The 82,894-nt window shown below is 37.1% G+C and carries 64 protein-coding genes, 3 tRNA genes and 5 pseudogenes; 49 read left to right on the top strand and 23 right to left on the bottom strand.

What is annotated here, in order from left to right; all coding sequences use genetic code 11:
• From ACFINH_RS05890 to ACFINH_RS05830, 13 genes are all read left to right on the top strand, one after another.
• The coding region (locus ACFINH_RS05890) for an EF-Tu/IF-2/RF-3 family GTPase (RefSeq protein WP_375632379.1) at positions 1 to 510 on the top strand (510 nt) is incomplete at its 5' end.
• A gap of 47 nt (positions 511 to 557) precedes the next feature.
• A tRNA-Trp gene (locus ACFINH_RS05885) sits at positions 558 to 633 on the top strand.
• A gap of 199 nt (positions 634 to 832) precedes the next feature.
• Positions 833 to 1,045 carry a preprotein translocase subunit SecE gene (gene secE, locus ACFINH_RS05880; protein WP_273790652.1) on the top strand — a complete coding sequence of 71 codons (213 nt, stop codon included), beginning with the start codon at positions 833 to 835 and terminating at the stop codon, positions 1,043 to 1,045.
• A gap of 20 nt (positions 1,046 to 1,065) precedes the next feature.
• On the top strand, positions 1,066 to 1,596 hold the full coding sequence (nusG, locus tag ACFINH_RS05875) for a transcription termination/antitermination protein NusG (RefSeq protein WP_012755024.1): 531 nt from the start codon (positions 1,066 to 1,068) through the stop codon (positions 1,594 to 1,596).
• Between the two features lie 150 nt (positions 1,597 to 1,746).
• The gene (gene rplK / locus ACFINH_RS05870) at positions 1,747 to 2,175 is read left to right on the top strand and encodes a 50S ribosomal protein L11 (RefSeq protein ID WP_273723157.1); all 429 of its coding nucleotides are present in this window, start codon (positions 1,747 to 1,749) and stop codon (positions 2,173 to 2,175) included.
• Positions 2,176 to 2,179: 4 nt separating this feature from the next.
• Positions 2,180 to 2,884, top strand: coding sequence for a 50S ribosomal protein L1 (gene rplA / locus ACFINH_RS05865; protein WP_375613460.1), 705 nt, complete (start codon positions 2,180 to 2,182; stop codon positions 2,882 to 2,884).
• Positions 2,885 to 3,239: 355 nt separating this feature from the next.
• Positions 3,240 to 3,758, top strand: coding sequence for a 50S ribosomal protein L10 (gene rplJ, locus ACFINH_RS05860; protein ID WP_012755027.1), 519 nt, complete (start codon positions 3,240 to 3,242; stop codon positions 3,756 to 3,758).
• A 101-nt stretch (positions 3,759 to 3,859) separates the two neighbouring features.
• Complete coding sequence (gene rplL / locus ACFINH_RS05855) at positions 3,860 to 4,231, top strand: 50S ribosomal protein L7/L12 (protein ID WP_375632378.1); 372 nt, start codon at positions 3,860 to 3,862, stop codon at positions 4,229 to 4,231.
• 289 nt (positions 4,232 to 4,520) lie between these two features.
• The gene (gene rpoB, locus ACFINH_RS05850) at positions 4,521 to 8,669 is read left to right on the top strand and encodes a DNA-directed RNA polymerase subunit beta (RefSeq protein ID WP_375612113.1); all 4,149 of its coding nucleotides are present in this window, start codon (positions 4,521 to 4,523) and stop codon (positions 8,667 to 8,669) included.
• Positions 8,670 to 8,841: 172 nt separating this feature from the next.
• Entirely contained in the window at positions 8,842 to 13,053 is a 4,212-nt protein-coding gene (gene rpoC / locus ACFINH_RS05845; RefSeq protein ID WP_375612114.1) for a DNA-directed RNA polymerase subunit beta', read from the top strand.
• A gap of 714 nt (positions 13,054 to 13,767) precedes the next feature.
• A complete protein-coding gene (locus ACFINH_RS05840) occupies positions 13,768 to 13,971 on the top strand; it encodes a hypothetical protein (protein WP_375613464.1) in 204 nt (67 codons plus the stop codon).
• 205 nt (positions 13,972 to 14,176) lie between these two features.
• Positions 14,177 to 14,866 carry a nitroreductase gene (locus ACFINH_RS05835; protein WP_375632380.1) on the top strand — a complete coding sequence of 230 codons (690 nt, stop codon included), beginning with the start codon at positions 14,177 to 14,179 and terminating at the stop codon, positions 14,864 to 14,866.
• 340 nt (positions 14,867 to 15,206) lie between these two features.
• Positions 15,207 to 16,598: an L-serine ammonia-lyase gene (locus tag ACFINH_RS05830; protein WP_375620780.1), complete on the top strand. Its 1,392-nt coding sequence runs from the start codon at positions 15,207 to 15,209 to the stop codon at positions 16,596 to 16,598.
• A gap of 1,833 nt (positions 16,599 to 18,431) precedes the next feature.
• Here the strand turns inward: ACFINH_RS05830 and ACFINH_RS05825 are convergent.
• Entirely contained in the window at positions 18,432 to 18,710 is a 279-nt protein-coding gene (locus tag ACFINH_RS05825) for a hypothetical protein (protein ID WP_375612117.1), read from the bottom strand.
• Positions 18,711 to 18,742: 32 nt separating this feature from the next.
• Positions 18,743 to 20,092: a D-alanyl-D-alanine carboxypeptidase gene (locus tag ACFINH_RS05820; protein ID WP_375632377.1), complete on the bottom strand. Its 1,350-nt coding sequence runs from the start codon at positions 20,090 to 20,092 to the stop codon at positions 18,743 to 18,745.
• A gap of 234 nt (positions 20,093 to 20,326) precedes the next feature.
• On the opposite strand from ACFINH_RS05820, the gene clpS reads away from it, so the two are divergent.
• Positions 20,327 to 20,698 (top strand): ATP-dependent Clp protease adapter ClpS, encoded by a 372-nt coding sequence (gene clpS, locus ACFINH_RS05815; RefSeq protein ID WP_375612119.1) that lies wholly within the window; start codon positions 20,327 to 20,329, stop codon positions 20,696 to 20,698.
• A gap of 6 nt (positions 20,699 to 20,704) precedes the next feature.
• Positions 20,705 to 23,056, top strand: a complete 2,352-nt coding sequence (clpA, locus tag ACFINH_RS05810) for an ATP-dependent Clp protease ATP-binding subunit ClpA (protein ID WP_375632376.1) — start codon at positions 20,705 to 20,707, stop codon at positions 23,054 to 23,056.
• Positions 23,057 to 23,063: 7 nt separating this feature from the next.
• Here clpA and ACFINH_RS05805 read toward each other — a convergent pair whose 3' ends face one another.
• Both ACFINH_RS05805 and ACFINH_RS05800 read right to left on the bottom strand, forming a co-directional pair.
• The gene (locus ACFINH_RS05805; RefSeq protein ID WP_375607220.1) at positions 23,064 to 23,486 is read right to left on the bottom strand and encodes an HIT family protein; all 423 of its coding nucleotides are present in this window, start codon (positions 23,484 to 23,486) and stop codon (positions 23,064 to 23,066) included.
• 134 nt (positions 23,487 to 23,620) lie between these two features.
• On the bottom strand, positions 23,621 to 24,082 hold the full coding sequence (locus ACFINH_RS05800) for a RidA family protein (protein WP_375607219.1): 462 nt from the start codon (positions 24,080 to 24,082) through the stop codon (positions 23,621 to 23,623).
• A gap of 145 nt (positions 24,083 to 24,227) precedes the next feature.
• Between ACFINH_RS05800 and ACFINH_RS05795 the strand changes: the two genes are divergently transcribed.
• From ACFINH_RS05795 to lpxB, 13 genes are all read left to right on the top strand, one after another.
• Positions 24,228 to 25,064, top strand: a complete 837-nt coding sequence (locus ACFINH_RS05795; protein WP_375632375.1) for a cell envelope integrity EipB family protein — start codon at positions 24,228 to 24,230, stop codon at positions 25,062 to 25,064.
• Positions 25,065 to 25,231: 167 nt separating this feature from the next.
• Positions 25,232 to 26,011 (top strand): 30S ribosomal protein S2, encoded by a 780-nt coding sequence (gene rpsB, locus ACFINH_RS05790; protein ID WP_273788135.1) that lies wholly within the window; start codon positions 25,232 to 25,234, stop codon positions 26,009 to 26,011.
• A gap of 102 nt (positions 26,012 to 26,113) precedes the next feature.
• Positions 26,114 to 27,037 carry a translation elongation factor Ts gene (gene tsf, locus ACFINH_RS05785; protein ID WP_375630041.1) on the top strand — a complete coding sequence of 308 codons (924 nt, stop codon included), beginning with the start codon at positions 26,114 to 26,116 and terminating at the stop codon, positions 27,035 to 27,037.
• A gap of 157 nt (positions 27,038 to 27,194) precedes the next feature.
• A complete protein-coding gene (pyrH, locus tag ACFINH_RS05780) occupies positions 27,195 to 27,914 on the top strand; it encodes a UMP kinase (protein WP_273790666.1) in 720 nt (239 codons plus the stop codon).
• Between the two features lie 37 nt (positions 27,915 to 27,951).
• A complete protein-coding gene (gene frr / locus ACFINH_RS05775; RefSeq protein WP_273790667.1) occupies positions 27,952 to 28,512 on the top strand; it encodes a ribosome recycling factor in 561 nt (186 codons plus the stop codon).
• 732 nt (positions 28,513 to 29,244) lie between these two features.
• The gene (locus ACFINH_RS05770) at positions 29,245 to 30,060 is read left to right on the top strand and encodes a phosphatidate cytidylyltransferase (RefSeq protein WP_375613469.1); all 816 of its coding nucleotides are present in this window, start codon (positions 29,245 to 29,247) and stop codon (positions 30,058 to 30,060) included.
• A gap of 15 nt (positions 30,061 to 30,075) precedes the next feature.
• Complete coding sequence (locus ACFINH_RS05765) at positions 30,076 to 31,224, top strand: RIP metalloprotease (RefSeq protein WP_375613470.1); 1,149 nt, start codon at positions 30,076 to 30,078, stop codon at positions 31,222 to 31,224.
• A gap of 202 nt (positions 31,225 to 31,426) precedes the next feature.
• Complete coding sequence (gene bamA / locus ACFINH_RS05760) at positions 31,427 to 33,823, top strand: outer membrane protein assembly factor BamA (protein ID WP_375632374.1); 2,397 nt, start codon at positions 31,427 to 31,429, stop codon at positions 33,821 to 33,823.
• A gap of 65 nt (positions 33,824 to 33,888) precedes the next feature.
• Positions 33,889 to 34,935: a UDP-3-O-(3-hydroxymyristoyl)glucosamine N-acyltransferase gene (gene lpxD / locus ACFINH_RS05755; protein ID WP_375632373.1), complete on the top strand. Its 1,047-nt coding sequence runs from the start codon at positions 33,889 to 33,891 to the stop codon at positions 34,933 to 34,935.
• 1 nt (position 34,936) lies between these two features.
• Complete coding sequence (gene fabZ / locus ACFINH_RS05750; RefSeq protein ID WP_375632372.1) at positions 34,937 to 35,404, top strand: 3-hydroxyacyl-ACP dehydratase FabZ; 468 nt, start codon at positions 34,937 to 34,939, stop codon at positions 35,402 to 35,404.
• A 24-nt stretch (positions 35,405 to 35,428) separates the two neighbouring features.
• On the top strand, positions 35,429 to 36,253 hold the full coding sequence (gene lpxA / locus ACFINH_RS05745; RefSeq protein WP_375609506.1) for an acyl-ACP--UDP-N-acetylglucosamine O-acyltransferase: 825 nt from the start codon (positions 35,429 to 35,431) through the stop codon (positions 36,251 to 36,253).
• 2 nt (positions 36,254 to 36,255) lie between these two features.
• Entirely contained in the window at positions 36,256 to 37,128 is an 873-nt protein-coding gene (locus ACFINH_RS05740) for an LpxI family protein (protein ID WP_375632371.1), read from the top strand.
• Positions 37,121 to 38,317 (top strand): lipid-A-disaccharide synthase, encoded by a 1,197-nt coding sequence (gene lpxB, locus ACFINH_RS05735; RefSeq protein WP_375632370.1) that lies wholly within the window; start codon positions 37,121 to 37,123, stop codon positions 38,315 to 38,317. Before ACFINH_RS05740 ends, lpxB begins: the two co-directional genes overlap by 8 nt.
• A gap of 20 nt (positions 38,318 to 38,337) precedes the next feature.
• Here lpxB and ACFINH_RS05730 read toward each other — a convergent pair whose 3' ends face one another.
• The 7 genes from ACFINH_RS05730 to gltX (ACFINH_RS05700) form a co-directional block, all read right to left on the bottom strand.
• A complete protein-coding gene (locus tag ACFINH_RS05730; protein WP_375632369.1) occupies positions 38,338 to 39,111 on the bottom strand; it encodes an amino acid ABC transporter ATP-binding protein in 774 nt (257 codons plus the stop codon).
• A 79-nt stretch (positions 39,112 to 39,190) separates the two neighbouring features.
• Positions 39,191 to 39,898, bottom strand: a complete 708-nt coding sequence (locus ACFINH_RS05725) for an ABC transporter permease (protein WP_375612132.1) — start codon at positions 39,896 to 39,898, stop codon at positions 39,191 to 39,193.
• On the bottom strand, positions 39,895 to 40,617 hold the full coding sequence (locus ACFINH_RS05720; RefSeq protein ID WP_375632368.1) for an ABC transporter permease: 723 nt from the start codon (positions 40,615 to 40,617) through the stop codon (positions 39,895 to 39,897). The genes ACFINH_RS05725 and ACFINH_RS05720 overlap by 4 nt, the downstream gene beginning before the upstream one ends.
• Positions 40,618 to 40,696: 79 nt before the next feature.
• Positions 40,697 to 41,449, bottom strand: coding sequence for a transporter substrate-binding domain-containing protein (locus ACFINH_RS05715; protein ID WP_375631231.1), 753 nt, complete (start codon positions 41,447 to 41,449; stop codon positions 40,697 to 40,699).
• Positions 41,450 to 41,916: 467 nt separating this feature from the next.
• The gene (locus ACFINH_RS05710) at positions 41,917 to 42,669 is read right to left on the bottom strand and encodes a transporter substrate-binding domain-containing protein (protein ID WP_375632367.1); all 753 of its coding nucleotides are present in this window, start codon (positions 42,667 to 42,669) and stop codon (positions 41,917 to 41,919) included.
• 707 nt (positions 42,670 to 43,376) lie between these two features.
• Positions 43,377 to 44,672, bottom strand: coding sequence for a citrate synthase (gltA, locus tag ACFINH_RS05705; protein ID WP_375632366.1), 1,296 nt, complete (start codon positions 44,670 to 44,672; stop codon positions 43,377 to 43,379).
• A 261-nt stretch (positions 44,673 to 44,933) separates the two neighbouring features.
• Positions 44,934 to 46,364, bottom strand: a complete 1,431-nt coding sequence (gltX, locus tag ACFINH_RS05700; protein ID WP_375632365.1) for a glutamate--tRNA ligase — start codon at positions 46,362 to 46,364, stop codon at positions 44,934 to 44,936.
• Positions 46,365 to 46,475: 111 nt separating this feature from the next.
• On the opposite strand from gltX (ACFINH_RS05700), the gene ACFINH_RS05695 reads away from it, so the two are divergent.
• The 7 genes from ACFINH_RS05695 (at position 46,476) to gltX (ACFINH_RS05665) (ending at position 56,804) form a co-directional block, all read left to right on the top strand.
• Positions 46,476 to 48,734: a ComEC/Rec2 family competence protein gene (locus ACFINH_RS05695; RefSeq protein WP_375632364.1), complete on the top strand. Its 2,259-nt coding sequence runs from the start codon at positions 46,476 to 46,478 to the stop codon at positions 48,732 to 48,734.
• A 482-nt stretch (positions 48,735 to 49,216) separates the two neighbouring features.
• Complete coding sequence (rpiA, locus tag ACFINH_RS05690) at positions 49,217 to 49,921, top strand: ribose-5-phosphate isomerase RpiA (protein ID WP_375613478.1); 705 nt, start codon at positions 49,217 to 49,219, stop codon at positions 49,919 to 49,921.
• A gap of 106 nt (positions 49,922 to 50,027) precedes the next feature.
• Positions 50,028 to 50,597: a DUF2059 domain-containing protein gene (locus ACFINH_RS05685; protein WP_375612140.1), complete on the top strand. Its 570-nt coding sequence runs from the start codon at positions 50,028 to 50,030 to the stop codon at positions 50,595 to 50,597.
• A gap of 203 nt (positions 50,598 to 50,800) precedes the next feature.
• A complete protein-coding gene (gor, locus tag ACFINH_RS05680; protein WP_273790686.1) occupies positions 50,801 to 52,192 on the top strand; it encodes a glutathione-disulfide reductase in 1,392 nt (463 codons plus the stop codon).
• A gap of 68 nt (positions 52,193 to 52,260) precedes the next feature.
• Entirely contained in the window at positions 52,261 to 53,655 is a 1,395-nt protein-coding gene (locus tag ACFINH_RS05675) for a class II 3-deoxy-7-phosphoheptulonate synthase (RefSeq protein WP_375632363.1), read from the top strand.
• Between the two features lie 103 nt (positions 53,656 to 53,758).
• The gene (locus ACFINH_RS05670) at positions 53,759 to 55,420 is read left to right on the top strand and encodes an NAD+ synthase (protein ID WP_375613481.1); all 1,662 of its coding nucleotides are present in this window, start codon (positions 53,759 to 53,761) and stop codon (positions 55,418 to 55,420) included.
• 10 nt (positions 55,421 to 55,430) lie between these two features.
• On the top strand, positions 55,431 to 56,804 hold the full coding sequence (gene gltX, locus ACFINH_RS05665; protein ID WP_273790689.1) for a glutamate--tRNA ligase: 1,374 nt from the start codon (positions 55,431 to 55,433) through the stop codon (positions 56,802 to 56,804).
• A 59-nt stretch (positions 56,805 to 56,863) separates the two neighbouring features.
• Here the strand turns inward: gltX (ACFINH_RS05665) and ACFINH_RS05660 are convergent, their stop codons facing one another.
• Together ACFINH_RS05660 and ACFINH_RS05655 are read right to left on the bottom strand one after the other, a co-directional pair.
• Positions 56,864 to 58,267 carry a DEAD/DEAH box helicase gene (locus tag ACFINH_RS05660; RefSeq protein ID WP_375620798.1) on the bottom strand — a complete coding sequence of 468 codons (1,404 nt, stop codon included), beginning with the start codon at positions 58,265 to 58,267 and terminating at the stop codon, positions 56,864 to 56,866.
• Positions 58,268 to 58,412: 145 nt separating this feature from the next.
• A complete protein-coding gene (locus tag ACFINH_RS05655) occupies positions 58,413 to 59,186 on the bottom strand; it encodes an NAD kinase (RefSeq protein WP_375612145.1) in 774 nt (257 codons plus the stop codon).
• Between the two features lie 263 nt (positions 59,187 to 59,449).
• Here ACFINH_RS05655 and ACFINH_RS05650 point away from each other — a divergent pair.
• From ACFINH_RS05650 to ACFINH_RS05630, 5 genes are all read left to right on the top strand, one after another.
• Positions 59,450 to 59,526, top strand: a tRNA-Arg gene (locus ACFINH_RS05650).
• Positions 59,527 to 60,063: 537 nt separating this feature from the next.
• Positions 60,064 to 60,255: a YbfB/YjiJ family MFS transporter gene (locus tag ACFINH_RS05645; protein WP_375632362.1), complete on the top strand. Its 192-nt coding sequence runs from the start codon at positions 60,064 to 60,066 to the stop codon at positions 60,253 to 60,255.
• A gap of 362 nt (positions 60,256 to 60,617) precedes the next feature.
• Positions 60,618 to 60,917: a hypothetical protein gene (locus ACFINH_RS05640; protein ID WP_375629649.1), complete on the top strand. Its 300-nt coding sequence runs from the start codon at positions 60,618 to 60,620 to the stop codon at positions 60,915 to 60,917.
• 28 nt (positions 60,918 to 60,945) lie between these two features.
• Entirely contained in the window at positions 60,946 to 61,092 is a 147-nt protein-coding gene (locus tag ACFINH_RS05635) for a hypothetical protein (protein WP_375632361.1), read from the top strand.
• A gap of 2,111 nt (positions 61,093 to 63,203) precedes the next feature.
• Positions 63,204 to 63,488, top strand: coding sequence for a DUF6990 domain-containing protein (locus ACFINH_RS05630; protein ID WP_375632360.1), 285 nt, complete (start codon positions 63,204 to 63,206; stop codon positions 63,486 to 63,488).
• 529 nt (positions 63,489 to 64,017) lie between these two features.
• Here the strand turns inward: ACFINH_RS05630 and ACFINH_RS05625 are convergent.
• Entirely contained in the window at positions 64,018 to 65,586 is a 1,569-nt protein-coding gene (locus ACFINH_RS05625) for a TerC family protein (RefSeq protein WP_375612149.1), read from the bottom strand.
• Between the two features lie 436 nt (positions 65,587 to 66,022).
• On the opposite strand from ACFINH_RS05625, the gene ACFINH_RS05620 reads away from it, so the two are divergent.
• Positions 66,023 to 66,098 (top strand) — tRNA-Lys (locus ACFINH_RS05620).
• A 1,098-nt stretch (positions 66,099 to 67,196) separates the two neighbouring features.
• Here ACFINH_RS05620 and ACFINH_RS05615 read toward each other — a convergent pair.
• From ACFINH_RS05615 to ACFINH_RS05600, 4 genes are all read right to left on the bottom strand, one after another.
• Positions 67,197 to 68,150: a YbhN family protein gene (locus tag ACFINH_RS05615; protein ID WP_375613484.1), complete on the bottom strand. Its 954-nt coding sequence runs from the start codon at positions 68,148 to 68,150 to the stop codon at positions 67,197 to 67,199.
• A gap of 15 nt (positions 68,151 to 68,165) precedes the next feature.
• Positions 68,166 to 69,917, bottom strand: coding sequence for a YbaL family putative K(+) efflux transporter (gene ybaL / locus ACFINH_RS05610; protein ID WP_375613485.1), 1,752 nt, complete (start codon positions 69,915 to 69,917; stop codon positions 68,166 to 68,168).
• Positions 69,918 to 70,016: 99 nt separating this feature from the next.
• A complete protein-coding gene (secD, locus tag ACFINH_RS05605; RefSeq protein WP_375632359.1) occupies positions 70,017 to 72,530 on the bottom strand; it encodes a protein translocase subunit SecD in 2,514 nt (837 codons plus the stop codon).
• A gap of 91 nt (positions 72,531 to 72,621) precedes the next feature.
• Complete coding sequence (locus ACFINH_RS05600; protein ID WP_375613487.1) at positions 72,622 to 72,999, bottom strand: hypothetical protein; 378 nt, start codon at positions 72,997 to 72,999, stop codon at positions 72,622 to 72,624.
• A 180-nt stretch (positions 73,000 to 73,179) separates the two neighbouring features.
• Here ACFINH_RS05600 and ACFINH_RS05595 point away from each other — a divergent pair, with 180 nt between their 5' ends.
• The 4 genes and pseudogenes from ACFINH_RS05595 (at position 73,180) to ACFINH_RS05580 (ending at position 78,971) form a co-directional block, all read left to right on the top strand.
• Entirely contained in the window at positions 73,180 to 75,555 is a 2,376-nt protein-coding gene (locus ACFINH_RS05595) for a mechanosensitive ion channel domain-containing protein (protein ID WP_375632358.1), read from the top strand.
• Positions 75,549 to 75,821, top strand: coding sequence for a hypothetical protein (locus tag ACFINH_RS05590; protein WP_375632357.1), 273 nt, complete (start codon positions 75,549 to 75,551; stop codon positions 75,819 to 75,821). Before ACFINH_RS05595 ends, ACFINH_RS05590 begins: the two co-directional genes overlap by 7 nt.
• 558 nt (positions 75,822 to 76,379) lie before the next feature.
• On the top strand, positions 76,380 to 77,321 hold the full coding sequence (locus ACFINH_RS05585; protein WP_375632356.1) for an outer membrane protein: 942 nt from the start codon (positions 76,380 to 76,382) through the stop codon (positions 77,319 to 77,321).
• 541 nt (positions 77,322 to 77,862) lie between these two features.
• Positions 77,863 to 78,971 (top strand): annotated as a pseudogene (locus ACFINH_RS05580) (tyrosine-type recombinase/integrase).
• Positions 78,972 to 79,136: 165 nt separating this feature from the next.
• On the opposite strand, the pseudogene ACFINH_RS05575 reads toward ACFINH_RS05580, so the two are convergent.
• The 4 genes and pseudogenes from ACFINH_RS05575 to ACFINH_RS05560 form a co-directional block, all read right to left on the bottom strand.
• Positions 79,137 to 79,356: pseudogene (locus ACFINH_RS05575) on the bottom strand (hypothetical protein).
• Positions 79,349 to 79,555, bottom strand: a complete 207-nt coding sequence (locus tag ACFINH_RS05570; protein ID WP_375632355.1) for a hypothetical protein — start codon at positions 79,553 to 79,555, stop codon at positions 79,349 to 79,351. Before ACFINH_RS05570 ends, ACFINH_RS05575 begins: the two are co-directional and overlap by 8 nt.
• Positions 79,491 to 79,714: pseudogene (locus ACFINH_RS05565) on the bottom strand (hypothetical protein); the annotation flags it as partial. The gene ACFINH_RS05570 and the pseudogene ACFINH_RS05565, both read right to left, overlap by 65 nt.
• Positions 79,711 to 80,391 (bottom strand): annotated as a pseudogene (locus tag ACFINH_RS05560) (lysozyme). The pseudogenes ACFINH_RS05565 and ACFINH_RS05560, both read right to left, overlap by 4 nt.
• 159 nt (positions 80,392 to 80,550) lie before the next feature.
• Here ACFINH_RS05560 and ACFINH_RS05555 point away from each other — a divergent pair.
• Positions 80,551 to 80,852: pseudogene (locus ACFINH_RS05555) on the top strand (type II toxin-antitoxin system RelE/ParE family toxin).
• A complete protein-coding gene (locus ACFINH_RS05550; protein WP_317992657.1) occupies positions 80,839 to 81,159 on the top strand; it encodes an addiction module antidote protein in 321 nt (106 codons plus the stop codon). The pseudogene ACFINH_RS05555 and the gene ACFINH_RS05550 overlap by 14 nt, the downstream one beginning before the upstream one ends.
• A 46-nt stretch (positions 81,160 to 81,205) precedes the next feature.
• On the opposite strand, the gene ACFINH_RS05545 is transcribed toward ACFINH_RS05550, so the two are convergent.
• On the bottom strand, positions 81,206 to 81,484 hold the full coding sequence (locus tag ACFINH_RS05545) for a hypothetical protein (RefSeq protein WP_375613974.1): 279 nt from the start codon (positions 81,482 to 81,484) through the stop codon (positions 81,206 to 81,208).
• Between the two features lie 489 nt (positions 81,485 to 81,973).
• Here ACFINH_RS05545 and ACFINH_RS05540 point away from each other — a divergent pair, with 489 nt between their 5' ends.
• Together ACFINH_RS05540 and ACFINH_RS05535 are read left to right on the top strand one after the other, a co-directional pair.
• Entirely contained in the window at positions 81,974 to 82,435 is a 462-nt protein-coding gene (locus ACFINH_RS05540) for a hypothetical protein (protein WP_375632354.1), read from the top strand.
• A 9-nt stretch (positions 82,436 to 82,444) separates the two neighbouring features.
• Positions 82,445 to 82,774, top strand: a complete 330-nt coding sequence (locus ACFINH_RS05535) for a hypothetical protein (protein WP_375632353.1) — start codon at positions 82,445 to 82,447, stop codon at positions 82,772 to 82,774.
• Positions 82,775 to 82,894 lie beyond the last annotated feature (120 nt).

The following is an 82,894-nucleotide window of genomic DNA, read 5'->3' as shown; positions in this document are numbered from 1 at the left end:
ACCGTTGTTACGGGTCGTGTTGAGCGTGGTGTTATTAAAGTTGGAGAGGAAATCGAGATTATCGGTATTCGTCCAACGTCTAAGACGACGGTTACAGGCGTTGAAATGTTCCGCAAGCTTTTAGATCAAGGTCAAGCGGGTGATAATATAGGAGCTCTGCTACGTGGTGTTGACCGTGAAGGGATTGAGCGTGGTCAAGTATTGGCGAAGCCAGGATCCGTTACACCTCATACACGGTTTAAAGCAGAAGCTTACATTTTGACAAAAGATGAAGGTGGACGTCATACACCATTTTTCACGAATTATCGTCCTCAGTTTTACTTCCGTACGACGGATGTTACAGGTATTGTTACGCTTCCAGAAGGAACGGAAATGGTTATGCCAGGTGACAATGTTGCGATGGATATTTCGTTGATCGTTCCGATAGCGATGGAAGAGAAACTTCGTTTTGCTATTCGTGAAGGTGGTCGTACTGTTGGTGCCGGTATCGTCTCTAAGATCATTGAATAAATAATGCTTGTTAAAGGGGTGTTAAAAGTGTTTTAGTTTTGAGAGTTAGGGGTATAGCTCAGTTGGTAGAGCGGCGGTCTCCAAAACCGCAGGTCGCGGGTTCAAGTCCTGCTGCCCCTGCCAAAGAGGGATTTTACATATAAGGGAGTGGATTTTGCTGCCTTTTTCGCTTTTTTTGATATGGGGCTTGTTTTTTTGTGTGTGAAACGGTATTGAATAGAAAGTAAGGAAATTGCATAAGTCTGAAAGTTGGCTTTTGCGTTTTTTCCTGTTTATTTTGTTCTATAAAACACAATAGGACTAGAGAGAGTATAGTGTGACGATGGCATCTAAAACCAATCCGATTACCTTTTTGAAGCAGGTTTATGCAGAAACAATTAAAGTGAAATGGCCTACACGTCGTGAGACGGTTATTTCTACTATTATGGTTTTGTTGGTAACTGCATTGGCTTCAGCTTTCTTTTTTATTGTGGATCAGGTTATGCATTTTGGTGTTTGGCGGGTTATTGATCTTCTGAAATATCTTTTTAGTTGAGAATGTAAGGAAGTGTGATTGTGGCAGCTCGTTGGTATATTGTTCAGGCATATTCAAATTTTGAAAAGAAAGTAGCGGAAGCTATTGATAAGGAGGCAAAGCAAAAGGGACTTGATCATCTTTTTGAGAAGATTTTTGTTCCAACAGAGCGTGTTGTAGAGGTTCGTCGTGGACGCAAAGTTGATGCTGAGCGAAAATTTTTTCCTGGTTATGTTCTTGTTCGTGCTGAGTTAACAGATGAAGTTTATCATCTTATTAAGAATACGCCTAAAGTGACAGGTTTTTTAGGGTCGGATGCGCGTCCTGTTCCTATTTCTGATCGAGAGGTTGAACAAATTCTCAAACAAGTTCAGGAAAGGGTTGAGTCTCCAAAGTCCTCTGTATTGTTTGAGGTTGGAGAGCAAGTTCGCGTTGCTGATGGTCCTTTTGTTTCGTTTAATGGAATTGTTCAAGAGGTTGAAGAAGAGCGCTCTCGTCTTAAGGTTGAAGTGCTTATTTTTGGGCGTCCTACGCCTGTTGATTTGGAATTTGGTCAGGTTGAAAAACTCTGATTAAACTTAGAGTAGTTTTAATTACTTTAAGGAAGGAGTGGGAGGTGATTTATAGCTTTTGTCGGCTTAATGATCCGAACCACGTGACTGCAAGCGGGTAACGGGCAAGATGAATTGTCAGTATACCAGTGAAATTAAAGGCAGATTGTTATGGCAAAAAAAAGTATAGGTCAGCTTAAGTTGCAGGTTCCTGCAGGAGCTGCTACTCCATCTCCACCAATTGGTCCAGCTCTTGGGCAGCGTGGTATTAATATCATGGAATTTTGTAAGGCGTTTAATGCAGCGACACAAGAAATGGAAAAGGGGGCACCGATTCCAGTTGTTATTACGTATTACCAAGATAAGTCTTTCACCTTTTCTCTCAAGACGCCTCCTGTATCATTCTTTTTAAAGAAGGAAGCAAACCTGAAATCTGGCTCAAAAGAGCCTGGTAAAGTGTCTGTAGGAAGCATTTCTCGCGATAAAATTCGTTCGATTGCGGAATCAAAGATGAAAGATCTTAATGCGAATGACATTGAGGCAGCAATGCGTATGGTTGAAGGTTCTGCTCGCTCGATGGGCTTGGAAGTGGTGGGCTAATATTATGGCAAAAGTAGCAAAAAGAATAAAAAATATCCGAAAAGATATTGATTTTAATGAACTCTACGCTTTAAAAGATGCCGTTTCAATGGTTAAGGAGCGTGCCGTTGCTAAGTTTGATGAAACAATCGAAATTTCAATGAACTTGGGTGTTGATCCTCGTCATGCTGATCAAATGGTTCGAGGCGTTGCTCATTTGCCTAATGGAACAGGGAGAAATATTCGTGTTGCCGTTTTTGCTCGTGGGGATAAGGCTGAGGAAGCTAAGGCGGCAGGAGCTGATATTGTGGGTGCCGAAGATTTATTTGAAAGCGTTAATAGAGGGACTATAGATTTTGATCGTTGTATTGCAACGCCAGACATGATGCCTCTTGTTGGTCGTCTTGGTAAGATTCTTGGTCCACGGAGTTTGATGCCGAATCCGAAAGTTGGTACTGTAACACTTGATGTCGCCGGTGCTGTCAAAGCTTCTAAAGGTGGTGCTGTTGAGTTTCGCGTGGAAAAAGCTGGTATTGTGCATGCTGGTATTGGTAAGGCTTCTTTTGGTGTTGAAAAAATCGTAGAAAATATAAAAGCCTTTGCAAGTGCAGTTATTAAAGCCAAACCGCAAGGTGCAAAAGGTGAGTATATTAAGCGCGTTGCTGTTTCGTCGACTATGGGAATTGGTGTTAAAGTTGATCCAGCAACGGTTCGTTCAGAGCTAGTATAAGCTGATTTATAATTTTGTTTTGGGGTATGGGAATATCAAAATTGTATTTAAAATGCTGATTTTGATCAGCTCGCTATCTAAGCTTTATAGGGCTTAGGTTGTACCGGGAGAAATTCCGGAATATCCTGTCCGAGATTGTAGGTGATGCTTTTAAGTATCTTAATCAAAAAAAACCTGCATGAGACTGGGGTAAAAACTGAGAGTTAAAAGACTTAAAGGGTTTGAGCCAAGGTTGCCTTTGAACGCTGTGCGTGAAAAAGGGGACAGGATCCTCATCGGTGACATGAAGTATTTTATGTTATCAAAGGTAACCAACAGGTTTGTTTTAAGCAAATCTGTTAAATGGAGAGAGACAGTGAATAGAGCGGAAAAACGCGAATTTGTTACATGGCTTAACGAGGCTTTTCGGAAGTCTGGTTCTGTTGTTGTTGCACATTATTCCGGTCTGACAGTTTCACAGATGAATGATCTGCGTTCGAAAATGGGTGAAGCTGGCGGTGCCGTTAAGGTCGCCAAAAACCGTCTTGCTAAAATCGCTCTTCAGGGCACGGAATCTGAATCGATAGTGGGTTTGTTTACTGGACAAACACTTATTGCTTATTCAGAAGATCCAATCACAGCACCGAAAGTTGCTGTTGATTTTGCGAAAAGCAATGACAAATTTGTCATACTTGGCGGTTCAATGGGTGCAACAAGTTTAACTGTAGATGCTGTGAAGTCATTGGCTTCATTGCCTTCATTAAACGAGTTGCGTGCAAAACTTGTGGGTATGATTTCTACCCCTGCGACCCGTATTGCACAGGTTGTTAATGCCCCTGCTGGTCAGGTTGCACGTGTCATTGGAGCATATGCTCAGGAGGATAAGGCGGCTTAAGGCTGTTTGTATTCACGTTTATGGAAGAGCTTTAATGCTTTTCTGTTTTTTTGAATAAGATTTAATAATGGTTCAAATCTTTTAATTGAAGGAATTTAAAAATGGCTGATCTAGAGAAGATCGTAGAAGACCTTTCTAATCTAACCCTTTTGGAAGCCGCTGAGCTTTCTAAGTTACTTGAAGAAAAGTGGGGAGTTTCGGCTGCTGCTCCTGTAGCTGTCGCTGCTGTTGCTGGTGCTGCTGCTCCAGCTGCTGAAGAAAAAACAGAATTTGATGTTATTCTTGTTGAAGGTGGCACACAAAAAATTAATGTTATTAAGGAAGTTCGTGCTCTTACTGGACTTGGTCTTAAAGAAGCTAAAGATCTGGTTGAAGGTGCACCTAAGCCTATTAAAGAGGCTGCTTCTAAAGAAGAAGCAGAAAAAATTAAATCTCAACTTGAAGCTGCCGGTGCTAAGGTGGAACTTAAGTAAATTTAATTTTATCGGCGGGCATTTATGTTCGCCGATTTTCTTTCTCTTAATACAAAGAGGGAAAATAATGAGTAAAAAACTTTTCCCAATGGTTTCGTAACAGGAATGGGATAGGTTTGGATTACTTACCCCTTCATCATAGAGTCAAAGAGATAAATGGCTTATGTTGGTGGGGAAAGTTAATGATGCTCATTATTGAGTGTCAAGTGAACTGGTCTGCATATGCAGGTTAATGGTATAAGGCTTTCAAGGTTGGTCTACCTTGAAGAGTAAAGATCAAGGAGCGACGATGGCTCAGACTCACGCAATGATGTCTCAATTCAATGGTCGTAAGCGCGTACGGAAATTTTTTGGTAAGATTCCTGAAGTAGCAGAAATGCCGAATCTTATTGAGGTTCAAAAAGCCTCATACGATCAATTTCTCATGGTTGAGGAACCGAAAGGTGGGCGACCAGATGAAGGTTTGCAAGCTGTTTTTAAATCGGTTTTTCCTATTTCAGATTTTTCCGGTACAGCTATGCTTGAGTTTGTAGGTTATGAATTTGATTTACCAAAATTTGATGTTGAAGAGTGCCGTCAACGTGATTTAACTTATGCTGCCCCATTAAAGGTCATATTGCGTTTGATTGTTTTTGATGTTGATGAGGATACTGGCTCCAAAGATATCAAAGACATTAAAGAGCAAGGCGTTTATATGGGCGATATGCCTTTAATGACGACGAATGGTACCTTTATTGTTAATGGTACGGAGCGTGTTATTGTTTCTCAGATGCATCGTTCTCCTGGTGTCTTTTTTGACCATGATAAAGGAAAGTCCCATTCATCAGGAAAGCTTCTTTTTGCTGCTCGTGTTATTCCGTATCGTGGTTCTTGGCTTGATATTGAGTTTGATGCTAAGGACATCATTTATGCGCGTATTGATCGACGGCGCAAGATTCCTGTTACTAGTCTTTTGATGGCATTAGGTATGGATGCGTCGGATATTTTATCGACGTTTTATGATAAAGTGACTTATGAGCGTGATGGAGAAGGATGGCGAGTTCCTTATTCTGTGGATCGCTTTAAAGGAATGAAGCTCATTTCTGACCTTATAGATGCAGATAGTGGTGAAGTCGTTGCGGAGGCTGGTAAAAAATTAACAGTTCGTACTGCGAAGTCTTTGGTAGAAAAAGGACTTAAAGCGGTTAAAGTTAGTGAAGATGATTTATTAGGTTGTTATCTAGCCGAAGATATCGTCAATTACGAAACAGGTGAAATCTACCTTGAAGCTGGTGATGAAATTGACGAAAAAGTATTAAAAGTTCTGCTCGATGTTAGTGCTGATCAAGTCAATATTCTTGATATTGATCACATGAATATTGGCGCTTACATCCGCAATACTTTGAAGGTGGATAAAAATGAAAGTCGGCAGGATGCGTTATTTGATATTTACCGGGTGATGCGTCCAGGTGAACCTCCAACAATCGATACAGCAGAAGCAATGTTCCATTCATTGTTTTTTGATCCAGAGCGTTATGATCTTTCAGCTGTCGGGCGTGTTAAGATGAATTTACGTATGGATCTTGATTGTCCAGACACAGTTCGCATTTTACGCCAAGAGGATATTCTTGCTGTTGTTAAGATGTTGGTTGAATTGCGTGATGGACGTGGTGAAATTGATGATATTGATAATCTTGGCAACCGTCGCGTTCGTTCCGTCGGGGAGTTGATGGAAAATCAATATCGCATTGGTCTTCTTCGTATGGAACGTGCGATAAAAGAGCGTATGTCATCGGTTGAAATTGATACAGTTATGCCACAGGATTTGATCAATGCAAAGCCTGCGGCAGCAGCAGTCCGTGAATTTTTTGGGTCTTCACAATTGTCGCAGTTTATGGATCAAACCAATCCATTGTCAGAAATTACCCATAAGCGCCGTCTTTCTGCTCTTGGTCCAGGTGGTTTGACTCGTGAACGTGCGGGTTTTGAAGTCCGTGACGTACATCCTACGCATTATGGTCGTATTTGTCCGATTGAAACACCAGAAGGCCCCAATATTGGTCTGATTAACTCCTTAGCAACATTTGCGCGAGTTAACAAATATGGCTTTATTGAAAGCCCATATCGAAAAATTATTGATGGAAAAGTCACAAAAGAAGTTATTTATCTTTCAGCGATGGAAGAAGCAAAGCATTATGTCGCTCAGGCTAATTCTTCATTAGATAACGAAGGTCGTTTTATAGAAGAGTTTGTTGTTTGCCGTCATGCTGGTGAAGTTTTAATGGCGCCGCGTGATCATGTTGATTTGATGGATGTTTCACCAAAACAGTTGGTTTCAGTTGCAGCAGCGCTTATTCCTTTTTTGGAAAATGATGATGCGAATCGTGCGCTTATGGGATCGAACATGCAGCGTCAAGCAGTTCCTCTTGTACGCGCTGAAGCGCCATTTGTTGGGACGGGAATGGAATCTATTGTTGCGCGCGATTCAGGAGCTGCTGTGAGTGCAAAACGTAGTGGTGTTGTTGATCAAGTCGATGCTACCCGTATTGTTATCCGTGCAACAGAAGATTTAGATCCTTCAAAATCAGGCGTTGATATTTACCGCTTACAGAAATTTCAGCGTTCTAATCAGTCCACTTGTATTAATCAGCGTCCTCTTGTACATGTCGGTGATAGGGTAGAGAAAGGTGATATCATTGCAGATGGTCCATCCACGGATCTTGGTGATTTGGCTCTTGGGCGGAATGTTCTCGTAGCCTTTATGCCTTGGAATGGATACAATTATGAAGATTCTATTTTGTTATCCGAGCGCATTGTTGCTGATGATGTGTTTACTTCAATTCATATCGAGGAATTTGAAGTTGCGGCACGCGATACAAAACTTGGACCTGAGGAAATTACGCGCGACATTCCTAATGTTGCGGAAGAAGCGTTAAGAAATCTTGATGAAGCTGGCATTATTTATATTGGTGCTGAAGTTCAACCAGGTGATATTTTAGTTGGAAAGATTACCCCGAAAGGTGAAAGTCCCATGACGCCGGAAGAAAAGCTTCTGCGTGCAATTTTTGGGGAAAAGGCATCCGATGTTCGTGATACTTCTATGCGTATGCCTCCTGGGACTTTTGGTACTGTTGTTGAAGTTCGCGTTTTTAATCGCCATGGCGTGGAAAAAGATGAACGTGCGATGGCAATTGAGCGTGAAGAAATTGAGCGTTTAGCAAAAGACCGTGATGATGAACAGTCTATTCTTGATCGCAATGTTTATGCGCGCCTCACCGATATGTTGACAGGTAAAGTTGCTGTAGAAGGTCCGAAAGGCTTTTCGGGTAGTAAAAAGCTTGATAGTACAGTAATGGGGCATTATCCGCGATCCCAGTGGTGGCAATTTGCTGTTGAGGATGAAAAGCTTCAAAATGAAATTGAAGCTTTGCGCAAGCAATATGATGAATCAAAAGAAGCATTACAACGTCGCTTTATGGATAAGGTTGAAAAGGTCCAAAGAGGTGATGAAATGCCTCCTGGTGTCATGAAAATGGTGAAAGTTTTTGTGGCTGTGAAGCGCAAAATCCAACCAGGTGACAAGATGGCGGGACGTCACGGGAATAAGGGTGTTGTTTCACGTATTCTTCCCGTAGAAGATATGCCATTTCTTGAAGATGGGACCCATGCTGATATCGTCTTGAATCCGCTGGGTGTGCCTAGTCGTATGAATGTTGGACAAATTCTTGAAACGCATCTTGGTTGGGCATGTGCGGGGATGGGCAAGAAGATTGGTGCTTTGTTAGAGTTATATCAAGAGACTGGGGATATATTGCCGTTGCGTCAGCGTATTGAAAATCTTATGCCTGATGATAATCATAATGAACCAGTTCGTCAGTATGATAATGAAAGCCTTTACAAATTGGCATTGCAGATGAAGAAAGGGGTTTCAATTGCAACGCCTGTTTTTGATGGAGCACATGAGTCTGATATTAACATGATGCTGGAAGACGCAGGCTTAGATAGTTCAGGGCAGGTTACGCTTTATGATGGTCGTACTGGGGAGCCTTTTGATCGTCCAGTAACGGTGGGATATATTTACATGTTGAAATTGCATCACCTTGTTGATGATAAGATTCATGCGCGTTCTATTGGTCCCTATTCACTTGTTACGCAGCAGCCATTAGGAGGTAAGGCACAATTTGGTGGTCAGCGTTTTGGTGAAATGGAGGTATGGGCGCTTGAAGCTTATGGTGCTGCATACACTTTGCAGGAGATGCTAACAGTAAAATCAGATGATGTGGCTGGTCGAACAAAAGTCTATGAGGCAATTGTGCGTGGTGATGATACATTTGAGGCAGGTATACCCGAAAGCTTTAATGTGTTGGTAAAAGAAATGCGCTCACTTGCTCTTAATGTGGAGCTTGATGATGCGCGTGAACTTATTGCACAGCGGGCATTGTCTGATACGGCAGAATAATAATTCAAGGAGCGCACTAGAAAAAGGCTGCGCTCTTATTACTTTAAGAGGCTCAATAACCTTATTAAGGCTATACAGGTCATTTTTAAAAGTAAATGTATTTTAAAGAAGATCTGTTATAAAATAAATGAGATATTACAACAGGTTCTAAGAATCTTTGAAGGAGAACAGCATGAACCACGAGGTCATGAATCTTTTCAATCCTCAAGCGCCAGCGCAGACATTTGACTCTATTCGTATTTCTATTGCGAGTCCTGAGAAAATTTTGTCCTGGTCGTATGGTGAGATTAAGAAGCCTGAGACTATTAATTATCGGACTTTTAAACCAGAACGTGATGGTCTTTTTTGTGCACGTATATTTGGCCCTATTAAGGACTATGAATGTCTATGTGGCAAATATAAACGCATGAAGTATAAGGGCATTATTTGTGAAAAATGTGGTGTAGAGGTTACTCTTTCGCGCGTACGTCGTGAGCGTATGGGGCATATTGAACTTGCGGCACCCGTTGCGCATATATGGTTTCTTAAATCATTACCAGGCCGTATTTCTACACTTTTAGATTTAACTTTAAAAGATATTGAACGGGTTCTTTATTTTGAGAATTATATTGTAACCGAACCAGGGTTAACATCTCTTAAGCTCCATCAGCTTCTTTCTGAAGAAGAATATATGCTTGCTATTGATGAATTTGGAGAAGATCAGTTTACAGCTATGATTGGCGCTGAAGCTATTTACGAGCTTTTAGCTAGTATGGAGTTAGATAAAATCGCTAATGATTTGCGTCTTGAATTAGCTGAAACAACTTCAGAGTTAAAGCAGAAAAAATTGATTAAACGACTTAAAATCGTTGAAAATTTTCTTGAATCTGGAAATAAGCCAGAGTGGATGATTATGAAAACAATTCCGGTTATTCCACCGGACTTGCGTCCATTGGTTCCGCTTGATGGTGGGCGTTTTGCGACATCAGATCTGAATGATCTTTATCGGCGTGTTATTAATCGTAATAACCGCTTGAAACGGCTGATTGAATTGCGTGCTCCTGGAATTATCGTACGCAATGAAAAGCGTATGGTACAAGAAGCTGTTGATGCATTGTTTGATAATGGACGGCGTGGGCGTGTGATTACTGGAGCCAATAAACGTCCTCTTAAGTCTTTATCAGATATGTTGAAGGGCAAGCAAGGGCGTTTTCGTCAGAACTTACTTGGGAAGCGTGTTGATTACTCGGGGCGTTCTGTTATCGTGACGGGTCCTGAATTAAAATTGCATCAATGTGGTCTTCCCAAAAAAATGGCTCTTGAATTATTTAAGCCTTTTATTTATGCGCGGCTTGATGCAAAAGGCTATTCATCAACGGTAAAGCAGGCAAAGAAGCTTGTTGAAAAAGAACATCCAGAAGTTTGGGATATCTTGGATGAGGTTATTCGTGAACACCCTGTTTTACTCAACCGCGCGCCAACATTGCACCGTTTGGGGATTCAGGCTTTTGAACCTATCTTAATTGAGGGAAAAGCTATACAGCTACATCCATTGGTGTGTACTGCTTTTAATGCAGATTTTGATGGTGATCAGATGGCGGTTCACGTGCCGCTTTCTCTTGAAGCACAGCTTGAAGCCCGTGTTTTGATGATGTCCACCAATAATATTCTTCATCCGGCAAATGGTGCTCCCATTATTGTTCCCTCACAGGATATGGTTCTTGGTCTTTATTATCTTTCAATTGTTTCTGAAAAAGAACCAGGTGAAGGAATGGCCTTTTCTGATATAGGTGAGCTTCATTATGCCTTGGAAAATAAGGTTATAACGCTTCATACGAAGATTAAAGGCCGTGTTAAGAATATGGGGAAGGATGGAAAAGAAGTCTCTAAACTTTATGATACGACACCTGGTCGTTTGATTATCGGTGAGCTTTTGCCAAAAAGTGCGGATATCTCATTTGATATTGTCAATCAAGAGATGACGAAAAAGAACATTTCTAAAATGATTGATCATGTTTATCGGCACTGTGGACAAAAAGAGACGGTTATTTTTTGTGACCGTATTATGCAGCTTGGCTTTTCTTATGCTTGTCGTGCAGGAATTTCATTCGGTAAGGACGATATGGTTATTCCTGATAGTAAGTCGCGTTTAGTCGCAGAAACAGAAGCTTTGGCTAAGGAGTACGAACAGCAATATAATGATGGTTTGATTACACAAGGTGAAAAATACAATAAGGTTGTAGATGCTTGGGGTAAATGTACAGATCGCGTCGCAGATGAAATGATGAAACGTATTCAAGCTGTGGATTTTGATCCTAAAACAGGTCGTCAACGGCCGATGAATTCTATCTATATGATGTCGCACTCTGGTGCTCGTGGTTCTGCTAACCAGATGAGACAATTGGCCGGTATGCGTGGATTAATGGCAAAACCATCGGGTGAAATTATTGAAACACCCATTATTTCAAATTTTAAAGAAGGTCTAACTGTTAATGAATACTTCAATTCCACGCATGGTGCACGTAAAGGACTTGCTGATACTGCGTTAAAGACGGCGAACTCTGGTTATTTAACACGGCGTCTTGTTGATGTTGCACAGGATGCTATTATTTCAGCAGTTGATTGTGGTACCGCAAAAGGGCTTACCATGCAGCCGATTGTTGATGCAGGACAAATTGTTGCCTCCCTTGGGCAAAGAATTCTTGGTCGTACAGCGCTTGTTGATATTCTACATCCTGTCTCTGGAGAGGTTATCCTTGAAGGTGGAGCAATGATTGAGGAAGCTGATGTCGCGAAGATTGAAGCAGCTGGGATTCAATCTGTTCAAATTCGTTCTGCATTAACATGTGAAACACGTCTTGGTGTTTGTGCAAAATGCTATGGTCGTGATTTGGCGCGTGGAACACCTGTTAATCAGGGAGAAGCGGTTGGTGTTATTGCTGCTCAATCCATTGGTGAGCCGGGAACACAGCTTACTATGCGTACTTTTCACTTAGGAGGAACTGCGCAGGTTGTTGATTCATCGTATTTAGAGGCATCTTATGAAGGTAAGGTGGAAATTCGTAATCGTAATGTAGTTCGTAATTCTGAAGGCCATTTGGTTGTTATGGGGCGTAATATGGCTATCCTTATCAAGGATGAGTTAGGAAAAGAGCGCGTTGTACATCGTGTTAGCTATGGTGCTCATATTTTTGTTGATGATGGTGATGTGGTTAAACGTGGCCAACGTATAGCAGAATGGGATCCTTATACACGTCCAATTTTAACGGAAGTTGAAGGCTATGTGGGTTTTGAAGATATGATTGATGGTTTATCTGTCACTGAAACAGCTGATGAATCTACGGGTATTACGAAGCGTTTGGTGATTGATTGGCGCGCTAATCCACGTGGTGCGGATCTTAAACCAGCTATTATTATTCACACGGATAAAGAAGGTGAATCCATTGCTAAATTGTATAAGGGAGGTGAAGCCCGTTATATGATGTCAGTGGAAACTATTCTTTCTGTTGAGCTTGGTGCTCATGTTAAGGCTGGTGATGTTATTGCTCGTTTGCCAATGGAAAGTGCCAAGACGAAAGATATTACGGGTGGTCTTCCTCGTGTGGCTGAGCTTTTTGAAGCGCGTCGTCCAAAGGATCATGCGATTATTGCTGAAGTAAGTGGTACAATTCGATTTGGCCGTGGTTATAAGAATAAACGTCGTATCATTATTGAACCAAATGATGAAACTCTTGAGGCAGTAGAATACTTGATTCCAAAAGGTAAGTTGTTCCACTTCCAAGAAGGCGATCAAATTGAAAAGGGAGATTATATCCTTGATGGTAATCCAGCACCTCATGACATCTTGGCGATTAAGGGGGTTGAAGCTTTGGCATCTTATCTTGTTAATGAGATTCAGGAGGTTTATCGTCTGCAGGGAGTTCTTATTAATGATAAGCACATTGAAGTGATTGTTCGTCAAATGTTGCAAAAAGTTGAAATTACTGAATCTGGAGATTCTGGTTATATTCCAGGTGATAATGTTGATCGTATTGAACTTGATGAAATCAATGATAATTTGATTGCAGAAGGGAAGAAACCTGCATCTGGTAATCCCATTCTTCTTGGAATTACAAAAGCTTCTCTTCAAACACCTTCTTTCATTTCGGCGGCATCGTTTCAGGAAACAACACGTGTTCTTACTGAAGCAGCAGTTTCTGGTAAAATTGATACTTTGCAAGGACTTAAAGAGAACGTTATTGTCGGTCGTCTTATTCCAGCAGGTACGGGTGGTACAATTTCTCAAATCCGTCGTATTGCTGCAGTTCGTGATGATTTGATTGTAGATGAGCAGCGTAAGTCTAGTAATAACGAAGTGGCTAAGGCTATGTTGACAAATATGACAACCGGGGCCGTTACTGAATAATTTAAATACAACACCACATAATATAAAAACGTCTGAATAGAAAGTTCAGACGTTTTTTATTTCGAAATGCAGAAGTTGTATATTTTCTTGAAAAATATCAAAAATTATAAGGCGATAGTTATTTTAAACATCTTTAGTAGCTTATTATTTTGTAATGATGCTTATCTTTTTTGTTACTTTATTTTAAAGTTTCTTAATTTCTAAAAGCAGTATAGAATTTTTCCAAAATATGTGAAACTCAAAAATCATATTCAAGGAAAAGAGTTGATTATCTACAAATCAAATAAGATTGATTTTGAACTTTAGGAAAATTTTTGATTGATATCTTCTATAAAAATTTAAAAGGACTTATGATGAAAGATCAAGAGTCTTTTCTATAATCTAAAAAATAATTGATTCTCTACTATACAATGTTTGTGAATGTATTTTCTTCTAAATTAGAATGCAGAAAAGTAGAGATTAAGGTGCTCACTAAGTTTTATAAAAAATAGACATATTTCTTATAACAATGTGATCTATGCAGACAGAATAATAAAATGTACGAATATTATTCAATTGGAAAATTAACACGTGAGTTTTCAATAATAGCTCGAACTTTGCTATGAAGAAGAGGGACTTCTTATCCCTTTTCGGTGTGGAAGTACACGGCTTTATACATAAACGGATCGTCATAAGTTAAAACAAATCCTGTATGCTAACAGAGTAAAATTTTCGTTGTCTGAAATATCTGATATGTTGACAATGGTTGGAAAACCACCTGATGATGAGAAAAAGCTTAAGAAATTAATTGCAGGAATTCATAAAAAACGAACTGATTTAAAGCAGATGCAGCATGATGTTGATGATCTTCTACAGGATTTAGAACGAATTGAAGAGAGTTTTTTTGAGAGCTTAGCGGAGTTGGGGGGTAGTCATTGATTATAAATTTATTTTGTCTTCTTTTAGACTAATTTCTTTCTCTTAAAAGAGATAGATTATACCGTCTCTAAGGGGAATATTTACCACTGCGTGAAATGTGTAAGTCATTTAAAGAAATAGAGTGTTTGAAAAAGCTGCAAAGGTATTTTCGCAGTATATTATTCTTGATAAGAAAAAACTATTTTTCATAAAGAAAGTAAAAACAATGACAATTTCTCCTATGAGTGTTTTTCAATCTATATTGTCACGAAAGTCAATTCGCGCTTTTACTGATCAGCCAGTTAGTTTGGAAACAATCAAAGAAATCTTAAAACTTGCAGCACGTGCACCATCTGGAACAAATATTCAGCCATGGCAAGTAATTGTGCTTACAGGAAGTGTATTACAGAAAGTAGGGCAAGAGCTTTCACAACTTGTGCTTTCAGGTGTAAAAGGAGAGCGTGAATATAGTTATTATCCACGTCAGTGGCGTGAGCCCTATATTTCAAGGCGTCGAAAAGTTGGTTTGGATCTTTATCAGAGTCTTGGAATTCAAAAAGGTGATGAAGAAAAAATACTTCATCAAAAGGCGCGAAATTTTTTATTTTTTGATGCACCTGTAGGACTCTTATTTACAATGGATCACGACATGGAAATGGGGAGTTGGCTTGATTTGGGTATGTTTATGCAGACCATTATGTTAGCTGCACGTGGATTTGGATTAGATACCTGTCCTCAAGCTGCTTTTGCTGATTATCATAAACAGATTCGTACGCTTTTATCTATTCCTTCTGATCGCCATATTATCTGTGGTATGGCACTTGGTTATCGCGATATGAGTGCTCCAGAAAACAATTTTGAGACAGAACGAGAATCGTTAGAAAAATTTGTACGTTTCATTGAAACATACCCATAAAATATTTTATACAATTAAGCATATGTTTTGAAGAACTTAGTGCATTATGAAAAATATTTCCGATAAGATTTCTCATCCTTATTGAATTTTAATATTGCATATTAACACTTATTTTACTACGTTTGGAACATTGGGAGTGGTGACTCTAGGGGCATTGTCCGTTTTAAAGGTTGGCTAATGGAAAACACTATAGAAAGAAAGTGTTGGGTGGTAGCAAGACGAGCGACATTCGTGTTTATTGTTGTCATTTTTTTAGTTTATCTCGCAATTTGATTTTAAGCGGAAGAAACGTTATGAAAAAGCATATATGCTCAAGCTGTACTATAGTTTAAGGTGATACGTGTTTCTATCTGTTTTTGAACTTTTTAAAATTGGGATTGGTCCTTCTAGCTCACATACGATGGGACCAATGACTGCTGCTAATATGTTTTTGCAAAAGATAGGAGATTTTTCTCAGTCGTCTGATGTTCAAGTTTCTCGTATACGTGTTTATCTTTATGGTTCTTTAGCTTTCACGGGTATTGGTCATGCAACAGATAGAGCTATCATATTAGGACTTTTAGGAGAAAAAGCTTCTACTGTTGATCCTGATAGCATGGGGTTTTTGTTAGAAAAAGTTATACGTGAAAAAAAAGTGCAACCAGAAGGTCATCCCGCTTATCAGTTTGATGTGCAACGTGATCTTATTTTTGAACGAAAGCAAATCCTCCCTGGACATACAAATGGACTAGCCTTTGAAGGACTTGATACTGATGGGAATGTTCTGTTGCGGCAGATTTATTATTCTATCGGTGGTGGCTTTGTTGTGACTGAGGATGAATTAAGCCATATGAATGATAATATACAACCAGAAGCATTTGAGGTACCATATCCATTCGATTCTGCTTGTACAATGTTATCAATGGCAGAAAAATCAGGACTTTCAATTGCTGAAATGAAGCGCTTAAATGAAGAAACAAAGATAGAGCGTTCTTCTCTTGATGTAGGGCTTGATGAAATTTTTTCAGCGATGACAAATTGCATTGATAGAGGTCTTTCACAAGAAGGTGAGTTGCCTGGTGGATTGCGTGTTCTAAGGCGCGCTAAAAAGCTGCATGAAACGCTTTTGGAAAAACAAAAGAAAAATTACAATTATCCACTTTGGGCAAATGATTGGCTTTCGGTGTATGCTATAGCAGTCAATGAGGAAAATGCAGCAGGTGGTCGTGTTGTTACAGCACCAACAAATGGAGCAGCCGGTGTCGTCCCAGCCGTTTTGCGTTATTATCTTCAGTTTAATGATGATTCAGATCGAGAGGGAATACATAATTTTCTATTAACGGCAGCAGCTATAGGCGGTGTTATCAAACATAATGCCTCTATTTCTGGTGCAGAAGTTGGGTGTCAAGGTGAAGTTGGAACGGCATCTTCAATGGCCGCAGCAGGGTTGACCGCAGCGTTAGGTGGAACACCAGCTCAAATTGAAAATGCGGCAGAAATTGCGCTTGAACATCACTTGGGAATGACATGTGATCCTGTTGCTGGTCTTGTACAAGTGCCTTGTATTGAGCGTAATGCAATGGGAGCTGTTAAGGCGGTAACGGCTTCTTCTCTTGCATTATATGGTAATGGAGATCATTTTGTTTCTCTTGATGCTTGTATAGAAACAATGCGCCAGACTGGTCATGATATGAGTGAACGCTATAAAGAGACAAGTAAAGGTGGTCTTGCAGTCAATGCGATATCTTGTTAAGAGCTGGAACATTTTTCAATCCATAACTGGACTTTTGGGAGAGAGATCGTATTTCCTAATAAAGCTTATGTTTTTTGTTCCTTATAAATCAAAATTCCACTTTAATGCAGCAGTAGTTTGAAATAAATCTGAGGTGATTCAGTGTTTTCTTAACGAATAATAGGTGTTGCATGCAAGCTTGGAGGGGAGAGTGTTGTACATCTGTTTGATTTGTCTCTAAAGTGGGGAAAAAGTGTAATTTGGAAAAAATAAGAAAGCGTAAAGTAAAATTAGTGATCAATCTGCCATTATTTTTAGCTGGGTTTTATGGCTTTAAAAAGTTTCCATAGCCATATATCTTTTAAGTAATGGAAGATTATGCCTGAGTATCCAAGGAAAATTTGTTTTAAGTCTGAATAATTATGATGAAGAAAGTAGAGTTTTAAAGGTTTTAATTTTTTAAAAGTGAAGTTTTTTTCTACCTAGTATGGTAAAAAATGCCTTGAAAAAAAAACACTAATTTACGATAATTAAGAGATATATTGGAAATATCTTTTTTATTTATAAATTTTGTACCGACAAAAAAATTAAAATAAATAATAACGTATACATTAAGAAATATTTATAAAAATTCTCATGAGAATAGAATGCACACGATAGAACATTGTCGTGTTACGCGTTCGTGAGTTCGTTTTAAAAAAATATCTCTCAGGCCTCCCCCCAAGCTCATTTCGCGATGGCACCTGTGAATGATATAACGGTAAATCCATTGAGCTGTCTCTATCTTTATGCTTAATAAAAAGAAGTACGCTGGCATGGTTACACACTTTACCAGAGCCCCCCCTCTGTACAGGGGGACTAAAGCACTTGGCATTTGAAACGGTTCATTATAGGCATTTTTAGTCTTTTTGGGACAGTTTCACGCTACACACTAATCTCGCTCATAACATGCAAGAGACGGTTTTGATTGATTCAACATAAACAGATTTTAAATGAGAGAATCTTACGATATTCGAGATTCTCATCTAACAAACAAAATAATTAATTATCTTTATAAATCAGTATCTTGCATATGAATAATATAATGTAAGTTTTCCATGAATGGTATAAAATCTATAGAGTATTAGCATCTTTATTTATAAAGGGAGAAAACCAGCACTATCATCCTTTTTTCAACTTTCAATATTACAAAAGATCCTAGTACTTGAAATGATTCATAAGGGATACTTTGATTCCTTTTGTAAATGCTTTATATGTCAATTTTGCTCGTGATGAGCAAGCGAGCGATTTTGACTGATTCAATATAAGAAGTAAAATAAGAGTATTTTACGAAAATCTCTTGTTCAATATGCAAAAAATAAATTATAATTATAAATTAAAATCTTATGGGAATCGTTATCATAATATTTAATCTGATAATTTATTTACGTTTTTTCATCGATAGTATTTGTATTTTCCAATTTTCTGTGCCTGTTGACATAAATACAAGTAAGAGAAGTGAGATTGTTTTTTTTTACAGCGTTTATGTTGTATAGGGAGCGTTATTAAGAGGGATTTTCTTTATTGAACTTTTACAATAATCCCACCAAATGATAAGCTTTCATCTAATGAAGCTATTCATTTTTTCCAGAAAGATATCAAGGATAATTTTTTATATTAAATCCAAAAGTGGAAAAATATTGGGTATTTTTATGTCCTTAACAATGTTTTATTGAAAGCTTGGAGATATTGGATAGTTGGAAAAGCTGTCAGAAAATTCAACAATTTAAGAAAAAAGTATGTTTATCAAAAGGTTTTCTAAGGCTGTAGATAATGGTTAATAATAAAATAATTTTTTAGAGAGGGTCTGTAGAATTAAATATTTGTTGCTCCTAAACGGATTTTAATAGGCACATTACCAGTTTGGCTCGCAACGCGTAAATGAATGCGTACAGGAGGCATTATGAGACGACGGTTGCGCATTGTTTGGCAAATGAGAAGGTTAACAAGAGACTGTGTATCTAATGCAGTCGAATTATATTTTAAACCAGTAAGTTTTGCGGCAGCATCGTGAAGAGAACGCAATGAAAGGAGGGATGATTGCTTCAATAAAACTTCTTTTTTATGGAATGAAGCAAAAGCATTATCTGTCATAATACTATCCTTAACGCAGAATTCAAAAATTTTTAGTAGGCTACAGTATAGCAGTTAAAATTTGCTTTCTTTAATGTAGAGCAAGCATCAAATGCAGCTTTTTTTGATTGAAACCCTGTAAAGCGCGCTCGGTAATAACGCTGCCCATTTTTTTCAAACAGTTGCATATGTGAAGATGCGTTCTTTAAAGTAGAAAAAGCTGTATTTTTTGCTTTTAAAAGTAGAGTTTTTGCTTGTTCTTCACTAGGAAGAGAACCAATTTGGATAGCCCATCCGGCATTTTCGGACAAAGAGACTGTTACAATTTTATGAGTCTCAGCCGGTATAGTTTTTTGAGGATTCGGTATTGGTATAATTACCTTATTGACAGCCGTTATTGCGATATTGGAGTTTTTAGGTTGTTCTGCAAATGCTGTCAACATAGTCGAAATTTCATCGTCAAAATTACTTGAATCAGCTTTAATGGTCGGTATAGGAGTATTGGCCCCAGTGGGTAAGTGATAGCGTACAGAAGCTATTAAACGTTCACCACTTTTCATTTGGCTTGCTTTGGGCAAATATTGATTCAATAAGCTAGCCATATGCTCGTCACGTGCAGTAGATGATTTACCTCCCATAACAACAGCGACAATAGAGCGCCCCTCAAGACGCATCGAAGTTGCTAAATTAGAACCTGACATTTGTGTGTAGCCTGTTTTAATTCCATCGACACCTTTCATTATTTTAACAAGTTTATTGTGGCTGTTAATTTTATGTCCACGGAAATTAAAACTTTTTGTTTTGAACAATTTATATTGTTTGGGAAAATGTTTACGTAAAGCTAATGACAAAGTCGCTATATCTCGTGCTGTAGAATAATTGCGCACATCCGGAAGTCCTGAAGCATTTGCGAAATGTGTATGTTTCATGCCAAGTTTACGAGCTTTTACTGTCATCATTTGAGCGAATTTTTTTTCACTACCTCCAAGATATTCTGCAATGGCAGCAGCAACATCATTTGCGGATCTTGTAATGAGTGCTTTAGCTGCTGATTCTGCAGAAATTGTTTGTCCTGCTTTAAATCCAATTTTTGTCGGTGGACGCATTGCTGCATAATGTGAAACAGGAATTGGTGTATTTGGTGTCACACGACGCATCTGCATAGCTTCAAAGAGTAAGTACAATGTCATCATTTTTGTTAAAGAAGCAGGATAACGTTTCAGTGTTGCATTGGCTTGAAATAAAGTTTTTCCCGTAGTAGCATCTATAACAATAGCCGCATACTTATCAGGATAGGCCCCTTGAGGTGTGGCGGATGCCCAACAGTAAGAAAAAGCTAACATAACAAAAGAAATTGCTATTATTTTACAGTAGCGCATAATTTTTTGATAATTAATATACACTTGCAGTATCCTATTTCTCCATTTATCCTAAAAAACTTCTATAAAGCTTCCTTTTCTGTAATTTATTGATGCAGTTTAGACGAATGGTATTACTAATTTGTTTACAGAAGTTATTTTATGAGTGAGTGATTGAAGTCTAACCATAGAGGGAAATTTTTTTCTAATACAAACAGGTATTGCAATAGTTATGAAAGAATTTAAAATTAATAAAAATGTGCTGCATGGAAAACGATAATGGGACAGATGCTCATAATAAACTCTATAGCTCATATTATGCATAATGAAAAGGGCAAGAATTGGGATGAAGGTAGGCATGGTGCGGTTATAATGCCTAAGGCTAGAGAAAAACTCGAAAAACCTAAATTATGTCGAGTTTTTTTGCTTAATGATGATTACACACCTATGGATTTTGTTGTTTTCGTTTTGAAGAACTTTTTTAAAAAAAGTTTCGAAGAGGCAACGCGGATAATGTTAAATGTTCATCACAATGGGATAGGAGAATGTGGGACTTACACTTATGAAGTCGCTGAAATGAAAATATTACAAGTGAGGGAATGTGCGCGTCAAAATGAACATCCGTTACAATGTGTAATGGAATGGAAGTGAGGAGCTATGCCATCTTTTACACCTAGTCTTGAAGAGGTTTTGCATCGTGCATTAACAATTGCTACTCAAGCACGGCATGAATATGCAACACTAGAGCATCTTCTACTTGCGCTGTTAGATGATGCCGATGCAAATTCCGTTATTCAGGCTTGCCAAGTAGATGTGGAGGAATTGCGAGAGCGCTTAACCAATTATCTTCGCTCAGAGTTAGATGAACAGATTAGAGCTGATGAGGATACAAAGCCTACAGCTTTTTTCCAGCGTGTTATCCAACGTGCGGTGATTCATGCACAATCAGCTGGAAAAGATGAAGTATCGGGGGCAAATGTTCTTGTTGCAATTTTTTCTGAACGTGAAAGCCATGCAGCATATTTTCTTCAAGAGATGGGAATGACACGCTACGATGCTGTACGTTTTATTTCACAGGGTGTCACGCGTGATGATGGGTTATCCATGTTACTTGAAGGACTTGAAGAGCAATTAGATCAGCAGATTTCGGATAATGGTGAAAGAGGAACAAGTGCTTTAACGAATTATTGTGTTGATCTCAATTGTAAAGCACGTAATGGAAAAATTGATTTATTAATTGGCCGTGAAATAGAAATTTCACGCATGATACAGATTTTATGTCGAAGGTCAAAAAACAATCCGCTTTTGGTTGGTGATCCTGGAGTAGGGAAAACAGCTATAATTGAGGGGTTGGCAAAGCGTATTGTTGATGGGCAAGTGCCTGAAGTTTTATCAAATGCAACAATATTTTCTCTTGATATGGGGGGACTTGTTGCAGGTACACGTTATCGCGGTGATTTTGAAGAACGCTTAAAGCAAGTTATTAAAGAGTTTGAGCTGTATCCAGATGCTATTTTATTTATTGATGAAATTCATACCTTAATTGGAGCAGGAGCGACATTAGGGGGAAATATGGATGCAGCAAATCTTTTGAAACCTGTGTTATCTTCTGGAACTATGCGATGTATTGGTTCGACGACTTACAGAGAATATCGCAAATTCTTTGAACAAGATCGTGCTTTAGAGCGTCGTTTTCAGAAGATTGATATTAATGAACCTTCTGTTACAGATGCGATTAAGATTTTGCAGGGGATGAAGCCTTACTTTGAAGATTTTCATCAGATTAAATATACAGATCAGGCGATGAAGGCATCTGTAGAATTATCTTCACGTTATATAATTGACCGTAGGTTACCTGACAAAGCAATTGATATTATTGATGAAAGTGGCGCAGCGCAAAAGCTTTTGCCACAAAAACAACGCAAGAAGAGTATAGGTGTTAAAGAAATTGAAGCGACTGTTGCCACAATTGCAAGAATTCCATCAAAAACAGTTTCCCGGAATGATCAGAAGATACTGAGTAAGCTTGAAAGAGAACTCAAACATGTTGTTTATGGTCAAGATCAGGCAATTTCCGTCTTAGTTTCATCCATAAAATTGGCGCGAGCAGGTTTACGCGAACCGGATAAACCAATAGGAAGTTATTTATTTTCAGGACCAACAGGTGTAGGAAAAACTGAAGTTGCAAAACAGCTTGCATCATCTTTAGGCATTGAATTATTGCGTTTTGATATGTCAGAATATATGGAACGGCATACGGTAGCACGTTTAATCGGAGCACCTCCAGGTTATATAGGGTTTGATCAAGGAGGTCTCCTTACAGATGCCGTTGATCAGAAACCTCACGCAGTTCTATTGCTAGATGAGATTGAGAAAGCGCATCCAGAGTTATTTAATATTTTATTGCAGGTAATGGATTATGGTAGATTAACAGACCATAATGGTAAGAAAATTGATTTCCGCAATGTTATTTTGATTATGACAACCAATGCTGGTGCTTCAGATATGGCAAAATCAGCTATTGGATTTGGGAAAGTACATCGTGATAGTGAGGATATAGAAGCAATCAATCGGTTATTTACACCAGAATTTCGTAATCGGTTAGATGCAATTATTCCGTTTGCACCTTTATCTCATTTAATCATCAATCAGATAGTGCAAAAATTTATTTTTCAGCTTGAAGCACAATTAGCTGATCGGGGAATTTGTTTTGAATTAAGCCCTTCTGCAACTTTATGGCTTTCTAATAAAGGATATGATTCTCAGATGGGAGCACGCCCATTAGGGCGTGTTATACAAGAATATATTAAAAAGCCATTAGCTGATGAAATTTTATTTGGAAAATTACGCAATGGTGGTACCGTTCGCGTATTGACACAAAAATCAAATGGTAAAAAAGAAAGCTTACAGTTAGAAATTTCATCTTCCGATATATCTGTAAGTTCAAAGAAAAGTAAAATGGAAAATTTTACAAAAAAACGTGTAGGAAAAAAAAGTACAGCAACTTAAGAGTGTGTTATAAAGCTGCACGGATTTTTTTTGCATTCTCTTCAAGTATTTCTGGAGGCGTTACCATATCATTATGAGGGGTAAGCTCTATTCCCTCCATACGTGGTATAATATGAAAATGAAGGTGATAGACGGTTTGTTGACTAGCTGCTTCATTAAATTGCATGACAGTTATGCCATCTGCTTGAAAGGCTTTTTTGACAGCATTTGCAATTTTTTGAACAGCTTTAATAACAGGAAATAATGTTTCAGGATCTGCATCAAGTAAGTTTCTAGAGCCTTTTTTAGGAATGACCAGCGTATGACCTGGTGCCTGTGGCATGATATCCATAAATCCAATAACATCATCATCTTCGTAGACACGAACAGAAGGGATTTCATTGCGAATCAATTTAGCAAAAATATTGTTATTGTCATAAGCTTGTTTCATACAAATATTTCCTTTTATCGTAAGTTTAAGATTCTAATTTAAAAACGAAAAAATGCAAGGTTTATCAGAGTGTAAGACAAAGAAGTATTTTGACTTCAGTTATATTTAGGATAATGCACTGTCTTAATGAAGGTTTAGATTTCTATGATGGCTTCAACTTCTACAGGAACATCCATAGGAAGAGAGGCAACACCAATAGCAGAACGGGCGTGTTTTCCAATTTCACCAAGGATATTGACGAATAAATTAGAAGCTCCATTGGCAACAAAAGGAATATCGGTAAAATGAGAATCTACAGCCACAAAAACAGTAATTTTGACCACACGTTTTATTTTATTTAAGTCACCCAGAGTTGCCTTGAGTTGCGCGAGAATATTGAGAGCGCAAGCTTCAGATGCTTTTTGGGCTTGTTCGGTATTCACAGTTGCACCAACTTTACCGATGGCTATTGGTTTTCCATTAATAAGAGGGAGTTGTCCAGAAATAAAGAGTTGATTGCCACTTTGTGAAGTGGTGATGTAATTGGCAAGGGGGGAGATTACTTCAGGAAGAGTGATTCCGAATTTTTCTAAGTTTTTTTCAATCATATTGGTCATAATTTTAACTCCATAGCTGCTCTATAATATATTCATTGCATAATCTATTTTTTGATTTAAGAAAATGTGTGGTTAATTGAGAAATTAACCTTTTTTGCCTTATTGTATGATGTTATGCAACGGGGATAAAGTTCGGAAGTTGGGAATGATTAGATCATTATTTATAATAATTTTATATATTGTTTTTTTATGTACTGCGAGAGCTGAAGAGCCCATTTTTATTGTGCCTCATCGAGCAATTTATGATTTTCATCTCGATAGTGTTTCTCATGAAATGACAATTTCTGCGATGTCAGGACGAATGGTTTACGAGCTTACTGGTTCGGCATGCCAAGGCTATAGCACACGTTTTCGTTTCATTAGCCGTGTTCACATTGAAGATATGCCAGTACGTTTGACGGATCAACAGACGACGAGTTATGAAACAGGAGACAGCCGTACATTTCGTTTTAATATTACAGATCAAGAGGGAGAAGAGGTTGTGCATCGTGCCGAGGGGGTTGCGGAGCGTACGCAAGGTGGTATCACAGTTACCTTAAAAAAGCCAAAGGAAAAAGAGTATAAGCTTGCAATGGCTGAATTTCCAATGATGCAACTAAAAAATATTATCCGCCATGCAAAAGCAGGAGATCATTTTTACAATGTTACTGTATTTGATGGGACAAATAAAGCAGATAAAGTTATAAAAGAAAGTATCGTCATAGGGGAAAAGAAGACACTTTTATCTGATAGCGAAACGGAAAAAGTAAGAAAATTGGATGAAGAAGAATATTGGCCTGTTACAATTTCTTATTTTGATGATGGAGAAAATAAAGATGGTTTGCCGGTTTATCGTAGCAGTTTTCTCTTACATGAGAATGGTGTCATGCGTGATCTTCATATAGATTATGGAACTTTTTCAGTGCGTGCAAAATTGAACAGTCTCGAATTCTTGGAACTTGGAAAAGATCTTAATCAATGTGAAAATGCAAATATTAAATGATTAAAGAAAATAACTTGAAAAAGAATCAAATATTAGTATGTTTGCGCTATTCCACACGCGGAGTCTGGGTGTTTGCAAATGATCTGTGAGAAACTTCTAGCAAGCATCCGCCGGTAGCAGGTCTTCCTGCTTTTTCCGCGGAGGTTGAACCGGAAAGGATAAGATTTATGGCACTACCCGATTTTACTATGCACCAGCTTTTAGAAGCCGGTGTGCATTTTGGTCACCAGACTCATCGCTGGAATCCCAAAATGACTCCCTATATTTATGGTCAGCGTAATAATATCCATATTATTGATCTTGCTCAGACCGTTCCACTTTTACACCAAGCACTTAAACTTGTTTCAGATACTGTAGCGCGTGGTGGTCGTATTCTCTTTGTTGGTACGAAACGACAAGCATCTGACATTATCGCAGATGCGGCGAATCGTTCTGCCCAGTATTACGTTAATGCACGTTGGCTTGGCGGCATGCTCACAAACTGGAAAACGATTTCCAATTCGATCCATCGTTTGCGGAAGCTTGACAAAATTCTTGCTGCTGAAGCGCAAGGCTTTACTAAAAAGGAACGTTTAAATCTTGAACGTGATCGTGAAAAGCTTAATCGTGCGCTTGGTGGTATTAAAGATATGGGTTCTGTTCCAGATCTTATCTTTGTTATCGATACGAATAAAGAAAATATTGCACTCCAAGAAGCAAAGCGTTTAGGTATTCCAGTGATTGCTATTATTGATACCAATTGTGATCCCGATGACGTAACACATCCAATACCAGGTAATGACGATGCTTCACGTGCAATTTCTCTTTATTGCGATCTTTTTGCCCGTGCTGCTCTTGATGGTATTGCACGCCAGCAAGGAGCAATGGGTATCGATTTAGGAGCTCAAGTTGATGCACCTGTGGAGCCTATTTTGGAAGAAAATGCAGTTTCAGAAGTTTCTGAATAATATAAAATGCCTAATTAAGGTACTTTTATTGTCTAAAGAAGAAGTTATAGGCGTGCAGAGGGATTTTGCACGCTTTCACTGTTATAAAATAAAGAGGCAAATATGAGCATTACTGCTGCACAAGTAAAAGAACTTCGAGAACTATCTGGCGCTGGTATGATGGACTGTAAAGCCGCCCTAGCAGAGACCAATGGTGATATGGAAGCTGCTGTTGATTGGCTTCGTAAAAAAGGAATAGCTAAAGCAGATAAAAAGGCTGGTCGTACAGCAGCTGAGGGATTAATCGGAGTCGTATCAAAAGATTCACATGCAGTTTTGGTTGAGATTAATTCTGAAACAGATTTTGTTGCGCGCAATGATGGATTCCAAGACATCGTGCGTAAAGTAGCAACTGCTGCCTTAGATACGCCAGGGGATGTTGAATCTGTTTCTGTTTCTCTTTATCCAGGTTCTGAGAAGACTGTAGAGCTTACGATTAAAGATGCAATTGGTACAATTGGCGAAAATATGACATTTCGTCGTTCCGCTAAATTGTCTGTTGAGAATGGTGTTGTTGCGACTTATATACACAATAGTGTGGCTGATGGGCTTGGAAAACTTGGTGTTTTGGTTGCGATTGAAACAACAGGAAATAAGGAAGCTGCTCTTGCTTTTGGTCGGCAGGTCGCGATGCATATTGCGGCAACCAATCCATTAGCACTTACAGCACAAGATGTTGATGCTGCTGCTGTTGAGCGAGAAAAAGCAATTTTTTCAGATCAAGCGCGTCAGTCTGGAAAACCTGAAAATATCATTGAAAAAATGGTAGAAGGACGTATGCGTAAGTTTTTTGAAGAGGTTGTTTTGCTTTCTCAAGCTTTTGTTATGAATCCTGATATAACTGTTGAGGCCGCTCTAAAGGATGCTGAGAAATCAATTGGTGCTCCAGCAAAAATTACAGGCTTTATTCGTTTTGCATTAGGTGAAGGTGTGGAAAAAGAGGAGTCTGATTTTGCTGCAGAGGTTGCTGCTGCTGTAAAAGGCTAGTTATTGCAAACTCTTGATCAGAGATTTAAAGTCATATCATTGGTTGTAGAATCTCTGAGGGGAACAATGTAATTGTTGAGAGGGCGTCACGTGAAAAAAGTGGTGCCCTTCGTGATGTCAAAAGCAAAAAGTAAATGGGCTTTTGGGGAGATTATTAATGGCATTAGCACTTCCGTATAAACGTATTCTTTTAAAGGCTTCTGGTGAAGCTCTTATGGGAGGGCAGAATTTTGGCATTGATGTTTCTGTTGTAGACCGTATTGCCGCTGATATTGCAGAAGTGCGCACAATGGGGATAGAAGTTGCGGTTGTTATCGGTGGGGGAAATATTTTTCGTGGCGTTGCTGTTGCTTCGCATGGTGGGGACCGAGTGACAGGTGATCATATGGGAATGCTTGCAACTGCTATTAACTCTTTAGCATTGCGAACATCTTTGACAAAATTAGGGGTTGAAACTGTTGTACTCTCTGCGATTGCTATGCCACAAATTTGTGAAAGTTTCTCGCAACGTAAAGCAATAGCTTATATGAATCAGGGAAAAGTTGTTATTTTTGCAGGTGGTACAGGAAATCCATTTTTTACCACTGATTCTGCTGCTACTTTACGTGCAGCAGAAATTGGTGCGGATGTCCTTCTTAAAGGAACACAAGTTGATGGTATTTATTCAGCAGATCCAAAAATAGACCCTACGGCGAAGCGTTTTGACCAATTAACACATGTTGAAGTTTTGCAATGGGGATTATCTGTTATGGATTCAACGGCGGTCACTTTAGCACGTGAGAACAATGTACCGATTATTGTGTATTCCATTCATGAAAAAGGCGGTTTGGCTAAGGTCTTGAATGGAACAGGACGCTTTACAATAGTATCGGAATAAGGGTAAGCTTCAAAGGACAATTGAAGGAGACAGAAATATGAATGTTACATCAATTATGGATGATCTGAAACGTCGCATGGATGGTGCCATTACGGCTTTTAAACATGAATTAGGTGGTTTGCGGACCGGACGTGCATCGGCCAGTTTATTAGAACCGTTGACCGTTGAATCTTATGGTTCTGTTGTGCATATAAATCAGGTTGCTAATATTTCTGTTCCCGAACCTCGGATGCTTTCTGTTTCTGTATGGGATAAAACGATGGTCGGAGCTGTAGAGCGCGCTATTCGCGATTCTGGTCTTGGTTTAAATCCCATAACTGATGGTACGAATCTACGTATTCCTTTGCCTGAATTGAATGAAGAGCGCCGTAAAGAACTTGTAAAAATTGCGCATCACTATGCAGAGCAAGCGCGTGTTGCTACACGTCATGTTCGTCGGGATGGTCTGGACAATTTGAAAAAGTTAGAAAAAGATGGTGAAATTGGACAAGATGAAGCCCATAGTTTGTCTGAAAAAGTTCAAAAACTCACGGATGAAACTATTGCTGATATTGATAAAATTTTAGCCGTAAAAGAATCTGAAATTATGCACGTTTAAGACGATTTTGTCACTAGAAAAAGGATATTTACTCCCAGCCTGTAAATTGTTTCTAGGGATAATTGTAGGGAGTGGTGTGCTCTGTGGTAGCAAGGTGTGATGCAGGAAGGTGTTCTATCATTTTGATATGGGAGAGACTGATTTGAAAGGGCAGATGTTTTTATTTTTTAGTCTGCGTGATAAATCATGCCCTTTGCTGGGAGACACTATTTAACAGCATGGTGCGGGTTTTTAGTTGAGCACGTCTTTGTTAAAATGCATAATGAAAGCATTATTAGAAATTATTCAAATATTCTAAGATGAAGGTTGTGGAAAGAATATAATGCAAAAAAACAAGTCTAACCTTTCTCTTATTTCTCATTATAAAACATGTGAGTATAATTGATCAAGCAGATGTTATGTGGCGTAATTCATTTTTTAATGACGAATAGTTGATAGAAAAGTGTTTTTATACGAAACCTATATTAGTTAATTTGTATGGGGCAGAGGTAACTGCTTTTTCATTTTATATTTGAGAAAATATTAAAAAAATATTTTATAATTTTGACGGAGATTTTTGAAGCTGTTTTCATTGATTATTAGTTTCATAAGCGCTATCTTAGTAGACTGAATTATTTATGATAAATTATAAGAGAAATTATACAGGTATGAGATAAAAATACTGCGTAGGGGAATTTTTCTTGCGTTAATTTTAGAGCTTGTATTTTCTATTTTTATTGTTTGGATGTTGTTTTGTCTAATTTGGTTTATCGTATTCTGACAGCTTTTGTTTTTGGCATTATTGCGTTGTATCTAACATGGTTGGGAGGAAACTTCTTTTTTTTATTTGTATGGTGTATTGGCGGTTTTGTTCTTTATGAGTGGATGAGTATTACTAAAGAGAAATGGTGTATTTTACAAAAAATATTAGCAAGTATCTTTTATTTAATCTTTGGCTTTTTTTTAGTATTGAGTGTATCTGCTTCATTGATTTTTTGTGTTTTAATCGTTTTAGCTACAGTGTTAGCTATTATATCTATAAAAAAGAGTGGTTGGGTTTTTTGTGGTTTTTTATATGCATCTTTTCCTGTTGTTGCTTTATGCTTTCTACGGGATCATGAAATGTTGGGGTTCCAAGTTGTTATTTTCTTATTTACGATAGTGTGGGGAACAGATATTGGTGGTTATTTTATCGGACGTGCATTAGGGGGCCCTAAATTAGCACCACAATTTTCTCCTAATAAAACATGGTCAGGAGCACTTGGTGGTACATTTGTCGGAGTTTTCGGTGGTATATGGGTTGCTTTTGGATTTTTTGATATAAATTTAGCCAGTTTTTTTGTGCCACTCCTTACACTTGTTTTGTCAATTGTTTCACAATTGAGTGATTTAGGGCAATCATGGCTCAAAAGACGGTTTTCTGTTAAAGATTCTAGTTCTTTATTGCCTGGACATGGTGGTTTTATGGATCGTATAGATGGATTGGTAGGGGCAGCTTTTCTTCTTTATTTAATTGGTTCATTTATGTCTGATATGGATGCGCCTTTTAATCTTTTTAGTATGATCTAATTGGGAGAAAATAGTTTGGAACTTTTAAATCATATCGTCACTATGGGTGATTTTCTTTTAAGAAGTTTGAGTATTCTTTTCATCATTATGATTATCATTTTTGTGCACGAATTTGGGCACTATCTCATTGGTCGGTGGTGTGGTATTAAGGCGTTAATTTTTTCGCTTGGATTTGGACCAGAAATAGCGAGTTATACAGATAAGCATGGCACGAAGTGGCGTTTAGCACTTATCCCCTTAGGAGGTTATGTAAAATTTGTTGGGGATGAGGAAAAAATCGATACGGAATCATCCCAATCATCTCTGATTGTTGATGGTTCATTTGCTAGTGCGCATGCTTGGAAAAAAGCAGCAACTGTTTTTGCCGGTCCTTTCTTCAATGCCCTTTTTACTGTTGTTATTCTAACATTTTTTTTCTTTATCTATGGTCGTGTAGCCATTGAGCCCGTTGTTGGTTCTTTGGTAAAAGATAGCCCTGCTCTTCAATCCGGTTTGGAATTAGGTGATCGTTTTGTTGAAATGGATGGACGACGGGTTGAAAGCTTTGAAGATTTGATGAATTATGTAGCTTTTCACGGAAGAGAACCCATAGAGTTTAAAATAGAACGCATGGGGCGAGTCTTTACAACGATGATTACCCCGAAAGTCGTTGAGCGAGATGATGGATTTGGTAATCGAACACGAAGTGCTATGATAGGTGTAGGTGTTCCTGTTGATTTAAATAATCCTGCACGTTTAGATCCAACTTATATAAAACATATTCGCTATGGTTTTGTAACAGCTGTAAGAAAAGCGTCAGACCGTACTGTGTTTATCGCCACTCAAACCGTTCTTTTTATGAGTCGTTTAATAGGAGGCAAAGAGGATCGTTGTCGGCTAAGTGGACCTTCTAAAACCGTTAAAATTGCTTGGAAAGTGAGCGAGACAGGTTTTATCTCTTTGTTGAATTTGGCAGCTTTTCTTTCAATAAGTGTTGGGCTTATTAACCTTTTTCCGATTCTACCGCTTGACGGTGGGCATCTTTTATTGCATGTCATTGAGGTCATTACTGGGAGGAAAATATCTGCTAAAATTCAGGGAATCGTTTTTCGTTTAGGTTTTTCCATTCTTCTCCTTTTTATGATCTTTGTCTTTTTTAATGATTATTTTTGTTGGTTTAGCTAATTAAATTATGGAAAACGCTTTATAAATTAAGTAATAATAGCAAAAACAAATTGAAGGTTGTTTACCATGTCTACAAAATGTTGTGGCGTTGTACATTATAATGAGTAATTAAGGAATGAAAAGTCTCGCTGTAAAAAGGTTGTTATGGCAGTTAGCTTTTAAGGCATCATGTCCAAGGAACGAGAGTAAGGTAAAAAAGCCAATGACTACGAATTCAAAGTTTTTAAATGCAGCATCTGTATTGGTGTTAAAGATGGGGATGATTGCCCCAGCAACGGTTTTTATGTCAATTGCTGCGGTCGGAGAAATACAAGCGTCTGTAGTCCGCTCTATTGAGGTTCGTGGGAATAAGTTTGTAAGTTCTCAGGCGATTCGAGACAATATGGGGATTAAGGTTGGGCAAGGTGTTTCCAGTGGTGATGTTGATAGTGCTGTGAAGAACCTTTTCGAATTGGGTTTATTTTATGATGTTAAAATAAATCCGGTGGGTGATAAATTGGTTGTATTCGTAAAAGAATATGAGGTTGTCAATCAAATATTGTTTCAAGGAAATAAATCTTTTAAAGACCCAGATCTTAAGCGGTTTATTTCTTTAAAACCGAATGAGCCTTTTAATTCTGCTAAGCTTTCTGCTGATATAAATACAATTCGTGAGGCTTATAAAACTCTTGGTCGTAATAATATCACTGTTAACGTTCAAACGATTAACCTTGGAAAAGGGCGGGTTAATGTGGTATTTAATGTCGTTGAAGGGAAAAAAACAAAGATTGGTGATATCACTTTTAAGGGAAATAATGTCTTTGGAAGTCGCCGTTTGCGTGATGTGATTTCAACAAAAACTTCGGGAATTTTTTCGAAGTTATTGGGAGGTGATGTTTACAGTGAAGAGCGCCTCGCTGTTGATGAAGAAGCTTTACGTCGCTTTTATTATAACCGTGGTTATGCAGATTTTCGTGTAGTCTCTTCTAAAGCAATTTTTGATGCAGCAAGCAATACGTATAAAATTTCTTTCGTTCTTGATGAGGGTGCGCTCTATAAAATTAGCGATATTCAGGTTGAAAGTGATGTTGATGGAATTGACGTTCAATCTGTGAAAAGGATACTTAAAACCCAGCCAGGTAATGTTTATAGTGCAGAAGATATTGAACAGTCTGTTGCAACTATTAATAACAAAGTTGCTGATTCGGGATATGCTTTTGCTAAAGTTGAACCGCGGGGAAATCGTAATTTAGCAAATCATACAATTTCAATTTTATATAATATTGAACAGGGAACACGTGCTTATATTCAACGTATTGATATACGTGGCAATGAGAAAACGCGTGATTACGTCATTCGCCGTGAGATTGATTTAAACGAAGGAGATGCTTACAATCAAACTTTATTACAGCGGGCAAAACGTCGTCTAGAAAGTTTAGGTTTCTTCAAAGCCGTTAATATTTCAATGGTTCCTACAGATCAATCTGACCAAGTTGTTTTGGTAATAGATGTCGTTGAAGCTTCAACAGGAGATCTCTCTCTTTCTGGAGGGTATACAACAGGGGGAACAAGTCCTGGTATGTCACTTGAAGTTTCTGTTACTGAACGTAATCTTGGGGGACGTGGTCAATATGTTCGTTTAGGATTAGGTGCGGGGCAAGAAAAATCTCGTAATTATAATTTATCATTTGTTGATCCTTATTTCTTAGGGTATCGTTTATCTGCTGGTGTTGATGTTTTTCGTAGTACTTATCGTGCTGATAAAGCCTATGATGTACGGCAGACAGGTGGATCGCTGCGGTTTTCGTTACCTATTAATAATCAATTATCTGCTAATGTAGCTTATTCTTATGTGCAGGAAGAATATGATTTTGGCGGAGAGTATGATTTTGACAAAGAGAGTGACATAATAGAATTATATGGGAAATATTCTGGTGCGATTGTTCAAGCTGCAAAACACAGCCCTTGGAAACGTTCATCAATTAGTTATGGTTTCACCTATAATACGATTGATGATATGAGATCCCCCCATGATGGGTGGTACGTGCATCTGCTTCAGGAATATGCAGGGCTTGGTGGGAGTGCAAAGTTCTTGAAGACCACGGGTAAGGCGATGATGTACAAGACTCTTTCTGACCAGAAGGATATTGTTGGTTTGCTTTCCTTTGGGGGTGGTTATATCCACGGAATGGGCCGAGATGGTGTTCGTATTTTCGATATGTTTAAAGTAAATTCTGATATGATTCGAGGGTTCAAATATAATGGAATAGGTCCGCGTCAGGTTTCCAGTAAGGGTGAGGTTTATTTCTTGGGGGGAACGACATATATGAATGCGACTGCTGAAGTACAGTTCCCTATCCCTGTCGTTCCTGAAGGATTTGGGTTGCGCGGTGCTTTATTTGCAGATATTGCCACGCTTTATGGCAATAATTATAAAGCCGTTTTTAAGGGTGAACCATCTGTTACCAATACCAAAAGTGCTTGGCGTTCATCTGCAGGTGTGAGTTTGATGTGGGATTCTCCGTTTGGTCCTTTGCGTTTTGATTATGCTTGGCCAATAACGAAGCAGGAAGGTGATCGTTTGCAACAATTGAACTTTGGTATTTCTACGAAGTTCTGATTTGAGCGATTTTAAGAAGGAAAAACTTGAAGAGAATAGCTTAAGCTGGGAGAGAAAGTGTTTTGATGGCGGATACATTTTTTTTTACGCCGTCCCGACGATTGACAGTTGCAAATGCTGCTGAGTTGACGGGTGCAAAGCTTCTTAATCCAGAGTTTTCTCATAAAGTTATCAATACTCTTTCTTCACTTGAGAGTGCTGTGGAAGGTTCGCTTGTTTTTGTAGAGCATCGGAAGTTTTCTGATGCTTTACTGGACAGTTCTGCTGTTGCTGTTTTGTGTACGAATGAGATTGTTTTTAAAGTTCCCGAAACTATGGCAATTTTGGTGACATCCACACCACAGCGTGACTTTGCTCAGATTGGTCGTATTTTGTTTCCAGATTCTGTCAAGCCAATGCCTTGGTTGGGGCAGAAGGGGATTTCATCGCATGCGTATATTCATCCAACGGCTAAGTTGGCACATGATGTGTGTATTGAAGCGGGAGCTGTTATTGGTAAAAATGTTGAGATTGGTGCAGGAACTCTTATTTCATCCACAGCTGTTATCGGTGAAAATTGCCGTATTGGATGTGACTGCTATATTGCTCCTAAGGTAACAGTTCAGTGTTCTATAATAGGTGATAAGGTTCAGCTTTACCCTGGTGTTTGCATTGGGCAAGATGGTTTTGGTTATGTTGGGGGCGTTTCTGGAATCGAAAAAATTCCACAGCTTGGTCGCGTTATTATTGAGGATGGTGTAGAAGTTGGTGCGAACACGACAATTGATCGTGGAACATTTCAAGATACTGTTATTGGTGAAGGAAGCAAGATTGATAATCTTGTACAAATTGCCCACAATGTAAAAATTGGCCGCTATTGTCTTATTGCCGCTCAATGTGGCATTGCGGGAAGTACATCTATAGGGGATATGTCTCAGCTTGGCGGAAGTGTGGGAGTAGCTGATCACATCATAATAGGTAAATCTGTTCAGATTGCTGCTCGTAGTGGTGTTATGAATGACATTCCGGATGGCGAAAAATGGGGAGGTAGTCCAGCGCGACCATTTAAACAATGGTTTCGTGAAGTAGCGGCATTGCGCAGTATGGGAAAAGTTAAAAAGGAGAAACGCTGATATGATCAGCAGTGAAAAAACTAAAAACTTAGAGGCTGTCGATATTGAAAAACTATTATCAATATTACCGCACCGTTATCCATTTTTATTAATTGATCGTATCGTTGATATTGATGGTGAACAAGAAGCGATTGGTATTAAAAATATAACGATTAACGAGCCACATTTTATGGGACATTTTCCCTCAAAGCCTGTTATGCCTGGAGTTTTGATTTTAGAAGCTATGGCACAAACGGCAGGAGCAATAGCACTTTTAAATTTAGGCAATAAGCAAACAAATTTAGTTTACCTTATGACGGTTGATAATGCGAAATTTCGTAAGCCTGTTATGCCTGGTGATCAGCTCAAGATTTATGTTCAGCTTTTGAAAAAAAGATCTGGTATGAGACGTTTTTCATGTGTTGCAAAAGTAGAAGATGTCCGCGTCGCTGAAGCAGAAATTGCTGCGATGATTGTCGAAGAAGAATAAACGATATTTGATGGGAATTTAAAAATGTCCGGTACGAAAATCCATCCAACTGCTCTTGTGGAGAAGGGAGCGCAGCTTGGTGAGAATGTACGCGTTGGACCATTTTGCCATATTAGTTCAGAGGCTGTTATTGGTGATGAATGTAGTTTGACAAGTCATGTTGTAATAATGGGAAAGACAACGTTAGGAGCCAAGAGTAAAGTATTTTCTCATGCCGTTTTGGGGGCAGATCCGCAAAATAATAAACATAAAGGAGGGGCTACAACTCTTTTTATTGGTAAGAATTGTACGATTCGTGAAGGTGTAACAATGCATAGGGGTTCCGATTCGAGTGTAGGAATGACAGTTGTTGGTGATAATTGCCAATTTTTTTGTTATGCGCATATCGCTCACGATTGTTATGTAGGCAATCATGTAACATTTGCCAATAACGCAATGATTGCTGGTCATGTTACTATTGGTGATTATGTGATTATTGGTGGTGGTGCTGCTGTTCATCAATTTGTTCGTGTTGGACATCATGCATTTATCGGCGGCGTATCTGCACTGGTTGGTGATCTGATACCTTATGGAACAGCTGTTGGTGTGCAGGCAAAACTTGCTGGACTCAATATTATTGGCATGAAGCGTGCAGGACTTGAGCGTCAAGATATTCATGCACTCCGTCATGCGGTTGCTATGCTTTTTGATCATAGCAAACCATTTAAAGAGCGTGTCAGTGATGTTGCTTCTTTCTATTCTTCTTCTCAGTCTGTTTCTGAAGTTGTTAATTTTATTAAAGAAGAAGGAAAGCGTTTTTATTGCACACCAAAATTTGAAGGTGTTAGAATAAAAGAACATAAGGATTAAAAATGCCTATTTGGGGAGCCAGAAGTTTTCTTTCCGGCCGTACTGCTATTATAGCAGGAAATGGTGTTCTACCGATTACTGTTGCGCAGACTCTTGAGAAGAATGGAGAAAATCCTTTTCTTGTGCTTTTGCATGGTGAGGCAGATTCTGTTCTTTATCGCTATGAGCATTGCGAGCTATCAATTGTAGAGTTAGCACGACTCGTTAAAATTTTAAAAGAGGTTGGTGTATATAATGTTGTTTTGGCAGGTGGTGTGAAAAAGCGTCCACTTCTTAAACAATTGCGACTGGACTGGACAACATTTTTAGCTCTTCCTAAGTTAATTGGAGCTTTGAGGAGGGGAGATGATGCGTTATTAAAAGCTTTTATACGGATTATTGAAGCACACGGTTTTTGTGTTATTGGTGCTCACGAAATAGTCCCAGATCTTTTAGCTCCCATAGAATTTAATTTAACAGTACGGCGTGCTACTCCAAAAGAGAAAAAAGATATTTTTTTAGCAGCAAAAGCAGCAAAGCTTTTAGGGCAATTGGATATTGGGCAAGCCGTTGTCGTTGTCCAAGGAAGGGTGGTTGCTCTAGAGGGCGCTGAGGGAACTGATAATATGTTGTGGCGTATTTGTGAAATGCGAGAAAGAGGGCAAATTCCCCTTAAAGGTGGCATTCTTGTAAAATGCGCAAAACCACAACAGGATAATCGCGTTGATTTGCCATCAATTGGGCCCGCGACAATAATGAATATTGCAAAGAGTGGTTTATCTGGTGTTGCGGTGGAGGCAAATAGAAGTCTAATATTATCAGTGAAAACAACAATAGAAAAAGCCAACAAATATTCTCTATTTATAGAGACATTTGAAAAGTTTGGTCATGAATAATTGTTTCTTAAAGATTGCAGTGGTTTCAGGTGAAGAATCTGGTGATTTACTTGGGGCCGATTTAATTTCTTGTTTATCACAACAGATAGGATGCAATATTCATTTGATTGGTGTTGGGGGGAGGCATTTAAAGGCATTAGGTTTAAAAAGCTTTTTTGATTCCCATGATATTGCTTTAATAGGTTTAAAGGAAGTATTGAAAAAACTACCATTGTTATTGCTACATATTCGCAATTTATCCAAATTTATTGCACAAGAACAACCTGATTGTTTAATTATTATTGATAGTCCTGATTTCACGCATCGTGTTGCAAAAAAAGTACGTGCTTTAGCGCCTTCTATTCCTATCATTAAATATATTGCACCAACCGTTTGGGCATGGAGACCAGAGCGTGCAAAAGCTATGTGTGGATTTGTTGATCATATTTTAGCGGTTTTTCCTTTTGAAGAAAAGATTATGCAAGATTTGGGAGGTCCTGCCACGACCTATGTTGGACATCGTCTTTTGACATATCCTCCCCTTTTGAGCGTTCAGTCAGAAAAAAAACACCAATTAGAACAAAGAAATTTGATTGATACACAAACATTATCACCTACATTGGTTATTTTGCCAGGATCACGCAATTCAGAAATTCGTTCCTTAATGCCTATTTTTCGAGAAACAGTAGAGATTCTTGTACAACGTATTCCTCATTTACGTATTATTTTACCAACCCTACCTCATTTGGTAGATAGAATCCGGGACTTTGTGCAGGGCTGGAAAAGCAAGATAGAAATTGTAGTTGGTGAAGATGAAAAATGGCGTGCTTTTGCACAAGCAGATGTTGCTCTTGCTGCACATGGAACTGTTTCACTTGAATTAGCCTTAGCAAAAGTTCCTATGGTTCTTTGCTATAAACTTGATTTCTTTTCTAAATTATTTATTTTTCCTAAAATGATGTTATGGAGTGCTGCTCTTCCAAATATTATTGCTGATAAGCCTATTGTTTCGGAATATTTGAATGAATTAATCCGTCCTGGCATGTTAGCAAGACAGGTAGAACAACTTTTGGCTAATCCTTTATTGCGACAGGCACAACTTGATTCCTTTGAGATGGTAAAACAGAAAATGAAAACTGAAGTACCATCGGGGGTTGTTGGCGCACAAACAATTATCACTTTTTTAAAAAGCAGGAATAAAATTGTATAAATAAAGCAATATTTTAATGATTAATATTTAATTTTAGCAAGAAAATTACAAGCACGTTGGCTTTTAGGATTGGTAAAAAATTCTTCAGAAGCTGCATCTTCAACAATTTTTCCATTTTCTAGAAAGAGTATTCTTTCTGAGACTTTACGTGCGAAGCCCATTTCATGGGTAACACAAAGCATTGTGATCCCTGTATCGGCTAATCGAGCCATCACTTCCAAAACTTCTCCCACACTTTCTGGATCAAGAGCAGAGGTTGGTTCATCAAAAAGCATGACTTCAGGTTCCATACAAAGTGCACGGGCAATCGCAACACGTTGTTGTTGCCCACCAGAAAGTTGTAAAGGATATTTTTCACAGTGTTTTTCAATACCAACATGCGTTAAGTAACGAATTGCCCGTTCTTGTGCTTGTTGTTTGGAAAGCCCTTGAACGGTCATAGGTGCTAAAATACAATTTTGTATAACGCTCATGTGGGGAAATAAATTAAAGTTCTGAAAGACCATTCCTATCTTACGAAGAACATTTTTTTGCTGTTGGATAGGTGCAGTATGGATATCAACGTTATGGATACAGATTGAACCTTTTTGTGCTTGTTCTAATTGATTAATACAACGAATTAACGTTGATTTTCCTGATCCGGATGGTCCACAAATAACGATATGTTCACCAGCTTGAACATTAAAGTTGATATCATGTAGGACCTGAAAGTTTCCATACCATTTATTTAGATTTTGGATAGAGATCACAGGTTTTTTACTGGGAGAGATCGATTTATTATTTTTCAAATTCATCTTATTTTATTCTTTCATTGATGAAGAACTTGATTAATTCAACATTTTGATTTGGTACTGTTTTTTATGATCATTTTATTTACCGTAAATATCGAGTGAGGCGCTGCTCGATAAAAACAATAAAACGATGAATGAGTTCAACGATAAAGAGATAGATAAGAGCAGCCCAAACGTAAACTTGAAAATCGAAAGTCCGTGAATAAGCGAGTTTAGCAACCCCCATTAAATCATAAACAGTAATAAGTGAGGCAACAGCACTGGATTTAATCATTAAAATCAACTCATTTCCTAGGGGGCGTAATGCTACAATCATTGCTTGTGGAAGAATAACTCTAAAAAATGTGACAGAGTTGCTTAAACCTAAAGCTTTTGATGCTTCGCGTTGTCCAGTTGTTACGGATAGAAAACTTCCTTTAAAGATCTCAGATTGATAGGCAGCAGAATTGAGTGTAAAAATAAAAAGACAACAATACCACGCGTTTTGAAAAAACCACCATAGCCCCACTTGTTGCCAAAAACTGTTCATTGAACCAAGCCCATAATAAAAAAGAAAGAGTTGAGCTAATAAAGGAGAGCCACGGAAAAAATAGACATAAGCATTTGCAAAATATTGTAAAAATGTATTCTCTGATAGACGTGCAAAAGCGATAATCATACCAAGAAAAAGGCCTAGAGAACAAGAAATAGAAACAAGTTCAACAGTAACAATAAAGCCATTAATAAATTTGGGTCCATAATGACTTAAAAGATCAGGATTAAAAAGAAAATAAAGCCACTCAGGAATCATTGACTTAGCACCTTTTTATAGCCTATTTGAGTGTATGTTTCCAAATGGCGTAAGATTGCAGTAAAAACCGCTGAAAATAACAAATAGAGTAAGCATGCTACAAAATAAAATAGCATGGGTTTATTGGTGGCAGCGACAGCTAGATTCGTTTGTCGCATGAGGTCAACAAGCGCGATGGTAGAAACAAGGGATGTATCTTTCAGTAGAGTAAGCCAATTATTAGAAAGTCCTGGCAAGGCATTTCGGATGAGCTGAGGGAAGACAATACGAAAAAATGTGGTTGACCGTGAAAGTCCTAAAGCTTTAGCTGCTTCATATTGACCTTTATCAAAAATATTAAATGCTCCAAGCCAAACTTCACAAGAAAAAGCTGCAAGAACCATACTAAGGGCAAGAACACCAGCAACAAAAGCATTGATACTGAACATGATTTCAAAACTAAAATAGTCAAATAAATTTTGAATAAGGCTTTGTAATCCGTAGTAAACTAAAAACAAAGTTAAAAGCTCTGGTAGCCCACGAAATATCGTTGAAAAGAGGCGTGCCATAGCTTTGGCCATCTTAATATTGGATCGAATCATCACTGCATTGAGAAGTCCTAGAGGAAATCCTAGAAGTCCACAACATAATGCCAATGACAAAGTCATTCCTGCACTGGAAAGTATAACCACTCCCCATCCACCATTGCTAAATGATAGCAATGCTAAATTTTCAATCATTCTTGTATTCCTCATGAAAGAGTTAGATAATATTTTTTAGCAATAACCAACGGGTTTCATTAAAATATCATATTGATATTTAATAAACATCACCTGTAAAATACTTTCTCATAATTTTTTCATAAGTTCCATCCAAACGGATTTCTTTTAGCGCCTTATTGAACTTATTTTTAAGTTCATTATTATTTTGACGGACTGCAATTGCAATAGGAAATCTTGTTTCTTCTAGAGTTCCCAAGAGGAGACAACAATCTTTTCCTTCATTTTTAAGCCAATTTAATGCTTGTAATTTATCAACAATAATCACATCAAGTCGATGATTTAAAAGGTCACGATTCACTTCTATTGTGGAAGGGTAGAGTTTGATTTTCACCTCTTTAGAAGCATAATGATCTTCTGCATAGAAAGCTTGTGTTGTATTTGATTGCACACCAAGATTTTTACCTCTAAAGTCTTGTGTCGAGATTTCTTTAATTCCCGAAGCTTTGGTAACGATAACAGCCAGTGCTGTATCGTAGTAAGGATCTGTGAAGTCAATTTTTTGTAAGCGCTCTTGTGTGAGAGAGAGGGAAGCAATGATAGCATCATATTTTTTTGCAATAAGTCCAGGGATCATTCCCTCGAAGTCTTGTGTAACAATAGTACACTCAACATTCATTTTTTTACAAAGTGCATAAGATATATCAATATCAAGTCCCTGCAATTTATTATTTGAGTCAATATAACTAAAGGGAGGGTAGGTGCCTTCACTCGCAATTTTTAATGTTTTCGCATCAGCCAATTGGGTGAATAGTACGGCGCTTATTATAAGAGCTCCTGCTAATAATTTCATGATGTTCTCCTATTGGATAAGCGGGCAAATATGAAATCATTATGTTTTTATAATCTGTAAGCTTTTTTGGAGCAATTCAAAAATTTATTGATGTTTATTTTAGATCATTATGTTGGGCATTATTGATAAAAAAAGAATAAATATCTTATTGCTTGTATGATAGCTTAATTTTCACGAAATGATTGATTTGAATCATTTCATGAGTCAAAACTGAGATTTTTTTTGAAAATAAGGCTATTCAATTTGAACATAAAGAAAAAATTAGATTTTGATACGATAAAAATACAACCTTATTGTTGTCATTAGATTCTACAAAATGTTTAGATCTCAAGGAGCAATTAAAAGTTATTTTGATAAATGTAAATTTTCTTATAAAAATGCCGAATTTCCAATTATACCCGCATGTCCAATAAAAAGTTAAAGATACCCCTTAAATATACAGATTGAGTTTTAATTCATAGTGATATCTAATTGATATCGAAAGTAAAATATTTTCTCATAATTTTCTCATAGGTTCCATCGGCGCGGATTTCTTCTATTGCTTTATTAAAACTGTTTTTAAGATCATTATTATTTTGACGGAGTGCAATTGCAATAGGAAAATTTGTTTCTTCTAGAGTTCCCAAGAGGAGACAGCAGTCTTTTCCTTCATTTTCAAGCCAATTTAATGCTTTTAATTTATCAAAGATGATGATATCAAGCCGATGGCTTAAAAGATCACGATTAACTTCTGCTGCTGTAGGATAAAGTTTGATATTAACTCCTTCAGAGGCATAATGATCTTCCGCATATGCAGCTTGTGTTGTATTTGATTGTACACCAAGGTTTTTACCTCTAAAGGCTTGTGTTGAGATTTCTTTAATTTCCGAATTTTTGGTAACAATAACAGCGAGTGCTGTATTGTAGTAAGGATCTGTAAAATCAATTTTTTGTAAGCGCTCTTTTGTAGGAGAAAGGGAAGAAACAATAGCATCGTATTTTTTGACAAGAAGACCGGGAATCATCCCCTCGAAGTCTTGTGTGACAATAGTACATTCAACATTCATTTTTTTACAAAGAGCATAAGATATATCAATATCAAACCCTTGAAGTTCGTTATTTGAGTCAATATAACTAAATGGCGGATAAGAAGCATCGCTTGCAATTTTCAGCGTTTGAGAATTGGCCGATAGGGTAAATAGTGTCGCGCTTATTATAAGAGCTCCTGCTAATAATTTCATTATGTTCTCCTATTAGATAAGCTGGCAAATATGAAACCATCATGAATTTTTATAATCTGTAAGCTCTTTTGGAGCAATGTAAAAAATTTATCTATGTTCATTTTGCTATCATTATGCTGAATATCATTATCAAAAAAATAATTTCTTTTTATCAAGTATGGGAATAAAAAATACAGGAAAGAAAGTCACCTCTTATTGATTATAGGGTAATTTTTAATAATTTTATTTAAAAATCAATAATTTATCTTTAAAAGAAAAACTATCAACTTAAATACAAAGAAAATTTCAGCTTTTAACAGGACAAAATGTAAAAGTGTTTTTATTCTAATTAGAGAAGCACTTAATGTAAGCTTTTTGCAATTTTATCTGAAGAAGATAGAAAGAAAAATTCTGACATTGCTAGATTTTAATATGTAATAGGGCTTTTAAACATGGGGGAATGATAGGGAATACATTTCCATTAAAGGATAATGAGGATTATAAGGTAAACTTTTCAATTTCTTTTTGCTAAATGTTTGGCTAATTCGCAGAAAAGTACTCTCAATTTCTTTACAGAGCTAAAACTTAGAATTTTTTACTAAATTTTTATGATGATGTTATCTCTGTAGAAAGAGTTTTAAAATTACGTTTTATAAAAATTCTTAAAGGATGTTTTTTGATTACTCTCAATAAAGCTTCAGTAAACTGAAGCTTTATTGATCTCTTTTTTAATTTGCACGTTCATCTATAGGAACATAGTCACGCATAGCATAGCCTGTGTAGAGTTGTCGAGGACGACCAATTTTTTGTGCAGGGTCTTCAATCATTTCTTTCCATTGTGCCACCCACCCGACACTGCGCGCCAATGCAAAAAGGACAGTAAACATTTCAGTTGGAAAACCTAGAGCTTTTAATGTAATGCCGGAATAGAAATCAACATTGGGATAAAGCTTTTTCTCAATAAAATATTCATCACTTAAGGCAATTTTTTCAAGCTCTATTGCAATATCAAGAAGAGGGTCATCTTGAATGTTGAGTTCTTTTAAAACTTCATGACAGGTTTTTTGCATGATTTTTGCACGTGGATCATAATTTTTATAGACACGGTGCCCAAAGCCCATAAGGCGGAAAGGATCATTTTTATCTTTTGCACGTGCAATAAATTCAGGAATTCTTTTAATAGAACCTATTTCTTGTAGCATTTTTAGGCATGCTTCATTGGCACCACCATGTGCTGGTCCCCAAAGGCATGCAACACCTGCTGCAATACAGGCAAACGGATTAGCACCTGAGGATCCAGCAAGACGTACCGTAGATGTAGAAGCATTTTGTTCATGATCTGCATGAAGGATAAAGATTTGATCCATCGCCCGAGCAAGCACAGGGTTTGTTTTATATTCTTCACAAGGAACAGCAAAACACATATGGAGGAAATTTGCAGCATAACTAAGATCATTACGTGGATAAACAAATGCTTGTCCAATACTGTATTTATAGGCCATAGCAGCAAGCGTTGGAACTTTTGAGATAAGACGAACAGAAGCAATCATTCTCTGGTGAGGATCTGTAATATCAATAGAGTCGTGATAGAACGCAGACATAGCGCCAAGGCAGGCAACCATGACGGCCATAGGATGAGAATCACGACGGAAGCCATGGAAGAAGCGTGCAAATTGTTCGTGGACCATGGTATGCTGCATAATACATCGATCAAATTCATTTTTTTCTTGCTGTGTTGGGAGTTCACCATAAAGTAAAAGATAACAACTTTCGAGAAAGTCTCCTTTTTCAGCCAATTGATCAATAGGATAACCACGATAAAGCAATATGCCTTTATCACCATCGATATAAGTAATTTTTGATTCACAAGAAGCTGTTGAAGTAAAACCAGGATCATAAGTAAAAATATCGGTTTTTTTATAGAGAGAAGCAATTTCAATGACTTCAGGTCCACTCGTGCCTTTACGCAAGGGAAGCTCTACTTTTTTATCATTCACAATAATATATGCGTTATTCTCAGACATTCGGTATTCCTTTCAGATCCTTCACTTCTAAAAATTAAGACTCTGCTTCATCAGAGTGGGGGATGTATAACTGAAGCTTTTCTTACTTATTTAAGGGTAGATTGCCTCTAAAAGTGAGTACATGCAATCTAAAAATATTTCCTTATTGATCATTATTACTCAATAAGAAATGTATTTCAATGATATAACATAAAAAACTCTTTTAGGGCGCGTTGAGATATCTGTATAGATCCTTATTTGAGGAAATATACTCAGTGCACATCATGGGCATATTGTTGTGATAAGTTGGTCCTTGATGCGATGAAGGGATTCATTGCGTCCTAATAAAATAAGAATATCCAAAACACCTGGTGATGTTGCACATCCTGTAAGAGCTGCGCGAAGTGGTTGGGCGATAGATCCAAATTTGAGATTCTGTGTTTGGACAAAAGAGCGAAGTGTTTCATCTAGAGTTTTTGTATCCCAAGAGGGGCACGCTTTCAGAGCAAGATAAAGATCGTTTAAAATGGTTCGTCCATTTTTATCTAAGAGCATTTGAGCTTTTTCATCAAGTTGTAAAGGTCGTTGCGTAAAAATGAAGGAGGCATTGTCAATCAGTTCGCACAGTGTTTTTGAACGTTCTTTCAAATGCGGGATTGCTTTTAAAAATTGAACACGGCGTTTTTCATCAAGTCTTTCAATAATTTGTGCTCTCCTATCGGTTTCTGGTAGAATATTAAGAGCGGCATCAAAAAGTTCTTGATCATTACTCATACGCATATAGTGTCCGTTGATGGAATCGAGCTTTTTGAGATCAAAACGAGCAGCACCTTTGTTAATATCCTCAATATCAAACCAAGAAATCATATCTTTAAGTGACATCAGTTCGTCATCACCATGACTCCAACCTAAACGGACAAGGTAATTGCGCAAAGCAGCAGGAAGATATCCCATTGTTCGGTAGGCATCAACACCGAGCGCACCATGTCGCTTTGATAATTTTGCACCGTTTTCACCATGGATAAGAGGAATATGGGCCATAACAGGAATGTCCCATCCCATTGCTTTAAAGATAATCGTTTGTCGGGCTGCGTTGGTAAGATGATCGTCACCACGTATAATATGTGTGATGCCCATATCATGATCATCAACGACAACAGCATGCATATAGGTAGGCGAACCATCAGAACGCAAAATAATGAAGTCATCGAGATCTTTATTAGGAAAACGGACATCACCTTGAACACGATCATGTACGATCGTTTCTCCATCTTGAGGGGCTTTGATGCGAATAACAGGCTTAGCACCTTTAGGAGCTTCAGAACTATCACGGTCGCGCCAACGTCCATCATAACGTGGTGGGCGCCCTTCTGAACGGGCTTTTTCACGCATTTCAGCTAACTCCTCAGGTGAAGCATAACAATAATATGCTTTGCCATTCTTGACCAACTGTTCAGCGATTTGGCGGTGACGTTCTGCACGTTCGAATTGCGAAATAGGGGCGCCATCATAACTAAGACCCATCCAGTGCAAGCCATCTATAATAGCCTTTACAGCTGCTTCTGTTGAACGCTCTCGGTCTGTATCTTCAATTCGTAAAAGCATTTTTCCACCGGTATGTTTTGCATAAAGCCAATTAAAAAGAGCAGTACGAGCACCACCAATGTGAAGGAAGCCAGTGGGTGAAGGGGCAAAACGAGTAATAACAGACACGAATATTTTCCTTTAAACTAAGATATTACTTATGGAATTTTATAGAAAAGTCATGTTAGCATAAGTGATGGGGCGTGCAATAGCCGTATTGCGAGTTAAAGTGGGGGACTGATGTTTTATAAAAGTAAAGAGGGTTTATCCGAAAAATCTGTTACAGAAGGAAAAAAGCCATGTCAGATAGGGCAGAGTGTTTTTTCTAGATATGATGATGCAAAGAACGGTAGCTATAACCAACAAAAACTTTTTTTATTGACACTCTTAAAAGAAGTAATCATTTTTTTTCGCAAATGGTTAGAAGATTGTATTAATAAAGAAGTTTCTTTTGGTATCCTTTTTTCGCTGATTTTAGTTTTTTTTGCCCTAGGAATCATTTTCTATTTTCATTTAGAGTGGGAACCAAGTTGGGGACAATTGGGGGCGTTGGTCAGTATTTTTCTGGGAATATTCTATGTTGCACGTTTTTATCGAAAAATATGGATTCCCGTGGGGTTTCTGTTTTGTATTATATTGGGTGCTTTAGCGGCAAAAATAGAAACGTGGCGTATTGCAACACCCATGCTAAGCAGTGACATTGTCACTACATTGACGGGAAGAATTGTTTCTATTGAGTCAGGTGCCAAAGGAGGATTTCGTTTAGTTTTGGATATTTTGAATACAGAAAATCCTGTATTACGCCATAGTCTTCATCGTGTTCGTTTATCGGCAAGATATTTGCCATCTGGCTTAGCGATTGGTGATGGACTGCATGGAAAAGTTAAGATTCGTGCATTCTCTGGGCCGGTGCGTCCAGGAGGCTACGATTTTAGTTTTCATAATTATTTTAAAAGAATTGGAGCACAAGGCGTTTATTTAGGAAAACCAAGAAAAATATCCGTTTCGCAGCCTGATGGAATATTCGCTATCATTCTACAGAAAATTGAAAATTTACGCACGAAGATGACACAAAGAATCCGTATAGCCCTTGAAGGAGAAAAGGGGAGTGTTGCAGCTGCCCTCATAACAGGGCAGCGTGCTGGTATTTCAAATGAGACAAATGAAGCATTACGTACAGCTGGATTAGCTCATATTTTATCAATATCAGGTTTACATATGGCGTTGTTAAGCGGCATAGTTCTTTTGAGTATCCGTAGTTTTTTAGCATTTTTTCCAGTTTTTTCTTCCTATTATTCCAGTAAAAAATTTGCTGCTATCGTTGCTTTTATGATAACAGCTTTTTATTTGTTATTGTCGGGCTTAGCAATATCAGCGCAAAGAAGTTTTGTGATGATTGCTGTTATGTTGGTTGCTATATTGTGTAATCGCTCTGCTATAACAATGCGTAATTTTTCCATTGCAGGGTTGATAACTCTAGCGATGACACCCCATGAAATATTAGGTCCTAGCTTTCAAATGTCTTTTTCTGCGACTGCTGCTTTGATCGCTTTTTTTGATTGGTGGAGTGGAAGGTCATTTTTTCTTAAAAGAAAAACAACTCCCTCTTATGTTGGAGGAGGAGTGATAAATTTTGTTTTCTTATCGATGCTTTCAACATGTGCTTCTTCCTTTGTTGCAGGGAGTGCAAGTGGAATTTATGCTGCTTATCATTTTTCTAATATGGCATCGTTGAGCATTATCAGTAATGCTTTTGCTTTGCCTGTCATCTCAATTTTTGTCATTCCCTTTGGATTAATCGCAGTTCTTGCAATGTTAGGAGGATTCGAATGGCTTCCTCTTCAAATTATGGGTTTTGGAGTTGATCTTGTAATAAAGATTGCACATGCTATCAAGGCTATTTCTCCTGATTTGAATCCTGGTTTTATGCCGTTATCAGCGTTAGTTTTATTGAGCATAGGCTTGGTTGGACTGACTTTTTGCAAAACACCTATCCGGCTCTTTTTTAGTTTGTTTATTTTGGCAGGTATTTCTATTTGTGTATTGCATTCACCTGTACAACTGATTATAGCAGATAATATGCGCCTCGTGGGCGTTATTCATGATAAAAAATTATATATTGATCGTTACCATATTTCTAAGTTCACGACATCCATATGGAAAAAGTCATTTCGTGTGAATGAAACGATTAAACCAACAAAATATGGTCCTTCGTTACACGGACAATTTATTTGTGATTATCATGTATGTACATCTTTATTGGATAATGGATTAAAAGTGATCGTTTTACAGAGAGAAACAGATCAATGTGTAGAGGCAGATATTCTCATTCAGACATTTGTGATGCATAATCCAACTTGTTACAAGAAGGCAAAAATAGTATTTATACCTCAACAATTGTTATCACGAGGAAGCGTTATGATGACCAAAGGTGGAGATATTATTTGGTCTTCGCTAGGGTTTCATAGACCATGGAATATGCACAGACAGCATTCATAAAAACATATAATCAGTCATATTTTGCTTCACATTTGGATAATGACAAAACAAAAAATAACAGAAGACTTTTCTCATAATATTTTACGGTATTTAAATTGGTAAGTTTATCAACGTTATTGAAATGAGATAATAATCTACAGTTTTCTAGAAATAGATGATTTTTTATATCTGATCATTTTAATTTTTTCAAAAAAATTGATATGTGCATCTTTGTGCATCCTATTGATAGCACAAAATAAATCAAAAATTCTTATTGAATGAGAAAAATGCTAACAAATATTCTCAAAGAAATAAAAAAGATAATTGTTGATTATTCTATTTTATTCTTATCATATATTTCTATAACGAGTAACATCTCTTCAAGCAAGAGATGATGGTCAATTTAAATAGATTGCGTCAAGAGGTTATCTTTTATTATCATTATTATCGGTGGTAATAGGGGTGATAAATGCTGCTTATACGGATAGAAGGCAAAGTCATTCATGAATGTTCAGCAGTTAAAAAAAATGGCAGCTATTAAAGCGCTTGAGTTTGTTGAAGATGGTATGCGGCTTGGTATCGGATCTGGTTCGACAGTCAATGAATTTATTCATCTTCTAGGTGAGCGTGTTGCGGATGGTTTGCGGGTGACTGGTGTTGCTACTTCAAAATATTCTGAACAACTCTGTCATAAGTTTGGAGTGCCTGTTAGCACTTTAGAACAAATACCTGAGCTGGATCTTGATATTGACGGAGCAGATGAAATTGGTCCTGAGATGATGCTCATTAAAGGGGGAGGGGGAGCATTGTTGTATGAAAAAATTGTAGCGTCGGCATCTCGTGCAATGCTTGTCATTGCGGATGAAACAAAGGTGGTAAAAAGACTTGGTGCTTTTGCACTACCAATTGAAGTTAATCCATTTGGTATCCACACAACATGCAGAGCCATTGAAAAAGTCGCTGATGATTTAGGGCTTTCTGGAAAAATTGCATTGCGAATGAATGGAAAAAATCCTTTTGAAACAGATGGTGGCCATTTTATTCTTGATGCATTTTGGGGCTGCATTTTGCAACCAAAACCATTATCGGATGCACTTCTTGCTATTCCTGGTGTTGTTGAGCATGGCCTTTTTTTGGGGTTGGCTTCACGTGCAATTGTCGCTATGGCTGATGGTCAAATAAAAGTTTTAGAACCGTTTGATTTTTAGAAAAGGCATTTACATGATGATATGTTAGCACAGTAAAAAAGGGTCTTAAAGATTTTAGGTAGAATAACGAATTAAAATTATAATTAGCGATCGGGGTAATCATTAAATGAAAATAATATTTTCTTTTCAGCGTTTTGTCGTATATTTTAGTGCAATTGCTATTTTTGTTGTGAATGTTGGCATGGCTTATGCACAAGGTGTGAGTGATCAACATTTAGATTCAGCGCGAAAGGCAATCAGAGCTATTCATGCAACGGATCAATTTGATAGCTTTTTACCAAATGCGGTCCATGATTTCAAAAATGAACTGATTAGCGATGATCCGAATTTGGCAACAGCTATTTCTGATATTGTTGATAAGCAGGCGCTTGCTTTAATTAAAAGGCGCTCTGATCTAGAAAAAGAGATTGCTCATGTATATGCAAAATATTTTACTCAAAAAGAGCTTGATGCGATAACAACATTTTATAATTCTGATACCGGTAAAAAGTTTTTGACAGAAGTCCCCAATATTGCACGTGATTCTTATTCAGCATTTGATATATGGCGTACTGCTCTTATGCGGGATCTTGTAGAAAATGTGAAAAAAGAGATGTCTGAAACACTTAATTTGAATAATTCTACTATGCCTACAAATATGCCTATAAAATCAGAATCTTCAGAAAATAAAAAATAGCTTGATCGATATCATGACAACAATGGGCAATTTCTGATTTTTTTAATAGCGGCGGTTTTCCCGCCGTTTTAAATATTTTAATGAGAATAAGTCTTTTTAGAATACTGCTTTATAAAAAAGGCTTCTTCAAAAGAAAAAAAGACTTTCATTTGATAATAAAAGATCTTAGCCTACTCTTGCAGATGTATAAGAAGGAATAATTCGTGGGCTCTTTTGACTTTGATTTATTTGTTATTGGAAGTGGTTCTGGTGGAGTGCGTGCAGCACGGCTTGCTGGAGGTCTTGGCAAGCGGGTCGCTATAGCAGAGGAATATCGTATAGGGGGCACTTGTGTTATTCGTGGTTGCGTTCCCAAAAAACTTTATGTTTATGCATCACAATATGTAAAAGAATTTAAGAAAAGTGTTGGTTTTGGGTGGGAATATGCGGATCCAATTTTTAGCTGGGAAAAGTTGGTTGCAGCTAAAAATAAAGAAATATCAAGGTTAGAAGGGCTGTATCGTAAGGGATTAGAAAATAACAATGTGCATATTTATGAAAGTCGTGCTACTTTTATAGATGATCACACATTAGAGCTTTCTGCCACGGGTGAGCGGGTAAGTGCAGAAAAAATTTTGATTGCAACGGGAGCAAAATTTGCACAAAATACTCCCATAGAAGGTGGTGAATTTTGCCTTACTTCTAATGAGATTTTTGACCTTGATCAACTCCCAAAATCAATAGTCATTGTTGGTGGAGGGTATATTGGTGTTGAATTTGCTAATATTTTTCATGAATTAGGTGTAAAAACAACACTCCTCCATCGGAGTGATTTAATCCTTCGTAATTTTGATCATGATTTGCGGCAATTGCTCAGCGATGCAATGATTGAAAAAGGGATTTCTATTCTCTACGGAATAACAATTTCTAAAGTGCAGGCTGCAGAAAATTGTTATGAAGTTGTTTTATCAAATGGGAAAATAATCAGTGCCGATCAGATTATGTTGGCTACGGGGCGTGTACCAAATACAACGGGTTTAAGACTTGATAGGGCAGGTGTTCAAGTGGATGAATTTGGTGCAGTTGTTGTTGATGAGAAAATGACAACAAATATCCCCCATATTTGGGCTGTTGGTGATGTAACAGGTCATATTCAATTAACACCTGTTGCGATTCATGATGCAATGTGTTTTGTTAAGACAGCATTTGAGAATATTCCCACAACACCTGATTATGATTTAATTACAACAGCAGTTTTTTCACAGCCAGAGATTGGAACGGTGGGTCTTTCAGAAGAAGAGGCGGTAAAGCGTTATAAGCGTCTTGAAATTTATCGTACAGTTTTTCGTCCTATGCGTAATGTTCTTTCTGGTAGTTCAGAGAAAATGCTTATGAAACTCATTGTTGATGGTGAAAGCCGTATTGTTGTGGGCGCTCATATTTTAGGGGAAAATGCTGGTGAGATGGCTCAGCTTATAGGGATATCTCTCAAGGGTAAGCTGACGAAGGATATCTTTGATGAGACGATGGCAGTGCATCCAACGATGGCAGAAGAATTGGTAACGATGTATAAACCAAGTTATATATATGAAAATGGGAAGAAAATAGAAAGTTAAACAGCATATATTGCGGTAAAAAGCTTTTGATATGCTAATCTGTAAGATTAATCTTTAGAGAGAGTGTAATGATAAAAGAATGGGCGCCTGACACTTGGAGAACAAGGCCAATTAAACAAGTTCCGACTTATCCGGATAAGTCTATGTTAGAAGATGTTGAGCGAAAACTGAGAAGGTATCCTCCTTTAGTTTTTGCCGGTGAAGCACGTGATTTAAAAAATGAATTAGCAGCCGTTGCGAAAGGCCAAGCTTTTTTATTGCAAGGTGGTGATTGTGCCGAAAGCTTTGCAGAACATGAAGCTGATAATATTCGTGATTTTTTTCGTGTATTTTTGCAAATGGCGATTGTTTTGACCTTTGGTAGTTCTAAACCGGTTGTTAAAATTGGTCGTATTGCTGGTCAATTTGCAAAGCCTCGCTCTTTTGATATTGAAAGAAAAGAGGGAGTTGAATTTCCTGCTTATCGTGGGGATATTATTAATGGCATTGAATTTGAAGCCGGTTCTCGTATTCCAGATCCGCAACGGATGTCTATGGCTTATCGCCAATCTGCGGCAACACTTAATCTATTGCGTGCTTTTTCACAAGGTGGCTATGCTAATTTAGAAAATGTTCACACATGGATGTTGAGTTTTGTTTCTAACAGTCCGCAGGGAGAACGTTATGAATTATTGGCAGAGCGTATTTCTGAAGCAATTGATTTTATGCGTTCTATAGGGATTACATCCAAAACACATTCTTCATTGCGTGAAACATCTTTTTATACCAGTCATGAAGCACTGTTGCTTGGTTATGAAGAGGCTTTGACTCGGATTGATTCAACTTCAGGAAATTGGTATGCAACATCTGGTCATATGTTATGGATTGGTGACCGTACGCGTCAGATTGACCATGCTCACGTTGAATATTGTCGCGGCATTAAGAATCCTATAGGATTAAAATGTGGTCCTTCCATTGAGCCTGATGAGCTTTTAAAATTAATTGATATTTTAAATCCTGAAAACGAGTTGGGGCGGCTTACTCTCATTACGCGCTTTGGTTATGATAAAGTTGAAAGTTATCTGCCTAAACTCATCCGTGCTGTTGAACGCGAGAAGCGTGCGGTTATATGGTCATGTGATCCAATGCATGGCAATACAATTACTGCCAATGGTTATAAGACGCGTCCTTTTGATTATGTTTTAAAAGAAGTAGAGAATTTTTTTGCAGTGCATCGTGGAGAGGGAACTTATCCAGGAGGCATTCATATTGAGATGACAGGTCGTGATGTTACTGAATGTACAGGAGGGGCGCACGCCATTTCTGTGGACGATTTATCTGATCGTTATCATACGCAATGTGATCCACGGTTAAATGCAGATCAAGCGTTAGAATTGGCTTTTCTTGTTGCTGAACTCCTTAAAAAAAATCGCGTGACTGAATCGTTAGCAATTGCTGCTGGGGGTAGGCAAAAATTTGCCTAATATTTTTAGGTCATTATGGCAGAAAAGAATTTTAAAAAATGATGTTTCCGATGATGAAGAATAAAGTTGTGGTTGCTAAACTGATGAAATGATACAAAGGCTTATGAAAAATGATTTTCGGGTATCAATTGCCCAATTAAATCCTATTGTCGGTGATATTGAGGGGAATTTTTCTTTAGCTGTCATGGCGCATCAAAAGGCCAAAGAAGAGGGGGCTGATCTTGTTTTATTCACGGAACTTTTTATAAGTGCTTATCCGCCGGAAGATCTTGTTCTAAAACCTGCTTTTACAAAAACATGTGAAGAGACTGTTGAGAAGTTAGCAAAGATAACCGTAGGCGGACCAGGAATTGTCATTGGTCTTCCATTAAGGCGCAATGGTAATATTTACAACGCTGTCATGGTTCTTGATGAAGGGAGAGTCATTGCCGAATGTTTGAAGTTTGATTTACCTAATTATGCTGAATTTGATGAAAAGCGTTTATTTTCTTCAGGTCCACGTCCTCAGCCTATTGTCTATCATGGAATTAAATTAGGAATAGTCATTTGTGAGGATCTTTGGAATGATTCCTCTCTTAGTACAGAGCTTAAAGATAAAGGAGCGGAAATTATTCTTGTCCTTAACGGATCTCCTTATTATCGTAATAAAACATTAAAACGTATAGACGTTGTTCATACACAGGCTCTACAATCTGGAGTGCCAATTATCTACGCTAATCAAGTAGGTGGTCAAGATGAGCTCGTTTTTGATGGTGGGTCTTTTGCCTTGAATGGACAAGGCAAAAAGATATTTCAAATGAAACACTTTGATAGCCATATTGCTTTAAGCCATTGGCAAAAAACAACGACGGGATGGCACTGTATTTCAGGTCCTAATGAAAGTCTTCTCAATGGATTAGCGGCTGATTATCAAGCTTGTGTTTTGGGGTTGAAAGATTACGTTAATAAAAACGGCTTTAAGGATGTTATTCTTGGTCTTTCAGGAGGAATTGATTCAGCCCTGTGTACGGCAATGGCGGTGGATGCTCTTGGTGCTGAGAGGGTTCGCACCATTATGATGCCCTATCATTATACTTCGCAAGAATCATTAAAAGATGCCAAAGAATGTGCTGATCTTTTGGGATGTCGTTATGAAATCATACCGATTGCACAACCTGTTGAGGCTTTTTTAAAGACAATGGCACCTGTTTTTTCAGGGTTACCCTCTGACGTCACAGAGGAAAATCTTCAAAGTCGTATACGCGGTACACTTTTAATGGCGCTTTCAAATAAATTCGGCTCAATGGTGGTAACGACAGGCAATAAGTCAGAAATGGCTGTGGGATATGCAACACTGTATGGGGATATGAATGGCGGGTTTAATCCTCTTAAAGATATTTATAAAATGCAGGTTTATGCATTAGCGGAGTGGCGCAATAAAAATCACTTGCACAATTTGAGAGGACCAGAAGGAATGATCATTCCATCCAATATTATAGAAAAAGCACCCTCTGCAGAGCTGCGGGAAAATCAAAAAGATGAAGATTCTCTTCCGCCTTATCCTATTTTAGATGATATATTACAATCTCTTGTAGAAAATGACATGAGTATTTGTGATATTGTTAAACGTGGACATTCACGAGAAACTGTTGCGAAAGTTGAACAGCTTCTTTATGGTGCCGAATATAAAAGGCGTCAATCTGCGCCTGGTGTAAAAATCAGTTACAAAAATTTCGGACGCGATCGTCGCTATCCTATAGTCAATCATTTTCGCGATAAAAATTGAGTATTATTTTATGGTTAAAGTTCGTTTTGCTCCCTCTCCAACAGGTTATATTCATATTGGCAATATCCGTATTGCGCTTTTCAACTGGCTTTATGCGCAAGCGTATAAGGGAGAATTTATTTTACGCTATGATGATACAGATATTGAACGTTCTAAACAAGAATATATCGATGCTATTGCTGTTGACCTTGAATGGCTTGGTATTCAACCAGATGCAATTTATTACCAATCCAAGCGATTTAATCGATATGATGAAGTGGCAGAAATTCTCAAACAACGTGGCCTTCTTTATCCTTGTTATGAGACAACAGAGGAATTAGAGCGGCGTCGTAAAATCCAGCTTTCACGCAAATTGCCTCCTGTTTATGACCGTGCAGCATTGAAGTTGACAACAGAAGAGAGAAAAAACTTTGAATCACAAGGTCGTAAACCCCATTGGCGTTTTCTTCTTCCTAATTTTGAAAGTGATCCTTTACACACAAAGCGAACAGAAGTTTGCTGGAATGATGCAATAAAGGGAAAGCAGACGATTGATTTAGCTTCTCTTTCAGATCCTGTTCTTATTCGTGAAGATGGAACCTATCTTTATACATTGCCGTCTATTGTTGATGATGTAGATATGGCTATTACGCATATTATTCGTGGGGATGATCATATTACAAATACAGGCGCTCAAATTGCTCTTTTTAAAGCTCTTAATGCAGAATTACCGGTTTTTGCTCATACCAATTTATTGGCGACAGTTTTAGGAAAAGGATTTTCAAAACGTAATAATGATCTTTCTATTCGTTCTCTACGGGAAGAAGGATTTGAATCTATAGCTGTTCAATGCCTTGCCGTTTTGATTGGGACATCGCAAAATGTGCATCCCTATCCCAATCAAGCTGCGCTTTTAGAGCATTTTAATCTCCAAGATACGTCAAGATCCGTTGCAAAATTTGATATTGCTGATCTTCTTGCTTTGAATAGTCATCTTGTCCATGAGTTAACCTATGAGGAAGTAAAAATGCGCCTTAAAAAACTTTCTATTGAGGGAGATAAGGCGGAATATTTCTGGAACGCGATAAGAAGCAATATTAATAAAGTCAATGATGCTGTTTTTTGGTGGAAAATCATTCATGATGAACAGAATTTTGATACAGTAGCACTAGAGGATCGTGCTTTTGTGCACCAATCACTCGATTTCTTACCTGAAGGTGCTTTGAATGAGGAAAGTTGGAAAATTTGGACAACAGCATTAAAAGAAAAAACAGGTCGAAAAGGAAAAGCTTTATTTATGCCATTACGTCAGGCACTTACGGGCATGGATCATGGACCTGAAATGGGAAAAATTTTGCAGCTTTTAGGGCGTGAAAAGGTAACGGAAAGGCTCTCTAGGAAATAAGAGCGGATTTTTTAAAAGTATTTCGTTCATTTCACTCTAAAAGAGAGTAGAGAACGGGTTTATTTACACGTTTTTATAAGCATGAAAGCAGGAATATCATCACCAAATCCAATAGGTGTGTAATTCTTATTTTTTCGTGAGCGTTGTTGCTCAGATGGCTTCTCCTTATTATTTGCATTTTTGATATATTCTGTTTTATTCTCTTCTACAGATTTTTTAGTGTGAGCAACAGTCTCTTTTGGAGCAGTTTTCTTTGATGGTTTTGAAGATTTTTTCTTTACAACAATATCTTCTGTTTGATCATCGGCTATTAAAGTTGAGAGATCTCCATTGAGCCATTCAATTTTTTCATTACTCATTTCCTCGATGGCATTGATATATTTTTGATCAGCTTTTGTAACGATTGTAAAGGCTTTTCCGCTACGATTTGCACGCCCTGTACGACCAATTCGATGGATATAGTCTTCAGCATGTGTAGGAACATCATAGTTAAATACATGACTTACAGCTGGAATATCGAGTCCACGGGCAGCAACATCAGAAGCAACAAGAAGTGTAAGTTTATTATTTTTAAAATCAGCTAGGGTGTTCATGCGCGAATATTGGTCCATATCTCCATGAAGTGCCCCTACATTAAAGTTATGTTTGATAAGCGATCTAAAAAGTTCAGAGATATCTCTCTTTCGATTACAGAAAATGATTGCATTTTGAAGCTCTGCACCTTCATTTTGGATAAGCTCTCGTAAAACCGCTCTTTTATCCCATGATTTATTTCCAGATTTGACAAGCCGTTGTGTAATTGTGGTAGCTGTTGAGGAAGCTTTTGTAACTTCAACAGATACAGGAGAATGTAAAAATTGTTTCGTTAGCTTTGTAATTTCTGGCGCCATTGTTGCAGAAAAGAACAAAGTTTGACGCGTAAAAGGGGTTAGTTTACAGATGCGTTCAATATCAGGAATAAAGCCCATATCCAACATGCGATCAGCTTCATCAATCACAAGGATTTCAACGCCCATCAGGAGCAGTTTACCGCGCTCGCAATGATCAAGAAGGCGCCCTGGTGTTGCTATAAGAACATCAGCTCCCCGTTCAAGTTTGCGATCTTGGAGTTCAAAAGAAACGCCACCAATCAAAAGAGCAACATTTAAACGATGATTTATGCCGTATTTATCGAAATTTTCTTCAACTTGAGCTGCAATTTCTCTTGTTGGTTCTAAGATAAGCGTACGGGGCATTCGTGCTCTTGCACGACCTTTTTCAAGGAGAGTGAGCATAGGCAATACGAAAGAGGCGGTTTTACCTGTTCCCGTTTGGGCGATTCCTAAAACGTCTTTTCTTTGAAGGACATGCGGAATTGTTTCACTTTGAATAGGTGTCGGAGCTGTATACCCCGCTGATTTCACCGCATTAATAACCTTTGCGGAAAGACCTAAATCATCAAAACTGTTTAAAGATGGTATCATTTTTTTATCAACTGCTCTGTGATTTTAACTGCGCTATCTAATGATGATTATAACCAATATTCTACACTCTTTAAAAGTGTTAAGATGTTTTCACAAAAAAACTAACTATAACAATCATATACATATAAAACGCATAATACAATCATTAATAGCGAAATTGTTCTGATAAAATGCGCTCATCCCATGAATGATTTGAGTCAAAAAGGATTGAAGCTGTTACTTCTGTTGCCATTGAAATAGTAACTGAATGAACAGATTTAACTTCAATATTATCTGCAGCAGCGTTTACAGGGCGTTTGTCAGGTTCAAGCATATCAAAGCGCACTGTTACTGTATCGGGAAGCAAAGCTCCATGCCAACGCCGAGGGCGAAAAGGGCTAACGGGAGTGAGGGCCATAAGGGGAGCCATAAGAGGTAAGATAGGTCCTTGTGCTGATAAATTATAGGCGGTTGATCCAGCTGGTGTAGCGACGAGGACACCATCACAACTTAATTGTTCCATGCGTACGTTGTTATCAATGGTGATGCGAATTTTTGCCGCTTGATAAGATTGCCGAAAGAGGGATACTTCATTAATTGCAAGCGCCTCGATAGAATCTTGACATTCAGATTTTGCAATCATGCGCAGGGGATGGATTTCTTTTTTATGTGCGGCAGCAATACGATTGGGCAATTTTTTTTCATGAAATTCATTCATAAGAAATCCTACAGAACCTTGATTCATACCATAAATAGGTTTGCCTGTGTTCATGACATCTCGTACGGTTTGTAACATTGTCCCATCACCACCGATTGCAACAACAATATCAGTTTCTTCCAGAGAAGAATGACCATAAACGGAAATTAATTTATGGGTAGCTTTGATAGCCTCCTCAGTTTCTGCGGAAATAAAATGAAAGCGACTTGGTAATGTAGCCATTTAAAAATTATCCTGATACTTATAATTTATGTTGTAACTTATTTTTGAGAGTTTTGAAGTTGTAATAAAAGCTCTTTTTATAATAAAAAGAGCATTGAATAAAGAGAAGTTATTTCAAGGTAAAGTATCATTAAAAAGTAAAAGGAATGCGTCGTTAGATAAATTACAAACGAGTAATTTTTTTATTAGAATGATAATTTAGCATTGAAGCTAAGAGTATGATTAGTTAAAAGACCATAACTGATTTTAATAATCAGTGTGAAGCACCCGTAGCTCAGCTGGATAGAGCGCTGCCCTCCGAAGGCAGAGGTCACAGATTCGAATTCTGTCGGGTGCACCAAATTCTTCAACTTCATATCATCCTAAATAACAAGATTACCTAAAAAGAAGCCAATTTCCTCTTTTATGAAAATGGTTATTTGAGTTGTTTATTAAGTTTTGCAGCGAATAAGCAAATGATTTTAAGAGAAGTAAAATTTACGGCTGCGTATATAATTTTTCGGTTAGTCATTTTGAATATCGAGATAAAAAAGCAAGGTTATCTAAATATGCTTTCAATTTAACTATAAACATTTATAACATAAAAATACATATTAATTCAATATGTTATTGTAAAACTGATCTGGCGATGTTGATAGTAGATCGCTAAATATATTGTTTTGAGCATTAAAATAGATAGCTAAATTTGCTTTTATTCTATTTTTGGAGTTAAAGGCTGTTATGGTGATATGGAACGCGGATGAGGAATATCACCAGTTAAAGGAATAATAAGGGGGAAAAAACAACCGTCAAGATTTGAATTGTTTCAAAATGCTGTATTCGATATGGTTTTGATATGGGTATCTGGTGATTTCTCTATACACCAATATTGCCAGTTATGTTGGATGAGGGATTGTTTAGCTTTAATCAACTTTCTTATATATCGAACACTAATTATGGTGGTTATCTAGTTGGGAGTATGTTCTTTACGTTTGGCAGAATTGGGATTATATTTCTTGCTCCTCGCATACTATCTTGTGCAGCTATAGTGATGAGTGCACTTAATTATTTTCATGGCGTTAACACTTAGTCCTTTTGATCCGTTTTGCTGCTGGTGTTGCGAGTGTAGCAATGATGGTTTTGGGTTCTATTATAGTCATACAGCATAGCCATATGGGCGGATTATTGCTTCGCTTTATGCAGGTGTAGAAGTTGGTATTCTACTACTAGGTAATGAATATGTTATTATTAGTTTGAACAGAGCGCTTGATGCAACAAACATTTGGTTTGGAGCTGGCTTAATGTCTGTTCAAAACTTTTAAAAACATACAGGTTTAATTATGATAACTATATCAAAAAACACCTCCGTTATTTCTTTCATTGCAAATGAAACCGCTCCTGTTAATCAGAAAAAACCATCCAAAATATGAATAGATCAATCAAATGGATTTCGTGACTGGTCATGTATATATATATTATCGCATTCGTGCTTTAAACGATTTTGGTGATGTAAAAAAAGCGATCTGGATGGCTTTTATTGAAAATGAAAGCAATCTCTCTCATGATGGTAATTGCTGGGTTGCTGATAATGTCTGTGTTGTAAAATCTGGTTGTGTTTATGAAAATATAAGGGGCTATGGCAATGCTGCCATTGGTGGCTATGTGTATGGCAATACCCTTATATGTGATAAAACCCATGTGTATTTTGGTGTTCATGTTTATGACAATGCTCATCTTTCTTATAACGTTTGAGTTTATCATTAAGCGCGGGTTTATGGGAATGCAAAATTATCCGGTAGTGCACGTATTCATAGCAATGCCGCGGTTTATGATCATGCGGTTGTTAGGCAAGGTTTACGGCAATGCTAGCGTGGGGTGTCATACTAAGGTCTACGGCTCTGTTTATGGCAATGCCAAGATCTCCTGATTATATCGTGATTAGAAGTAATGTATATGGCAATGCAAGAATAAAAAGACATAGCGATTTATATTCGGTTCCCATAAATTGAGAGGTTTATGAAAGTGATGATGTTATCAAGATTGATAAACAGAATAAATGACAGACGTGGAGGGTGCTTCTTTGATGGTTATAAACGCATCATAAAAGAAAGCTGTGCCAATTGATATGACGCTGCTTTTAAATAGAGGTACTACAGATCATACAAAAGAAGTCAATAATGAATGTATGTATACAAAACGTATCATATTGCAAACGCTCTATTCTATTGATTAAAACTGATCAAAAGGAACGTAAATGACAGATATGATCTTTAATCACTCATTTGAATTACAGAACCTATAAACACTTTATGTATGGCTATAAAGCGTATTAAGAATAACGCTCGCATTTTTGAAGTGGTCATTTGACACAAAGTACATTATCAAAATGTCTCAACGCTTGGTAGGTTCATATCAAGACAATCAAGAGAAATGCGTATTAAGTGAATATTTGTAACAAAACCCGTTGTTTACATTTACGAACATTGGTTTTTAAAAGCAGCTTTTCATAAGACAATAAACAACCGCTTTTTATAAAATCTAAGGCTTTTAAACTGTTATAAATCTAGGTTTCAAACGTATTTATAGAGATATCATTTTATGTCTCTAAACGTTTAAACGTTCATTTAGTGGGGTTCTCATAAGCGTATTTTCACTTTGCATTTAAACATAACTTCTTTTCAAATAAGCCGCTCTATATTTGGGCTGGCAAAATTAACCAGCTCAAATTTGAGCTCGTTAACTTTAGAATAGAGCATTCTTTAAACATTGTCGCTTTTGACTCAAAATTGAGTAAAACACCATGCCTTTGTAATATGATTGCAATCCTTTTGAAATTTATCTACTTATCTTTGTCTTAATAAGTATCCTCAAATTTTAGGGAACTTCATTTGGTTTCGTATTTTTAAACTGTAACTTTTAAAACGTTTTTTGCTTGTTTGCCTGCGTTATATCATTAAAAATCTTTTGATTTCTACGACATAACATTATCAATTTCATTACCTGTTGTGATGATAGTATCTATATAATGTCTGCTTATTATTGACTAACTTTTTAGTAAGCGGCGCTTTAAAATCGACTTGTCTTTAAATCCTTTTATGTGCCCTTAATGAATTAAAACCTATTCTATGATAGTTTCAAATGATTATTTCTTTTAAGGTTTAGCTCAAAAAAAGAGTAAACCCCATACCATTTTTTAAACGCATGCAATTTATGTTATCGATAATTTCAAACGATTACGTTTTTAATAATGCGATTTGTGTGTGATAAAAACGTATCATAAAATTTATGAACTGTTATGAATGATAGCTGCGTTCACTTCATTTGAATGTTTACATGCGTTTTATGGTCTATCCATACATGGTAATTGTTTATGAAAAATGGTTAATTAAATCACGTATAAAAGTGTAGATTTTAAATGGGATTCATATAAAATAATTGCACACAAACTATTGACTTTATTATGTTTTTTTATGAATAAGATTCCATCTCGTTTAGACGTCACAAAAGAAATCACCAAAGGCCTTATTGATAAGATTCTTCTCTTACACGGCGTTATCACTTTTGTTTGCAAAAATCTGCTTGTCTTTTGACTTTTGATATGGATACAACCTCTTTTGAGGTAGAGCAAAGAATTTTTTAATCATGGAGAGTGCAACAGTGCTCTTCAAAATCTTGATTGGTCTGTTGAAAAAATTAAAGAGGTAGATAATTATTCAGCATGTTATCAACTACCAGATTGTGAAGTACAAATTCTTTATAATGACGCAATTATCAAAGGTTATCAGTAAGTTGATGTTGGAGTTTCGATTAGTACTGGTATTTTAGCTGCTGCCTGTATGGTAATTGATCCCTATCAATTCTCAGCACTTACAAGATCTACAACTTGATTTTTATAAAAAGGGGTTGAGAGTTTGTGAAGAAGGAATATATGCAGATTGGTTGGAATTAAGCTTGATTATGTCTTGAAATAGGCGATAGAAAGAATTGATCTTCATAAATGCTTTTATTTCAGATATGGAGCACCATCTTGGCGAAAGAATGAAGTTGGAGGTACATAAGGTTATCAAGGTAGATTATGCTGATTATAGCTTACTTCATATTGGTGCACTGGCTTTATTGGGTGATGTTGCAACCTTACAATCTTATTATCAAAGTTTCAGTGCAGAGGATCATTTAGGCTTTGATGAAAATACCCAACAGATTCATTTTGAACGTGCATTGGCTTTAGTCAAAGAAGTAGTCAAATCTAAGCAACTCAGCTACGCTTTCATTGCAAAAGTAGTAAAAAATATGAACCATCTGGAAGAAAAACAAAGTTCTTAATAAGAGCTTTCCAGAGAGGTGGAGTTTCATTCTTACAAGGAAAAAAATAGCTAAATTTATCGAAACAAAAGCTAAGGAATAGCTCCTTAAGAAATATCAAGAAGATCTAAAAAGATTATAGGAGCCAGAGTCTGGTTTAAAGATGCCATCATCAGTTGAGTGAACTCAACAATGGTGGAGTTTTATCCATTGGCGGAAATCTGATGTTTGAAAGAGGCTTTCTTGATGTGAAGGTAATATTGTAATAAATAATTATTATAAATCAATATATTGTATATATTCATTGTTTTGAGATTAATGACCATTGACAAATAATTTTGCACCATTTTCTCTCTCCCAGCTTTTCGTCAATCATCAATGAAAATTTTTTATAATGGAAAGTTCATTGATAATATAACTTTTGTATGTCATTATTTTACGCTTAAAAAAAATATAAAAATAATGAAATGCAATTGAGTTATCAACTGCTTATTCTTTTCAATTTTTAATCATAAAAAAATCTTTTTATTCATTTTGCTTGTAAAAAGAACTAGCTTTTTTCTGGTGATACAAGTGGAGAAATAAGGATTTTAGATATGTTTCTGCGTTCCATTTCAATCACTTTAAAGTGTAAACCATCAGTTTCAAAGCTTTCTCCCTCATTTGGTAAATGACCAAACTGCCAAAGCATAAAGCCTGCCAGAGTCGTATAACGATCTGCTTCATCCACAAGGTTACGCCCAAGATAACCACTTAAACGGCGGATATCAGCATATCCCTCAACAAGAAGACTGCCATTTTCAAGTTGTTCTGCGATCATGAGTTCTTCATCGTCATCAGGAAAGTCTCCTGCAATAGCTTCAAGAATATCGGTTGGTGTTGCAATTCCTTCAAAAGATCCATGCTCATCAACAATAATTGCAAGCTGAATCGAAGAATGACGTAATTGCTCCATCAATCGTAAAACACTTGTATTTTCATGAACAACGAGGGGTTCTCGCATAGCTTTTTTCCAATTAATCTTTTTCCCCTCAGCCAAATTCAAAAGAAGATCTTTTGTCAACGCAACGCCAACAAATTCATCCACTTTTTCACGCGCAAGAATTAAGCGGCTATGTTTAACCTTTTGTAATTCTTCACGCATTTCATTTTCATCAGCATTTAAATCTAACCACTCAATTTCATTACGCGGCGACATGATAGAGCGAACAGGGCGATCAGCTAAATCGAGAACACCACGAATCATCTCCTTTTCTTCTGGTCTAAACAACTCAGAAGCTGCGGCCTGTTCAGCAATAACATCTACAGTCTCAGCAAGGTGACTATCTTTGCTTCCTCCTCCTAAGAGTCTCAAAACAGCATCAGCTGTTCTACTGCGTAGATCATTCGTTTTAATCATTTTTTCACGGTTACGACGTCCAATTTGATTAAAAGCTTCGATAAGAACAGAAAAACCAATAGCAGCATACAAATACCCTTTTGGAATATGAAAACCAAATCCTTCAACAATGAGAGTAAAACCAATCATCATCAAAAAACCAAGACAAAGGATTACAATAGTGGGATGACGATTAATAAAACGCATAAGAGCACCAGATCCGCACATCATTACTCCCATAGCAGCTATGACTGCGATATACATAACTGCTGCCTGCTCTTTTGCAATCATACCTGTTGCGGTAATAATACTGTCTAGTGAAAAAACGGCATCCAGCACCACGACTTGGACGATTACTTGCCAAAAAACAGCATAACCAACGCCTGTTTTTCTTTCATGTGATACTCCTTCTAACCTTTCATGTAATTCTAGCGTTCCCTTTGCGAGCAAAAAGGCTCCACCACCGATTAAAATAAAGCTATGCCAACTAAATACAAAAGATGAAAGTGAAAGAATGACCCTATCGAGTCTCATAACCCATCCAATAACGGTAAGAAGGAAAAGCCGCATAATTAATGCTAAAGTAAGACCTATAAAGCGTGCGCGGTCACGCAAATGCAGTGGCAATTTTTCAGCTAAAATTGCAATAAAGATAAGGTTATCTATTCCTAAAACAATTTCGAGAAAAACCAGCGTGATCAAACCAAACCACGCATGGGGATCAGTGATCCATTCCATCATTCCTTACCTTTTAGAAGCTTAAAAGCGCGCGATTGACAAAAAAAATTCATAGGCTTTTATTCGTATATTGGATCATGAACATTGAATGTAAAAAACTTATATTCAAAGAAAAAAACAGCACAATATTGCTTGAATACATGTGATTGTTGATAAAACAAAATGATGCCCCATCCCACTTACAACCACAAGAAGGTTCCTCTAATTTTCGCTCGGGCATTATGCTCGATAATCCTCTAACTATAGGTTCTGTATAACAATCAGAACATTTATTTATAAAGCTTCTTATAATGGGTTTATTTTTATATAAGATCAAGTGGTGAATATCATATTTTTAACCTTACAGACAATGAGTTTATATAACAAACAACAAAATATCTGGACATCTATCCTTAGGAGCGTTATAGAAACGCTCATTCTCGTCTTTTGAGAAGCTTATGGGTGATTAGCTCAGTCGGTAGAGCAGCTGACTCTTAATCAGCGGGTCGTGGGTTCGATCCCCTCATCACCCACCATTTTATTTTATACCGTAAATAACTTATTGATTGCGTAATTTTTTTAAGGTACGAGTTGCTAAATAAAATTGGGCAGTAGGATTTCCCCATATCTGTTTGTTTAAAAGTGAAGATTGTTGATATAGCTTAGTCATCGGTGTTTGTACTTTTTAGGGGACTCAAAGAACTTCCAAAGGACATTTGAAGATCTTTTAATGCGTATTGTTTCTTTTTTTAAAGTTGCAATTGGTAAGGAGAAGCCTCTTACCGACAATTGTGTTATTTAAAGGGGTATAAAAATCAACAGTTTTCACTTCTTTTAATATAAATTGATTAAATTTTTTTGGATTTTTAGCATATTGTTTAAAGACAGAAGAAACTTTACACTTTAGTTGTGTCAGCAGCGTGGATATTTTTTGATAACTCTCCCGCTTAAACAAAAAACTTCTATAATAATCATCAGTATTCCAAGAGGGTAAATCAAGATAAAATAAAGTAGTTAGCTGGACATACAAGTAATAAAATTAGATTAGTTTAATTGTTTAAAGCTAATACCTGTTAAACGAAAGACAATAAACTTTAATGAGGCTTAAAGTTTTAAAATATTAAGCTGTGTGGTTACGCTATGCTGTCTTTCCGTTAGCTAAACCTCTAAAAATATAAATATTAAGAAAGCCACTCAGATTCATTATAATATATTGATTTATAAAGAATTGATTATTCTTTATTTAAAAAAACTTTACTATCATAAACTTCTTTTGTTTCAATCCCTCTTATAATGAATTAATTAAAATCATTCATTTTTGCATCATAAATGGGATTAACGTGTGGATAAAGACTATTGAAGAAAGGCATAAAAATAATTCTTATTAATGTTCTTAAGTGCTAAAAGTTATCATAACATTGGAAAAATAGTATAATGGCGCAGGCTTGCTCTTTTATTAAGTATAAAGATGATGGTGCAACAATAGCTTTACTATTATACCATTTATGGGTATTGTTGTGTAATGGAGAAGAGCGTTGAGAGAGGTTTCTTAAAAAAGATATGTAAATTGGCAACACGATGGTGTTTTGTTCTTTTATAGGTACATAAAAAAGAAGTCATTGATAGCCTTTTATTTATTCAGGTGGTGTTTTGGGGGCTCTTTTCCAATATTGTTGCGCCTCAAAAATGACGACCACAAATAATGAAAGGATAAGCGGTATAATCAAATAAAACATTCTAAAGACAATAAGTGCTGCAATAACATCGGTTGGATTTATATTGGGCATGCCTGTTATGAAGAGAGCTTCAAGAACTCCTACTCCTCCTGCTGGAGCATTAGAGAGAAGAGTTATCGTAAAAGATGCTAGGAAAACACCAAGAACAGAGATAAAATGAATATCTGCGTTATGTGGGAGAACAGCATATATAATTCCTGCTGCTCCTAAAAGCTCTAGAGGGCTAATGAGAAGCTGTTGAATAACAATTTTCAATCGTGGATAGGAAAGTTGAATTTTCTTCCCCAAGCGTAAGGGCTTTAACTGAAGCCAGCTGCCAAACGTATAAAGTGCTATACAGCTGAGTAAAATTGCTCCAGCCGTTGTTCCGAGCCATTCAGGAAGTTCTTTATGAATGAGGGTGATAATTTCGGGTTGCAGTACCAAAACGATTCCCAAAAGTAAGATTGTGCCGATTACAAAAGTAAAAGAGCAAAAACCTACTAATATTGCGATTTCTGTTCCGTTTAATCCTTTCATTTTATAGGCGCGATAGCGTACAACGGCACCAGAAAAAACTGAAGCACCGATATTGTGTGAAAGAGCGTAGGTTGTAAATGAACATATAGCGATAAAAATCCAAGAAATTTTATGGCCTAGATGTTGCAAGGCAATTCGATCATATCCAGCAAGAGCAGCATAAGCTAGGAGAGAACATAAACAGGCTAATAACCAGTGCTGTGCATTTAAATTGCTCAAGCGCTCCAATACATCCCCAAATGAAATGGCAGAGAGCTTCATGTAAAGAATTCGAATAGATACCAGCATTGCTAAGATACCAATCAATGGCCATATAAATTGCTTTATTTTCACGATTCTGTATCCATTTTATGTTTTCTGTAAATTTTCATGATTGAGCATATTCCTTACAGATCTTCGTTCTGTTATATACTCTATAATGCCATTGGCAATTTCTTCATCATCTGTTACTACAACATCAGCACCTAAATCAATGAGATATGTTGTTTCTGTGTCGGATAATGCATGTGTGATTATCTGGATATCTTTCTTCATATCACGGATATTCACGATACATTCTCCTACTTCAATGGTACTTCGCATTGTAATAACAACTTTATGTGCATTATTTATATTTGCTGCGTTCATTATTTCTTGTTGAATGATATTGCCGCAAATAGCCTCAAAGCCATCTGCAATCGCTTTATCAGAGAGGCGTTTTGATTCTTCTACGATCACTATAGGTTCACCTCTATTTATTAAAGATAATGCAACACACTTACCGATACGACTATAGCCAATAATTACGATATGGTTGTTTTTTAAGGTCATCGGTAAAAAATCTTGGTCAGGATCTTGTGGATCAATATCAATAATTGTTTGGGTATTTTGTGAAGATGCAGAATTTTTTTCTAGACGTTTTTTAATTTTATTACAGGCAATGAAAACAAGAGGATTGAGCAAAATAGAAAAAATTGCTCCTCCAAGAATTAAATCATGAGCGTCATTGTTTAAAAGTCCTAAGCTTAAACTTAAACCAGCAAGGATAAAGGAAAATTCTCCGATTTGGGCAAGGCTTGCAGAAATAGTCAAAGCTGTTGCATTAGAATAGCGAAAAGCTTTAACGATGAAAAAGGCAACAGCAGATTTTCCGATTACGATAATGAATAAGGTTGCTAAGAGAGGGAAAAAATGAGTTAAGAGTTTCTCGGGGTCAAATAACATGCCTACAGAAACAAAAAAGAGAACAGAAAAAGCATCGCGCAGTGGTAAAGATTCTTCCGCGGCACGGTGGCTTAATTCTGATTCGCTCATGACCATACCAGCAAAAAAAGCACCAAGAGAAAGAGAAACTCCAAATAAATGAGCGGCTCCGAAAGCTACTCCTAATGCAATAGCAAAGACGCTAAGACGAAATAATTCACGTGATCCCGATTGTGCGCTCATTTTTAAAAGCCATGGGATAACGCGTCGCCCAATGACGAGCATAAGTGCAATAAATACAATTACCTTCAGGATGGTGAGACCAAAAATACCCCAAATACTTAAATCCAACCATTGAACAAGAGGATCCAACGCTTCTTTTTTGGTATTGCTGAGGGCACTTGCCAAGGAAGGGATGAGGACAAGTATAAGGACCATTGCTAAATCCTCAATAATCAACCATCCAACGGCAATGCGTCCTTTTTCTGTTTCAATAAGATGACGCTCTTGCAAAGCACGTAGCAGGATAACGGTACTTGCTATGGATAAAGCAAGACCGAAAATCAAACTACCACTAAAGCCCCATCCCATAATCAGACCAAGGCACAAACCTAGAAAAGTAGAAAATGCCATTTGTGCAATAGCAGCGGGGACAGCAATAGCTTTGACAGATAAAAGGTCTTTTAATGAAAAGTGGAGCCCAACACCAAACATCAGCAAAATAATACCAATTTCAGCAAGTTGATTAATGATGACGGAATCTATTTTAAATCCGCCTGTATTGGGTCCCACAATAACACCAGCTAACAAATAGCCTACAAGGGGTGAAATACGTAAACGGCTAGCAATCATTCCCAAGAGAAATGCTAAACATAAGCCTGCAACAATAGTTGTGATAAGTGGTGTGTCGTGGAGCATGGATTATTTACTATTCTTGATCAAAAAGCGAATGAATGAAAACGACTATATTTCTATGAGAAGAGAGGCGAGATGTACCATACGCATTAAAGGGCATTTTTATTTCACTTTGATATTTGCACGATTATTTCGCTCACGCCACCAATTTCCTAGCAGGAGTAAAATAGGAGCAGCAATAAAGATAGAGGATGATGTTGCAATAATAATCCCAAAGACCATGGGTAATGCAAAATTATGAACAGCACTTCCACCCCATATCGCCATGGGGAGCATCGCAAGAATTGTTGTGGCTGATGTAAAAAAACAACGTACAAGAACCTGATTAATTGACAGATCAATCAGCTCGCGCAACGGCATTTTTTTATAAAGACGCATATTTTCGCGCATCCTATCATAGACGACAACTTTATCATTTATAGAATATCCAACAATTGTTAAGAGTGCGGCGATAGCCGTTAAATTAAAATCAAATTGAAATAAAGCAAAAAAGCCAATCATTTTTGTGGTGTCTAAAATGAGAGTGATAATTGCTCCAATGGCAAAGAACCACTCGAAGCGTAACCATATATAGAGAGACATGGCAATAGCCGCAAGAATAACAGCAGTAAAAGCAGCTGTGGCAAGCTCACCTGAAATTTTGGGACCAACAACTTCTATTTGATCGAATGTGGTATCGGGATAGATATTTTGTACAGCTGTTTTGACCTTATCAATGGCGGTGGTTTGTTGTGCTTCGCCACCGCTTTGTTTCTGCATGCGAATTAATACGGTATTTTCGTTATCAATATTTTGCAAGGTAACTTCACCAATATTAAGAGTAGAAAGCTTGGAACGCAGAGTTGCTAGATCTGCTGGTCCTTTCGTGGTAATACTCATTTGGCTTCCGCCAATGAAATCAATACCAAAATTCAATCCAGGCTTAAAAAAGAGAAAAACTGAAGCCATTGATAAAACAATTGAGACGCCAATACCAATGAAACGTGCTTTCATAAAGTGGAAAGTTGTGTTTTGTGGCATGATGTTGAAAGCAGAGTGAATATGCAATTTTTTAATTTTCCATTTACGAACGATCCAAATCATGATGATGCGTACAATGGTGATATTTGTAAACATGGAGATGATAATACCAAGCAACATTGTTACGGCAAAACCACGAACGGGACCGGTCCCGAACCAAAATAGTAAGACGGTCGCTATAATTGCTGTAACATTTGCATCAACAATGGTTGCAAAAGCGTGTTTAAATCCACGATCTAGGGCTGCAAAAGCACCCACACCTTTTCGACTTTCTTCACGGATACGTTCATTGATAAGGATATTAGCATCAACGGCAATACCGATGCCTAAAATAATACCAGCAATACCAGGCAGCGTGAGCGTAGCTCCCAAAAGACTCAGTGCAGCAAATGTTAAAATTGTGTGCAGAGCTAGTGCTATATTGGCAATTAATCCCCAAATACGATAGAGAAGAAAAATAAAAATTGCAACAAGAATAAAGCCAATTATGCCGGTGTAAAGTCCCATTTGGATAGCATCAGCACCAAGATTTGGACCTACGGTTCTCTCTTCAATGACTGTGAGTGGTGCGGGGAGGGAACCAGCACGAAGCAGAGCAGCCAGAGTTGAGGCTTCTTTGGGGTCAAAGTTTCCTGTAATTTGACCTTGTCCATTGGGAATGACACTATTGATGGTCGGAGCGGTTAAAACTTTATTATCCAGAACAATGGCAAAAGGACGGTTAATATTTTGTCGTGTTATATCGGCAAATATTTTTGCGCCAGCGGAATCTAGCGTAAATGAAATAATGGAACGTCCTGGTATTTGGGGGTCAAAACCTGCACGGGCATCTTTCAGGACATTTCCATCTAAAGCAATTTGATCATAAATTGCATAATGTTGTGTTGCATCAGTGTATCCAGGGAGAATAGAAACACCTATAGGGGGATTATTGGGGTCCACATTAGAAGGAACAAGATGAAAACTCATCTTAGCGGTTGTTCCTAAAAGATCACGCAGTTGTTTTGGATCTTGTAGTCCAGGCAATTGGACCATAATACGATCATTTCCGACCTTTTGGATGGCTGGTTCTGAAACACCAACTTGATCTATACGACGACGGATGATTTCTAAGCTTTGTTCGATAGCATTGCTGACACGGTCTTTTATACCAGCTTCTGTTAATGTGACGCGGAGAGTTTCATTTTGAGCACTGATCGTGATGTTATGTTCTGTTGTGCCAAAGCTACTGTGTATGGGGGTTATTAATGTTTTCAAAGCAAAGAGTGCTTTTTCAGTTTGCGATGGGTCAGAAATAAGGGCAATAACGCTATCTTCAACGATACGCACACTTGAGGTGCGGATTTGTTTTTCACGCAATACATTGCGCACATTGCTTAAAACTATATGTAACTGATCGCGTTTTAACGTTTTGCTATCAACCTCGAGCAGGAGAGAAGAGCCTCCTTGAAGGTCAAGACCAAGTGCTACACGGGTGTCGGGTAAGAATTTCGAGTTTTTAACTTGTTCGTGTGAAAATAAATTGGGTAAGGCAACATAAATGCTGCTTAAAAGAATAAAACAATAAAGGGTAGTTAACCAACCAGGTGTACGCATGATATATTCCGTAAATAGGCAATCTAACAGTTATTCAAAGTTAAAAGCACAAGTAAAATAAGATGATCGTTTTTATATTCAAGGAAGAGAATTAAGTATGTTCATTGGGAGGAGCGCGTTTATTTGAGAAATATTGTGTTTTAACGTTACGAAATCGTGTGTCAACAGCTGGAATCTTTATTAAAAAGAAATCCAATGTTAGGATTTTTTGAAAGGTCCTCATAAAAATAGATTCTGTATGGAGTGTTACAAGTTTTTTGTTTTCAGTTGTGGTAACATTCACCTGATCACACTTATGATGTAAATCAAATCTATTCGTTTTAATGACATTATTGGTGTGTGATTGTTTGATTAAATAAGCACGTGTTTCTAGGTTGCTCGTCAAGAATACACCTAAACTGGATAGAAAAATCCAGGTTGTCAAAGGAAGAAAATCTTCTTTTTTGCAATAAAGGTGCAAAAAAAACATGCTAGAGTGCCTTCTTTAATCTTATTGAGTTCAGCTTATTTATCATTCTTTTATCTTATTACCAGTATTATAGGATAAGGGAAAGCTTTTATAAGGTTATTCTATAAAAGTTGAAAATATCTACTTTATACCATATTTAAAAGAGAAAAATAAAATCCCTTTTGTGCTCATAAGGTAGATATGTATTCATTTTGTAGAAAAAACATCCACATACTTTTCCTTCTTTTGGGGATTATCTTTGTATTTAATTCTGGTGCATGGGGTAATAGGGGGGCACAAAATACAATTGTCGAACAAACGATAGCTTCTTATTCAGTTGATGAAATTATTCAGCAACAACAGTTGATTATTGAGACTCTTGAAGAAAATACTGAAACTTTAAAAAGAGATTTTGACAGAAAGCCAGAAGATGAGCGTGCTTTAGAAGAATTACGGTTACGTGCACAAGATATCAGTGAACGTGCTATTGAGGCAGCATTTGTTTTGCGTCCTCCTCTTAATGAGATTAATACACTTCTTGATCAATTAATGGAGCTCCATCGTGACGTGAAAAAACTGAAAAGCTCAGTGAAGGAATATTCCTACTTGATAGAGCAAAAAGCTAAAATTAACAGTATCATGCTTCGTTTTGAAGCAATTTTCTTAGCGGCAAATAGAATAGCTGAACTTTCTATTTCTCAATCTCGGGAGCTTTTTAAACGCACGCTTACGTATAGGCTTGAGTTTTCGATTCCGATGGTTAAACATCTCGCCCAAAAAACAAAAGAGGCTTCATCAGATTTTCTTGTGTTGTTAAATTCTTGGTGGAATTTTATATTTTACTTCAAGTTTTTACAACTATTTCTTTGCTTTTTAATTCCACTTTTTATTACTTTGGGACTTTCCTATTTTTCTCAAAAAGTTCTTGTTCATGTGTATTGCCACTTTACGAAGTCTAATGAGGAAATATCTTATTTACAACGCTTATTGATCGCCTTTATTTCAGTTCTCTTACCTTCACTTGTATGTATTCTTTGCGTTTATCTTGTGTTGTTTTTGTTTCGTAGTTTTAACTTAGATCCAGGTAAGCTTACAACAGTTTTTGATATGATAGGTTGTCAAATTATTTTATTATTTTTAATCAATCGATTAGCTGTTGTTCTTCTATCATCGAATAGGCCCCATGTGCGTCTTCTCAGTATTGCACCATCGTCTGCTTATCAATTAGTGATTTTACTCACGTCTTTAGGGGGGATTTTGGCATTTGACGCTGTTCTTGATAGTATTTATCAAATCATTTCAGCGCCTCTATCTTTAACAATTGCTAAAAGTTTTATTGCTGTTTTTCTTGTAGCGATATTGCTATTTATAACATCATTTGTACCTTTGCGGTTTAGACGTAGGCGTGTTCAAGAAGAAAAAAAAGAGCCATACTTTTGGCCATTTTATATACGCATTCCTCTTATTGGCTTGGGGTTACTGCTCTTTGTATTGAATTTTTTAGGTTACGTTGGACTTGCGCGTTTTATTACGCAGCAAATTATGATTGATGGAGCATTTTTAGTTCTCATGTATTTAGGAATACAAAGCGCTCAAGCACTTGGAACTAAAGACCAATTTATGAAAACAACGGTTGGTCATCTTTTGATGCAGAGGTTTCATTTAGAAGAAAAAACGATGAATCAATTGGGAGTTTTTGTGAGCGTTTTTCTCAATTTATTTGTTGTTATATTTTGTGCAATGCCAATTGCTGTCCAGTTTGGATTTTCCTATTCTGATTTAAAAGCAGTTTTGTGGCAATCGGTGACCGGTTTTCAGATTGGAAATATTAGTCTTTCTTTGATTTCTCTTGTAACAGGAATTATTTCTTTTTGTGTTTGCTGGTTTCTTATTCGCCGATTTATTGGTTGGTTAGATAATGTGGTGTTGGTTCATGGAGAGTTCGATTCTGGTATACGTAATTCTATCAAAACAGTGATAAGTTATGGAGGCGTTGTTGTATCTGCTTTGACCGGATTATCAATGGCAGGTTTGGATCTTAGAAATTTCGCTCTTATTGCTGGAGGACTTTCACTTGGTATAGGTTTTGGTTTACAGAATATTGTCCAAAACTTTGTCTCTGGACTTATTATTTTAGTTGGAAGACCATTTAAAATAGGGGACTATATAGAATCTGGATCAGTAGGGGGTGTTGTTAAGCGTATTAGTGTGCGTGCAACGGAACTTGAGACAATTCAGCGTAAGACGATTATTATTCCCAATTCAAGCCTTATTAATAACAACGTTAGTAATTGGACACGACATAATAAAGTAGGACGAATTGATATACCAGTTACTGTATCATCTAAGGTTGCTCCAGAGCATGTTGCTGAAATTTTGTTAGAGATTGCTTCTGCGACAGAAGGCGTTTTAAAAAATCCTATCCCACAGGTAAGTTTTACAGCATTTGATCGTAAGAGTTTTTCCTTTAATTTGGCTATTTATGTGCCTAATATTACCTCATCTTCTCATGTAACCAATGCTCTTCGATTTAGCCTATATAAGCGTTTTTCTGAGGAAGGAATCTTAGAATGCTAAAATATACTTATATTTTGTCTACAGTTATTCTATTAAGTATTTTTACCATAACAGCTTTTGCTGCAACAGTAAAGAATACTGATTTAAAGATACAATCTCTTATTGTTGTTGAAGGAAGTATACCTTCAAAAATTTCTTTAAACACTCATCAAACAATTACAATTTGTATGAAGGGATGTTTTATAACTTTTCCTAATAAAGACCGTTTTGCAATAAAGGCAGATGATACTATAGAAATCAGTAGGGGAATAGCAATTTTTAAATAAAATGATTGAGAATTTTTGTTTGGGGACAAGATTTAGAAGGATAATGATATTGTGTGTAATTAATAATCTCATCCTTTAGAAAATGGTAAAAAAGTATGATTTTAGTATAAAATGGGTGTTTTTTATACTATGTAGAATCTACAGTATGCATTTTGGATGTAAGAATATTGAGGTATTTATAATATTGTTAATGAACATCGATTCTCTAAAAATAATTACATAATTTTTAGAATTTTTTCATAAAAAAAGGCATAAAATATACTATTTTATGATTTTTTTTGCGGTAATTTTAATACAAAATGTTTTATATTTCCTCCTTTTGACAAGATAATATGTATTTTTATTAAATATTTATTATTTGAAGTATTCATTATTCTAATATTTTAAAATTTATTTGATAATATTAAATTTTGGTGTAATGATATATTATTATAGTGATAAATTTAAATGTAACTATAAAGGAGTACATGCAATTTTACAGCATAAGATTTTATAAAAATTTGTTTTTTTAAATGTGATTTTTGATTATATTTAAATTTAGCAATGGGGTATAATTTTATGAATACAAAATTTATAACAGCATCTGTTTTTTCTTTGATTTCACCTTCTATAGTACAGGCTGCAGATGTGGTGGCTCACGAAGAGCCATTACATGTTGCCTCAGAAGTTGTTGCTTCTTCACCTTTTTCTTGGGCAGGTTTTTATTTCGGGGGGCAAGTTGGTGGCTTTTCAAGTAAGATTTCTGCAATAACGCGTGATGTTGATATTCCTCTCTATCCCGATGAGGAGAGTAAAAGTAAACCATGGGTGCCTGTCGAGAAGCAGTATATGCCTGAGCTTTCTGGATTTATAGGTGGTTTTTATGCGGGTGTTAATTTTGATCTCGGTAATAATTTTATTATGGGGATTGATACGGATATCATTTTAACGGAAAAAAAGGATACAAAAACAAGATTTCATGCAGATGAATCGAGTGCTGGTGGAACTGAAGGATCGGGCACTGAAGGATCGGGTACTGAAGGATCGGGTACTGATACTGAGGAATTAGGTACAGAAGGAAAAAGTCGAAAAAAGGCAAAACTTGTCAGAAGACAGGGTAGAGACTTTTCTCGCTCTTCTGCAGAGGATAAAGAAGAGAAAGACAGTTTAACTTTTAATCATACGTTAAAACAAAAATGGACAGGAGCTACACGGGTGCGTGTTGGGTTTTCTGCAGGGCGTGTGATGCCTTATATTGCTGGTGGTGTTGCTTATGGACAGTTTCAGGATATTTTGTCGACAGTAATTACGGGAGGTGAGCCATTTAATAGGACATCGGATGTAACAAAAACGATGATTGGTTATACTCTCGGTGGTGGTGTTGATTTTGCAATGACAGACCATCTTGTTGTGCGTGCGGAATATCGTTACTCAGATTTTGGTAAAAGGAAATTTAAAGACGAGATTGAAGTTAAGTATAAGACAAATGATTTTCGCGCAGGAATAGCTTACAAATTCTAATTTTGTAGGATAAAGGAGCTTAAATTTAAGAGGTCCTATTTCTTTGATAGGGCCTTTATTTTTTAATTTTATGCATTGTAAACACTATTTTATGGTGAAAAAAAAGGGGCTTTGACTTTGAGTAAGAATGAGGAGGTAAGGAAGAGTTACTCAGATTCTTAATTGTTAAGAATAAAAAATTTTTAGTTCACGAGGTGTGGTTGAAACATTTGTTGGCAAAGAAGGATTGCTTCGTCTTTCATATTATTACAGTTATCACTTTATAATACCGTTATAGATTTGCAAACAGTAAACTTAAAGAGAGTTTTTACTATCTAAGTAATGAGAAAATAAAGAAAATTCACATAGAGTGGTGCGGACGGCGTGCACGTTTGTGCAACAATTTTTTCTTCCCTTAGAACTCTCTACAATATCACCTGATAGCACAGTTTATCTTTTTTCTGTTTAATAACTAATTGTTTTTATTTTATTTTATTTATTAAATTGCCTTTTATATATAATCTTGGTACCAGATGAAAGTGCTCCAAGTGCAATTCAAAAGGTGGTTTTTAAAAGGTGGTTCGAAGAACGTGATAGACTGTCTGTCTTATCTGTAAAAAATCTATCTAAAGGAAAATATGCTGATAGAGCTGGTTTATGGCTTATCAAAACTACACCAGACCAAGGATGATGGGTTTTTAGGTTTGACCTCAATATAAATACGACGAGAAATGGGATTAGGCTCTTGTCGCAATGTATCTTTAAAAGAAGCACTGTTCAAAGCTTTAGCTTGTCGTGATCTTTTAGATCAAAGAATTGACCCGATTCGCCGAAAACAAAAAGAAAATTTACGTCGAGCAGGGGGGTATTTCTTTACGAGAAATTGCCTCTAGTACTTTTGAAGCGAAAAAAAACGAATTGAAAAATGAAGGAAAAGCAGCAAACTGGTTAACACCTCTTGAGTTACATGTTTTTCCTAAACTTGGTGATACGCCAATCATTGAACTGACGCAAATTGATATAAAAGGATGCATTTCTCCCATTTGGAAGACAAAAAACGAAACAGCAAGTAAAGCTTTATCCCGCTTGAATATAGCTATAAAACATGCGGTGGCACTTAGTATAGATGTGGATATGCAATTAAAAGCAAAAGCTTTATTAGAAAAGTTTATTCAAAATACCCCAAATATTCCAGTTATGCCATGGAAAGAAATGCCTAAGTTTTTTCAATCTTAAAATGATGAGCTTGTATCACATCTAGCTTTAAAACTTCTTATTTTGACGGTTTTTTTTATACCAATCAGGCATATTTAGAGATTTATGGATCAATATGGATTATCCCAAAAGAAAATATGAAGAGAATTGTTGGAAAGGTTTCTGATTTTCATGTGCCGCTTACAGCTGAAGCGCTTGCTGTTATTGAAAAAGCAAAAAATAGAAAAATGGTTTTTATTTGTTGAGAGTTTTGGAAAGCCTATATCTGATGTAGCACTTTCTAAATTCATGAAAAACAAAGGTTTTAATTATAGACTTCATGGTTTCAGATCGATTCTGCGGGACTGTATAGCAGAGACAACGTCAACACCATTTGAAATTGCAGAATCTGTTCTTGCGTATTCAGTTGGGAATTCAGTGACAAAGGCTTACATGCGGACGGATTTTTTAGAATAGCGCCGTGTTCTCTCAGAACAATGGGCGTCTTTTATATCTGGAGAGGCTTGATAATTGTTATGTCTATTGTCGCGTCAGGTGTCTAAGAAACATTTAAGCGATTAGCGGATAGATTACGATATAATCTCTCTTTCCTCGCTTAAAAGCGGGGAGGGGGTAAAGCTTTCAGTTTTTGGTTAGCCACTGTTTTATAATGTGCAAAGATATTGTCTATCGCATCCATGAGGCGTGCAAAATCAAGGATAAGCAAAAAAAGAAAAAATGCTATCCACTTCATCAAGCGAGACATCATTTTCACGCTTTGATAGGTGATGATCATTTCTTGAAGCATTTCTTTTTCTGATTCTGTAAGCTCTGTGTGTTTTTTGGATTTTTTTCTAACCATGTTTCCACCCACACAAGCGTTCACCTAGATTATTGTGCTTTAAGATCTCTCTTGCTAAGTTTGAACTGATGGCGTTCAGATCTTGCCGGCTTAAATAAATAGGTAACCAACCAACACAAGAAGAAGCATATTGATTTGTTGCGCAACCAGTCAGAGAGAGCAGCATGCACATCAGCATCACTTTTTTGATTAACTTCACTTTCCACCTCAAGCCGTGTTGTGGCTGCTTTTAAAGCTTTTTTTGTTTGCTTTTGTTGCTCTGCTTTTTTCCCAAGAGTAAAAGCTCTTGCTAAGGCAATAAAAAAGCGGCTAAAGCCGCACCTGTTACCATCAAGTTTCTTTTCATCCATAAGATCATAGGCGGTGCTCCTGAAAGCGTTTAGCAACAAAGAAAATACCAGCACATGCGGCTAAAACCATAATGCTTGCCAAAGCCCATTGGATGGATCCATTGCCCACTAAAAATCCACCAAGACCTGAGAAAGAACTCATGATCGGTGCCAATGCTTCTGCTTTGAAAACCCCCGTTGGTGCTTGCGTTTCTACTGTTTGATAATTGGAAGAAACATAAGCCCCTTTCGCCCATAGTCCTGCCTCTGCTACACGCCGGTGTACAAGACCTTGTAAACGTTTGCTTCCCGCTTTGGTCCATTTCTGTAGCTCGGCAGGGACAGCTTCATATTCACCTTGATTGAGCTTTTTAACAGTGTCGAGTTACAAAAGGCTCCTGTTCCTACATTATAGCAAAAGGAGACTAACGCCGCGAATTGTTCATCCGTTAATGAAACTGTAACAGCGCGTTCAACGACATTTTCAAATTGTCTTAAGTCTTGGCAAAGAAGTTCTTCTGCTTGCTTTTCAGTGATTGTCATGCCTTCGTAAATAAAAGGCTTTCCAGCACTGTTTGTATGTCCATAACCTATTGTCCATACCCCAATAGCATCTTTATAGGCGTTTAAACGCAAACCTTCCCATTGTTTAAAAACCTTCCCATTGTTTAATAAGTGCAAGTCCTTCTGATGATATTTTTTGCATATGCTTCTCCATAAAAAAAGCTCCGAAAAAAGCAGAGCTGGATTAAAAAATTGATATTTTTCCCATGTGAAAGGATGGCTTGTTAAAACCTATGTAGCTTGTTCATTGGAACAAAAGAATGTATTTGACATTATTTATTCTGTAGCATGTAGACTACAGATGTTTATTGTTAAAAAACACACTATTTTACAGAGTGGTTAGACTCGTTAAAAGACAAACAAGTGCAAAAGAAAATTGCTGCACGTATTTTCCGCCTTGAATATGGGCTTCTAGGAGACGTGAAATATTTCCGTGGCATTGGTGAACTAAAAATAAATTATGGACCAGGCTATAGGATTTATTTTGTAAAACAAGGGAAACAAATCATTTTGTTATTAAATGCTGGTGATAAATCCACACAACAAAAAGATATCGAAAAAGCCCTTCAATTAGTAAAGGAAATGAAACATGGAAATTACTAAATTTGATGTAAGTGAATATTTTAATACGCCTGAAGACTTTAAGATCTTATTAGATGATGCTTTAGAAACCAAAAATAGTGGCTATATTGCACATGTATTAGGTATTATTGCGCGTAAACAAGGAATGACAACTGTTTCTCAAGAGACAGGACTAAATCGCGAGTCTCTTTATCGTTCTTTAAGCGATAAAGGTGATCCACGACTTTCTACTTTTCTTAGTGTTTTGAGTGCTTTAAATTTGCAGATTAGCTTAGCACCTATCCAAAATAATTGTAAGGAACAAGCAGCTTTAGAAGAAGCATCTTGACTACCTCCCCATTGTTGATAACGGGGAGGGGAGTTCTGTTTTTAAGTTAAGCAACCTTTTTAATGGGGCTTTCTAAATCTGGTTCGTAAGCTTTCAAAAAAGGATTCATAGCCATGGGAAACTCTGAAGCTCCGAAATCTGTAAGAACTGCCAGAATCTTTGTAAAATTGGGCACTTCATCTTGAAGTTCTAAAATCAAAGCTTTTTCCACCACGCCCATGACCTGCACCAGCGTGTTACAATCCTCATCTCCAACACTTTGATGATTGGAAAATTGAGCCAACGCTATCCACAAATCGCATAAGAAGTCGACACTGCTATTCATTGCACACCCCCAAAGATTTGCTCTCTCAAACATGCCAATCCTCTGGATGTAATTTTTGTTGAAGGGAGCACTTTTTCTGTACCATCTGGTCTTTGAATGGTGATAGCAGGACAGTCCATGAAACCTTTTTTGATTTTGTCCTCAGTAAGGAATATAATCAACTGTTACAACCCATTTTTTTGCATGGGTTGTTTAGGTTTTGTTAAGAACAGGTGTTGTAAAATTCGCATGTTTAAAACCTTAATTTTACCTATAGATCTAATTGTCTCAAATTTGACTGTATAAAGTGTTTTGTATTTCTAAAGTTGATTTCCCCCCTGTCAAAAAAGTTCAAATTGCTTTATACGGTGCCTTTTTGTCGATTTAAATGCATATACAATCATAAAATGATCAGTACTTTTCACTATTTTGTCGTTTTAAGCCGCCTTTGAATTGCTACTGTTATGTTGCTCTTCACTAGGCTTGCTTATTCTCACGAATGAAATGCGCTTGCCTCCTAAAGCCAAATTACGGGTGTTTTCAACTCGTAGCTATGCGGATCATGCATTTGATTTTTGGTCTGTTAGTAAGAGATTTTTGACGAGTGATGAGTTTTCGCCAAGCATGTATGGAAGTAATCAAGCAACCAGTATTGTCGGCAATCAAGCGCCTTCTCCTAAGACGTCTGGAGGACACGTTGATACAAACAATATACGGATGATTTCGCATATCGGTTGTGAAGATGGTTGCGGTTATGTTTGGCAATTTGTGAGAGATGTTTGTTTCATGCAAACGGTAACTGGAACCTCACCAAATGTACAGTTTAAAAAAGATATGTATGCATTGTTAGCTGGTGGAGACTGGTCTGATACTATGAATATCAATCCACATTTGCGTGCAGTCATTATACGGAATGCCATTTATGAATCGGCTGGCGCCCGTGGCTGTAGTTATCCACGGCATTTTGTTTAGGAGGGGTAGATGATAGATTATCCAGAGCATTTAAATAGCAAGGAAGATTATCTGAACATGCTTTCTTTTGACAAAGTTGAAACAGTAAGAAGGCTAGAGATGCTTTTGACAACGCGTTTTTATTGGTTTTTTGTCAAAGAACTCAGTGAAGGGGAAGAGGGGGTAGAAGATGATACGCATAAGGTTTGTCGAACAACAGAAATACCGTTTGATTCAAATGGTGATTTTGTCGAAAAGCGTTGTCAGTATGAATTACAGGAAAGTGAATATGCGCCGCTCTTTCAGCTTGGCTTTGGTGTTGACGAAGTCGAGCAACTGATCAAAGAGCATAGTCAATAGAGATCATAAAAAAACATTTTTATGCCAGCCCCACTTTTGTGGAGCTTTTTTTATGGAGCGTCAGATGAGAAAGATATCGAAAGAAGGATTAGAGCTTATCAAACAATGGGAAGGTTTGCG

This window comes from Bartonella sp. AA74HLJMH (assembly GCF_042197045.1).
Taxonomy (GTDB): Bacteria; Pseudomonadota; Alphaproteobacteria; order Rhizobiales; family Rhizobiaceae; genus Bartonella.
Note: the sequence above shows the minus strand (reverse complement) of the source record. Positions and strands in the feature narration are given on the sequence as shown.

What these genes read in the sequence shown, in the direction of transcription:
- ACFINH_RS05595 (WP_375632358.1), top strand. Translation starts at nt 73,180, where the DNA reads ATGTATTCATTTTGTAGAAAAAACATCCACATACTTTTCCTTCTTTTG.
- ACFINH_RS05720 (WP_375632368.1), bottom strand. Translation starts at nt 40,617, where the DNA reads ATGATTGAAAATTTAGCATTGCTATCATTTAGCAATGGTGGATGGGGA.
- rplK (WP_273723157.1), top strand. Translation starts at nt 1,747, where the DNA reads ATGGCAAAAAAAAGTATAGGTCAGCTTAAGTTGCAGGTTCCTGCAGGA.
- ACFINH_RS05800 (WP_375607219.1), bottom strand. Translation starts at nt 24,082, where the DNA reads ATGACCAATATGATTGAAAAAAACTTAGAAAAATTCGGAATCACTCTT.
- secE (WP_273790652.1), top strand. Translation starts at nt 833, where the DNA reads ATGGCATCTAAAACCAATCCGATTACCTTTTTGAAGCAGGTTTATGCA.
- ybaL (WP_375613485.1), bottom strand. Translation starts at nt 69,917, where the DNA reads ATGCTCCACGACACACCACTTATCACAACTATTGTTGCAGGCTTATGT.
- ACFINH_RS05725 (WP_375612132.1), bottom strand. Translation starts at nt 39,898, where the DNA reads ATGATTCCTGAGTGGCTTTATTTTCTTTTTAATCCTGATCTTTTAAGT.
- ACFINH_RS05585 (WP_375632356.1), top strand. Translation starts at nt 76,380, where the DNA reads ATGAATACAAAATTTATAACAGCATCTGTTTTTTCTTTGATTTCACCT.
- ACFINH_RS05655 (WP_375612145.1), bottom strand. Translation starts at nt 59,186, where the DNA reads ATGGCTACATTACCAAGTCGCTTTCATTTTATTTCCGCAGAAACTGAG.
- ACFINH_RS05600 (WP_375613487.1), bottom strand. Translation starts at nt 72,999, where the DNA reads ATGTTTTTTTTGCACCTTTATTGCAAAAAAGAAGATTTTCTTCCTTTG.
- lpxA (WP_375609506.1), top strand. Translation starts at nt 35,429, where the DNA reads ATGTCCGGTACGAAAATCCATCCAACTGCTCTTGTGGAGAAGGGAGCG.
- rpoC (WP_375612114.1), top strand. Translation starts at nt 8,842, where the DNA reads ATGAACCACGAGGTCATGAATCTTTTCAATCCTCAAGCGCCAGCGCAG.
- ACFINH_RS05635 (WP_375632361.1), top strand. Translation starts at nt 60,946, where the DNA reads ATGCAAAATTATCCGGTAGTGCACGTATTCATAGCAATGCCGCGGTTT.
- ACFINH_RS05590 (WP_375632357.1), top strand. Translation starts at nt 75,549, where the DNA reads ATGCTAAAATATACTTATATTTTGTCTACAGTTATTCTATTAAGTATT.
- rpsB (WP_273788135.1), top strand. Translation starts at nt 25,232, where the DNA reads ATGGCACTACCCGATTTTACTATGCACCAGCTTTTAGAAGCCGGTGTG.
- frr (WP_273790667.1), top strand. Translation starts at nt 27,952, where the DNA reads ATGAATGTTACATCAATTATGGATGATCTGAAACGTCGCATGGATGGT.
- ACFINH_RS05660 (WP_375620798.1), bottom strand. Translation starts at nt 58,267, where the DNA reads ATGATACCATCTTTAAACAGTTTTGATGATTTAGGTCTTTCCGCAAAG.
- ACFINH_RS05740 (WP_375632371.1), top strand. Translation starts at nt 36,256, where the DNA reads ATGCCTATTTGGGGAGCCAGAAGTTTTCTTTCCGGCCGTACTGCTATT.
- ACFINH_RS05670 (WP_375613481.1), top strand. Translation starts at nt 53,759, where the DNA reads ATGAAAAATGATTTTCGGGTATCAATTGCCCAATTAAATCCTATTGTC.
- rpiA (WP_375613478.1), top strand. Translation starts at nt 49,217, where the DNA reads ATGAATGTTCAGCAGTTAAAAAAAATGGCAGCTATTAAAGCGCTTGAG.
- gltX (WP_273790689.1), top strand. Translation starts at nt 55,431, where the DNA reads ATGGTTAAAGTTCGTTTTGCTCCCTCTCCAACAGGTTATATTCATATT.
- ACFINH_RS05805 (WP_375607220.1), bottom strand. Translation starts at nt 23,486, where the DNA reads ATGAAACAAGCTTATGACAATAACAATATTTTTGCTAAATTGATTCGC.
- ACFINH_RS05825 (WP_375612117.1), bottom strand. Translation starts at nt 18,710, where the DNA reads ATGACAGATAATGCTTTTGCTTCATTCCATAAAAAAGAAGTTTTATTG.
- rplL (WP_375632378.1), top strand. Translation starts at nt 3,860, where the DNA reads ATGGCTGATCTAGAGAAGATCGTAGAAGACCTTTCTAATCTAACCCTT.
- pyrH (WP_273790666.1), top strand. Translation starts at nt 27,195, where the DNA reads ATGGCATTAGCACTTCCGTATAAACGTATTCTTTTAAAGGCTTCTGGT.
- ACFINH_RS05835 (WP_375632380.1), top strand. Translation starts at nt 14,177, where the DNA reads ATGACAATTTCTCCTATGAGTGTTTTTCAATCTATATTGTCACGAAAG.
- lpxB (WP_375632370.1), top strand. Translation starts at nt 37,121, where the DNA reads ATGAATAATTGTTTCTTAAAGATTGCAGTGGTTTCAGGTGAAGAATCT.
- rplA (WP_375613460.1), top strand. Translation starts at nt 2,180, where the DNA reads ATGGCAAAAGTAGCAAAAAGAATAAAAAATATCCGAAAAGATATTGAT.
- fabZ (WP_375632372.1), top strand. Translation starts at nt 34,937, where the DNA reads ATGATCAGCAGTGAAAAAACTAAAAACTTAGAGGCTGTCGATATTGAA.
- ACFINH_RS05730 (WP_375632369.1), bottom strand. Translation starts at nt 39,111, where the DNA reads ATGAATTTGAAAAATAATAAATCGATCTCTCCCAGTAAAAAACCTGTG.
- ACFINH_RS05710 (WP_375632367.1), bottom strand. Translation starts at nt 42,669, where the DNA reads ATGAAATTATTAGCAGGAGCTCTTATAATAAGCGCGACACTATTTACC.
- ACFINH_RS05645 (WP_375632362.1), top strand. Translation starts at nt 60,064, where the DNA reads ATGTTGGATGAGGGATTGTTTAGCTTTAATCAACTTTCTTATATATCG.
- ACFINH_RS05630 (WP_375632360.1), top strand. Translation starts at nt 63,204, where the DNA reads ATGAAGTTGGAGGTACATAAGGTTATCAAGGTAGATTATGCTGATTAT.
- lpxD (WP_375632373.1), top strand. Translation starts at nt 33,889, where the DNA reads ATGGCGGATACATTTTTTTTTACGCCGTCCCGACGATTGACAGTTGCA.
- ACFINH_RS05625 (WP_375612149.1), bottom strand. Translation starts at nt 65,586, where the DNA reads ATGATGGAATGGATCACTGATCCCCATGCGTGGTTTGGTTTGATCACG.
- ACFINH_RS05685 (WP_375612140.1), top strand. Translation starts at nt 50,028, where the DNA reads ATGAAAATAATATTTTCTTTTCAGCGTTTTGTCGTATATTTTAGTGCA.
- ACFINH_RS05795 (WP_375632375.1), top strand. Translation starts at nt 24,228, where the DNA reads ATGATTAGATCATTATTTATAATAATTTTATATATTGTTTTTTTATGT.
- ACFINH_RS05545 (WP_375613974.1), bottom strand. Translation starts at nt 81,484, where the DNA reads ATGAATAGCAGTGTCGACTTCTTATGCGATTTGTGGATAGCGTTGGCT.
- gltA (WP_375632366.1), bottom strand. Translation starts at nt 44,672, where the DNA reads ATGTCTGAGAATAACGCATATATTATTGTGAATGATAAAAAAGTAGAG.
- clpA (WP_375632376.1), top strand. Translation starts at nt 20,705, where the DNA reads ATGCCATCTTTTACACCTAGTCTTGAAGAGGTTTTGCATCGTGCATTA.
- ACFINH_RS05715 (WP_375631231.1), bottom strand. Translation starts at nt 41,449, where the DNA reads ATGAAATTATTAGCAGGAGCTCTTATAATAAGCGCCGTACTATTCACC.
- tsf (WP_375630041.1), top strand. Translation starts at nt 26,114, where the DNA reads ATGAGCATTACTGCTGCACAAGTAAAAGAACTTCGAGAACTATCTGGC.
- ACFINH_RS05535 (WP_375632353.1), top strand. Translation starts at nt 82,445, where the DNA reads ATGATAGATTATCCAGAGCATTTAAATAGCAAGGAAGATTATCTGAAC.
- ACFINH_RS05675 (WP_375632363.1), top strand. Translation starts at nt 52,261, where the DNA reads ATGATAAAAGAATGGGCGCCTGACACTTGGAGAACAAGGCCAATTAAA.
- ACFINH_RS05550 (WP_317992657.1), top strand. Translation starts at nt 80,839, where the DNA reads ATGGAAATTACTAAATTTGATGTAAGTGAATATTTTAATACGCCTGAA.
- ACFINH_RS05695 (WP_375632364.1), top strand. Translation starts at nt 46,476, where the DNA reads ATGTTTTATAAAAGTAAAGAGGGTTTATCCGAAAAATCTGTTACAGAA.
- bamA (WP_375632374.1), top strand. Translation starts at nt 31,427, where the DNA reads ATGACTACGAATTCAAAGTTTTTAAATGCAGCATCTGTATTGGTGTTA.
- secD (WP_375632359.1), bottom strand. Translation starts at nt 72,530, where the DNA reads ATGCGTACACCTGGTTGGTTAACTACCCTTTATTGTTTTATTCTTTTA.
- rpoB (WP_375612113.1), top strand. Translation starts at nt 4,521, where the DNA reads ATGGCTCAGACTCACGCAATGATGTCTCAATTCAATGGTCGTAAGCGC.
- clpS (WP_375612119.1), top strand. Translation starts at nt 20,327, where the DNA reads ATGGGACAGATGCTCATAATAAACTCTATAGCTCATATTATGCATAAT.